We start from the raw sequence: 115,343 nt of genomic DNA on the forward strand, positions 1-115,343 counted from the left end.
AATGGAAGGGTTTGTCCACCTATCGATCATGGACGAGGGGACAGGGATTCCAGAAGAGGTAATAAATAAAGTGGGACAGCCTTTCTTCACCACCAAAGAGCAGGGTACCGGTCTTGGATTGATGGTTTCCATGAAAATCATTGAAAACCATGGTGGGCAATTAACCATTCATAGTCAAGCGAACAAAGGATCTACCGTGGAAATCCTTCTGCCACAATCCAAGTAGCCGAATAATCGTCTATTTTATGAACAATAAGCGCTGCTTCTATACTTTCCTAGCATTTATGGGTATAGTGTAACATGACAGAAGTGTAACGTAATAAAAGCAGAAAAAAGTCAGATGGAAGGGGTCATCATTGTGAATCAATCAAAGTTTAATGATACATTTTTAAGAGCATGTAGAGGGGAGAAAACGGAGCATGTCCCGTTATGGTATATGAGACAAGCCGGCCGTTCACAACCAGAATATAGAAAAATAAAGGAAAAGTATTCTTTATTTGAGATCACGCATCAGCCGGAGCTTTGTGCATATGTGACAAAGTTGCCTGTAGATCAGTACAACGTGGATGCAGCCATTTTATATAAGGACATCATGAGTCCCCTTCCTGCCATTGGTGTGGACGTGGAAATCAAATCAGGAATCGGTCCTGTCATTGACAACCCGATTCGTTCCATGCATGACGTTGAAAAGCTTGGAGAAATCAATCCGGAAGAGGATGTTCCATATGTATTGGATACAATCAAACTATTAACAAAAGAACAGCTTGATGTTCCGTTGATCGGTTTTGCAGGTGCACCGTTTACGCTTGCATCCTACATGATTGAAGGCGGTCCTTCCAAAAACTATAATAAAACGAAAGCATTCATGTATGCAGAACCAAAGGCATGGTTTGCATTGATGGATAAGCTTGCAGATATGACGATTACCTATGTTCGCTCCCAAATCCATGCAGGAGCCAAAGCAATTCAGATCTTTGACAGCTGGGTTGGAGCATTGAATGTAGAAGACTATCGCTATTTCATCAAACCGGTAATGAACCGCATTTTCTCTTCGTTAAAAGAAGAAAATGTGCCATTGATCATGTTTGGCGTTGGAGCAAGCCACTTAGCCAACGAATGGCACGACCTTCCACTGGATGTTGTCGGTCTTGACTGGCGCTTACCGATTGCAGAAGCAAGAGAGCGCGGGATCACGAAATCGGTTCAAGGTAACCTGGACCCTGCTATTCTTTTAGCACCATGGGAAGTAATCGAAGCGAAAGCAAAAGCAATCTTAGACCAAGGAATGCAACAGCCAGGCTATATCTTCAACCTGGGCCACGGTGTATTCCCACAAGTCAACCCAGACACACTAAAACGTTTAGCAACATTCGTACATGACTATTCTTCTAATAAATAAATAATATGTAAGTTTATCTGATTCCCCTGTAGATTGTAGTGCAGGGTGGTCAACTCCTTCGAGAGGTAGCGGTAGTCTTGAGACCCCTGAAGCGTTGCGAGGAGGCTCAAGACCCGCCCCGCGGACGACCATCCGGAACAGAAATCTACAGGTGTTCACGAGACATTCTCCAATAATACAGATAAGAAAAGAGGTAAACTTTATGTCTAAAAAAACAATGGGACTTTTGGTAATGGCATACGGTACACCATATAAAGAAGAAGACCTGGAGCGCTACTACACACACATCCGACACGGCAGAAAGCCATCAGATGAAATGTTGCAAGACTTGCGTGACCGTTATAACGCGATCGGTGGAATCTCCCCACTTGCACGCATCACGGAAGAACAGGCAAACGCACTTGGTGCACACTTAAACAACATTCAAGATGATATCGAATTCAAAGTCTATCTTGGATTAAAGCATATCGAACCATTTGTTGAAGATGCTGTCCAACAGATGAAAGACGACGGGATAGAAGAGGCAGTAAGCATCGTACTTGCACCTCACTTCTCAACATTCAGTGTGAAGTCCTATAATGGCCGTGCGCAGGAAGAGGCCGAAAAAATCGGAGGACCTTCCATTGTGTCTGTTGAAAGCTGGTATGACGAGCCGAAGTTCATACAGTATTGGGTGGACCGTGTGAAGGCCACATTCGCTTCCATGAATGAAGAAGAACGTGCAAAGGCAGTACTGATCGTATCAGCGCACAGCCTACCGGAAAAAATAACTCAAATGGGTGATCCATATCCGGACCAACTACAAGAAACCGCAGACCTGATTGCTAAGGGTGCCGGAGTGAAAAATTATGAAATCGCATGGCAAAGTGAAGGGAATACACCAGATCCTTGGTTGGGACCGGATGTACAGGACATCACCCGTGATCTTCATAAGGACAAAGGATACACATCCTTCGTATACACTCCAGTAGGGTTCGTTTCGGACCATTTAGAAGTTTTATATGATAATGATTATGAGTGTAAGATAGTAACGGACGAGATCGGTGCCAAGTACTACCGTCCAGAAATGCCAAATACTCAACCTGAATTTATCGATGCAATGGCTACCGTTGTATTGGAAGAATTAAAAAAAGTATCTCAGTAAATCTAGAAAAGAAGGCGATGAAACCATGAATGAGGAGAAAAGAAGGGTTGTCATCATCGGTGGAGGCATTACTGGTCTTTCTGCCGCCTATTATCTTCAAAAGGAAATGAAAGAGAAAAACCTTGATATAGAGATTACCCTGATTGAGGCAAGCAACCGGCTTGGAGGAAAGATCCAAACCGTACGACGAGAGGGCTTTACCATCGAACGCGGCCCTGATAGCTTCCTTGCACGTAAGCTAAGTGCCGGTAAACTGATAAAAGAAGTGGGACTGGAAGATCAGCTTGTGCACAATTCAACAGGCCAGGCATACATCCTTCTTAAAGGGCAGCTTCACCCGATGCCAGAGGGGGCTGTGATGGGGATTCCGACGAAACTGTCCCCATTCGTGACAACAGGTCTATTTTCTCCGATGGGAAAAATGCGTGCAGCAGCTGACCTGATTCTTCCTGCTTCCAACAATGGAGGAGAAGACCAATCACTTGGTTCCTTTTTCAGAAGAAGGCTTGGGGATGAAGTGGTGGAAAATCTGATTGAGCCATTGTTATCCGGGATCTATGCTGGTGACATTGATAAGCTAAGCTTACAGGCCACCTTCCCACAATTTCAGCAGGTGGAAGAGAAATACCGTAGCATAATTTTGGGGATGAAACAGACAACCCCAAAACAAAAGCCTGCACCTGCTCAAAAGAAAAAGGGAATGTTCCAGACGCTTCGAGGCGGTCTTCAAACGCTTGTGGATGCTTTGGAGGAGAAGTTGGACCAAGTGAACATTTTGAAAGCAGTAAAAGTAGATAGCTTGGAGAAAAATGGCGATGGATACCGACTTTCCTTAAGCAATGGCACTACCCTTGATTGTGAAAATGTCATTGTTTCAACTCCTCATCATGCTACTGCAAACATGATTCATGGTGCAGGCTACCTGGCTCCCCTTCAGCAGATGTCATCCACTTCTGTTGCTACCATTGCTATGGCGTTTGACGAATCAGCACTCAAACAGGACATTGATGGAACAGGTTTCGTTGTATCAAGAAACAACGATTATACAATCACAGCGTGTACCTGGACCCATAAGAAATGGCCGCATACAACACCAAAAGGAAAAGTGATCCTTCGTTGTTATGTTGGTAGAGTGGGAGAAGAAGCAATTGTCGATCAGAGTGACGAGGAAATACAGAAAGTGGTACTCGATGATCTCAACAAAATCATGGAGGTCGGTGCAGATCCGGAATTCACGATTGTTACTCGATGGAGAGAAGCAATGCCGCAATATGCTGTTGGTCATAAAAAGATGCTTCATGAGATGAACGAACGACTGGCACAAGACATGCCTGGGGTTTACCTGGCAGGAAGTTCTTTTGAAGGCGTAGGGTTGCCTGACTGCATCGATTCCGGTGAAGCTGCTGTTAAAGCTGTAATAGATAGTTTCCATAAAAAACCTTCCCTTCAGGTTTAATAAAAAGGTTCAGTCGCTACCAACATGTGACTGAACCTTTTTTTTCTTGCATTCTGAAAGGATAGGAATTATAATGAAAACCAGATGACCGAATCTATCATTTGGTCAGCCTGGAGGAAGGAGAAATCAAATGGATCGTAAACAGAGCATCCTGGATGCGGCGTTAAAATCGTTCTCCATGTTTGGATATAAAGCTACAACTATGGATCAGGTCGCAAGGATTGCCAATGTTGGCAAAGGAACCATCTATACCTTTTATTCGAATAAAGAAGAACTATTCAGTGAGATTGTAGCAGGTATATTAAAAGAGATGCAGGAAGTGGCAGACCGTTCTATCAACCCTGAACAATCCTTTTTTGAAAATGCTCACAGGGCCCTTATCAGCTTGCTTGATTTCCGTAATGAACATCAATTAACCGTCAAATTAATTCAGGAAAAAAAAGAGCTCGGAACCCGTGTAGTCAATCAGGAACTTAACAAGCTGGAGCAAATGATCATTACCTTTATCAAAGAAAGAATCGAGAAGGCCATTGACAAAGGGGAAATAAGAGAATGTGACCCGGAAGTAACAGCCTTTTTGATGCTAAAGCTTTATGTAGCACTGGTGGTGGACTGGGAAGAACATCATACTCCTTTATCAAAAGAGGAAATAGCGAATCTTTTTGAATTATATTTTATTAAAGGATTGTCAACGTGATGATCCTTACAATTTTATCAAAAAATGACCAAGTGACAAAAATAGTCATAAAGTAATATGGAGGCAATAATCAATGAAAAGTGTAATGTATGAGTGGAAGCAACTGCTCACAAATAAAAAGATATTGATTCCGGTGATAGCCGTACTTTTGATTCCACTGCTATATAGTGGAATGTTTCTATGGGCTTTCTGGGATCCATACGAGAAGCTAGATGAACTTCCGGTAGCGGTGGTCAATATGGATGAAGGCGCCAATTATGAAGGAGAACCATTGACGATAGGGAAAGACCTTCTGGATAATTTGAAAAAAAATGATGGCTTTAAATGGGAGTTTGTGTCAAAGGAGCAAGCTTATCAAGGATTGGACAAACAACATTATTATATGGTGATTGAAATTCCACAGGATTTTTCAAACCGGGCGACAACTTTATTAGATGAGAACCCATCTGCTTTGGAAATGAAATTCGTCCCAAATGAGAGCTACAATTTCCTATCAGCCCAAATTGGATCAACAGCAGTAGAGAAAATAAAGGAAGAAGTAGCTAAAGAGCTCACAAGTACTTATGCAGAAGCCATGTTTGATAACTTGGAAAAGATGGCAGATGGTTATAAACAGGCAGCAGAGGGTACAAGCGAACTAAACAATGGCGTCCATGAATTACAAGATGGTTCTGTTGCTTTGAAAAAAGGATTGGAACAAGCGGCAGAAAAATCGATTGTCTTCCAAAATGGAGTTGGGAAGGTTTATGGTGGGGTAAAAGATGTCCATAGAGGAAATCAGGAGCTTTCAAAAGGTTTGGGTCAATTGCTTGAAGGTCAAAACAAATTATCCTCAGCATCTGAGCAACTCCAAGCAGGAGCAGGAAGCCTTAACGATGGTTTAGCAAAAAGCAATGATGGTATGGCGCAGTTGCAACAAGCTCAACAAGAACTCACCAATGGAGCGGGAAGCTTGGCAGATGGTGCTGCAAAATTAAACGCGGGGACCTCAAAACTTGAAGAGGGGGCTTCAATAGCGCATGAAAAGGCAGAGCAATTGAATCAAGGAATGATTCAATTGAAAAAATCACTTGAACCAATGATAGAGCAGGCAAGCGAAGAACAGAAAGCACAAATAAATGCTTCTTTTGAGCAGTTGATTAATGGCAGTGATGAATTCTCGAAAGGCTTGATGGCTCTTGAACAAGGTGCTTTAGAATTAAATGCTGGCACCTCCTCTTTAGAGCAAAATGGCAGAAAACTTGCAGAAGGCAATAAAAACTTTCAGTCAGGTATGGCAGAATTGGCAAATGGAACGAAACAACTTTCAGAAGGCTCTTCAGAATTACTTAAGGGTCAAATGGAATTCAACCAAGGACTAACACAGTTTGGTGAAAAATTAGGAGACGCAAATGAGGGCAGCAAAAAGCTAGCAGAAGGGTCCGGTCAGCTCTTAGCTGGTATGGAACAGTTAGACGGGGGATCCAAACAATTTCAACAAGGTACAAAAGAGCTTGCAGAAGGTTCAAATAAAATCTCCTCCGGACTGTCTGAAGTCGGTAAAGGAACAGAAGAACTAGAGGGTAAATTAAAAGATGCATCGGAAAAAACTGGTTCCATAAAAGGGACAGACAAAACCTACAACATGATTTCTGAGCCAGTAAAGGTTAAGTCAGAAGTGGAAAATGGAGTTCCTAATTATGGAACCGGGTTTGCACCTTACTTTTTATCATTAGGCTTGTTTGTTGGAGCATTATTACTATCCATCGTGTATCCGATGCGCGATCCAGCTGGTGCTCCTCGCTCAGGGACTGCTTGGTTCGCAGGTAAAGTGGCAGTTCTCGCAGCCGTAGGGATATTGCAAGCCTTACTAGCTGATGCCGTGTTGATTTATGGATTAGGAGTAGAAGTGAAAAGTTTACCTTTATTTCTCTTATTTAGCATTGTCACTTCCTTCACCTTTATTGCACTGGTTCAATTTCTTGTAACAACACTTGGAGATCCAGGACGCTTTGTCGCCATCCTTATTTTAATACTCCAGTTGACAACAAGTGCGGGAACTTTCCCGTTAGAACTTATTCCAGATGCATTACAGCCGTTCAACCTGCTTTTACCGATGACGTATTCGGTGTCTGGTTTTAAAGCGGTCATATCAAGCGGTGATATAGGGTTCATGTGGGAAAACGTCTGGATACTAAGCGGATTTATGATGGTGATGCTTGCCGGAACTTGGGCATATTTTGTGTACAAGTTTAAAAAATATTACAATAGTACGAGCCCGATAGAACAATCACCTTCACAAGGTTAGATGTAACGGAGGGAGTCCACCATATTGCTGGTGGGCTCTTTTTTTCGTAGGAAACGGCCAATTTAGATGCTAATGTAAAATTTTTATTGAAAACACTTACATTTCCTTTTATACTAGTAGTTATGAAAACGATTTCAATCATTCTACTAACCTAACAATTTCAGCTAAGGTGGCGAGACTCGTGGCAACAATAGAAGATGTAGCAAAACTGGCAGGGTTATCGAGGACCACTGTTTCCCGTGTCATAAATAACCACCCGTATGTGTCGGAAAAGAAACGTGTACTTGTATCAAATGCAATGAGTGAACTAGGATATGTTCCAAATTCTTCAGCAAGAAGTCTAAGAAGTCAGAAAACCTCTATGATTGCTTTACTGATTCCACGTGTCATGAACCCGTTTTTCAGTGAACTGATTGAACGGATGGAAATGGCGGCAGCTGAAAATGGATACCAACTGATCATCTGTCAGACGAAGTATTCCAAGAAAAAGGAACTGGACTATTTGAACTTGTTGAAAACCAGACAGGTAGACGGAATTATCCTTTCTTCCATACAGAATGACTGGAATGTAATAGAACCGTTTTTAGAATATGGCCCAATCGTTTTGTGCAATGAGTTTGAAGAAGAAGCAGAAGTACCATCTGTCAGGCTTGATCAGACGTATGGCGGATACATATCCACCAAGCATTTACTGGAGCTTGGCCATCGTAGAATTGCTTATTGTACTGGTGGCTACAAAAGTAATGTAGCCAAATGTAGAGAGGCAGGCTTTAAAAAAGCGCTGGCAGAATTCAAGGTGGAATACCAAGAGGAGTTTTCCTTTCGAGATGCTTTTACCATTGATGATGGAAGAAGGGTTTTTCAAGAAATTTTGGAGCTGGGGGAGAAACCTAGTGCCATTTTCACCGGTGGCGATGAAGTAGCGGCCGGCATCATTTCAGAGGCTAAACGCTCTGGCTGGAAGATTCCAGAAGATCTTGCGGTGGTAGGATTTGATAATCAAGCGATTACGGAACTAGTCGAACCGACCATCACTACGGTTTATCAACCGATTGATGAGATGGCGCGCAAAGCATTCCAGATCATGATGGAAAAGGTCCGCTCCAAACGTTATCGCCACAAGGAAATCTATGAATATGATCTCGAGCTCATTGTTCGGGAATCAACGGTCAAACAAGGGGTTTACGTATAGAATAAGAAGAAGGGCACTTATGGGGATGAGTGCTCTTTTTGTTAAGCTCTTTTCTCAAGATTGTTGATGCTCACTAGTAAAAAGTCGGCAATTGGACTTTTTACAGCATAGAAACTTTAAAAAGGCATGAAAGTCTTTTTGTATAGTCAGGAAAAGTGCACGACAGCAAGGAATATACCGGTTTGTTTATAAATGCGAAAAAGCAACAAAGTATGCGAAAACAGCATTCTGTTATTCGCGATAAAGTTTGACGTTCCATTTCGCTGCAGGCACTCGCTTTCCGCGGGGCGGTGCTTGAGCCTCCTCACAACGCTTCAGGGGTCTCAAGTCTACCGCTACCTCCCGCCGGAGTCGAGTGCCTTCCGCTCCAATCCACTCTCCATTTCCAAACAAAAAACCAGGGAACCCGCTATGAATCTAGCAAACTCCCTGGCTTTAATATACCATTTATTTTAATTGACTGGACATACACTCATCACAATGGTTGCCGTAACACTCGTGTTGCTCATCCATTGTTTTTTTGCATTCTACGCATTTTTTAGGTGGTAAGGTTTTGAAAAATTCTGTACTTTTAATCAACATGTTATCACCCTCCGTTTTCTTATTTGTTGCTATTGTATTATAACAGAATTTGTCTTGTCAACATCTGTTTTAAAACAACTAATCGAAATAGGAAAATGGGCAGGGATATGGTAGACTTGATTTTGGAAACTAAAAGAAGGGTGATGTAGTGCCATGAAGCTCACTGTGGTAGGGTTTTGGGGAGGATATCCAGCTGTTAATAGTGCGACATCTGGGTATTTGGTCGAGCATGAAGGTTTTAAATTATTGATTGATTGTGGAAGTGGTGTATTAGCACAGCTTCAGAATTACATAGAGGTAACAGAGCTTGATGCCGTTATTTTATCACATTACCATCATGATCATGTTGCGGACATTGGGCCATTGCAATTTGCTAGGCTGATTTCGTTTTATATGGGTAAATCAGTGACGCAGCTTCCTATCTACGGACATCAGGAGGACATGCAAGGGTTTTCTACACTTGATCATAAAGAATATACAAAAGGAATGGCATATGATCCCTCTAAACAGTTAGAGGTTGGGCCATTCAAAATAGAATTCCTGAAAACAACACATCCTGTACCGTGTTATGCCATGAAGGTATCCACAGATGAAGGTTCGTTTGTGTACACGGCAGATACAAGCTATCAGGAATCATTCATCCCTTTTACCAAAGGGACAGACTTATTAATTTGTGAGTGTAACCTGTACGCGCACCAAGATGGCAAGGCTGCAGGCCATATGAACAGCCATGATGCGGCAAAGGTTGCTCAAGGTGCAGATGTTCCTCAACTATTGCTCACACATCTACCGCATTTTGGAGAGGTGGAGCAGTTGGTCGAAGAGGCAGCAAGCATTTATAAAGGAAAAATCGGTTTGGCACATAAAGGATTTAGTTGGGAGAGTAGGAAGAAATGATGCTTTTTATAGATAATAACGGAATTACGGATCCAAGAATCAACTTGGCGATAGAAGAATATGCCCTTAAAAATCTTGATATTGAAGATACTTATTTGCTTTTTTACATCAATGAGCCTTCCATCATCATTGGGAAGAACCAGAACAGTGTAGAAGAAATCAACACAAAGTATGTCGAGGACAATGGCATACATGTGGTACGCAGATTATCTGGTGGTGGAGCGGTCTATCATGATCATGGAAATCTGAATTTCAGTTTCATCACAAAAGATGACGGAGAGAGCTTCCATAACTTCAAAAAGTTCACTGCCCCTGTAGTAGAAGCGTTAAAAAGTCTTGGAGTTGAAGCTGAAATGAGCGGGCGTAATGATATCCTTGCCGAAGGTCGCAAGATTTCCGGAAACGCTCAATTTTCTACAAGGGGCCGCATGTTCAGTCACGGTACTTTGTTGTTTGATTCTGAGATTGAACATGTCGTTTCCGCGTTGAATGTGAAGAAGGATAAAATAGAGTCCAAAGGGATTAAATCAATTCGCAGCCGTGTGGCAAATATAAAAGAATTCCTAAACGAAGACATTTCCATTGAACAGTTCCGTCAGCTTTTATTGGAGGCAATCTTTAAGTCTAAAGATATCCCTAAGTACGAACTAACAGAAGAGGATTGGAAGAACATTCACGAGCTCTCCATGGAACGTTACCAAAACTGGGATTGGAATTACGGAAAGTCACCGAAGTTCAACCTTCAGCATTCTCATCGCTTTCCAGTGGGTCAGATTGATGTGCGCCTGGACGTAACAAAAGGAAAAATAGAAAACTGCAAGATTTATGGAGATTTCTTTGGTGTTGGAGATGTGTCAGAAGTGGAAAACCTTTTATCAGGTGTGAAGTATGAGAAAGCAGGAATTTCACAGGCTCTAGAGGGAATAGATGTAAAACATTATTTTGGAAATATTACCAGAGATGAATTAATTGATTTGATATATTAATTTAGTGTGAAAAGAGTAGGGGTTTCCCTCTCTTTTTTTATATTGAAATATTTTATCTGAAAATTTTAATTTTATCGACATAATTTAATGACAGATATCTAGCAATCTACTATAATGGATAATGGGAGATTTATGAATGGTCATTCATTCAATTTAAGCGAAGGGGAGATGAACACTTGAATATTTCATCGCAATTGGCATTAACCGCAAAAACAAATCTAACGAAAGAAGCGTATATTTTTGAAGGGGAATCAAAGACATATGCAGAGTTAAACGCAGCCATCAATGCTTTTGCAACAGGGCTTGAGGGTATGGGCATTAAACAAGGAGATCATATTGGACTGGTTGTCGGAAACTCGCCATATTTTGTTATTGGTCTTTACGGTGCAGCTCGTCTTGGTGCTACTGTTATTCCAATCAATCCAATTTACACCCCAGATGAACTGTCTTACATCCTTAGAGATGGAGATGTGAAAGCCATCATCACCTTAGATCTTCTTGTACCACTTTTTGAAAGGCTTCATTGTCACCTGCCTTTGACCGAGCATTACATCATTTGCGAGACACCTGATGGAAAAGAAAAAACGAAAGACTTTCCACTTGAACAGCTATCGGTTTATACTAAAATGAAATCGTTTACATCCATAATGGCTTCTGGAAGCTTTACATATGAAGGTCCGGAACTGAAAGATGAAGATGTGGCCGTTATTCTTTATACTTCTGGGACTACAGGTAAGCCAAAAGGGGCAATGCTGACGCATAAGAACTTGTATCGCAATGCCAAGGATTCCGCAGACTTTTTGAAAATGAACGAAACGGACAAGATTGTTGCAACTCTGCCAATGTTCCATGTATTCTGCTTGACAGTCGCATTGAATGCACCATTGATGAATGGCGCGACGGTCATCATTGTTCCAAGATTCAGCCCACAGGTTATTTTTGATGTGGTAAAAGAATATGAGGCAACTGTTTTTGCTGGAGTTCCGACCATGTACAATTTCCTATTGCAATCACCAGGGGATGTGGACGATTTAAAATCGTTAAGACTTTGCATTTCTGGTGGGGCTTCGATGCCTGTTGCTTTGTTGAAAAATTTCGAAAAGAAATACAATGTTATTATCTCAGAAGGGTACGGTTTGTCCGAGGCATCTCCTGTAACATGTTTTAACCCGTTAGATAAGCCTCGAAAAGCTGGATCGATTGGGACGACCATTGTAAATGTTGAAAATAAAGTCGTGAATGAACTTGGGGAAGAAGTGGCACCAGGAGAAGTTGGGGAACTTGTTGTCCGAGGACCGAATGTCATGTCCGGTTATTATAAAATGCCAGAAGAAACCTCTGCTGCAATCAGAGACGGTTGGCTGTATACGGGAGATCTAGCCAAGATGGACGAAGAAGGCTACTTCTACATCGTGGATCGGAAAAAAGATATGATTATCGTAGGTGGCTACAATGTTTATCCGCGCGAAGTGGAAGAGGTATTGTATAGTCATGAAAATGTGGTGGAAGTGGCAGTTGTCGGGGTGCCTGACCCTCAGTTCGGTGAAGCGATAAAGTGTTTTGTCGTAACAAATGCTCAAGTTTCTGAATCAGATTTACTTGGCTATTGTGCAGAACGTTTAGCAAAATATAAGGTACCATCTTCCATTGAGTTTTTAGAAGAGCTTCCAAAGAACACAACTGGGAAGATTCTAAGAAGAGCATTAAAAGAAAAGCTAGGTGTATAAAGGATTTTTGCTCTCTGTAGAGAATGTATAAAATAGCGAAATTTGTAACCGCTAACAATCTTGGAGGGAGAAGGACAGATTTGAGTTATATTGTAGTAGAGGTAAAAGACCATGTAGCAACCGTAACGCTCAATCGCCCTGATGCGATGAACGCGTTTAATTATGATATGTTAGTAGAATTGGGATATGTAACAGAGGAACTCCGCACAAATGCGGACGTGCGTGTCGTAGTGATAACGGCAGCAGGGGAAAAGGCATTCAGTGTTGGAGCGGACCTCAAGGAAAGAAGGGGTCTTACTGAGCAGCAAGTAAGGCGTAATGTCTACAAAATTGGAGATGTGTTCAACCGCATTGCCGACTTGCCGCAGCCGACAATCGCAGCCATTAATGGATATGCATTTGGTGGCGGGATGGAGCTCCTTCTTGCTTGTGATTTCCGTGTGACGGGCAAGGATGTCAAGATGGGACTGACAGAAACAAGCTTGGCTATTATTCCAGGTGCTGGTGGCACCCAGCGTCTGCCACGCATTATAGGAGAAGCGAAGGCGATGGAGCTTATCTTGACTGCTCGCCGTTTTTCTGGGGAAGAGGCTTATAGTTTTGGCTTGATTACAAGATTAGTGGATGAAGCCTCAAATGCGCTTGATGGAGCTATGGAGCTTGCACAGGAAATGTTGAAGAATGGACCGGTTGCTGTGCAGCAGGCAAAGTTTGCTATTCGCCAGGGAATGGGAGTGGATATGCAGACAGGCTTGCAAATGGAGCGAAAAGCATATGAAGTGATCATCCCGACGGAAGATCGCGTAGAGGCACTTGTTGCGTTTGGTGAAAAGCGGGCTCCTGAGTTTAAGGGGAAATAATTTTTTTGTGTGACTCTCTCTTCTTTAGGAAGGGGGAGTTTTTTTGTAGAACGCGAAAAGTGAAAAGGGGGAGAAATCTGCGATTCATAGCAAGGCTACGACCATGTAAATGATCCAAGTAGTACATTTTCCAGACCCATTTCACACTCGTAGAACATAAAGTATCTCGAATTTCGAATTACCCTTTACATATCGAGTAAACTACTAGTATATTTATAAATAATTCAATTTACTAGTATAGGAGAAATGCACAGTGGCAACAACCATCGCAGCTAGAAAAACCTCTTCTTTTCGAAACGGGTTGCAAGCTGGAGTCAGCATCGCAATCGGCTACATACCAATCGCCATTACGTTCGGACTTTTGGCAAAATCTGCGGGCTTAACGCTCTCTGAGACTGTGCTGATGAGCTTGCTCGTATTTGCCGGAGCTGCACAATATATGTCTCTTAATATGATTGTGCTTGGATCGGGAGTATTTGAAATCGTCATGACCACTTTTATTCTGAACATCCGTCACTTCTTGATGAGCGCTTCCTTGAATGAGAAGGTGGAAGAAAAGAGCCTTTGGAAAAAATCACTATTCTCTTTTGGGATAACAGATGAAACGTTTTCCGTCGCCGCAACCAAAGAGGGATCCATCCAAACAGGATATATGTTCGGGGTCATCCTGATCGCCTATTCTAGTTGGGTGGTCAGCTCCGGAATAGGTCATGTAATTGGAAGCAGTCTGCCTGCATCCCTTCAGGAAAGTATGGCTGTTGCACTTTATGCCATGTTTGTTGGTTTATTGATGCCTTCTTTGAAAAAGCACCGGAAAGTGGTTGTTCTCGCTGGGAGTGCAGCTATCCTAAATTCGGTATTTTCCCTTGTAGTGGGTATTGCAGCAGGATGGTCTATCGTACTTGCAACCATCACAAGTGCTGTTGGGATTGAGGTTTTATTTAACAAATGGTCGAAGGAGGAGAATAGAAATGAATAGCACCATTCTCATCATGATTGTCGGTATGGCTGTTGTTACCTATGTTCCAAGGCTCATTCCTTTTGTCATGTTCCAAGGCAAGGAACTGCCGCCCTTCGTACAGGCCGTATTAAAAAACGTACCTTATGCAACACTGGGGGCACTTATTGTACCAGGGATTTTCCTTATCAATGAAGATATCATGTTTGGAGTTATCGGCGCAGTCGTGGCATTTATTGTCGCTTATCTAGGGGCAAACGTTATTCTGGTTGTCATTAGTTCTATAGCCGCCCTTAGTGTATATTCCTGGCTGGTTGGCTAGAATTAAAGTGAGTAGGCTTTTATTTCCAAGGCCTGCTTATTTTTTTTAACTGTTGCATAGAATATAACAAGGTTACTTAGGACGAGGAGGTGCGAAAAAGTGAAGAAAATAGTGCCTATTATGTTGTTAGGTTATTTTCTCTATGCTTTAGCGGTGACGTTTTACATATGGGTGGGTGCAGATACTTCGCTTCCGGCTGAACTAGTCGGAACAAAAGCGGATCCCAATACTTTTCTCAGTGACAAGGAGTTGATATTGGCTGATGAGTATTCCAAGATACGCAATACCATCTACTTCCTGACGCTTCCTGTGGAATGGATTTTCTATTTCCTTCTCCTTGTTTTAGGTGGGGCAAGGACCATTCAAACATGGGCAGAGAGAATAACTAGCTATAAAACGCTGCAGACAGGTATTTATCTTTTTTGGCTGACCCTATTTAGCACGGTCATTCACTTTCCATTAAGCTACCTTCGTTATTCTCTATCTAGAGATTATGGTATCACTGTTCAATCCTATTCAGGATGGATGCGTGACCAGGTTGTCGGTTTCTGGGAAGGCCTCTTCATCATGTGGATAGTGGTCCTGGTCCTTTATATACTCATCCGTAAATTCCAGAAGTGGTGGTGGGCGATTGCCTGGGGTTGTTTTATTCCGTTCGTATTTTTCATGATGTATATCCAACCGGTTGTCATTGACCCACTTTATAATGATTTCACCGAACTGCAAGATAAGGTGTTAGAAGAAAAAATCTTGGACCTGGCGGCTGTTTCGGATATTCCGGCAGACCGGGTGTATGAAGTGAATATGGCCCAGAAAACAAACAGCATCAATGCCTACGTTACCGGGATTGGAGGAAACTCCCGTATCGTACTGTGGGATACGCTCCTTACTCGTCTTCAGGATGAGGAGATTCTGTTCATCATGGCACATGAAATGGGACACTATGTGATGAATCATATTGTAATCGGAATTAGTGGGTACATCGTATTTTCATTCTTCGCTTTTTATCTGATTCATTGGTTGGCAAATAAGGTTATAGACAGATATGGGCGGAGGTTGAAGGTCTACAGCTTAAGCCAACTTGCTTCGCTTCCGTTATTATTATTGCTGGTGTCACTGCTTCTTTTTCTAGCAAGCCCAATAACGAATGCAGTATCGCGCCATCAGGAACACAAAGCAGACGTCTATGCCATAGAGCTGACTGGGGAACCAGAGCCGGCCATTGTAGCTTTCCAGGAAATCACGAGATCAAGTTTAAGTGAAGTTAACCCTCCAGCTTTAGTGAAATTTTTTCGATATACACATCCACCAATGGTTGATAGGATCGCCTATTTGGAACGGTATGTTAATGAGGAGTGAGCAGCGTGAAAGAGTGCGTTGCTTGCTTTTTTTATGGTGCATTTTCCAATGTCGAAAAATATTTCCAAACAAATTTTAAAAAAAGGGTTTTTATCCTGAACACTCTGTTATATAATACAATACAAATATACTAACTGTTTCATAACAAGAAAGGAGCAAGTATATCGTGAATACTGGTACAACAGGCATTAACGTAACAGGTGAAACTAAAAGTGGCTATGAAACTGTACTAACACAGGGGGCCCTATCCTTCCTTGAGAAGCTGCACCACTCATTCAATGGTCGCCGAAAAGAATTACTAGCAGCGAGGAAAGAAAGGCAATTAAGAATCGACCAGGGAGAAAGGTTAAACTTTCTGGAGAGCACGAAAGCTGTTCGTACAGGTGACTGGCAAGTAAATGAAATCCCAGCAGACCTTCAAGACAGAAGAGTGGAAATAACGGGACCGGTTGACCGCAAGATGATCATTCATGCACTCAACTCCGGAGCAAAGGTGTTTATGGCAGATTTTGAGGATGCCTCTTCCCCAACTTGGAACAACATGATAGAAGGGCAAATTAACCTACGGGATGCCAACCAACGGAAAATAGACTTCACGGCTCCAAATGGAAAGGAATATAAACTGAACAATGAAATCGCAACACTCCTTGTAAGACCAAGAGGATGGCATCTGGACGAAAAGCATATTGAAATAAACAATCAGCCAGTTTCAGGAAGCCTTTTTGATTTTGGACTATATTTTTTCCATAATGCCAAAGTGCTCCTTGAAAATGGAAGCGCTCCATATTTCTACCTTCCGAAGCTTGAAAGTCATCAAGAGGCAAGACTGTGGAATGATGTGTTTGTTTTCGCACAAAAGGAGCTGGGAATCGAACGAGGGACGATTAAAGCGACCGTTTTAATTGAAACAATTACGGCAGCATTTGAAATGGAAGAAATATTGTATGAGCTGAAGGAGCATGCAGCAGGGCTCAATTGTGGAAGATGGGATTATATTTTCAGCTTTATCAAGAAGTTCAGAAACGATCCATCCTTCCTTTTACCGGATAGAAGTCAAGTCACGATGGCAGTACCATTCATGAGAGCCTACACACAATTGGTGATACAGACTTGCCATAAGCGTGGCGCCTTTGCAATCGGCGGCATGGCTGCACAAATACCTGTAAAAAATGACGAAGAAGCTAACAAGCAAGCATTTGCGAAAGTTAGGGAAGATAAGCTTCGGGAAGTGAAAGATGGACATGATGGAACGTGGGTGGCCCATCCGGCATTGGTTCCCGTAGCACTTGAAGTATTCAATGAGCATATGGATGGGCAGAATCAGGTTCATCGAAAAAGGGAGGATGTCATTGCTGACCCACTAGTACTTGTGCAAATTCCAGAAGGCACGATAACGGAAGAGGGTTTGCGCAAAAACATTCATGTCGGGGTGGAGTATATTGCCGCATGGTTGAATGGAAATGGTGCTGTACCAATCTTTCACCTAATGGAGGACGCGGCAACAGCGGAAATATCACGATCCCAAGTATGGCAATGGATAAGACATCCTCAAGCAGCACTAGAAGACGGGACACAAATCACCTTAGAGTTGATCAAACAATTGGTTCAGGAAGAAAAGAGGGCCATTCTTGATAAAGTTGGCCCAACACGCTACTCACAGGGTAAATTAGATCAGGCTGCAACACTATTCGAAAACCTGATCAAAGATGATGAATTTGCCGAATTTTTGACACTTGCGGCTTACAATTTATTGGAAGATTAATAGATACCTAAACAAAGGGAGGATTTAGTAATGAAAAGAGAAGAAAGAATTGCACAGTTAGAAGAAAGCTGGGAATTAGATCAACGCTGGAATGGGATTGAAAGACCCTATTCAGCAGATGAGGTGCTCCGTCTACGAGGTTCCATTGATATTGAACACACATTGGCGAAAAGAGGGGCACAGAAACTTTGGGATCTCCTTCATACACAAGACTATGTGCATGCGCTTGGAGCTCTAACAGGAAATCAGGCCATCCAGCAGGTAAAAGCGGGACTGAAAGCCATCTATTTGAGCGGTTGGCAAGTAGCTGCAGATGCCAATCTTTCCGGCCATATGTATCCGGACCAAAGTCTTTATCCTGCAAACAGTGTGCCTCATGTGGTTAAACGTATCAATCAAGCCTTGCAGCGTGCAGATCAAATCCAATACTTAGAAGGTAGTGAAGAAGTGGATTATTTTGCACCAATCGTTGCGGACGCAGAAGCAGGATTCGGTGGTCAGTTGAATGTGTTCGAATTGATGAAGGGGATGATCGAGTCCGGTGCTTCCGGAGTTCACTTTGAGGATCAATTATCTTCCGAGAAAAAGTGCGGCCACCTTGGAGGGAAAGTATTATTGCCTACACAAACTGCAGTGAAAAATCTGATCTCAGCACGTTTGGCAGCAGACGTAATGGGTGTGCCGACTATCCTCATTGCCAGAACGGATGCGGATGCAGCGGATCTTATCACAAGTGATATAGATGAGAACGATCATGCTTTCTTGACTGGTGAGAGAACTGCAGAAGGATTTTATCGCACAAAAGCGGGCATTGATCAGGCAATAGCACGTGGTCTTGCTTATGCTCCATATGCCGATCTAATCTGGTGTGAAACATCCGAACCGAACCTTGAGCAGGCAAGAGCCTTTGCTGAAGCCATACATGAAAAGTTCCCAGGTAAACTGTTGGCATATAACTGTTCACCGTCCTTTAACTGGAAAGCGAAATTGGATGATGCCACTATTGAAACGTTCCAGCAGCAGATTGCCGAGTTCGGATATAAATTCCAGTTTGTTACGTTAGCAGGATTCCATGCATTGAATCACGGCATGTTTGAACTGGCAAGAGGATACCGTGACCGTGGCATGGGAGCATATTCAGAGCTTCAACAGGCAGAGTTTGATAGTGAGCAGTATGGCTATACAGCAACCCGTCATCAGCGTGAAGTGGGTACAGGATATTTTGATGAAGTGGCAAAGCTTGTTTCCGGTGGTACATCCTCCACAACTGCATTAAGTGGTTCAACAGAAGAAGCCCAGTTTTATCAAGGGAAAAAATAAAGTCAATATTCAAAAAGAAAAAGAGAAGAGCCAACTGTGCTCTTCTCTTTATTTTGGCGTTTTAACTCTCTAAGCGGGAACGCCCCAATCATTCAGGAATTTTTTATATCTGGCGGAAAGTAAGTGGAACAGGGAAGGGTCATTGGCATCAAGGGCACAGTCAATTTTCTCTTGCAGAAGGTTTTTGTGGTAGTGGAACAAAGACTCATCAATAATCATCTGAACATAAACATTCATCATATAGGCTTCAACGGACACTTTCTTGTTCATCTTCTTCGATTTCATCAATTCCGTATAAGACTTCTCATTCTTCATGAGTTCCTCACCTCGAGCCTTTTTAATAGTATATTGAGGAACGTCATAAAAATCAACAAGTTTTTAAAATATTTAAAATATTTTAAAAACCTTTACATAACATGTGTTTTCTGGGAAAATATACATAAATAGACAAAATAATAAGTCTTTTGTCATGTTCTGACAAGGGGTTTGGATGGAAAGGGTGAATATGATGAAGAATAACGTCGATATATCGGTGGATTACGAAATTAATGGATTTACAATGGCAATCATTCCTGTTGAAATGGAGGGGAACCTGTATTCAAAGGTACTTGAAGAGGATGCGGAGATCTATGTAGCATTGCCCCCAATAAAAATTATGGAAGACAGCTGCAACTTCTACGGATCTAGCTTTGAAGGAAGAAAACAAGGCACTAAGGGCATCTCCGGCTATACACACAAACCCCCAATCGTCGTTGATCCGATGAATGACATTTTCTTTTTCCCCACTGCATCACCTACAAACGAAAACTGCATCTGGATTTCACTACACTACGCTTATGAATATAAAAAAACTCCTGTAGCGACCACTAAAGTCACGTTTCCGAATAATACCATAGTGGAATTTCCCATTTCCAAAACCTCTTATGAGGCCCAAGTTCATCGTACTTCCCTTTTTCGGGCAAAGCTCCAACAAAGAGTTAACAGAAAACGGAATAATGTAAACCGCAGCCTTGTCGCGACACCCGGTATGATGTATCGATTGAGAGGTAATAAAGATCTGCAATGCTGAAACATTTCCAACCTTTTTAAAGTGTGTCCGTGTGTAGACAAAGCAAAATTCATAGCAGCTTTCAAGTTGATTGTAGTGGAAGGCGCGTAGTCTCCCGCGGTAGGAAGGGGAAGGGAAGACCCCGCAGGGCCGTAGCCCGAGGAGGCTTCCGGACCGCCCTGTGGATAAGCGAAGCGCCTGAAACGAAGATCAATAAGTAAATGCAAATCTAAAGGGTTTGCAACAGTCTGTTACGCCTTTTTAAAAGAAAGGCGTATTTTTCTTGAAGAATTATGCATATCCTCCCCTTTTTGAATAACGCTAAGGAAAAAGGATAGAGGAGCAATGCATTTTATGGAACTTTTCATGGACTTAGTTAAGGTGCTTTTTCGTATCGTTACCATTCTGCCATTAATGCTGATCGTAACCCTATTCATGGGGAAACGTTCTATTGGTGAACTTCCTGTCTTTGATTTTCTTGTCATTTTGACACTCGGGTCGGTAGTCGGAGCCGACATCGCTGATCCTAACGTCCATCACCTGCCTACTGTGGGTGCCATTATTGCGATTGCCCTTTTACAAAAGTTGATTGCATGGTGGAAAATAAAGAACCATAAAGTGGGGCGGCTACTTTCCTTTGAACCGACCCTTGTCATCTATGAAGGGCAATTCCATATCAAGAATATGCGCAAGATCAGTTACTCTATTGATAATATCCTCCAGATGTTAAGGGAAAAGGATGTTTTTCGAGTGGCTGATGTTCATTTCGCATTGATTGAAGCGAACGGGGAACTATCTGTGAAATTAAAACCGGAAAAAGAACTAGTGAATAGGGAAGATCTACAATCGGCTCAGCTGAAATCCTCGATTGAATATACCGTCATCATGGATGGGAGAATACAGGAACAAGCATTGGAGCATTTAGGTTTGGATGAAACCTGGTTGAGGGAGGAGCTACTAAAAGGAGACATAGTAAATATTCAAGATGTCTTCTATGCGGCAATCAATGAAGAGAACAGATTGAATATTACCATGAGAACCCCAGGCTATACAAAAAATATACCGATTTTTCACTAAAGCAAATAGAAAGGGAGACAAAAGTGGAACTATTAATGGATTTTATAAAGGTACTGGGTAGAATCATTACTATCCTACCGCTCATGTTGATAATTACTTTATATATGGGAAAGCGATCGATTGGAGAACTTCCCGTTTTTGATTTTATTGTCATTATTACGCTTGGAGCTGTGGTAGGGGCTGATATTGCAGACCCCAGCATCCATCATCTCCCTACTGCAGGTGCCGTTATCACTATAGCTCTACTACAGAAGTTAATAGCGTGGGCAAAGATAAAAAACCATCGGGTAGGCAGACTGTTAACCTTTGAGCCAACACTGGTCATTTATGAAGGGCAGTTTCATGTAAAGAACTTGCAACAGATTAGCTATTCGATAGACAATATTCTTCAAATGCTAAGAGAAAAAGATGTGTTTAAGGTGGAGGATGTCTATTTTGCCCTAATCGAGGCGAACGGAAATCTCTCTGTTAAGTTGAAGCCTGAAAAAGAGGCAGCAAAGGTGGAAGATGTTCGCCCTGCAAGATACGTAAACTCAATAGAATTCCCTGTCATAATGGACGGACGTATCTATAAGGAAACTTTAGCATACAAAGGATTAGATGAATCATGGCTTCGTGAGGAACTGCTAAAACAGCATATAGCTACTGTGGAGAATGTTTTTTACGCGTCAATAAACGAAAATAATCATTTGCATGTGTCTTTGCGCACTCCTGCATCAAACCCGACGATCCCTATTTTTCATTAGTGGAGTTATCTTCTGCTTTCAAAATATATTGCATTAAAAGCTCATTTACTCTATTCCTGATTCGAGGGTTGAAGTAGTTGTGATGTTCTTCATAACCATTGAATAGAAAAGCATACATAGTAAACGATTCATCCTGCTTCAATTTGTGGAGCTTCATCTGCTGTTTTTTCATGTCCATTTTTATTTGTTTAAGTTGAAGCTGGATTTTTCGCATGACATGGTCTATCAGCGTCAGGTAGGGTTCTTTTAATTTGATGCTGCTATCTTTGATAATCGCTGTATCCCTTTCCAGAACAATAAGTAGCAAAGGAAGATAAATAGCCTGTTCAAACAGGTTTATTTGTTCTTTTGATAATCTGGTCATCTAATCTTCCTCCTAAACACTAAGAACGTTTGTTCGTATTTATTTTATACCAAGAATCTAAAATTATGCAAGCTACTTTTTAAACTCGTAAAAAAAAACGGGTTTTTTATCTTTTTTAAAGGGGAATTATTTCATTTGTCGAAATAAGTAGAATGGAGAATTTTACATAAGGGAGAGATTAGAATGGCAAAAAGAAAAATAGAGTCAACCGATCTGTTTCGTTTAACATCTTTAACCGATCCACAGTGGGATAAACATTCCCGTAAGTATGCATTTGTTCAAACAACGATACATGAAGAAGATAATGAATATCGCTCCACCATTTACGTAGGCGATTTGGAGGGAAATGCAGTACCTTTTACAGCTGGTAAGGGACGAGCGACTAGTCCGAGATGGTCTCCTGATGGCAGCAAGCTCGCTTTTGTTTCCAACCGGAACGAGAAAAGCCAGATTTATGTGATGCCCGTGAACGGCGGGGAAGCAGAGCAGGTTACCTTCTGTAAGAATGGTGCAAGAGGGCCGGTCTGGTCACCATGCGGAACAAAAATTCTATTCAGTACTTCTGTGGAAGGTACGGAAGATCTGCATGCAACAAGCGATAAAAAAGAGGAAAAGAAAAAACCGGAACCGCTTGTAGTGGAAAAAATGCGCTATAAATCGGATGCAAAAGGGTTTCTCGATAAGAAAAACGACCACCTTGCTTTATTGGATCTGAAAACAAAAGAAGTAAGCCTTCTTACGGAAGGAGATAGGGATTACGGCAGTCCTGCCTGGTCACCGGATGGAACAAAAATTACTTTTGTGGCAAATCTTGAAGAGAATCCGGATGTTTCCTTGGTCTCTGATGTTTATGTGATGGATCTTGAAACAAAACAGAAAAAAAAGATTACCCATAGCAACGGTTTCTTTTCCACTATCTCTTTCTCCCCAGATGGACAGTATCTTGGTTTCCTGGGACATGAAAAAGAATTCCAAAGTGCCACGTTGACACGTGTATGGGTAACACAACTTGCAACAGGTGAAACGCACTGTCTAACAGAGAACCTCGATGTGGAGGTCGGGGACGTGGCGATTGGCGATTTCCATTCGGGAAATGTGAATCCTGGTCTTATGTGGGCGGAGGATAGTGAAGGTTTTTATTTTCTGATGAGTGACCAGGGGGGAACAGGTATCTACTTCGGTTCCTTGGATGGATCGATGTATCCAATCCACCTTCCTGATGAGCATGTATATGCGGTGAGTATGCTGACTGACACGCATGAGGCGATTGTAGGTGTAAGTAACTCAACTGACCCAGGGGAACTTTACCATCTTGATTTCAGATCACAATCAAGGAAGCAGCTGACAAATGTCAATGAAGCTTGGAAAGATGAAGTTGAGTTAAGTGTGGCAGAACCTATCCGCTACAAAGCACCTGATGGTTGGGATCTGCATGGGTGGATCATGAAACCTGCAGGATTTGAAGCGGGCAAAAAATACCCAACGATTCTTGAAGTGCATGGCGGTCCTCATGCCATGTATGCCAATACGTATTTCCATGAGTTCCAAACCTTGACGGCACAAGGGTTTGTCGTGTTATTCACTAACCCGCGTGGAAGTCATGGCTATGGCCAGGAGTTTGTTGACGCCGTGCGCGGTGATTACGGAGGGAAAGATTATCTTGATGTGATGGCTGCGATGGATTATGCGCTTGACACATTCGATTTCATCGATAAAAACAATCTGGGAATAACAGGTGGCAGCTATGGCGGATTTATGACGAACTGGGCGGTAAGTCATACGGACCGGTTCAAAGCAGCCGTAACTCAACGATCTATCTCTAACTGGCTTAGCTTCTATGGTGTCAGTGACATCGGCTATTATTTCTCTGAGTGGGAAGTGAAAGGCGATATGGGAGACAATGTGGAGAAGCTTTGGGAGCATTCCCCAATCAAATATGTGGCAGATGTGAATACGCCATTGCTAATCCTCCATGGGGAAAAAGATTATCGTTGTCCGGTCGAACAAGCGGAGCAGCTTTTCATCGCCCTGAAGAAACAAGGCAAAACGACAAAGCTAGTACGTTTCCCAGGTGCTAATCATGAACTATCAAGAAGTGGTGACCCCGCATTACGCATTCACCGTTTAGAGCATATCAAGAACTGGTTTGTAGAGTATTTGGATGGCGTAAAGTAATAGGTGGCAGACGGGGCTCTTCCTTTTGGGAGAGCTTCGTTTTCTGAATAAGTTTTAATATAGTTCATTTAACATCCATTAATTTTGATATGAACAAGGAGGGAACAACCGATATGATTAAAGGACTCGACCATATCGTATTATTTTGTAAAGACACGGAAAGCTCCAAGGAATGGTACAAAAGCGCAGGGTTCCAGTACTCACACGGATATGAAGGGATGCACTGGTTTCACATTGGTAGTGGACTGGTAATGCTTCATCCAGCCGATGTAACGAATCCAGGCATCACAGAAGTCCATGCAGCCGTCCAAGATGTGAAGGAATTATTTGGCTATGTTCAAGAAAATGGACTCACTCCAATAGATCATCAAAATGGCAATGAGGTTCTTACTGAGCCTGTAACCCGTCCGTGGGGAGACATCCAATTTGAACTTGAGGATCTTGATGGCCACCGCTGGGCGTTTACAGGGCGTGGAGAATAGGACAATGATGAGTTTACCGCCTGATTATGTTCAAACAATAAAAAACATACATAAAGAGAAAGGGGAGGCCTGGCTCAAAAAATTTGACGCATTGATTGACTATTGCGAGAGTAAATGGAAATTCAAGGTTCTCCAACCTTTTGAACTCTCCTATAACTTTGTCGCTCCTGCCAAAAAGGAGGATGGTGGACAGGTCGTCTTGAAGCTCTCTGTCCCCAATAAGGAGTTCCATTCTGAAGTAGAAGCCTTAAGATATTTTGCTGGGGACGGAATGGTCCGAATCAACGACACTGAGGTTGAAAAAGGGATATTGATCTTAGAACGACTGACTCCAGGAGATACGCTTGCCACTCTCGAAGATGACATAGAAGCAACGGAAATCGCTGCTGCTATCATGGGGTCATTATGGATACGGGAAACACCAGGTTCGGATCTGCCTGAAATAGAAGAAAGAGAGCGTAGCCTGTTGAACTTCCACAGGAAACACCCGACAGGAAAAGATCCCATTACACAAGAACTCCTTCAGAAAGCGATACAAACCTTCCATGGTCTGTTGGAGGAGAAAAAGCAGCGATATATCTTACATGGTGACCTACACCACTACAATATACTAAAGTCGGGATCATCATGGCTAGCCATCGATCCTAAAGGATTAGTAGGGGAACGGGAATACGATACGATTCAATTTCTTTTAAATAAACTCCCTGAGGAAAACATAGAACCGATTCTCTCGAGGAGAATCGATATTTTAGTCGAAAAACTGCAACTTGATGAAAAAAGAATCCTGGCCTGGGGATTTGCGCATGGTGTACTTTCCACTTGCTGGTCGCTTGAGGATGGAGAAGAATACAATATCCCATTTTATAAGAGCATCTTTATATTTGAGAAATTGCATAAGGAAAGGTATGGATCGTTTTAAGAAAGGCTCTTTTCTTAAGGCTCTTTTCTCAAAGATTGTTGCTATTCACTAGTAAAAAGTCGGCAATTGGACTTTTTACAGCTTGGATACTCTCGATATGCATGAAATATAAATAGTGTTCCAGCGAAAAGAGCACGACAGTAAGTAATATTACGGATGGTTTAAAAATACGTAATATCCCCAAAGTTTACGAAAACAGCCTTTCTTAAAGATTATTGCTACTCACTACTAAAAAGTGGCCAATCGTACAGTGAAAAATAGATTCTTTTAAATTTGAAGTTATTTATTGGGTGATTAAAGGAATAACTAGTACAATAGAGAGAGAATGATTTGCACAGAAGTGGAGATAGCATAATGGAATTTATCGAATATATAAAGGATTTACTGACAATGGAGAATCTACTTGGGCTTTTGGAGGAATATCAATCATTTGGTATGCTTCCTGGCTTTTTGTTGGTGGTACTGGAAGCATTTCTGCCCTTTTTACCACTGATTGTTATCGTCATGGCTAATGCTGCTGCTTTTGGACTCTGGATGGGTTTTTTGATTTCATGGGCGGGTTCCGTGGTGGGAGCGGTGATTGTTTACTATTTTGTACATAAGCTAAAGAGAAGCCGCCGGATACAGGCCTTGCTCAGAAAAGAAAAAATCAGGAAAACGATGTCCTGGATAGAACGCCATGGATTCGGTCCTATTTTCTTTTTGCTATGTTTCCCTTTTACACCATCGTTTTTGATCAACGTGGTCGCAGGACTTTCCAAGATAAAATTCTATCAATTTTTCCTTGCACTGGTAGCTGGGAAAATGGTCATGATTTTCACCATCAGCTATATTGGTTATGACCTTTTATCCTTCATAAGGGCCCCTATCAAGACGGCAATTGCCATTACCATCATGCTTGTGTTGTGGTTCATTGGGAAAAAAGTAGAGCTTCGTCTACAGCTGTCAGGGGATAAATAAAGATTTATTTGTAAGAATTCAGTATATTGTGATAATATTAAAGTACTAAAGTCCTATTAGATAGAAATTCGGGGGTTATGACTTGGAAGAAAAGATCACAAAACGTAAATCGGCAATGAAGTGGTTGATTGTCTCATTCCTTTTGGTCCTTATGGTTCGTGCACTTTTCTTTTCTAATTATATTGTGGAAGGTCATTCCATGAACCCAACCTTGGAACAGGGAAATTTCCTTATGGTCAATAAAATGGTCTACTCCTTTACCAAGCCGGAACGTTTTGATGTAGTAGTATTTCAACAGGAAAATGCCGAGTACAATTATGTGAAAAGAGTGATTGGTCTTCCGGGAGACCAGATAGAATATAAGCAGGATATGCTATATGTAAATGGTAATCTTGTGATGGAGCCGTTTATCCGCTCCGATCATTTAAAGGTATTCGGCGGGAATTTCACCGGAGACTTTTCTCTTGAAGAGATCACGGGGCAAAATGAGGTACCAAAAGGGCATGTTTTCGTAATAGGTGACAACAGGCTCAATAGCTTGGATAGCAGGCACTTCGGTTTTGTGAAAATAGAGAACATTGTTGGAAAGGTCCATGTCCGTTATTGGCCGTTTGATGAATTTAATACAACTTTCAAGTAAAGAACAGCTTTTGTGTAGAAAGCTGTTCTTTTTAGTGATATTGGAAGTGTAAATTATTATAATTGAATTAAGAAGATTCTGAAAAAAGGAGGCGGGTTAATGAATTCACAAGATACTATTTTGCAAACCAAAATTACGGCACCAACTGTCAAGGAGTATGTCCTTAGGAGAGCTAAGATTGCAAGAAAACTGAAAGCGGTTACTAATTTCGGTGTCACAATGGTCCACTCTGGGCCTGGGTATGGAAAAAGTACCATTGTAGCTTCATTTGTACCTGCGTTTGATGCTGTTACGTGTTGGTATACCGCAACAGAACTTGATGATGAGTTAATTCCCTTTCTTAGATATGTTATCCACTCCATTAGAAACGCAAAGGGTGAGTTTGGCGAAAATCTATTACATTTCCTTGATAGAATGGACAGGTATATCCGAGAGGAAGAAGTTCAAGACTTTTGTTCCTTATTTATTAATGAAATAGCCAAGAGCCAAAATCCTCTCATTCTAATAATTGATGACTTTCATTTTGTCCAGAACAATACAGAAATTATTATATGGTTCCATTGGTTATTGCATCATATCCCAAACAATCTCCATTTACTATTAATAACCAGGCAAAGGCCTGATTGGGAAATGGTTACAGCGATGAAAGTGAAAAATGAGCTTATGGAAATAACGGAGGACGATCTTAAATTCTCCAAAGACGAAGTGGAGGTTCTCCTACAAGATGTTTACATGCTGGATGTAAGCACAGAGGATATAGAACTGATTTATTCTTTGTCAGAGGGGTGGGTCATGGCATTAGGCTTATTGAGTCAGCGCCTTGTAGAGCAAACATCAACAGATGTACTGTTCATGACTCAAGGAACATTGGAAGATTTGTTCAAATATTTGGCTACAGAGGTGTTCATGAAACAGACACCTATGGTACAGCAATTTCTAGAACAGACATCCATATTGGATGTGCTTAGCGGGGAGATATGTGATGAAGTTCTTGGGATCAATGGTTCCAATTACATGCTGCAATCCTTGACAGAACGTCACCTGTTCATCACCGTCAATGGAAGGGATCGTTATCGCTATCATGCCCTGTTCAAAGAGTTCCTGGAAAGAAGACTTAAAGTACAAGAGCAACAATACATGCAATTGCATAAGCGATGTGCAAGATGGTATATGAAGCAAAGGGATGTTCTCCCTGCCATTGCGCACTTTGAAAAAATAAATGATTATTCAGCTATCGGAGCGCTGATTCATGAACACGGGGTACAACTTCTGGAACAGGGGCAGCTTTCCTATGTATTGGAAAAACTGCTCAAAGTAAATGTTCATACTAAAGATAGATATTATATGCTGTGGTATATTCAAGGCGAGATCCTGCGCTATCGCTGTCAATATGAAGAGTCAGAAGCAGCGTATAAAAAAGGTCTGGAAGCTGACAGGATATCTGGTGATTCACTTGTGATCATAAGGTCCCTAAAAGGAATTGCTAAAATTTATTTGGATACTATCCAACCAATTAAGGCCGAGAGAGTACTATCAGAGGCGATTAAAATGCTGGAAACCTGTCCTATTGAAAAAACTGAAGAAAATCAACTTTATGCGATTATGGCAGAAAACCTTTTAAATGCCGGACATGCAGGGAAAGCACTGGAATGGTTTGAAAAGCTGGATACAGTTTATAAACAGGAGAAGGCAGGGAACTTGGAAGCCAGGATCTTGTTGCGTTCTGGAAACTTACAGATGGCGAAGAAACTTTTACTGAACAAGAAAAAAGGAGAGACTGATGGGGCGCTGCCGCAATCACACCGAGAGACAGATCTTCTATTATCGCTTGTGGAAGCATTTATCGGCAATGGAGATCATGCAAAGGTACTGGCTGATGCAGGGATTAAACAAGGAATTAAACTTCAAGCACCCTTTGTGGAAGCGTGTGGCTGGATACGTCTTGGACATGCCGTACAGTTGATGGAGATATACGATAGTGTTCTTGCAAAGGACTGTTATCAGACTGCACTGGAGATAATGGAAGAGTTGAATGTTTCTAGAGGGAAGGCAGAAGCAAACATGGGGCTGTGTATTTTATATACATACCAGGGAGCCTATGAGAAAGCCATTCTATGCGGGGAAGAGGCGTTGAAAGAAACCGAAGAGGTAAATGACAATTGGCTATCAGGCCTCATCTATCTCGCAATGAAAATTGCTTCCATTCAAACTAGTAAGTGGGAAAGAGTAGAATTTTATGGCCTTCGTGCAAGTAAACTTTTGCGTAAGTGTGGAGACAAGTATGCAGAAATGCTGCTGAATTTATGGGAATCCATTTATCATTATGAACGCCAAGAGTGGAATGGTTTCACCAATTCCATCAATTCATTTTTGAATTCCTTACAAACAGGAAACTATGAATTTATCCTATTTAATCGAACCACTTTTGGGCCAAGTGACCTTCAACGGTTTACTCCACTTCTTATGGAAGCGCAAAATAGGGGGATCCAGCGGGAATATGTCACATCCTTGTTAAATGAGCTAGGCTTCTCAAATGTTCAGAACCATCCTGGTTACACCTTGAAAATCCAAGCGTTGGGTAGTTTCAGGGTCTGGTTGGGTCAAAAGGAAGTGGATGCGAAAGACTGGCAGCGTGTAAAGGCAAAAGAACTGCTGGAGTTTTTCGTTACAAAAAGAAACAAGCATGTAGTACGGGATGAAATTTTTTCGGCATTGTGGCCAAATGTACCGGAAAAATCCATGATAAGGGATTTTAAGGTGGCCTTGAATGCCTTGAACAATGCTTTAGAACCTGAAAGGAAGGCAAGAACAGAGCCTTTCTTTATTCAAAGAGAAGGAAATTCCTACGGTTTAAGCTCTAATAGTGGGTATATAGTAGATGCTATTGAATTTGAATCATTTGCATCTGCAGGGCTGGAAGAACAGGATCCAGCTAAGGCACAATCATTTTTGGAAAAAGCGTTGGCTTTATATAAAGGAGACTTTCTTCCTGACCAAAAGTATGCGGATTGGTGTCTGAATGAGAGGGAACGTCTTTTAGTCTACTATTTGCGATGCAGTGAAAAGCTTGCTCAGCTCTTAGTAGCACGAAAAGAATATGACACCGCCATACAGTGGTGCGAGAGGGTAATTGAAAAGGATCCCACTTGGGAAGAGGCCTATCGCCTGCTGATGTTTTGTTATTATCAAAAGAACAATCGGTCACAAGCAATGAAATGGTTTGCTAAGTGCAAGCAGTATTTAGAAAGTGAGCTCGGTGTAGAGCCGATGTTTTCTACGAAGCAGATGTACGATATGGTATTAGGAAAAGCAAATTAAACTCCGCCAGGATGGTGGGGTTTATTTTTTTCTTACTTGTAACCCGTTTGTAACCGCTACCATATAAGCTGAAGCTACAACTTTATAAATCAATGGGTTGAGGGGGAAGGTAGATGAAAAAGTGGAAGTCAGGATTTTTGCTTTTATGCATGGTAATGCTCGTTTTGGCCGGATGCAGTGACAGTAATGCTGGGACAGACCCAGACTCAAGCGGAGATGCTGATAAAAAGGTGATCAAGGTTGGTGTGCTCGCTTCCCTGACTGGAGCGCTTGAAACGTATGGTAAGCAGACGGTGCAAGGATTTGAACTTGGTTTAGAGTATGCGACGGAAGGAACCATGGAAGTGAACGGCCACAAAATTGAGTTTGTGGTGGAAGATACGGAAACTAAACCGGAAGTAGCCATTCAAAAAGCTACAAAGTTATTGGAAGATGACAAAGTGGATTTCTTGGTGGGATCTTCTAGTTCTGGAGATACTTTAGCAGTGCTTCCGCTTGCGGAGGAATATGAGAAAGTGATGCTGGTCGAGCCAGCGGTAGCAGATAGTATTACTGGAGCGGATTGGAACAAGTATATTTTCCGCACAGCACGAAACTCTTCCCAAGATGCTGTGGCCGGTGCGGCTGCAATTGCTGGTGAAGGGGTGAAAATAGCAACATTGGCACCAGACTATTCATTTGGGCACGATGGAGTTGCCGCCTTTAAAGAAGCTGCATTAGACTTGGGGGCAGAAATTGTTTTGGAAGAATACGCAGATCCGGCAGCAACCGATTTCACCTCTAACATTCAGAAAATCCTGGATGCTAAGCCTGATTATCTGTTTGTAGTATGGGCAGGTGCAAACTCACCATGGAACCAGATTTCTGATATGAAAGTTCAAGAAAGAGGAATAAAAATTTCTACGGGAGCTCCAGATATTGCAGCACTATACACGATGGAGCAGTTGATTGGAATGGAAGGATTCTCGGTTTACTATCACACACTACCAGACAATCCGGTCAATGATTGGCTGGTGGAAAAGCATAAGGAGAAATTTAATGGAGAAGTCCCGGACTTATTTACTCCTGGCGGAATGAGTGCTGCCATAGCAATTGTGGAGGCGCTGAAGAAAACAGAAGGTGATACGGATACGGACCTAATCATTGAGACTATGGAAGGGATGAGCTTTGATACTCCGAAGGGTCAAATGACGTTCCGTGCTGAAGATCATCAGGCGCTCCAAACTTTATATGCTGTGCGTCTGGAGAAAGTGGATGGTTTTGATTATCCGGTTCCTGTGTTGATGAGGGAACTGACTCCTGAGGAAACAGCGCCACCAGTTCGAAATAATCAGTAAGAAGTGGAAGGAACTTTGGGGCGCTGCTCTGAGGTTCCTTTGTAGTATGAGAAACCCTTGAAAAAAAGGAGGCAGTAACTTTGATTCCAATTTTAGAAACAAAGGATTTAACGATAAATTTTGGTGGGCATGTGGCAGTGGACCACGTGAATTTTTCGGTCGAACCTTATCATTTTAAGTCCATTATCGGCCCAAATGGAGCTGGAAAAACAACCTTTTTTAATTTGTTGAGTGGGCAGTTAAAGCCGACAAAGGGGCAAGTGTTCTGGAAAGGGGAGGACATTACAAAGCTCCCTCCGATGAAAAGGACAAGAAAAGGAATTGGCCGCTCCTTTCAAATAACAAATGTGTTTCCCAATCTGACCGTGTTGGAAAATGTTCGCCTGGCTGTTCAATCACAAAGAGGCGTCCGGTATAACATGTTCTCTCACTTCCTTCACTTTAAGGAATTCGAAAAGCGGGCAATGGAACTATTGATGACGGTGCTATTGGAGAACAAAGCCCATTCTATCGCAAAGAATCTTGCCCATGGGGAAAAGAGAAAGCTTGAGATTGCGATGCTCCTGGCGCTGGAAACGGAAATCCTTCTCTTGGATGAGCCGACTGCAGGTATGTCAATAGAAGAGGTTCCTGCAATCTTGGAAGTTATCAAACTGATAAAAGCAAAGGGGGACCGGACCATCGTCCTGATTGAACACAAAATGGATATGATTTTGGATTTATCTGATTCTGTAACGGTGTTGTTCAACGGTAGACTGTTGGCAGACGGTACTCCTCAAGAGATTATGAATAATGAAATGGTACAGTCTGCGTATTTGGGAGGATTATATGATGACGACGCTTCTTAAAGTGGAGAGGATCCAGACATATATCGAACAGTTTCATATATTGCAAGGTGTTGACTTTGAAGTAAAACAAGGAGAGGTCACCGTTCTTTTAGGTAGGAACGGGGCGGGTAAGACAACAACTCTCAGAAGTGTCATGGGATTGAACCCTCCTCAAAAAGGTTCGGTTATTTTTAATGGAGAGGATATTACCGGACTGGCAACCTATGAAATTGCCAATAAAGGAATAGGTTATGTTCCTGAAGATCAAGGTGTATTCGGGGAACTGACAGTGGAAGAAAATATGAAGGTCGCCATGAGAAAGAATGATGACGCAACACGGGCAAAATTGGATTGGATTCTCGATCTATTCCCTGATCTTAAGACATATTGGAAAAAACGAGGCGGAAATTTAAGTGGAGGACAAAAGCAGATGCTGGCAATCTCCCGGGCCTATATAAATAATAGCGAGCTGTTATTAATTGATGAACCAAGTAAGGGGCTTGCTCCAATCATGGTGGAAAAAGTGATGAACTCCATCCAGGAGATGAAAAAAGAAACGACCATCATCTTGGTGGAGCAAAATTTTTACATGGCTAGTACAATTGGGGATTCCTTTTATATATTGGATGACGGTAGAACTGTACATCATGGTCTCATGCATGAACTGAAGGAGGATGAGGAACTAAAGAGAAACTATCTTGGAATTGCATAATAGGAGGGGCGATACGTGGAGATATTTGTGAATCTTACAGTAAATGGATTGGCAACTGGAATGCTGATATTCTTGCTTGCTGCTGGTCTTACATTGATATTTGGTCTTATGGATGTTCTGAACTTTGCCCATGGAGGGCTATTTGCCTGGGGGGCCTTCTCCGGAATATGGGTGTACACGGCAACAGGAAGTTTTATGATTGGAATAATAGCAGCAATAGGTACTGGACTTATATTAGGGTTGGCGTTAGAGCGTTTTATCATTCAACCTGTCTATGGAAATCACGTACAGCAAATCCTGATCACGTTAGGGGTCATGCTTGTTTTAAGTGAGATGATTAAAGTGGTATTCGGCCCTAATCAGCTCAGTGCGAGAACCCCATCTTATTTGAGCGGGAGCTGGGAATTTGGAGATATCATCATCATAAAATACCGTGTGTTCATCATTGTAATAGGGGCGCTTGTTTTTGGAGTCATCTTCTATATTTTAAGAAACACAAAAATAGGTCTTATCGTTCGTGCGGGTGTCATTAATAAGGAGATGGTGCAGGCTCTGGGCATTAATATAAAAAGGGTGTTCATGCTTGTGTTCATGGCGGGAGCGGCAATGGCCGCGCTCGGGGGGATGCTGCTCGGACCATATTCTGGAGTCATCTACGCGGAGATGGGACTTGAGTTTGGGATATTGGCATTTATCGTGGTGGTAATCGGTGGGATGGGAAGTATAACAGGTTCGGTCCTTGCAGCCATCCTGGTAGGAATAAGCGGATCATTTATGGCTTACTACGTACCGGACTTAGCGCTGGCAGTCAACATGCTGCTGATGACCATTGTCTTGATCTTCCGTCCTCAAGGTCTATTTGGAGTAAAGGGGTGAGCGCATGAACAGATATATGACAAAATCCAATACTGTGTATTTCATTATTTTCCTGATGCTTCTTGCCCTCCCTTTTGTCACAGACTCGCGAACTCTCTTAATTATGTTCACCCAGATCTTCCTTTTTGCCATTTTTGCAATGAGCTATGATATCCTGCTTGGTTATACAGGGATCGTTTCTTTTGGGCATGCAATGTTTTTTGGCATCGGTGCCTATTCAACAGGGATCATGCTGAAGCAATATGATAGTACTATTCCCATGCTTCTGCTGGCAGTACTGGTAGGTGCCATCATTGCAGGCATTGTGAGTTATATCGTTGGCATGCTTTCCCTCCGATTGAAAAGTCATTTTTATGCGATGTTAACACTAGCTTTCTCAGGGCTTTTCTTGGTGTTGGCGGAAAAATGGAGAACGCTCACCTTTGGCAACGATGGATTTACTTTTAGTATACCGGACCCTTTAAGAGACAGATTGAATTTATATTTAATTGCTTTAATTCTTATGGTGATGATCTTTCTTTTATTAAGAAGATTTACACATTCCCCAGTAGGGAAGGTCCTCCAAGCAATAAGGGAAAATGAGGACCGGACAGAATCGCTCGGATATCATGTATTGCATTATAAAGTTATAGCTAGTGTAGTGGCAGGGGTCCTTGCAAGCTTTGCCGGCAGTCTTTATGTTTTGACTCTAAGATTTGTCAATACCTCCGTCTTTGCAGTGGATGTCACACTTGATGCCTTGTTGATGACCATCATTGGAGGTGTAGGCACATTGGTTGGTGCCATTATTGGCGCAGGATTGATAGAGTTTGCACACCACTGGTTGACAGACCTTGCGAAGGTGCATTGGATATTTGAACGCTGGATCATTTTCTTTGGAATCCTCTATATTGTGGTGGTGATGTTTTTCCCGCAAGGTATTGTAGGTACCGTAAAAATGTGGTGGGTAAGAAAAAAAGGAGCGCAGATTACTGGGCAAAACGAAAAGGATATTTCGGGGTGAGAGGAGGAGAAGGAATGTTCAGTCAGCCTCAAGTAGCATCCTTTATTGTACGTTGCACAAGCTTATTGGATGCAGGACAACCGACACCGGTATGGAGAATAACGGTTAGCCATGTGCAAGGGGAAGAGGAAATAACCGTAACTTCCTTTGAAAAAGTAAGTGAATTTATGAAAGAAAAACTAAGTGGGTGAGGTCATGACAAACATTGGAATTGTCAGTGTCGGCACATTTATTCCAGAAAATTTCATGACCAGCAAGGAAATTGCCGAAAAATCTGGAATACCTATAGAGGTGGTGGAAGGAAAACTTGGCATAAAATCCAAGCCTGTCGCCTCTTCTGGGGATCATACTTGTGAAATGGGTATAAAAGCTGCACTAATAGCCTTGGAAAAGGGGGATGTTGCTCCGGAAGAAATAGACCTGATCATCTATATCGGAGAAGAGCATAAGGAATATCCTTTATGGACGGCAGCCCTTTATATGCAAAAACAGCTTGGGGCGGTAAATGCAGTTGGATTTGATATGGCGTTGCGTTGTGGAACCACGATAATGGGGATGAAGCTGGCAAAGGACATGATGGTAGCGGATGAATCCCTTAGGACCGTCTTGCTTGCAGGTGGTTATCGCAATGAAGATTTTATTGATTATACAAACCCTCGCACCCGTTTCATGTATAACCTTGGATCAGGAGGGGGTGCCATCCTGTTAAAAAAGAACTATGGGAAAAATGCGGTATTGTCATCCCATCTTATTACGGACGGTTCCTTTTCAGAAGACGTTGTCGTAGTTGCCGGTGGAACGAAATACCCCATTTCAGCAGAAGCTTTGGAATTAAAGAAAAATACGCTGGATGTACTGGACCCGGAAGGGATGAAATCAAGACTAGAAGAAAAATCAATGAATAATTTCCTGAAAGTGATAAGAGAGTCATTATCAAAAAGCGGCTTTACCCAAGAGAATGTAGATTATCTCGGAATTCTTCATATGAAAAAATCTGCCCATGATTATGTCCTTCAGGAACTTGGCTTGACGGAACATCAATCTATCTATCTAGAAAACTATGGCCACATCGGGCAAATTGATCAGATTCTTTCCTTAGAGCTTGCTTTGCAGCAGGACAGAATTAAAGATGGTGACATCATTGTACTTGTGAGTGCAGGTATAGGCTATGCGTGGGGAGCAACCACTATTCAATGGGGGAAACCTTAAAGGAGGTTTAAATAATGATCGTACAAAAGAAAGTGAAACTGCCGAATGGGGAGACGTACGGCTATAGGGAACGGGAAGGTGCCGGGGAAACCATAGTCCTCATCCATGGGAATATGACTTCTTCCAAGCATTGGGACCTCCTGATGGAAAACATAGATTCTTCTTTTCACCTTGTCGCAGTGGACATGAGGGGGTTCGGTGAATCCACTTATAACGAGAAAATATATTCCATCAAGGACTTGGCAACTGACATTAAACTGTTCGTGAACGAGTTGGCGCTTTCTGGCTTTACGATTGCAGGTTGGTCGACTGGTGGGGCTGTGGCTATGCAGTTCATTTCCGATCATCCAGGATATGCGGAAAAGCTTATTTTGCTTGCTTCCGCATCCACAAGAGGATATCCGATGTTCGAGACCGGTGAAAGCGGACAACCGGATTTTGATAAAAGATTATCAAGCTATGACCAGGTATTGGAAGACAAGACAAGGACCATCACCATTTCCAAGGCTTATGAATCACGGAATAAGGATGTACTTAGAATGATTTGGGACTATGCCATTTACCATGATAATAAACCGGAAGCTGCCCGTTATGAGGCATATCTGGAGGATATGTTGACACAACGTAACTATCCAGAAATATTGCATGCACTTAATACATTCAATATCAGTACCCAGCATAACGGCTTGAAAGAAGGTACTGGTGAAGCGAAAAATATCAATATCCCTGTACTCGTTTTGGCAGGAGAAAAAGACCTTGTCATTTCAGAACAGATGGCAAACGAAATAGTGGAGGATCTTGGTGAAGTGGCGAAGCTTGTTACATTGAAAGGGTGCGGACACTCTGCACAAGTAGACGATCTGCCACAACTATTGCAAGCGATTACATCATTCGTATCGAAACAGGAGGAACAGTACAAATGAGATTAGAAGGGAAAATTGCTATCATTACCGGTGCGGCTAATGGACTTGGTTTTGAAGCTGCACGACTATTTCTAAAAGAGGGGGCAAAGGTGGCCCTTGTGGATTATGACGCAACCACAGGGGAACAAAGGGCGGCGGAACTTCAAACGGAAGGGGAGACGGCATTCTATCAAGTGGATGTAGCCAATCAGGAAAAGGTTGTGGAGATGGTCTCCATGGTAAAAGAAAGATTTGGCAAGATTGATATATTAATTAACAATGCAGGCATTACAAAAGATAATATGCTTTTGAAAATGAGCGGAGAAGACTTCCAAAAGGTAATGGATGTCAATGTCAACGGCGTCTTTAATTGTACACAGGCAGTGGTCCCACATATGTTGGAAAATGGAAAAGGGAAAATTATCAACACTTCTTCTGTGAGCGGTGTTTATGGTAATGTCGGTCAGACGAATTACGCGGCATCCAAAGCAGCAGTGGTGGGAATGACAAAGTCGTGGGCAAAGGAATTTGGCAGGAAAAATATTAATGTCAATGCCGTAGCCCCGGGCTTTGTGGATACAAATATGGTAGCCACTGTACCGGAGAAGGTGATACAAGGGTTGCTGCAGGTCATACCCCTGCAGAGGCTTGGTACGCCGGGTGATATTGCGAATGCGTATCTGTATCTTGCATCAGATGAGTCGGATTATGTGAATGGAACGGTGTTGCATGTGGATGGCGGCATCATGATGTAAAACCTTAAAACCCTCTACAGACTAGGTACTGATATGGTAACTAGTCAGCTTGTAGATAAAGTTAATTAATTTTCAAAGATGTACAAATAACCATGTTGATCGTAGTGAAAGGCCCGCAGAAAGCGAAGCGCCTGTAACGGAGATTAACCGCCATATGCAATTCTAAATATATCTAGGGAACAGTTGAGACTAGGTACCGAAATGGTACCTAGTCTTTTAGTATATACTTTTAAAAGTTTTGACGAAAAAAGTAACGAACCACTTCAAAGCATATTCATTCTTGCCAAGACTCACACCCACGCCGTATGATGAACTCAGGATAAATAGTCAAATTTGAATAATTGAGTATAGGAGGACATCCAGGTGTTTAATGCACTCATTAAAAAGCCAAAGGTTACATTAATTTTTCTATTATTATTGGTGGTCATCGGTTCCTTGACCTATTTTCAAATACCAAAACGGGAGATCCCAGAAATCTCACTGAATGTCGGGACGATCACAACCGTCTATCCTGGAGCTGCACCGAACGTGGTTGAACGGGACATCACCACTCCGCTTGAAAAGGAATTATTGGATATGGATGGAATAGACACCGTTACTTCCGTTTCAGGATTAGGGATTTCCAATATCGTAATGGAACTCACAGATGATGCCGACAGGGATAAAGTCTTCTCCCTAGTACAGCAAAAAGTATCCGATGTGAGCCGCGAATTCCCGGAAGACGCATTCGAGCCAACAGTAAATTCGGATATTCAAATGGGAGCCATTGCCTCCTATCATGTGCTTCACGAAAATCGTGAGTTTCTATTAGAACAAAAAGATGTAATTGATAATTGGATACCTCAATTAGAAAAGATTAATGGAGTTCGTAAAGTCACTGTCAAGGGGCTGGAAGAGTCCAGCTACACACTTAATCTTGATTCAGAAAGCATGCGAGAGGAAAGAGTACTGCTTCCGGATGTCATAACAGCCATCCAGAACGAACTCGAAATCACTCCACTTGGCAGTCAGCAAGAAGGAAATCGAATTAACCAACTCGCTTTTGGACATATTGAAAATATCGAAGACGTGGAAAACGTCTTTCTGAAAAAGGATGAAGAAGGAAACTCTCTTTATGTAGGGGATATCGCAAATTTGATGCAAATCCCTACAGAACAGGAAGATTTCATTTTGTATAATGGAACTTCTGCCATTTCTTTGACGATCATGCAGGAAAAAGGAGTGGACATCCCAACACTTCATTCCAAAGTGGATGCTGAGATGGAGCGGTTGTCCAAAGACCTGCCAGAAGAAGTGGAGATGGATCTCTACTATACTCAAAACGATATTGTGTCCAAGATTTTCAAGGACTTGGGAATTTCATTCTTGATCTCTATTTTAGCCGTGGTATTGATTACGTTCTTTGGACTAAATGCCGTTTCTGCGATCCTCGTGGCAATCTCCATTCCAATCTCGATTGCGCTTGGATTGATTCCGCTACCGTATGTGAATGTGGATTTAAACCAGATCTCCATCATTGGAATCATCATAGCGCTAGGGATTCTGGTGGATGATGCCATTGTTGTAAATGATAATATCCAAAGACATTATCAGCTTGGCGATGGTCCGCTTGAAGGTGCCATGACCGGAACGAAAGAAGTTAGAGTATCGATCATTACCTCCACCTTGGCCATTGTCTTTACCTTCTTGCCATTGACATTCCTTGGTGGTCCAAACGGTGCTTTTATTTCCGCACTCCCTACGGTATTGATTGCGACGATCATCGGCTCCACCATTGTCGCTTTGACCATTGTGCCGATTTTCATGGCATGGCGTCAAAAGAAAAAGAAACGCAAAAAAACAAAAGACGGCCTGCTTTGGTCACAATTTGATAAAGTAAGTAACTGGTATAGTTCGAAAGTTTTAACAAAAGTTGTGAAAAAGCCTTTGCTCACAGGGCTTGCTGTTCTTACATTCTGTACTGCGAGTTACGCTCTGGTTCCATTCATTCCGGTCGTATTCTTCCCGAGTGCAGATCGAGAAGAGGTAACCGTGTCCGTCACCTACCCTGCAGGGACACCACTAGAGGAAACAGAATCAAGGCTTCAAGAGATGGAAGAGAGCATTACAACAGATGAAGCAGTATACGAAACCACGATCTTTGCAGGAAGCGGGGAACCTGGGATATTCGGTAGCACATTATCCAATTCAGGTGAAAACACGGGACAGATTGTCATAAGGGTCGACCGTGAACAGCAGTCTGCTGCAGATACGATTGCCGAATGGCAGCCAAAGCTACGTGACGAAAATCCAGATGCAGTGGTGATGCTTTCCACTATTGAAGCCGGACCTCCTGTTGGAGCTCCTATCGCACTGACGGTAGTTGGGGAAGATATAGAAGAACTGATGGACTCCGTCAATGGAATGAAACAAGAGATCGAAAGCTTGGAAGGAAGCGGCGCAGTCATTGATGATGTAGGTTCGCCGCAGCCTACCATCAACTATGTTCCGAATAGGGATGCTATGGAGGAGCATGGCATCACCTCCCAGGAAATAAGCAATCAAATAAGGCTTGTTACAGAAGGAATCCCAGTCGGTTCATATGAAGCAGGGCTGGAGAGAGAAACACTGACCATCGTCCAAGACCTTGTAGAGGATGGAGAAACAATAGACCTTGAAGCATTGGAGCTTCCAAGTAAAACAGAAACGACCGAATTTGGAGCACCGGTTCTCATCTCACTATCAGAGCTGGTTTCTCTTGAAGAAACAGAAGTGTTGCCATTGATTCCTCATAAGGATGGGGACAGAACCATAACGGTTCGTGTGTATCCTGGGGAAGATGACAAACAGAAATTAGAAGCAGAGGTGAAAGAGATAGCAGCATCCTATGAAACAGATAATATTTCGGTTTCGGTGGGAGGAGAATCTTCTGCAAGAAGTGACTTCTTTATTGAAGTAGGAAAACTGTTCTTGATCGTTATTTTCCTGATTTATATCTTAATGGTTGTTCAGTTCAATTCATTAAGACTGCCATTGTTAATCATGAGTTCCGTGTACTTGGCCATTTCAGGGGCGATGATAGGCTTGTTCATCACACAAACCGGTCTCGGATTCATGGCGATGATGGGGATCGTATCACTTGCGGGAATAGTGGTAAGGAATGCTACGGTTTTCATTGAATTCATGGAATCCCGCCTGCAAGAGGGTGCAACTCTTAGCGAAGCGGTCATTGATTCAGGTAAAGCCAGGTTGCGACCGGTCGTACTGACGGCGTTTACATCTATTGCCGCTTTACTTCCGATAGCGTTCAGCGGGGATGTCTTATTTACCCCACTTGCGATTTCAATTATTTCAGGGATTTTCTTCTCGACATTCTTTACGTTGTTGTTTGTACCAGCGTTTTATATTGTGATTAAGAGGAAAAAAGTGAAAGAAGTCTAAGCCTTGTGAACGGGCACCATCAAGTTGATGGTGCCCGTTTCTTTTGATGGTATCCAACTACCGAGATATACATCCTCCTCTGTAACCCTTCTGTAACTCCGATCTCCTATAGTATTAATATCATGTAAGGTGTAGGGGAGAGATGGAAGTGGAAATGAATGGTTCTTGGTTACAGAAGCGTTCACAACATTCTCCACATAAGATCGCGGTTATAGACGGCGAAACGGGAGAAAGATGGAATTATAAGCAATTATATGACCGATCAAGAGTCATGGCAGGAAGACTTCTTTCTGCCGGTATTGGAATAGGAGATCGAGTGGCTTTATTGTCTCCAAACCATATAGTGTACTTTGATATGCTTTTTGCATGTAGTGAAATTGGAGCAATCTTTGTTCCGCTCAACTGGAGAATGGCGGAAAAGGAATGGAACTATATAGTAAGAGATTGCAAGGCTAAATGTGTGGTAGTACATGATGAATATTTGGAAGAATCAAAGCAACTGGAATGTCAAGTGTTCTCCCTGGAGGAATTGGCAACGAAAGAAATACAATGGAATAGTCCACCCGCAACACGTTCCAATGACCCAGCAGCCATCATCTATACGGGGGGCACAACAGGACTACCAAAAGGCGTTATCCTTACTTATGAGAACATCACATTCAATGCTATCAATACAATCGTAAGCTGGGGATTGCATGGAGGGGATATCACCCTTACTTGCCTGCCTATGTTTCATACGGGTGGCCTGAATGCCTTGTCTACTCCAATACTCATGGCAGGTGGAACCGTTGTATTGATGAAGAATTTTGACGCGGAAAAAGCCATGAATCTATTGAATTTGTATCGATGTACCATTACGTTAATGGTACCTACGATGTATGGCATGTTGATAGAACATCCTCAGTTTCAAAGCACTGACTTCCCGACAATGAGAACATTCCTTTCAGGAGGGGCACCTTGTCCACTAGAAATATACGAAGCATTCTACAAGAAGGGAAAATTGTTCAAAGAAGGATACGGTTTAACAGAAGCGGGTCCGAACAACTTTTATATTGATCCTAATGAAGCATATGGTAAAAAAGGTTCAGTAGGTAAAGCGATGTTATTCAATGAAGTGAAATTAATGATAAATGATAGTCTGGAAGCCGCTGAAGGGGAGGTTGGGGAAATCTATATTAGAGGCTCCCATGTCTTCTCGGAATATTGGGGAAAAGAAGAGGAAACCAAGAAAGCTAAATGCGAAGAGTGGCTGAGGACAGGTGATTTGGGGCGCAGGGATGAAGACGGTTATTTTTATATAGTAGGCAGGACAAAGGATATGATCATCTCAGGTGGGGAGAATATCTACCCTTTGGAAGTGGAGCAGACTCTCTGTCAGCATGAAGCGGTCAAAGAGGCATGTGTAATAGGTGTACCACATCCTGTGTGGGGAGAAGCGGTCATTGCCATCGTTTCTAACAAGAAGCAGACATCTGAAAAGGAACTTCTGACCTTCTGCAAGAGGAGAATCGGAATTTATAAAATACCTAAGAAAATAATCTTTGTACCGGAATTACCAAAGACGGCAGTAGGAAAATTGGATAAAAAGGAACTACAGGATTCTTTCAGAGGGCTTTTCACCCAGAAGGAAAATAAAGAAGAACATATCAAATAGAGAAATTTACAAAAAGATACACCTAGCATTTTTTGCTGACTAGGTGTATCTTTTTCTTGTGGGGATATACTTTTAATGAAACGTATTTAAATTTGATTCGTACAAGTAATATCTACTATACTCACACAAAAAGGTGAATGCACATTTATGGAATTTTATCTTGATATATTACTCTATGCACCATATGTAACAGCTGCCATTCTTTGTTTGCTGACGTTCTGCTTTTTCGTGGATTCCAAGTATGTGGTCTGCCAACACAATGGCTATACGACCTCTTTGGATCTTGAGACCAACAAACTGCAGTCAGTCATCGGTAAAAGAAAAAGGCTTATAACATTTATTTATAGAAAAAGGCCAACAAAGGAAACAACCTTGGATGAAGAAGATTCCTCCCTCTATATTTCTTACATGAATCGCTAATCTTGTAAAAAGTAGGAGGAATTCACATTGAGAAAGTTTTGGACAGTAAGTTTGGTAATATTATTGGTATCATTTTTAACAGGATGTAACATGAGTGAGCCGATCACGGCTGATAGTTCGGGAGTATGGAATCATTACTTCGTTTATCCCCTATCCCTTGCATTGACGACAGTAGCAGATTGGACAGGCGGGAGTTACGGCATCTCCATCATCCTTGTCACCATCGCAATCCGTTTTCTAATATTGCCATTGGCTTTGAAGCAGCAGAAAAATATGTTGGCAATGCAAAAGCTAAAGCCTGAAATGGAAGCCATACAAAAGAAATATAAAGATAAAAAGAATACGGATGATCAAAAAAAGATGCAAACCGAACTGATGGGGTTGTATCAAACCCACAAAGTGAACCCAGCCGCTGGTTGTTTGCCGATGATGGTTCAAATGCCTGTGATCATGGCTTTCTATTATGCGATTGGGAGAACGACGGAGATTGCTGAGCACTCTTTCTTCTGGGTAAGTCTTGGACAGCCTGATCCCTTGCATATCCTGCCGATAGTGGCAGCCATCACCACATTTATTCAAACAAGAGTCACGCTGACAGATGACATCCAGCCGCAGATGAAAATGGTCATGAACATCATTCCGGTGTTCATCTTGATTGCCGGTTTGACACTTCCTTCCGCACTCGCGCTATATTGGGTAGTCGGGAATATGTTTGGTATCGCGCAAGGTCTATATTTGAAAAAACGAATGAAAACGTTGAAAGAGATGGAACAAACGACAGTAGTTCCAAGCACATAATTGGATGAAACCTCCGACCACCAGCAATGGAAGTTGGAGGTTTTTTAATTCCACCCACGTATAAACTACTAATGAAATGGAGAGGAGAGGGTTCTTCATGGAGTGTATGAGGACCTCTGTGGGGCAGAAAAGGAGAAGGAGTTAAAGCGATGAATACCTTTACAATGGGGAAATCTTCTTAGGAAGAGTGTGGTCTTGTTGCTAATGATGACATTTTTTGGGGTCGTTTCCTCCAGATTGCCTTTATAACCTCGGTCATGACAATCTCAACGGAAAATTTATCTTTAGATTGTCTTTATAGCCCTGATAAAGACAATCTCAACAGAAAATTTACCTCCAGATTGTCTTTATAGCCCTGATAAAGACAATCTCAACGGAAAATTTACCTCCAGATTGTCTTTATAGCCCTGATAAAGACAATCTCAACGGAAAATTTATCTCCAGATTGTTTTTATAGCTCTGATAAAGACAATCTCAACGGAAAATTTACCTCCAGAAGGAGAAGTCTTCATGGAGCGAGTCAGAACCTTAGTGATGAGAGAAAGGAGCGGAAGAGGCTTCAAAAAGGATCAGCCATTACTCTTAAGCAAGCTTCTAGCGTCTTTAGAACATAATGAAAAAGCTTGAACACCCCCATACACATGGAATTTGATTATTTTTATGGAATAGAAAAAAGCTTATTACGCATCTTTCCTAATTCTAATAATCATCCAGCTATTAACTAGGAACCAAGTACCCAAAAAGACTAATGCATATTGAAAACTGAAGGTATGACTTATTAAGGGACTAAGGGCCGTTCCGATCAATAATGTAAAAGAGTAAAGGGAAATCGCGCTTCCCCTGTATTTTTCTCCCAAGATCCCGATATAGATGATCACAGAAGGCAGAAAAAAGGAAATGGCTGCAACATAAATGACGGATAAGGAACCAATCAAGATCAGATTTTCTCGGAAGTACATCATTAAAAAAAATGTAAGCGAAATGGTCAAAGAGCAAAAGAGAATAAGCCGCTTTGCGCCAATATGCTTTAGAAGAATATCTGAAAACAGGCAGGAAACAGTACCTATCAGGCCGATGGAACGGGCCAACAAGTATGACTTGTCAGGAAACTCCTGATATAAGTATTGAAAAAGACTATCATAAAAAGTCACGAAGGAAAGCAATAATGAAAAAACAATCAGATAAAGAAATAGTAAATCACGATCAGCCAATAGGGTGAAAAAATGTCTCCAGGGCTGTTTCCCTATACTCCCTGAAACTTTCGAAGCTCTTAAAATAACAAGGGAAAACAAAAACAATAAGAAATACAAAAGTGCAAAGAATACATAGACTCCGTCCCAATGATAATAATAAGAAACTTTTTCGCTTATCATCGGTCCGAATATGCCAGAAAGTAAAAATCCAGCATTGATGAGGGAAATGGTAAATGTTCGAAGGGTTTGAGTAAAATGATCAAAGCAGTAAGCAAAAGCGACAGGAGCAAAACATCCGAGTGTAAATCCCTGTATGGAGCGAAAGAGATACAAATGAGCAATTTCCGTAGAATAAGAGATAAGAAGCGTGGCGATGGCAGAAAACAGAAATCCAAAGCTAATGATAGGTTTCCTGCCGAACCTGTCGGACATTGGTCCGAATGTAAGTAGCCCAATGGCATAGAAAATGCTAAAGAAGCTGCTTGCCAGTATGACCTTACCAGTTGGTACACGCCATTCCATGCTGATCTGGTCATACAATGGTATTAACGAGTACAGATTACACACCACCAAAAAACCCATGATGATTAATAAAGCTGCTGAAAAATAATGGTTATTTGCTGTTCCCATCCCCATCACCTGCCCATTTCACCTTATGCCGCAAGGGTTTGACCCGTTCCATTCACGAAAGAAACAACCTTCTGAATATGGCCAAGACATTGGCATTAATGCTAGTTTTTCAGTACAATAGAACCAGAAGAAGAACATAAGTACGTATATTAAGTGAGGAAATTATAAAATGGGGGAAATCTTGTGTCTATACGTTTTTTATTAGGAAGAACAGGCAGTGGTAAAACAACATGGTTCAATGAGAAGATCCTACATAAACTGAAGGAAAATCCTCAAGGTCCCCCTGTCCTGTACCTTGTACCAGAGCAGATGACATTTCAATCCGAATACAGAATAGTTCAGTCACCTGATGTGAAGGGAATGATTCGGGCCCAAGTATTCAGTTTTACCCGTCTTGCCTGGAGGATTTTGCAAGAGGTCGGCGGAATCAGCCGTTTTCATATCGATCAGACGGGTATCCATATGATTCTGCGGAAAGTGATTGAAGAACATAAAAGTGATTTTCAGGTGTTCGGCAAATCTGCAGAACAATTTGGTTTCATTGAACAAATGGAAAGCATGATATCGGAATTCAAACGCTATTGCATCACACCAGACCTTTTACAGGACGAAATCGTTCGTATCGGAGAAGATATATCCATTTCGGAGCATGAGAAGATGCTGGCAAAAAAGCTGACAGATATTCTGGTAGTCTATCGTCAACTGGAAAAAAGCTTGGAAGGAAAGTACTTGGATGGCGAGGATTATTTACAGCTGTTAGCGGAAAAATTGCCTCAATCACGATACATTCAAAAAGCGGATATATTCATTGATGGCTTTCATAGTTTCACCCCACAGGAACTTGAAGTTCTGAAGGAATTGATGAAGCATGCAAACTCCGTCACGATAGCCCTGACGGTGGATAAGCCATATGACGAGGAAGCACCATACGATCTTCATCTTTTCCGGGAAACAGGGACAACCTATCAAAAGCTGAAGAAGCTTGCTATGGAAGAAGGGTGTTCCGTGGAAGAACCAATTCTTTTGGAGGGTTCTCCCCGTTTTCATGCCGATTCCCTATCCCATATGGAAAGATATTTTGATATCCGCCCTACCGTAAGCTATCAAGGAAAGACTGAAGTCTCCATTCTGCAAGCGGTCAATCGACGTGCTGAAATTGAAGGGATTGCAAGGGAAATAACTTCTTTAGTGCGAGACCGAAACAACCGTTACAAAGATATTGCCGTCATCGTAAGAAACGCGGAATCCTATATAGATTTGGTTAATACTATTTTCAAAGATTATGATATCCCCTTTTTCGTAGATCAAAAGCGGACAATGCTTCACCATCCATTGGTCGAGTTACTGCGTTCTAGTGTTGAGGTCATTTCAAGAAACTGGCGCTATGAATCGGTTTTCCGGTGTGTGAAAACGGATTTCTTCTACTCGCTAGATCAAGATCTCAATGAGATGCGGGAAAAGACGGACAAGCTGGAGAATTATTGTCTTTCCTACGGAATTCAAGGGCATAGATGGACGTCTAAAGAGCCTTGGAGATATCGCCGCTTTTTCAGTGTGGATACAGAAGGTCCCTATGTACAGACAGATGAAGAGCTTGCCTATGAAGAGGAAATCAATGAATTAAGAGGAATGATTGTAGCACCGCTACACATGCTTGAAAAGCGCTGGAAAAAAGCGAAGACGATGGAAGGTTACTGCAAAGCCCTCTATGAATATATGGAAGAACTTAAAATTCCTCAGAAGCTGGAAACAAGAATGAAGAAAGCGGAAGAGGAAGGAAGCCTAGCTGCTGCAAAAGAAAACGAACAGGTGTGGAAAGCCATCATTCAGATGCTCGATCAGATGGTTGAGTTGATTGGAGACCACCCCATCACATTGAACATGTTTACGAAAATGGTTGAAAGCGGATTGGAAAGTCTTCGCTTCAGCCTTGTTCCTCCAGCAATCGATCAGGTAATTGTCGCGAACTTCGATCTTTCCCGCTTGTCGGAAATTAAATATAGCTTTGTGATCGGTGTGAACGATGGTGTGATTCCTGCCAAAATCAAGGACGAGGGATTCGTATCCGAAGAAGAAAGAGAGCTTTTGGCAAACTACGGAATGGAGCTTGCACCTACGAGTATGGAAAGGCTGCTTGGTGAACACTTCCTTGTTTATTCATCCTTTTTAAGTCCATCTCATCATTTATATATAAGCTATGCACTGGCAGATGAAGAGGGAAAAACCCTTCTGCCATCTTCCTACATTAAGAGGATCAAGGAAATGTTCCCCGAAATGAAGGAAAAGCTCCTGTTTAATGAACCTGCAGAGCTATCTCAAGAGGAGCAACTGATGTTCGTGCATTCACCATCCACCACGCTTTCTAACTTAGCGGTCCAACTACAAGCATGGATGAAAAAATATCCCATGGAACCTATATGGTGGGATGTTTACAATGCACTACTTGATAGTGAGGAATGGCAGGACAAGACAGAGCAGGTATTACGAAGTTTATTTTATAAAAACGAAGCAAAGAAGCTGGAGCGAAAAGTTAGCCGTGAATTATATGGGAACCATATGGAAACAAGTGTCTCCCGAATGGAGAAATTTAGTGCGTGCGCCTTCTCCCATTTTGCTTCACATGGCTTGAAGCTCAAGGACAGAAAAATATATCGTTTGGAAGCTCCTGATATCGGACAGCTTTTCCATGCTGCACTAAAGCATATATCTGATAAGCTGAGACAAAGCGGAAACGATTGGAAGCATTTGAGCAAGCAGGAATGCGAGGTACTGGCAAAAGAAGCGGTTAATCTCCTCGCTCCTAAGTTGCAAGGGGAAATACTACTAAGCTCTAATCGGTTCCACTATATCAAACGGAAGCTAGAAACAATCATTACGAGAGCATCACAAATCCTTAGTGATCATTCTAAGGCGAGCAAGTTCACGCCGGTTGGCCTTGAGTTAGGATTCGGGAAAAAAGAAGAGCTGCCTCCGATTCAGCTCCATCTACCAAATGGCGTTACAATGGAGCTTATCGGACGTATTGACCGTGTGGATAAAGCGGAAGGAAGCAACGGTTTATTACTTCGGATCATAGATTATAAATCAAGTGGCAAAGCACTTGACCTGACAGAAGTCTACTATGGGTTGGCACTGCAGATGCTGACCTACCTGGATATTGTTATTACCCATTCCCAAGGCTGGCTCGGGAGCGAAGCCACTCCTGCAGGTGTCTTGTACTTCCATGTACACAACCCGATGATCAAGACGAATGGAATGGCACCGGAGAATATCATTGAGGAAGAAATCTTCAAGAGTTTCAAGATGAAAGGCCTTTTACTAGGGGAAGAGGAATCCGTAAAGCTGATGGATCAGACATTAGAATCCGGACACTCTAGAATAGTTTCAGCTGCCCTTAAAAAGAATGGTGGTTTCCAGGCAAATTCTTCGGTTGCAAGCGAGGAAGAGTTTACACAATTAAGAACCTATGTCAGAAAGACATTCGAAGAAATCGGCATGAAAATCTCCGAAGGGGAGACAAGCATTGCTCCTTACAAATTAAAAAATCAAACACCGTGTACGTTCTGTTCTTTTAAATCTTTCTGCCAGTTTGATACTTCACTGGATGAGAATGAATATAGAGTGCTATCTAACATACCAAAAAATGAGGTCATTGCCTCGATGAAAAGAAAGTTGGAAGGAGGAGAGGAAGCATGAGCATGGAACTTCTTCCTAAACCGGCAGAGGCCCAGTGGACAGATGATCAATGGAAAGCGATTGTGGCATCGGGGAGGGATATCCTGGTTGCGGCAGCTGCGGGATCCGGTAAAACAGCAGTCCTTGTAGAAAGAATGATTCATAAAATTGTCGAAGAGCATGTGGATGTGGATAGGCTGCTTGTCGTGACGTTCACCAATGCATCAGCTGCAGAGATGCGCCACAGAATAGGGGAAGCATTAGAGAAGCAGCTGGAGAAAAAGCCCGCCTCTCTCCATTTGCGCAGGCAACTGAGTCTGCTGAACCGTGCCTCCATCTCCACCATCCACTCCTTTTGCCTGGATGTTGTAAGGAAGTACTACTACCTAATTGATATTGATCCGAGTTTTCGGATTGCCGATACAACCGAGATTCAATTGATGCAGGAAGAAGTGCTGGAGAACGTGTTTGAAGAGCAGTATGGAAAAGAGGGGAATGATGCATTTTTTGAACTGGTCGATCGTTATACGAATGACCGTTCAGATAGTGCCCTGCAAAACCTGGTACTGGACCTTCATGAATTTTCACGGGCAAATCCCAACCCAGAGACATGGTTGGATGAAATTGTGGCTTTCTATCAATCTACTAGCAATTTATCCATGGACGAACTTCCTTTTATACAAACGCTAAAAAAAGAGATGCACCTGCAATTTCTTGGGGCTGAGAGCCTATTGAACAAGGCGATGGAAATGACCCTTGAGCCTGGGGGACCTGCTCCTAGAGCTGAAAATATTGAACAGGATCTAGCTCAACTTCGCAGACTTCAAACAGCCCTCGATTCATCCTGGGAAGAACTGTATGCAGTCATGCAGGAACTTGATTTTTCAAGGGCAAAAACATGCCGTGGTGATGAATATGATAAAGGACTAATAGAAAGATGGACAAAGGTAAGGAATAATGCCAAGGCGATGATCCAAGGGATAAAAGAAGAACTCTTTTCAAGGCGTCCGGAATCCTTCCTGAAGGATTTGGAGGAACTCACGCCCGTGATGGGAACCCTAGTAAACCTTGTTAAAAAGTATGGCGATGAGTTTAGCTTGTTGAAGCAGGATAAGGGCTTGGTCGATTTTTCCGACCTAGAGCACCTTTGTTTGGCTGTGCTCACACATAGCAAGGATGGGACCCTCGAACGATCAGAGGCGGCACTCCGTTATCAGTCCACGTTCAAGGAAGTGATGGTGGATGAATACCAGGATACGAATATGGTACAGGAGGCCATCTTAAAGTTTGTGACAAAAGAACGGGAAGAAGAAGGAAATATGTTCATGGTAGGGGACGTGAAGCAGTCCATCTATCGATTCCGGCTTGCTGAACCATTTCTTTTCTTGAGTAAATACAAGCGATTTCATTCAACAGGTGAAGACTCTGGACTCCGAATCGATTTGAATAAGAACTTTCGCTCACGACCTGAAGTGCTGGATGCTACCAACTTTATTTTCAAACAGATAATGGGGGAAACCGTCGGAGAGATTGACTATGACGACGATGCGGAACTGAAATTCGGCGCGGCCTACTATCCGGAGGCGACAGACCGGGAAGCGGAGCTGATGGTGATCGACCGCAGTGATTCCGCGGCAGATGGGCCTGATTTTTCCGACGAGATGGAGGATTCCGTTGATTCCACTGGCTTTGATAAAGTAGAATTGGAAACCGCTCAGGTAGAAGCAAAAATGATTGCACAGAAGATTAGGCATCTCGTTCAATCTGGTTATGAGATCTATGACAAGGATAAAAAAGTGATGCGCCCTGTCATGTATCGGGATTGTGTTATCCTAATGCGTTCGATGCCATGGGCACCGCAGTTTATGGAAGAATTCAAACAGGAGGGGTTGCCTTTATATGCAAATTTAAGCACGGGATATTTTGAGGCAACGGAAGTAGCCATTCTCTTATCCTTGTTGAAAATAATTGATAACCCATACCAGGATGTTCCGCTGGCTTCAGTATTGAGATCTCCTATTGTCGGAATGGACTCCAATGACTTGGCAACCATCCGAATCCAGCAAAAAAGAGGATCCTACTATGAAGCCTTAATCGCATTCATGAAAAAAACACCGGATACAATAGAAGAGGGAAATCTCGTAAAAAGAGTGCAGCTATTCTACGAAATGCTTCAGACCTGGAGAACCTCTGCGCGTGAAGGAGCATTGTCGGAATTGATCTGGCAAATCTATCAGGACACCCATTTCTTCGACTTTGTTGGGGGGATGCCGGGTGGAAAGCAGCGTCAGGCTAATTTAAGAGCCCTTTATGACCGTGCAAGACAATATGAATCCACTTCCTTCCGTGGACTTTTCCGCTTTTTGCGTTTTATCGAAAGGATGCAGGACCGCGGAGAGGATTTGGGAGCAGCAAGAGCGCTCGGGGAGCAGGAGGATGTAATCAGGTTGATGACCATCCACTCCAGTAAGGGACTTGAATTTCCAGTCGTATTTGTTGCCGGCTTGTCGAGGCAGTTCAACATGATGGATCTCAATAGTAGTTATTTGCTGGATAAGGAGCTTGGCTTTGGCTCCAAATATGTAAATTCGAAACTGCGAATCACCTATCCTACCATTTTACAGCTAGCGTTGAAAAGAAAAGCCAAAGCTCAGTTGATTGCAGAGGAAATGCGTGTCCTATATGTAGCATTGACAAGGGCAAAAGAGAAGTTGTATCTGGTCGGAACGGTAAAAGACTTCGAGAAATCGCAGGCCCTATGGAATGAACACTGCAGTCATGAAAGCTGGTTGTTGCCGGATTACGCCAGAGCAGGGGCAAAATCCTACATGGATTGGGTTGGTCCTGCGCTTGTACGCCATAGGGATGCAGAAAGCTTGAGGGAAAATGGGTTGTCAGCTTCTGTATCTGACGACATAACCAATCACCCAACCTCCTGGAAGGTGTCCATAACCAAGGTGCACCAGCTTCTAGAAGAGATGGAAGCGGAAAAGGAAGAAGAAAACCTTCTGTTGGATAAGGTGAGGCATGGTGTACCAGTGGAGATAGAAAGTTCTTATAAAATGAGAGTTAAAGAGCAATTGAATTGGTCGTATCCGTATAAAGAGGCAAGTGCCCATCGATCCAAGCAATCGGTATCAGAAATAAAAAGAATGAGAGAACAACAGGATCCATACGCGGATAACGCGCTCGTTAAGACAGAAAGAAGATATTTCCTTGATCGTCCGGCATTTCTACAGAAAAAACAGCTGTCACCATCCGAAATTGGAACAGCGATGCATGCGGTGATGCAAAATGTAGATTTATCGGTGGAAAATATCGATAGAGAGTACATCCAAGCTCAGGTGCTTATGATGGTACAAAAAGAGCTGATAACCCAGGAACAGGCGGAAGTGATAGACTTTGAGGCAATAGCATCCTTCTTTGCAAACCCTGTTGGCAAACGCATGTTGAACGCGGAGCATATCCACAGGGAGGTTCCTTTTAGCTTTGCTCTAAAAGGAGATGTGCTTGGAGAAACGACGGAATTAAAAGAAGAGACCATTTTAGTACAGGGAGTCATTGATTGCCTTGTGGAAGATGAAGATGGACTTGTTTTAATTGATTATAAAACAGACACCATCAACGGCCGTTTCCCAGGAGGATTTGTAGAGGCCGAACCGATCCTAAGAAACCGATACAAGGAACAGGTGTCCTTGTACGGGATGGCTGTCGAGCAGATCTGGAAGAAGGAACTTAGGGCGAAATATTTATATTTCTTTGATGGAAACCATCTAGTGGAGATGGTTGATTAAAAAGAAAAGGGCTCAGGCAAAAGTCAGAAAATAGGATTTGTTGCTTGAGCCTCTTTTATGGAAGGGAAGAGGAAAATGCGAATACTTCACACTGCAGATTGGCACCTCGGTAAGACATTGGAGGGAAGAAGCCGGTTGCCAGAGCAGGCACAATTTTTGGAAGAACTTTTGCAAATAGTAGAGGACGAAAAGGTAGATGTTATTCTGATGGCTGGAGACGTGTATGATACGGTCAATCCACCTGCTCAAGCGGAAGTACTATTCTATGAATCACTTAAACAGCTTTCAAACAATGGGAAAAGGCCGATGGCGGTCATTGCTGGCAACCATGACAATCCAGACCGTCTTTCGGCATCCAGACCTCTTGCAAGCTCACAGAATATATCCTTGCTTGGTTACCCCACCATGGACGTTCAGAAAATCTACATTCCTACTACAGATGAAACCCTCAAGCTTGCTTCTTTGCCCTATCCATCTGAATCGAGATTAAATGAGGTGCTTTCCGAAGAGTTTGATGAAAAGGTCATCCGCAATCAATATGATGAGCGAATACGTCAATTTTTCGGGAAGATGTGTGAAGAGTTCACGGAAAAGACGGTTAATGTTGCAATGAGCCATCTTTTTGTGGCAGGTGGGAATTCCTCCGATTCGGAACGGCCGATCGAGGTAGGCGGGGCATTCACGGTTGCAGCGGAAAGTCTACCGGCACAGGCGCAGTATGTAGCACTTGGCCATCTCCATCGTCCTCAGACTATTAAACGTGCTAAAACGGCTGCAAGGTATTCCGGCTCTCCCCTCGCCTATAGTTTTTCTGAGGCTGGATATACAAAAAGTGTCACCATCATCGATGCAAAGCCTGGTGCAGAGGTGGAAACAAAAGAAATCTATCTATCAAGTGGTAAGCCCCTTGTAAGATGGAAAGCGGCAGAAGGTGTTCAGCAGGTGTTTGGGTGGCTGGAGGAAAAGAAAGACCATCATGCCTGGGTTGACCTTGAAATTCATGTGACGCATGCGTTATCCATGGAAGAGATTCACCGCATCCGCAAACATCACGATGGAATCCTGCATATTCGTCCTATTTTTCCGGAAATGGTGGAGGAACGAAAAGCTGTGAAAATGGATAGTGTTCCAATTGAAGAGCTATTTGTAAAATTCTATGAAAAACAATCAGGTGGAGCACAGCCTGAGGAGGAATTGGTCCGGTTATTCCTCTCCTTATTACAAGATGAATCGGTGAAGGAGGAACAAGCATGAAACCAATTTCATTAGCGGTCACAGGCTTGCACAGTTTTCGTGAGAAACAGGTGATTGACTTTGAATCGCTCTGTGAAGGGGGCGTTTTCGGTATCTTCGGACCTACTGGAAGCGGAAAATCATCCATTTTAGATGGCATGACACTCGCACTGTACGGGAAAGTGGAGCGTGCCTCGAATAATACACAGGGTATCATGAATCATGCCGAGAATCTGTTGGAGGTATCCTTCCTATTTGAATTGGAAAATGCCAATGGGAAGCAACGATTCAAGGTGGAGCGGACTTTTAAGCGTACGGATGATATCCGCGTCAAATCGGGAATATCCCGATTGACGGAAGTTAAGGACGATAAACATATCGTCATCGCTGATAAGGCAAGTGAAGTCAATCATGCCATCCAAGAAATTTTGGGGCTTACAATTGATGACTTTACCCGGGCGGTTGTCCTGCCACAGGGAAAATTCGCGGAGTTTCTATCACTGAAAGGTGCAGACAGAAGACAGATGCTGCAACGCCTATTTCAGCTAGAGAAATATGGAGATCAGCTCTCTCGAAAAATAAAGGAAGAATTGCAGGAGAAAACAAGGCTCCTTGGTGAGATCCATGCCGAGCAGCTGGGTTTGGGCGAGGCAACAGATGAAGCGGTGAAAGAAGCGGAAAAAGCGTTTAAAGAAGTAGGAGCACTCGTCGATGCGGCAGAAGAAGCACTTCAGGAAATGGAAAATGTTTTTGAAAGTAAAAAGAAACAATGGGAATGGCAGACAGAAAGGGAACAAGTGGAACAGAAGCTTCAGACTTTCTTAGTACAGGAAGCTTCCATCAAGGAACTGGAAGTTTCCTATACCTTGGCAGAGCAAGCGGAGAACTTGAAGCCGTTATTGGAAGATTTGAAAGAAGTCGAGAAAGTTATAGCTCAATGGAGGCAAAAGAGCATTCAAGACCAGGCTGCCAATGCATCTGCGAAAGAAACATTGGAAAAATCGGTGAAAAGCTATGAAGCGGCACGGCAAAAGAAAGAAACGGATTTGCCTGTCTTGCTGTCCAAGAAAGAGAAATTGGTGCGTGCCCTGAAGCTTGAAGAAGGCTTATCTGTATATCAGCCAAAGGTAGTGGAGCTACAACATTCTATAGCATCTAAAAAAGAAAAGCTTTCTAGAATAGAAGCACAGGAAGAGAAAGAAAAAGATATATATGTCAAGGCGATTAAAAAGCAAAAAGTATTAAAGGATGAGCTTGCGTCTACTGCTGAGTCACCTGCCCGTCTGCAATTGTTACAGAAGGCATTTGAGGGCAAACAGGAAATTTTGCATATGGAGAAAAAAGTACTGGAAAATGGTGCTGAGGTTCGAAGCCTGCAAAATAAAATCTCGGCATTTCAAGCGGAGAACCAAAAAGCAGAGGCAAACCTGCAAAAGGGAAAAGAAACGTTACTGGAAATCTTTCAACGTACAGAGAAGCATTATGACCAAGCTTCCATAATGGCACAATGGTTAGATTGGTTGGAGCGACAGACCGAACAATTCTTGCAGGCGGAACAAAAGCTTGCAGAAGACGCCAAAATTCATCAGCTAGCCATGGAACTGGCCAGATCGCTTGAAGAAGGCGAAGCGTGTCCCGTTTGTGGATCCACTAATCATCCTGGAGTAGCTTCTCAGGAAGGACATCGAGAGGTAGCCAGCAGTATAGAGGAAAGTGAAATGGGTAAACTTCCATCTGCAATATCTCTGCAAAAGCAGGAGAATCTGAAAATCAAGCTCAGACTAGAGCAATTGGCTTCCGAGCTTCATCGAGATCTTGAAGGGGAAACGGAACTTCCTCGCCCGAAGGAATCCTTCGAAAAAGTGGACAAGTGGAAAAAGGAAATGGACGAGTCGACAGATGCTGCTGGGCTGCTTGCTGAAACATACCGCAGAATTTTAACGGAGCAAAAATCATTGATCCAGGACCTTATCCAACTGCATGAAAAGAAAGAGCAAGCGGACCATTTCCTTAAATCCTGGTCCGGAACATTTCAAGAAACTGCCAAGCTTTCTTCTAGCTATATAGAGCAACGGGAAGAGTGGAAAAAGCGCGAAGAAAGTTCAAGGCAGGAACTTGAAAATAAAAAGAAGCAGTGGCACAAAGCTTTCGAGAAGGAGAGTTTTGAAGAGATTGATGGGAATTATCAGGCTGCACAAGAGACGGAAAAGCGCAGAGTGGAGTTGCAGGAAAGAATCAATAAAAGCGTTGATTTTATCGAAACAAAAGAGAAACAATTAAAAGAAGTGCAAGAAATGAAAATGGAAATGGAAAAATCCATGTATCAAGAAAGTTTAAACCTGGACCAACTAAACTCACGTATAAAGGAAACCCAAGAAGAGGTAAAATCCATTGTGGGGGAAAATAATATTCAAGATGAGCTGAAACGCGTTGAGCTTAAAGTGAACAGTTTAAATGAGAGGGAAAGGGAAGACTACCAAACATGGACTTCCGCACAGCAGCATGCACAAGAAAGGGAGAAAGCTGCTTCGCAAAGTGAACAGATGGTACGTGAGACCAAGTCCCGGCTCGAGAATATCCAAGAAAAATGGAAACTTGATTTAGAAAAATCCATTTTCACCTCTATGGATGCAGTGGAGGAAGCAGTTGCGTATATAGATTATAAGGATCAATGGAAGAAACAAATTGAACAATATTGGGAAGAAAGAAAAGCTGTTGAAAAGGACCTGTCCAGATTGAATGCACTAATAGGGACAGAGAGACTGGAAGAAACACAATGGCAAGAATTGCAGGAGCAGCTGCAGTTTGCACGGAAAAAATTGCGGGAAGAAATAGAAAGAAAAAGTGCGGTTCAACAGAACCTTACTTCCATAAAAGAACGTAATGAACGTTACCGTTCTCTCGAGGAAAAGAAGGCAAAGTTGACAGAAGAGACGCAGGCTTACCAAAAACTCCAAGCTGTCTTTAAAGGGAACAGTTTTGTAGAATATTTGGCTGAAGAACAACTGCTACAAATAAGCAGGGATGCATCGGAAAGATTGGGTCACCTTACACGACAGAGATATGCATTGGAGATGGACTCCCAAGGAGGATTTATTATCCGTGATGATGCTAATGGCGGGGTACGAAGACCGGTTTCTTCTCTATCGGGTGGAGAAACATTCTTGACCTCTTTAGCCCTCGCGTTGTCATTGTCCGCACAAATCCAATTGCGTGGTGAGTATCCTTTACAATTCTTCTTCCTTGATGAAGGCTTTGGCACATTGGACTCCGAATTGTTGGATGCAGTGGTAACCGCACTAGAAAAGCTTCAATCCAACCACCTTGCCGTAGGAGTGATTTCTCATGTCCAAGAGCTAAGAGCACGCCTGCCAAGACGATTGGTGGTTACACCTGCACAGTCTTCTGGCGTAGGTTCTGTGGTAACATTGGAGAACTTATGATGCTTTGTCTGTATCTGAAGGTATAAGAGGGTGAGGCTTATGATTCTGACTGTTGGAGGTGTAGGGTGTAAATGGCAAAAAAGAAAAAGCGGGACATTGGAACCTGTGAGCTTTGTGAAAGGGAAGAAGTGGAAATAACGGTCCATCATCTGATCCCGAAGGAAATGGGGGGAACCTTTCTTCCAACGGCAAATCTTTGTATTCCATGTCATAAGCAGATACATGCTCTTTACACGAATGAAGAACTTGCCACACGTCTGAATACAGTTCTCCTTTTGAAGGATGACCCGAAGATCACTTCCTTCATTAAATGGATCCAAAAACAGCCGTCCACCAAAATACCACTAACTCGCAAATCAAACGAACGAAAGAAAAGACGCTAAATTCAAAAGCCGTGCCACTTGCGTGGGCACGGCTTTTATTTATTCGCCACAATATCCTGGTCATTGATGTCAGGGTCGATAGTGTTGGTGGCGCTGAGACCGTTGTTGGTGATGACGAAGTTTCCGGTGTTAAGTGCACCGGATCCTGCTGAGGTTTTGGAGGCGGATTTGGGAGAAATATAGAAAGAATCCCCGAAGTTGATGACTCCTCCGCCTACGCTGTTGATGGCGACCGGACCTACGATAGCTGGCATGCAGAACATCCTTTTGTTGTCGGCCGTTTCTGTTATCGCAGTTTTGGACCGCGACACAACGAACCGCCTTGTTTTGATACTTACACTATATGAAATCTAGCCTAAAAGGTGAAGGAGATGTTTATTTATTCCCGCTGACGTTCTGATCCGTCAAGTCAGGATCAATCGTATTGGTAGCATTAAGTCCGCTATTTGTATTAATAATATTTCCGGTGTTGGACCCACCGGAACCTTCGCTGGTCTTTCCGGTACCTTTTGGGCTAATATAAAAGGTGTCCCCGAAATTAATGGTACCCCCACCGATACTAGTCACTTTTACAGGGCCAATAATAGAAGGCATCCGCTATTCCTCCTCATCCCTAATTGCACTTTTTATAGGAATACCCATCGCTTGATGCACTTCAGGACCTAAAAGTTGCCTGATATGTTTGATTCTTACTTCTGCACAAATTGTCTGGGAGGATCCGACCTGCAGGACAGAGGAAGAGGATACACCCTTTACTGTGATATGATTGACGCAAATGTTCGGATTTGGATTTGAAACAGACATATTCACGTTCTCCGTTACCCTTGGCAATGGGTATTCCAAGGTGAAAATGGGGAAATCAGAAAAATCACCTTCATTTCCATAAAATTTTGGGAACTCCCGTTTGACCGCAAGTGCTTGAGATTTGGCGTTAATATAACAAGAATCACCAATGTGAAAATAAGAACTGAATGACAAAGAATGCAGATTGATTTCATTTACTCTGGAAATCCTCATGGCCTATTCCGTAGTAAGTGGAACAAAAGGGCCAATGATTAATGATTCCGGAGGAGTATCAAAATAGGAAGATAGGCAGATATTCTGAGTATCTCCAACTAGAAAGATGGAGGAGGAAGAGACCCCTAGAATATTGATATTATCCACTTGCAGATTGTGATTTGTTACTTGAAAATTCATTGATTAACACCACGCATATTTATTTTTGGTGAGGCAGGCTTTGAATAAAGGCTGCAAAGGCTTTATCCATATCGCCTTGTAGTTGTTGGATGGTGATCTCTTTAATTTTTTCATCGTTATAACCTTTTTGAACAGCTTCTGCCGTGATGGTATTCAACTTGTGATTGACACGGGAAGGGAGCTGTTTATTTACATCTTGGATCATAAAATCATAATAATGATCCTCTAAGGTCCTGCCTTGCTGTTTTGCAATGTGTTTGATTTTCGTTTCCCCGTTTTTCTCCAAATACTCCCGTAAATCTGCTTCTATTCCTTTTGCAAGATTTTGGTTTCTTTGTGAAACCGGGACTTCCAGGTTGTTTTGGGTAACGATGAAGTCTTCGATCTCACCCGATGACCCGGGGGTCAGGCCGATATTTAATGTACCCTCGAGTGTTTCCACTTTAAGCTGATCAAATTTATACTCAATTCTTTCTATGTTCATACTTGGTTTTTCTTTTAATTGGATGATCTCCTTTTGCATAAGCTTTACTAGCTCCTCAAGGGTGGAGATCTGCTTGGTCTGGTTTTCAACTACTTGTTGAAGCTGCTGTATCTGTTGTTGTGATTGATAAAAGTACTGATAGTTATTGTACATGCGACCCACCTCTTTCCTTGGTTTGCTAAGGTCTTGAGAATCATCTCTAATACTTTATGCAACTCTCGAAAATGGGTGAATGCCCAGAAGAAAAAATCACTCTGTACCTGTTAAGGGGACAAAAGGTCCTAAAGTGTCTGTGCTTGAGCCAACTTGCTGTCCTTGGGCTATCTCGGCACTACTTACCGGGGCGGGTTCCACAAATCCTCCTGTGTTATAAAGATTAGATAAGGATTTAATGACCCCGGCACTACCTATCTGGAAAACAGAAGAGTTTGTGATTCCACCAATTTTTAAATGGTGGATGACGATGTTTTGGTTGATAAAAAAATTGGATGACATATAGGCCCCTCCTTAATATATATTGTCTAGCTCTAGGAGCCAGCGTCTATCAAACTTCCCTTCCCTCCTTACGATAAGCTCAACATCGAATCGCTTTCGCTCTTTGTGTCCATACGGATCAGTCCAGTTTGTACGCCGCTGAACAGGCACCCTTTGCATTTGATCTACATATTTAACGCCACTGGTTGATCATTGACGTCCTGGTCATACGTATTTGTCTGGCTGTTGGTGTTGCTTACTGAAATATTGTCTCCTGTATTAAAGCTTCCGGCTCCTGCAAATGTTTTAGCTGAACTGACCGGAGACATCTGGAAAACGTCCCCGATATGAAATATCCCGGAGTTACCGATGCTGTTAACACTTACAGCTCCGACGATTGCTGGCATAAACGTTTACTCCTTTTCTGTGCGCTTATTGTTATATCCTATGACATTAGCCCGGTATTGTGAGTGTATAATTGTAATCGGCAATCAAGTGCATTTGATGATAGGAATATTAAGGAAAAAAAGCTATAATGTTCTGTATGAGATTAAAGAGGCAAGAGGGAGGAATCTGGATGCAAGCGGCACCGATACAAGAAAAAGAGAGAATTGTAGCATTGGATATTATTAGGGGGATCGCGATATTAGGTATTTTCCTAGTGAATATGCCTTCGTTCTTTTCACCAATGCTGTATGTGAACATGAAAACATATTGGTCAGAAACCAGGGACATCGTTGTAATGAATGGCGTGGATATTCTTGCTCAGGCAAGCTTTTACACACTATTTTCGTTTTTGTTTGGGTATGGATTTATTATTTTTGTAAAAAGGGTGGCTGAGAAAAATCTATCTGTACCCAAATATTTTTCTAGGAGACTAATCGTATTGCTGGTGATAGGAGTGATCCATGCATTCTTCATATGGCATGGGGATATTCTTATTACATATGCATTATGCGGATTTCTATTATTAGTGATGAGGAATATGTCATCAAAAGCAATGGTGTGGACGGGGCTTTTGCTCATTGTGATACCAACAATCCTGTTATCGTTATTAATGCTTCTTGTGTCCATGACAATGGGGGACGCAGATCTCTATTCCACATTAAAAGGGAATGTTGGACAATCTTTGGAGGTATATGCGAATGGAACGTTTATGGAGATAACCAAACAGCGTATTTCCGATTGGTCCTTTGTTAATATAGCAAACTTCTTTTTTATCGTGCTTTCCGTATTGCCAATGTTTCTTATTGGGGCAGCAGCAGCTAAATCGAACTGGCTAGAAAAAGTGGAAGAGCATCTATCAGGAATGAAAAAGCTGTGGCTATTAACTCTTGTCCTGGCACTGATCTTTAAGCTGCTTCCGTATTATACGCAACAAAACTATGCTACGGAATATTTACAAGATGGCATAGGTGGTCCGGCAAGTGCAGTGTTCTATTTCCTTACGGTTGTATTGGTTACCAGAACGAGCTTAGGGTTAAAGCTGTTATCTCCGTTCCAATATGTAGGGAAAATGAGCTTGACCAATTATTTGTTCCAATCTGTTGTATGTTCCTTGATTTTTTACAGTTATGGATTAGGGTTATATGGTTCATTCACTCCGTTTCAAGGACTCTGGCTTGTACTAGGAATATATGTCTTCCAAATTATTATCAGTAGAATATGGGTGTATAATTTCTATTATGGACCGATGGAATGGCTATGGAGAGTTGGAACTTACGGCAACAGACCAAAATTTAAAAAGATGTGAGCATATGCCTCACATCTTAATCATTGTGCAAAGGAATATTTATTTTGATTTTCCATTAGACGAAGTTGCTGTTGCGATTGTTTATTCAGCAGTACATCTAATTCCTGACTGCATCTGACAGTTTGTGACGCAGTAAATCCGTATTCTTTTGCGCAATGAATCATTTGCTGTCTTTTTAATTCGATTTTTAATGCCAACATTTTCTTCTACTCCATTACGATAAGATTAAGTAACGCAAGCGGTTGTCCCTATTATGGCACGGTCTATCCAAGAAAAAAAGCACTTCGATAAAACAAGTCATAATATAACAAATTACTACATAAATCATGTGTGACGAGAGAGGAGCATCAATGAAAAATGCATTTTGTAACGATGGAAATACAAGGTGAGATAAGAATTGGATTAACTGATGAGGCTCAACATTATGTACTTGATCTACACAAAGCACAGAAAGAATTAGGTAATGGGACAGTATGGCCATCCACCCTATTGGGAGGAATAGAACAGGGAGGGTCCTTTGTCGAAAGTGTTTCCATGTTAAGAGATCGAGTCTTTATGCAAAGGGACTCTGAATCTTATTTTTATCCGATGAAGGAAGTTCATCTTCATGCTCCTATCCCAAAGCCGCTTAAGAACATCTTCTGTGTTGGAAAAAACTATCGTGACCATGTTCTTGAAATGGGAAGTGAAGGGGATATCCCTGAGCATATCATGATTTTCACAAAGGCTCCTACTTCTGTAATAGGCCCAGGTGCTTCCATTGAAAGCCATGAAAATCTTACAGACCAATTGGATTATGAAGGGGAGCTGGCTATTGTCATCGGTAAATCAGGCAAGGGCATTTCTATGGAGAATGCCATGGATCACGTATTCGGTTACACCATCGTCAATGATATTACTGCAAGGGATATGCAGAAAAAGCATAAACAGTTCTTTTTAGGGAAAAGTCTGGATGGATCTTGTCCGATGGGGCCGGCAATTGTCCATAAATCATTTATTGAAAATCCACATAGCTTGATGTTGGAAACGAAAGTGAATGGGGAGGTCCGCCAACGTGAATCTACTGAACTGATGATTTTCTCGATACCTGAAATCATCGCCACCCTTTCAAAGGGGATGACCTTGGAGCCTGGGGATGTCATAGCAACCGGAACCCCTGCTGGAGTTGGAAAAGGCTTTGAACCTCCTCGCTTTTTGAAAAAGGGAGATATGGTAGAGGTAAGTGTGGAAAAAATGGGAACATTGAAGAATGTTGTGGTTTGACTAGCGTCTGAAATGGAATCAACTATTCAGGATGATCATTTTAAATAAAAGCTGTCCAAAGGTCTCTCAAAACCCTTCGGACAGCTTTTGTATTTTAAACAGATAATACTTGCTTCACTTTACCAATTGCCCAATCCAGATCTTTCTTGGAAATCACTAAAGGCGGCGCAAAACGGATTACCGTTTCATGCGTTTCTTTGCACAATAAACCTTCTTCTTTTAACTTTTCACAATAAGGGCGAGCTGCCTCTGTCAGTTCCACACCGATAAAGAGTCCGCGACCGCGCACTTCTTTAATTATAGGATTATTGATGGTACGTAACTCTTCCATCATATAGTTACCAAGTTCAAAGGAACGCTCAACCAACTCTTCTTCTTCAAGAACTTCCAGTGCCGCCATTGAAACAGCACAAGCCAATGGGTTTCCTCCGAAAGTGGAGCCGTGGGAGCCTGGGTTGAAAACACCAAGGATGTCTTTGTTCGCTGCTACGCAGGAGATCGGGAATACCCCTCCGCCAAGCGCTTTTCCTAATATGTACATATCAGGCTCGACATTTTCCCAGTCACAAGCGAAAAGTTTACCTGAACGTCCAAGGCCAGCCTGGATTTCATCGGCCACGTACAATACGTTGTTGGCTTTACAAACTTCATAAGCTTCAGAAAGGAATCCTTCAGCAGGGATATTAATGCCGGCCTCCCCTTGGATTGGTTCAAAAATGAAAGCGGCAGTGTTAGGTGTGATTGCACCTTTAAGCGCTTCGATGCTACCGTAAGGAATAACCTTGATTCCAGGAAGCATAGGACCGAAACCTTGTTGATACTCTTCACTGGAAGACATGGATACAGCGGTCATCGTACGGCCGTGAAAATTGTCTTCACAAACGATGATTTCTGCTTGGTTGACAGGTACATCTTTTACGTCATAAGCCCAGCGACGAACAGCCTTTACTGCTGTTTCCACAGCTTCTGCACCGGTGTTCATAGGTAGTACCATGTTTTTCTTTGTGAGGTTAGCCATCTTTTCATACCAAGGCCCAAGCTGGTCATTATGAAAAGCCCGGGATGTCAGCGTAATTTTATCTGCCTGGTCTTTTAAGGCTTGTATGATTTTCGGGTGACGATGCCCCTGATTAACGGCGGAATAGGCACTTAACATATCCATGTACTTGTTGCCTTCCGGATCTTCCACCCAAACCCCTTCTGCTTTTGAGATGACGATTGGTAGCGGGTGATAGTTATTGGCACCGAATTTTTCTGTGATACTGATGATGTCATGCGTTTTGGTTGTCATATATGGAATACCTCCATCTAATCAATGTAATGGCTTTCAAAGGTATTATATCATTGTTAGTGACTGTTTTCGAAAAAATTGTTGTTTTTACTAAAAATCATACTATCTGTTATACTTCGTACTGACGTGCTCTTTTCCTGTATTTACAGAAGTATAGCATTGGTTCGTTTAGAGTAGATGAACAGTAAAAAGTCCAAGTGCTGACTTTTTATTAAAGTGTAACAACTATTTAGAAAAAAGAGCTTGGTTAACATACAAATTCTTATATTAGGGGAATTTATTTAGTTTTTTTTCGTCTATATGGTATGATACAAGTAGTTTTGAGTTGAAAGAAGGAGGTTAGAAAATATGACACATGCGCATATTTCCACATGGGCAATCGCACTCATTTTGTTTGTTGTTGTGCTTGTACTGACAAAGGTAGGAAAAGAAAAAGGTGCTAAAATCACATCGATGGTATTGAGATTGTTCTACATATTGATTGTTGTAACGGGATTGCAGCTTGGCTGGGGCTGGATTACAAATGGACAATATGTATTGAAAATGGTATTGGGTATCGTGGTAATCGGTTTGATGGAGATGATCTCTGTCCGTACAAGAAAAGGAAAGTCTACTGTTGTAGTATGGATACTATTCGTGTTGGCTTTAGCTTATATCATCCATTTGGGCTTTAGTTTACCGATGTAATATCATTAAGCTCTTTTCTCAAAGATTGTTGCTACCCTGTAGTAAAAAGTCGGCAATTGAACTTCTTACTGCTTACTTACCCTAGAATGTGGATGTAGTACATTGTCTCTGCAGGGAAAAGAGCACGACAATAAGGAATATAACGGTTGGTTTATAAATACGAAAAAGCAACAAGTTTACGAAAATAGCTTATTACTAACACAAAAAACGTGATTCGCAGTTAACCGGATCACGTTTTTCTATGGAGTTATTCCGCTTTTCTGCGTTCCATATTTGTAAACATATACCGTTTCCCTGTCTGGAGAGTGTATTCAAAGCGGTCTGTCATCGATTTACCCCGAGTAAAATGGTGTTGAACGGAGCAAATAAATGTTTCATTATCGTAGACCAAGAAGTTCACTCCCGATGGTTCTTTCACATGGTCCATAAACTGCATTGTATTGTGACAGTAAATACAGTCATAAAGTGAAATGTTGGACTTATTTAATAATGTGGTGAATTTCGTGAAAGCATCCTCTGAAAGTTCCTCTAACAGTTCCATGTAAGGTTGTGGAAGCTTTTTGCGGACTCGAACTGCATCCCCGTTATTCAATTCATATAGATGTTTCGTATGTAAGATTACTTGCCCGGTTTCCAGAAGCACACCAGGTACCCACTCATTGGAAAGAAGGATCTCAATGCCCTCTTCAGAAATCTCCTCTAGCAAAAATGCTTCATCATCCTCTGCCTCAAAAAAAATCCACTGGTCATTTATATTCTCAATTGTCCCACAAGAAAAAGAGCGTTTTTGCTCGTAGATGATGCTTTTTCGTTTTTGAAGATTCACAATCATTTCCTCCAGTAGTTATGAAGTTGGGTTTTCTGCCATTCTTCCCTACTTTGCCTGCCTTTAAACGGAAAGATGAAAGTTCCGAATCGGAATTAAATCTTCTCAACCCACTGGAAGGAAGACTTACATGGAATCGTTACGTAAACTCTTTCTTAAGTTCATGGTATAAGCACTCCCGGCATAGTATAGAACAGCCGTAGTTTGCTTAAAGCAAAGGAGTGGATGGGACAATATGTGTGGTATTACAGGATGGATTGATTTCAAAAAGGATATTAAAGATCAGAAGGATATAGTGGAAAAAATGGCGGAAACATTATCGTTTCGTGGGCCTGATGATACTAATGTCTGGATGGGCCGTCATGTGGCATTTGGACATAAACGACTGGCTGTTGTCGACTTGGAGGGCGGCAAACAGCCGATGACAAGAACGAAAGCAGAAAAGAAGTTTACCATTTGTTACAATGGCGAACTTTATAATACAGAGGACATCAGAAGGGAGCTTCTCAAGAGGGGATACTCTTTCCGTGGTCATTCTGATACAGAGGTGCTGCTGACTGCCTATATGGAATGGAAGGAAGAATGTGTCCACCATTTGAATGGAATTTTTGCGTTTGCGATCTGGGATGAAGAAAAAGAGCAATTGTTCATCGCGAGGGACCGGCTTGGGGTGAAGCCGTTTTTCTACCATGAATCACAGGGGGTATTCATTTTTGGATCGGAATTAAAAGCGCTGCTCGCCCATCCGGATGTATCAAGCAAAGTCGGATATGATGGATTGGCAGAAATCTTTGGTCTTGGTCCATCCCGTTCTCCTGGCCATGGATTATTCCATGATATAAAGGAACTCCGTCCGGCTCACCTTCTTGTATTATCGAGAAGGGGCGGATTAAAGATAAAGCGCTATTGGAATGTGGAAAGCAAGCCACATACGGACACGCTCGACGAAACCGTGGAAAAGGTCCGCTACTTATTTACCGATGCGGTGACAAGGCAATTGGTATCGGATGTACCGGTATGTACGTTCCTTTCGGGGGGACTTGATTCAAGTGCGATAACCGCGATTGCTGCCAATGCTTTCAAGAGGGAAGGAAAGCCGCCATTAAATACGTATTCCATTGATTACGAGGAAAACGATAAATATTTCAAAGCGAATGAGTTCCAGCCAAACTCCGATGAGAAATGGATTAGAAGGATGACAGAAACCTTTGGGACGGTACATCACCGTTCCGTCATATCACAAACAAATCTCGCGGCCTATTTAAAAGAAGCCGTCCTAGTGCGGGACCAACCGGGAATGGCGGACATTGATTCCTCGCTGTTATGGTTCTGCCGGGAAATAAAACAAAACTATGTAGTTAGCCTTTCAGGGGAATGTGCCGATGAGATTTTTGGTGGATATCCGTGGTTTCATAGACCAGAGGACTTGGCTTCTAGTAATTTCCCCTGGATGCGTTCGACACAGGCAAGGATGGAGCTACTCCGACCGGAATGGAGTAGAAAGTTGAAGCTGGATGAATATATTACATCCAAATTTGAAGAAACCGTGAGGGAAACGCCAAGATTAGAAGGGGAAAGCCTATTGGAATCTCGTAGGCGGGAACTTTTCTATTTGAATATGATATGGTTTATGACAACTCTCCTAGATCGGAAGGATAGGATGAGTATGGGAGCAAGCCTTGAGGTCCGAGTCCCATTTGCAGACCATCGTTTAGTAGAATACGTTTGGAATATCCCTTGGGAAATGAAAATGCATGGCAATAGGGAGAAAGGGATATTGCGGAAGGCTTTGGAAGGAATATTGCCAGAGGAAGTTCTCTATCGCAAGAAGAGTCCCTATCCAAAGACCCACCATCCTGTTTATACAAAACTGGTCAGAAATTGGCTGGAGGAGATTCTACAAGATAATACTAGTCCACTTCTTGAATTTTTCGATAAAAAGAAGCTGCAAGACATTGTATCCTCGGAAGGAAAAGCCTTTCAGGTTCCTTGGTTTGGTCAACTGATGACAGGTCCACAGCTTCTGGCTCACCTTGCACAAATTCATGTATGGTTTACTCATTACGGAGTAACAATAAAGGAATAAATTGCCAATAATAATTAAGTATGTTTACAACAATAAGACACTTTATTAATTAGAGCGATGAACACCTCCTAAACTCCTTTTAAAGGAGTTTCAGACTGTTGACAAACTATAAACTAGTTAGGTTATCTGTTGGAAGAGTTGATCTTCGTTGCAAGAGCTTCGCTTTCCGCGGGCAGTCCGGAAGCCTCCTCGGGCTAAGCCGTGGCCACTGAAAAAAGTAATGAACTTTAATAATCTGGTTAACACCGCTGTTGTTTTCCGCAAACGGCTTCGCTTATCCAGAGGGCGACCTTGAGCCTCCTCAGGCTACGCCCTGCGGGGTCTCAAGATTGTCGCTATCCCCCCGCAGGAGTCTTCGCCTATTGCTCCAATCAACAGCTAGAAACCATAAAAAAAGATAAGTCCTGCGGGAGGAAAGGACATGGAAGACCCTGCAGGGCTTAGCCAATTTGTCTACACACTGAAACTCCTTTTAAAGGAGTTTTTGTTTCCACGATTAATGAGACAAGCTGTTTTTCGTTTTAAAACATCTGTTAAAGGTATCTATATTAATAGCAGAGAGTTACCGATTGTAAGATTAAAAGATATTATGTATAATGTTTGTGTAATATTTGTTTAATCAAGGATCGGTGTTTTTGGAATGAGGAGGCGTACTAAAATGAGCAAGAAAATAATCATGGTTGGCGCAGGTCCAGGCGGTTTGGCAGCTGCAATGTTGCTTTCTGCCAATGGGTATCAGGTAACGGTAATGGAAAAGCAACATTATGTCGGTGGGAGAAACTCTGCCATAAAAATCGGTGAGTTTACGTTCGACATGGGCCCAACCTTCCTTAGTATGCCTCAAATCGCTGAAGAGATTTTTAAAGAGTCAAAGAGGAACATGCATGACTACATGGAAATGAAAGAATTGAAGGATATGTATGAACTTGTTTTTCCGGATAAATCATTTATGGTGACTCGTGATCAAGAGAAAATGAAACAGACCATTGAAAAATACTTTCCGGGAGAGGGAGAAGGCTACGAGCGCTTCATGTCCGAAACGGAAAAACGAATGGACGCTTTGACACCCATTCTCCAAGGAAAGATGGACCGTTTCTATCATTATTTCCAATGGAAGGTTATTAAAGCCCTTCCGCAATTAAGCTTAGGAAGCAGCCTATATGACCAACTGAGCAATTATTTTCGGGAAGAGCAGCTGAAACTTGCGTTCACATTCCAATCTAAATATCTTGGAATGTCTCCTTGGGAATGCCCAGGTGCTTTCTCGATCCTTTCTTGGATGGAGCATGCTTATGGAATCTATCATCCTATCGGCGGAGTCAATCAGCTTTCTAAGAGCATGGCTAAGGTTGTGACAGAACATGGTGGGACGATCAGCCTTGGCACAGGGGTGAAAAAGCTGTGGCTGCAAGGGCGTAAAGTAGTTGGTGTCATACTAGAAGATGGCAGTAAAGTCGAGGCGGATGAGGTAGTGGTCAATGGTGACTTTGCCCACGTCATGACAAACTTGGTGGATGATAAAGTACTAAAAAAATATAACAAGAGAAAATTGGAAAAGAAGAAGTTTTCCTGCTCTACATTCATGATATACCTCGGGTTGGATAAGATGTATGACCTACCTCACCACAACATTATTTTTGCAGAGGATTACAAAAGGAATGTGGAAGAAATCACAAAAAGGAAAAAGCTTTCTAGCGACCCTTCCATCTATGTACAGAATGCTTCGGTTACAGATTCTACATTGGCTCCGAAGGGGAAGTCGGCCCTTTATATTCTAGCTCCGGTTCCTAACAATTTCAGTGAAATAGATTGGCAGGAAAATAAAGGGGAATTCAGAAGTCTGGTGTTTGACACACTGGAAAAGAAAAGTGGATTTAAAGATCTTAGAAACCATATTGAAGTGGAGAAGATCCTTACTCCAGAAGATTGGGAGAAAGAAGTGTTTGTATATAAAGGAGCCACTTTTAACCTTGGACATCAGCTCAGTCAAATGATGGTGCTTCGTCCACATAACAAATTTGAAGAATTGGATAACTGCTGGCTTGTCGGTGGTGGGACCCACCCTGGAAGCGGATTGCCCACTATATTAGAATCAGCACGAATCACTACCGGACTATTACGTAAAAAATATGAAACATAACTTCAACAAAGCTTCCAAGCGAAAAGATTGGAGAAAGCTCAATGAGTAGACATATAGCCGTAGCAGGAGCAGGGATAGGTGGGATGATCACAGCGCTTCTTTTAAAGAAACAGGGATTTACCGTGAGCATCTATGAAAAAGAAAACAAAGCAGGAGGTCGCCTTTCTTTTGTCGATAGAGAAGGTTACCGAATCGACAAGGGCCCAACCATCGTCCTTCTCCCGGAGATGTTAAAGAGCATTTTGAAAGAAGCAGGGGTTCCTGATGATGCTTGGGAGCTCATGGGGCTTGATACCCTTTACTCCATAAACTTCAAAGATGGTAAAAAATACAGGAAATTTAAAGACAGGGAAATACAGTTAATGGAGTTGTCTCAAGAATTTCCTGGTGAAGAAGAGGGCTTTAAACAGTACATGGAAGCAATGAAAGCAAACTTTGAAATAGGGCAGACCTCCTTCCTCGAGAAATCTTTTACAAGAAAACGAGATTTCTGGACTGGAAAGAACCTCGCATCTTTAGTCAGATTAAAAGCTTATCAATCCACCAAAAAATTCTCCGGGTCCTTTTTCAAGGATGAACGACTTCGGGAAGCTTACTCTTTACAAACGTTATATATCGGTGGTCATCCCAAGACATCACCTGCTATGTACAGTCTGATACCTTACAGTGAGCATGAACATGGTATCCATTACATGAAAGGTGGATATGCCTCCCTGGTGAAAGTATTGACAGACACTATAGAGAAAATGGGGATCCCGCTTTATGTGGAAAGCAAGGTAGAAGATATCAAGAAGGTAAACGGCCGCGTGGAGTCAATCCGGGTTAACGGTCGTGCCATTGAGGTAGACGCTCTTGTGTGGAACGGTGACTTTCCTACTGCTGCACATATTCTCCATGACAAGAGAAAGTATGAACCTTCATCTGGATGTCTACTTTTCTATTTCGGATTGGACGGAGTGTATGATGAGTCAGATGTTCACCAATTTTTTATGAGTGGAGATTTTGATCAGCATATGAGGGAAGTGTTTGAGGAGAAGAAAGTACCAACAGATCCATCCTTTTATACTTTTAATCCTTCATTGATAGATTCTTCATTGGCCCCAGACGGAAAAAGTACGCTATATGTATTAGTTCCGGTTCCTTCTGGCAGTCATATAGATTGGAACCAAGAAACAGGGTTTATGGCTAAGATATTAAAGAATATTGAAGAAAGGGCCTTCCCTGGATTAAGCGAGAAGATGGAATGGATGGAAGTAAGGACACCGAATGACGCCGAACAGGATGGTTTATTTCAGGGAGGAAGTTTCGGCATTGCGCCAAGTTTATTCCAGTCCGGTGTATTTAGGCCACAAGCGAAACCGACCAACCTTGAAAATTTGTATGCAACAGGTGCTTCCGTTCACCCAGGGGGTGGCATCCCCATTGTCATGCAAAGTGCAAAACTTGCTGCAAATCAGATAATCCAAGATTTTGCCCATCATTCATCTACAAAGGATGTGAAACTCAATGACCGACTTAACGAAAGCATATCTTCATTGTGAATCCATAATCAAAGAACATTCGAATACCTTTTACAAGGCATTCATGTTTTTGCCTAAAGAAAAGAAACAGGCAGTCTGGGCTGTGTATGCTTTTTGTCGCCATGTGGATGATATTGTGGATGAGGGAAGGGACCCCAAGGAGGAACTTTTTGGATTCAAACAATCTTTTGCCGTTTTTTTGAAAGGTCATTTACCTTCACAAGATCCGATGTGGCTTGCCCTTCAGGATGTATTCCGAAAATATGAGATGGATGTGCAAGCCTTTCACGATATGTTCACAGGGCAGGAAATGGATTTATATAAAAAGATATATTATACAGAAGAAGAGGTGCTTCATTATTCCTACCATGTAGCAAGCACGGTTGGTTTGATGTTACTTCCCATCCTTGCGCCAAAAAATAAGGATGCATTGCGACAAGATGCCATTGCGCTTGGCCAAGCGATGCAAATTACCAACATCCTCCGGGATATCGGTGAAGACCTGGAGCGGGATAGAATATATATTCCCGTTGAAAAGCTTGAGCAGGAAGGCTACTCAGTTGAAGACTTAAAAATGCACACCGTGAACAATAAGTTCATCTCTGTATGGGAAGATATGGCCAATAAGGCGGAAAAGCTTTATGAACAGGCGATGAGCTCCATTGATCTCTATCCGTTCCATTCCAGGACACCGGTAAAGGGAGCGGCGTTTTTGTACCGTGCCATTCTCGGTTCTATCCGTAAAAAAGGTTATTCTGTTTTTAAAATGAAGCACTATGTTAGTAAGGAAGAGAAGCGGGAAATCATTTCGCAAATTTAAAAAATCACCACGGTGGCTGGACACTGTGGTGATTTTTTGTTAAACGCGGTTGATTTCCGTTCCAGGCGCTTTGCTTTCCTGCGGGCGGTCCGTGAGCCTCCGGCGGGGTCTCACCTGTCCCTTCCTCCCACGAGAGCTGCGCGCCTTCCACTCCAAGCAAAAAGGAGTTTTAACCTCGTTCTGAAATGGCTTTTCCTACATTCAAGCCTGATATGGTGACCATGGGGGAGCCTCCGCCGGGGTGAGTGGAGCCGCCTACAAAATAGAGGTTTCCGATATCGGCAGATTTGTTTCGTGGTCGGAAGAAGGCATCCATTTTTCGGTTGGAAGCTATTCCGTACAAAGCGCCTTTAAAGGCACCGAACATCGATTGAATCTCGCCGGGTGAGATAACCTTATCTGTCAAGACATGTTCCTTCAGAGAGAGGCCGTTATCTGCCAAAGAATCGTAAATCAGTTCTTTGTATGTTTCGGGGGCCTTGGAAGATTCCCCTATGGTTGCTGGCGCGTTTGCTAAAATAAATAAATTATCTCCATTAGGACTTTTTTCTTTTTCAGTAAAAGAAGAATTGCTGAGATAGATGGTAGGTTCTTTTGCATATTGCTTTTCATCAAACAAACTCTTAAATTCCTGTTGATAGTCTTTTGAAAAATAAACAGTATGATGTAGCAATTCGGGATGACGCTTGTTCATTTCCGCAAGAATTACATATGCAGAGATTGATGGTTCATAACCAGCGGCTTTTTTATCGGTAAAGTGAGGCCTGTCCACTTCCTTAACAAGCTCAGGGTAAGCAACCAACAAGTCTGCATTCATGACAATAGTATCTGTCATATATCGATCGCCGTCTTCGGTTGAGACGGACACAGCTTTCTTGTTTTTTACTTCTATACTTGTAACCTTACAGTTTGTTTTTATGGATACCCCAATCTTTTTGGCAACCTCTTCAAAGCCTGTAGCGATTTTTGTATTCCCGCCTTTTGTGTAGTAAACGCCCTCCACAAGTTCCAAAAAAGCGATTAAGCCAAAAGTCGCCGGGGAGACGTAGGGGGATGATCCAATATAGGTTGCATAGCGGTCCAATGCCTGAATAACGAAGGGGTTGGTGAAATATTTACGGTGTAAGCCATGTAATGATTGCATAGGACGTACTTTGCTGAAGGAAAAGCCTAACGTTGGTGATAGATAATCAGCGGTGGACGTGAAGGTTCGGCGGAAAAATTGGGCCTCTCCCAGCATGTATAATCTAGTAACCTCTTTTAAAAAAGCGTCGTAATTCTTTGCACCGGCTGGGTCCAAAACTGCAAGTTGTTCCTTCATCTTTTCTCTAACGGAACTAAAGTCCAGAAATGTCCCATCAGGAAAATAATTTCTTGTGTGGCTATGAAGTTTCACGAAACTAAAATAGTCATCTGGATTTTCCCCTGTTTGTGAAATGACCTCCTTAAAAACTTCGGGCATGGTGATGGTATTTGGTCCAAAATCGAAAGATGCCTGTCCTAACTGAACAGGCATCAGTTTCCCGCCTATATGATTATTTTTTTCAAGTAAGGTTACGTCAAAACCGTTAGAAGCAAGCGTAATGGCAGCTGAAAGACCACCAAGGCCACCTCCGATGACAATCACTCTTTTCATTTATAGAAACGCCCCTTCCAGATATAATGTTGATTCTTTAAAGACTTCCACATGGAAGCGTGCATGATGACAAGGAAAGCAAGAGCGCTTAGGGGCATAAACAAAAATAGATAAGAAACTTGACCCGTTTGCAAGTCAATATAAAGCTTGTGCGCCCAAACGAGTAAAAGGGGCACGATAAACCATATCCCGTAGAACGGCGTCATGAAGGCCAAAAAGAGAGGCGAAACATACAACAAACTGTAATAGATGGTTAAAAATGCTACCATGATAGGGGATTTTCCTATTCCGATGTAAATGTTTTTCAAGAAGCCATTCCAAACCTCAGAATTGGTTACGTACATGTGACAGGTAACATAGGGGGTCGCGTTAATCAATTTCACTTTAAAACCGTGCTCCTTCATGACTCTTGCCAAATGAACATCCTCCACGATACTGGATTTTACGGAAAAGTGTCCCTCTACAAAATCATAGGCGCTCCGTTCAAAAAACATGAACGCTCCATGGGCGGCACTTGCGGGCTTGAAGGAACTGTAATTAGCCAAGGCTAATGGAAGGTGAAGCCAGATGACAAAATGCTGCATCGGGACTAACAGTCTGCTTAACCACGTTGTTACCGGAAATCGGGGAAACCCAGTAACAAGACCCACCTTTTCATCTTTAAAAAAAGGTAGCATACTTTCAATGGTGTTCTGCTTTAAACGTGCATCCGCATCAAGGAAAAGTAAGTAGTCTCCGTTTGCAGCATGGGATAGTTGATAGCATGCGTGTACTTTTCCCGCCCACCCTTTTTTCAGAGGGGCACCCTGAATAAGGGAGAAACGGCTATCCTTTTTTGTTAATGCCAGCGCCTTGGAGTAAGTTTCGTCAGAGGAATGGTCATCCAGCAAAACGATCTCTAGATTAGGAAATGTAAGCTGTATTAGATTTTCAATTAGAGGCTGGACGTTGCGCTCTTCGTCACGCATGGGAATGAGAATGGAAACAAGGGGAGGGGGCGAAAGTCTTGATGGCTTTTGGTAGTTTGGGTAGAATAGGCCGTTAATGACAATCCAAAGGAAGGAAATGGATAGGGCAGCAGAAAGCAGATAGATAAATGTTTCCATAACGGTTTCCTCCTTTTTAGATGATTATAAGAAAGTTCTGTAACTAGTGGTATTCTGGTCTATTACGTCCTGCTTTACCCTATCAAGAAGACTGGTGTAATGGTCTTCTAGATAAAAATTCTTCTCTTTGGTTGAAGACCCTTCAAGCTGTGAATAAAAAATAGGATCATCAAGCTTAATAAAAACTTCAGGTTTTCTCTCCCCTGTGAACGTATAATACAGGCAAACGGGAACAATCGGAATATCGGTGTTCTTCACGATGTGTACAGCGCCAGGCAGGAATGCAAGCGGGCGGATTTCAAGGTGGCGTTCATCGCCCTGAGGAAATAGCCATAAAGTGTTTCCGTCTTTCAATCTATCCTTTGCATAGTTCATGGAGCGGACAATATCCTTAGGATTATCCCTATTCACCGAGAATCCCCCTATTTTACGGAAAAAAGGGAATTTCTTGATGCCTCTCTCATGCATCATGACATAGCTTTCTTGTTTGATCACAAGTTGGTTCAAATGAAAAACGACCAACGCATCCCACCATGTACTATGGTTTACTATGTACAGGGCCGGGGAGGGTGGAATGGAAACGCTTGGTTCCGCTGCAATCTTTATCCCCCTGAAATGAAATCGGAGGAAGTGCTTGTTGAATTGATGAAAAAAGAAGTCAAACCGTTTGCTTTTTTTTGCTGGAATCATGCGTGAGCTCCTTTGGATTGAGAGTAGCCCCGTATAATAAAAGGGTAGGGATAATCGTCACGACCAAAGCCAAATAAAGCTTGGCTGTTACAGCTATCATACAAAACATCACAATCATCAGGCCGTATAATAGAAACATATTCTTTTCCCAATAGACATTTTCCTTTGAAGTAACTTCTTTTGAAAAATATAATATGAACAGGTGAAATATTAACGACAATCCAAACCAACTGTAGAAGTTGAACAAGGGAATATCATAGTAGATGCTGGAACCTTCCCATATCCAATACTCTTTTGCAAGAAAAGCTACGGGATCGATAATTAAGTCCAACACAACTGTCGCAAACGCTGCAAGTATTGCTTTAGCAAGAAGGGGAGCATGAGGAATGGCTCTTAGCGCCATCACATGAGACGTCGAAATGACCAATACCCAGGCAAAACCAATCGTGATGGGTACACCAAAAAGCTTTGGTCCAAAATAGGAATTATAGTAATATTCACCAAAAAGGAACCCATACTTCACTCCGAAATGTTCCGCAGCCATGGAAACGGTGAATACAGTCAGTGTAAAAACTGCACCGATGCTACGATAGTTCTTTATAAAATAGATCGCCCCAAGTGTTCCTGCAGTAACAAGGAATACGACATTTGCCCATTCCAGCCATGGGGGTAGAAGGTCAAAGGTTAGCAGGACGACACCGCATATGTACCAAATGATGAAAAATTTAAAAAATGTTTTTTCCCATGTGCTAGTAGTCAAGTTAATCACCTCTAGGAGGAATTATACCATTATAGTTAAATGATTGTATAGGTTTTGTATATGTGAAAAAGCGATCCGATGGGCTCTGCCATGGATCGCTTTTACTAGTTGTTTGTTCAACTCCTTTAGATTTACGTTCCAGGTGTTCGCTTTCCGTGGGGCGGTGTTGGAGCCTCCTCACAACGCTCGGGGGTTTCGATCTACCGCTACCTCCCGCAGGAGTCTCTCACCTTGCACTCCAATCTAAAGGGAAACCATCAATCCAATTTCTACTTATAACTATGATGGTCGAGGGTTGACATTCTTAAACTTAATTGGTTTTGACTTTTTTTGCTGGGGTTCCTAGGTTGTTGAGTCGGTGTACTAGTCCTGTACCGAATTCAGGTGCTGAGCTGTTATCAGAGAATACGGACTCTCTTAATTCATAAGCTGCAGAACCATGCTCTGCGAAATCGAGACCTGAAATTTCTTCTTCCTTTGTTACACGGATGGTGGTGAATCTTGTAACAATATAAAGGAAGAGGCTAACAGATCCAACCGTCCAGGCAGTAACTGCAAGCACGCCGATTGCCTGCACGCCTAATTGAGTGACTCCGCCCCCGTAAAACAATCCAGTGGAGGTGGAAAATAGACCGACAGCAAGTGTTCCCCAAATCCCGCAAACTCCGTGCACAGCTATTGCGCCGACAGGGTCGTCAAGCTTCACTTTTCGATCAATGAATGTAACGGCCTCTACTAGTAGAACCCCTGCAACCAGACCGATAATAATCGCGCCGATCGGAGATACATCACCAGTGCCAGCAGTGATTCCCACCAACCCTGCCAAAGCACCATTAAGCGTTAGTGATGCATCAATTCGTTTGTAACGTAGATTTGTGTAAAAAGCGGATGCCAACACTCCTGCGGAAGCAGATAACAAAGTAGTGGTGATGACATGTGGAATAAGGGATGGATCTGCCGCCAATGTGCTACCACCGTTAAATCCGAACCAACCGAACCATAAAATGAATACCCCTAGGGCGCCAAGTGGAATGTTATGCCCAGAAATAACGTTTACTTTTCCGTTCGTGTATTTTCCGAGACGGGCACCAAGGAATTTGACGGCAACAATGGCGCCGAGTGCTCCAGTAAGGTGGACGACGGTAGATCCTGCGAAATCAGTGAATCCAAGTTCTGCTAACCAGCCGCCTCCCCAGATCCAATGACCAACAATTGGATAGATGACAGCGGTCATGGCAACTGTCAATAAGATATAGCTAGAGAGCTTCATGCGTTCAGCAACTGCGCCGGATATAATAGTGGCACAAGTTGCTGCAAACATTGCCTGGAATACGAAGAAACCAATTTGATCTTCGTGACCTCTTAAGAAAAATCCGTCCAATCCGGTAAAACCTGCAATGGAGCTACCGAACATGAGCGCGTAGCCTAAGGCCAAGTATAGAATGGCCGCAATGGAAATCGTCAAGAAATTTTTCATTAAGATATTCAGAGCGTTTTTAGATCTTGTGAATCCTGATTCCACCATGGCGAAGCCTGCATGCATGAAAAATACTAATAGTGCAGCAACCATAATCCAAACCATATCAAGGGAAACGCTTAAACCTTCGACTGTTGGTGCTTGGGCATGTGCGGTGGAACTTACTAGTAATCCGCCAGTAACAAGTAATCCGATTTTTTTCTTCAATTTTATTCATCCTTCCGTTTTTAATTGGTTAAACAATAGCGAGCTTTCCGTTTTCTCCAGTTCGAATCCTGATGGCATCTTCGATTGGATAGATGAAAATCTTTCCGTCGCCAACTGTGTTGCTTGAACATGTTTCTTGAATGATTTGTACAATCTCATCCACAAACTCAGCTTCCACTACCATTTCCACCTTTACTTTCGGAAGCAATTTAATTTCAAAGGTGTTACCTCTGAAAAGTCCTTGTTGTCCTTTTTGTTGTCCACATCCAGCAACTTCAGATACCGTCAATCCATTGATTCCGACTTCCTCTAGCTTTTCACGAAGAGCACGGAAAGTTTCCGGTCTGATGATGGCTTCCACTTTTTTCATCGATATCTCCCCTTTAATTTGGTGTTATATTTCCTAACATCAATAGTTATGTTTTATATCATATTCTATAAATATGTAGCATGCAATAGGAATTATCAAAAAATTCAGTCGAAAGCGCTTACTAGTTTGTAAGGAAATCTCACATTGTTGTAAAATCTAAATGTAAAACGAAAAAAGAACCCTCCAATTGGAGAGTTCTAAGTTCATTAGGATGCTTCTTGTTTTTGTATAAATGATTTGCTGACCCAAGTACGGGATCTCCAGCGGTAAAGCATGATGATTCCGCGCAACCATTCATCCATTATCATGGCAATCCATACGCCGACTAGCCCGAATCCGAAATGGATGCCAAGAATATAGGAGACAGTCACACTCACACCCCACATCGAGCATATGCCGATGTAAACGGGAAATTTAACATCTCCTGCAGCACGCAAGGCATTGATAACTACCAGGTTGAATGAGCGCCCTGGTTCCAGTATGACTGTAAACAAAATCAAGGTGCCACCAAGTGCGATAATGTCAGGGTTCGTAGTGAAGAATCCCAATAATGTATCAGAGAAAATCGCGATAGGTATTGCAGTGGCGATAGAGATCAATATCGCAAGTCGCAGACTTTTAAGGCAACGTTTATAAGCATCCTCTACTTGGCGGGCTCCAATTTGATGACCAATCATTATCTGTGTCCCTTGACTGATGGCAAGGCTGAAAAGGAAAATGAACATCATCAGACTTTGCGTGTACACTTTCGTAGTGAGGGCTTCTGTACCCATCATAACGATGAAGTAAGTAATGACAATCTGGGAGGTGTTATAGGATAAATGTTCACCAGCAGATGGAATGCCAATTTTCAATAGATTTTTCAGATGTTCAATTGGTAGTTTAAACATTCTCCTGAAAGGAAGTGGCTCTTCTATTCTTTTGAATAGAAGGATTGTAATGACGATCAATCCTAATGTACGGCTTACGACCGTGGAAATGGCCACGCCGTCCACACCAAGAACCGGAATGCCGAAGGGACCGAAAATGAACAAATAGTTGCCGATTACATTGATGATATTCATTCCAATCGTGACGTACATGGCATCCCTGGTGAATCCGTAACTTCTGATTGTAGCGCCTATGGTAATGACCAGCGCCTGGATGAATGAGAATACTCCCACCAGTTTCAAATAGGAATCTGCCTCAGACAGGAGCTCAGGAGGAAGGTCCATCATTAATAGAAGTTTGGAGCTGAACAGAAATACGATGATACTTATGGCGAGACTAAATAGAAGGTTGGCTCCAATGGAGACGACGGTCACTTCTGCAGCAAGCCCCCGATTTTTAGCTCCAAGGTATTGAGCCACAAGAATGGTGGTGCCCGTTGCGATGAAGCCGAACATAACAATCAGCATGAATAGAATTTGATTTGCGACACCAACTGCTGCCACCGAGTCATCTGAGTACTGACTCAGCATCAGAATATCTGCATTCCCCATCAGCATGTGCAAGAGTACTTCTATAAAAATTGGCCAAGTTAAGGCGAAAAGTGTCAATTTTTTGGTATTTGTTTCTTTCATTTTTGCTACTCCTTTTGATGATTCCGACATAAAACCATTTCCCAGTTTAAACGCATTTTATTATAATGGAAAGAGAGGATTTCGATACTTATTGGATTATTCCGACTTGAGGTGTAAAGAATGTCAATGATAGCTATGTCCATACCGCCATTTCCAACCTTCATCAGGGGAGGGGAATATACTTTTTATAAAGGAGAACGTCATTTTTCCAGGGTGTTTACCGTTTTTGATTTGCTTTATGTGAAAAAAGGAACTTTATTCATGCAAGAGGGCAAGAAAAGATTTGAAGTTACCGAAGGCCAATATATTATTTTGGTACCGGGAGAAAGGCATGAGGGATATGCGGATTGTGTGGAACAAACGGATTACTTCTGGCTTCACTTTGTCATTCCGGGTAATGAGTATCAAATGGTGGAAGATAAGGAACTTGATTGGTCTTTTGTTTACATAAAGGAGCCGACGTTTACAGAGGTTGGGCACTATCAGTTTCACTTGCCGCAGTTTGGGGAAGTGAACCGCAGGGAGATTGTGGAGCAACAGTTAGAAACACTGTTAAATATACGTGATGGGGATGCCCATGTCCCTGATGACTATTTACGGCAGCAAATACAGTTTTCTGAGTTCGTCGTTCAGTTGCAAAAAGAAGCCTTTTCCATTCCGAGCGCAACGGAGAAGGTGTGTGAAAGTGCAATGAAATACATACAAGAGAATTATAAAAGGCCGGTTAATATGAGTATATTAAAAGAGGAGCTGAACTATCATCCGGATTATCTGACCCGCTGCATGCAAAAGACAATAGGAATCAGCCCCATTCAATATTTGACCCACTACCGACTGAACCACGCGAAACGCTTGCTGGCAGAAACGGAATATAAGGTCTCCGCCATTTCACGTGAGGTGGGTATTGAAGATGTTACCTACTTTTCAAAGCTGTTTAAAAAGGTGGAGGGGACGACGCCCATGGAATATAGAAGATTGGTGCATAGGAAGTGACTTTTTGAGCTGGCGCCTAAACAAAGAAATGCCCGCTAATTTACTTAGCGGGCATTCTTCTTAATTCAAAGGACTAAAGGTATTCCGGTAGATCAGTAAGTCAAAATTTGAAACCCATAAGCCGGAAGCTTTGCTTGTAAAGTTTCAGCTTCTGCAGCAAACTCTTCTCCGCTCCACAAATCGCGCAATACCTTGCCTTTCACACCATCCGGTAGCGTTACAACCAAGTCCTTGTCGCTATTATTGATTACAAAAATGATTCTTTCCCCAATGGTACCGGAAACCTTTTCATACACCACATGGTTTGTTTCATCACTTGCTTCGATGAAACGAATATCCCCATGATTACCAAAGGCAGGAATCTTTTTCCGGAGATCGATCAATTTCTTCACAAATTCAAACATGTCACGATCCTGCTTGTCTTCCTCCCAAATCATGCACTTACGGCAACCAGGATCCTGATCACCAGTCATGCTAAATTCATCTCCGTAATAGATGCACGGAGCTCCGATGAAGGAAAGTTGGAATAGAAACAACAATTTCAATTTGTTTTTGTCTTCTTCACAAATAGTTAGAATACGTGGAGTATCATGGCTACCTAATAAATTGAAGGCAACTTCATTCACATTTACAGGGTAGGAGTGCATTACTTTTGAAATCGAATTAGCAAACTCTGAAGCCTTTGTTTTATTCTTAGCCAAATAGTCAAGTGTTGCAGTTGTAAATGGATAGTTCATCACTGCATCGAATTGATCTCCTTGAAGCCATGGCATGGAGTCGTGCCATATTTCACCCAGGATGTAAACATCTTCTTTTTCTTTTTTCACAGCCTGACGGAAATCTCTCCAGAACTGATGGTCGACTTCATTGGCAACATCCAATCTCCAGCCATCGATGTCAAACTCACGTACCCAATAGCGGCCAACTTCTAGTAAATAATCCTTGACCTCGGGATTCTCCGTATTGAGTTTAGGCATATCGGAAACAAAAGCGAATGCATCATAATTCGGTTTTGGCTTTGTCACCACAGGGAAATCCCAGATATGGAACCAATCTTTATATTTTGATTTCTCCCCATTTTTCAAAACATCTTGGAATGGAGCCCAGAAATAGCCGCTATGATTGAAAACAGCATCTAGCATGACTTTGATACCGTGATCATGACATACTTCCACAAGCTTTTTGAATGTTTCTTTTGTGCCGAATTGAGGGTCGATCTCCATATAGTCAATCGTATCGTATTTATGGTTGGAGTGAGCCTTGAATATCGGTGTGAAATAAATACCGGTGATGCCAAGGTCAACTAAATGATCGATATGCTCTATGACGCCTTCAAAGTCACCACCAAAAAAATTAGTGGTAGAAGGTTCCGTGCTTCCCCAAGGAAGTGCGCCTTCCGGATCGTTTTCTTTATTGCCGTTTCCGAAGCGTTCAGGGAAAATTTGATACCAGATTGTATCCTTTGCCCAAGCAGGTGCTTGGAACACATCCGCTTTATTTAGAAAGGGAAAGCAAAAGTAGAGACCGCAATCTTTAGGTTCATCTTCATAAAATCCTTTTTCATTATAAATCAATTCTTCTTCGCCTGATGTTAAGGCAAACCCATAACGTAGTCGTCTGAATTCAGGTGAAACTTCTGCAATCCAGTAATCATAGAATTCATCCGATCCGGATTTATCCATGACTTTCCTTTCTGAAACCCATTCGCCTTTCTCCCAAACATATGGATCGCCGTGTATCAATTCTACAGCTTCCACATCATTTTTCTTTGTTTGCAAACGGATATGTAGAGTCGTTTCATTATACGCGTACGCAAAGTTATTCTTGGGACGATGGAATATTGCTTCCTTAAGCATATAGTATTCAACCTCTCCTTCATGCAATCGATTGCATTTTTTATGAGAAAAAAATGGTTGAAAAGGTTTCATTGCCATTTTATTCAACATAAGGGTATGCCAAAACGAAAGCGTTGTCAATGAAAACAGACCCAGTCCAAGCAATCGAGTTAGGGCGGAAAAATATTCTGAATCAATAGTCCTGTATCTAGTTTGACAAACTCATATATAGCAAGGCTTTTAGCGAAGTTTGTTAATAGACTGTCCATAATATCTATCACTATATTAAATTTTTTGAAAAAAACAGGTTGTCAATTGGGCGAATACATGTATAATAAAAAGTGAAAGTTGTGCAATCGTTTTCACGAAAAATGTAAGCGTTATATGGTTTCGCTTACATTTTATGCAATCGTTTGTGCATCTTAGTAGAAAGATTATTCAAATGACGGAGGGGTCAAAATGAAAAAATTCCTAGCAATGTTAATGGTTGCCGTTTTAACTTTAGGCGTCCTGGCTGCATGTGGTCCACAACGTGAGACAGGCAATGAAGGTGGCAACACTGGTGCTGAAGGCGAAGGTACTACAACTGAGGGTGTAGATAAGCCAGAAAGCCTTACAGTATGGGTAAATGATGATGAGAAACAAAGAGCGGCACTAGATGAAATCTTTGCAGCTTATACAGAAGAAACTGGTATTGAAGTTAAAGCGACTGGTATCTCCATGTTGGATCAAGTAGAAGCTCTTGCTCTTGATGGCCCTGCTGGAAAAGGTCCAGATGTATTCTTCGGTCCACATGACCGACTTGGTGATATCGTACTTCGTGGTCTTGCAGATCCAATCGACTTAGGGGAAGATGCTTCTCTTTACAGCGAAACAGCAATCAATGCAGTAACAATTGATGGTGAAGCATATGGAGTACCACAAGTTATCGAAACTTACGGTATGTTCTACAATAAAGATCTTGTATCTGCTGAAGAAATTGCAACTATGGAAGGTCTTATGACAGTTGCTGAAGAGCAAACAGATGCTAGTCAAGATAAATATGGATTCTTGATGGAAGCTACTAACTTCTATTTCATCTATCCTTTCTTTGCTGGTAATGGCGGATATGTTTTCAATAACGATGGTTCTGGTTTTGATGCTTCTGACATCGGTCTTGCTAACGAAGGCGCTGTTGAAGGTGGAGAACTTGTACAATCTTGGTTCGACAATGGATACATCCCTAAAGAAATCAATGGCGATATCATGAGTGGATTATTCACTGATGGCAAAGTTGCAACTGTTCTTACAGGTCCTTGGAACATCGCTACTTACAGAGATGCTTTGGGTGACAAATTGGGTACAGCTACACTTCCGAAACTGGATAATGGAGACGTTCCTAAGTCTTTCGTTGGGGTAAAAGCTTGGATGTTAAGCTCATACTCTGAGAATCAGGAGTGGGCAATCGACTTAATGAAATTCATTACAAACTATGACAATGCTATGAAATACTATCAAGCTGCTGGTGAAATGCCTGCACTTCAAGAAGCATTAGATAGCGAAGAAATTGCTAACGATGAAATCATCGGTGCATTCGCTGAGCAAACTCAATATGGTGAGCCAATGCCAAACATTCCACAAATGCAACAAGTTTGGGATCCTATGGGTAGCGCTCTTCAATTCATCGCTAACGGAGACGATGTTGGTGAAGTATTAGAAGAAGCGGTTCAAACAATCGAAGATAATATTGCAGCAAGTGGAGCTCAATAATTACTAACGATTAAACCTGGTGGATAGACTAAGCTGAGACGCTAGTCTATCCACCATATTTCTTTAAAAGGAGGATCTGCTATGTCCGGCACAGCAACTGAAAAAATGCGCTCACATAATCCAACCTTAGCAATGGTCCTTTCCATTATTTTTGCAGGGTTAGGTCAACTCTATAACCGCAGATATGCGAAAGGGATATCATTCATCATCATTGAAGCCGCATTTTTGATTACTTTTTTCGAGTTTCTTAACATTGGTTATTGGGGACTATTCACACTTGGAGAAATTCCTCGAGTAGACCACTCCATCTTTTTATTAATACAAGGATTGATTTCTGTTATTATCACTGTATTTGCAGTGGCCTTATACTATCTGAACGTAGTGGATGCAAGAAACAATGCAATCGACTTGAAGTTGGGAAAAGAAAAGCCAACTGTAAAAGAAGCATTCAAGAACTTTTATGACACTGGCTTCCCTTACTTAATGGTAATCCCAGGATTGATTTTACTATTATTCGTAGTAGTTCTACCACTAATGTTTATGGTTTCCTTGGCTTTTACAGATTACAACCTATATAACACGCCTCCAAGAGCGTTATTAAATTGGGTTGGCTTTGAGAACTTTACCAGTCTGGTATCGATTCCACTTTGGAAAACGACATTCATAAGTGTTTTTGCTTGGACGATTGTTTGGACCGTCTGCGCAACTACAGGACAAATTGCGCTAGGATTATTCCTGGCATTGCTAGTAAATGACCCCCGTATAAAATATAAACGCTTTATTCGTACGATTTTAATTTTACCTTGGGCAGTACCAGCGTTCGTCACAATCTTGATCTTTGCTGCGATGTTCAATGACCGATTCGGTGCGATCAACCGTGACATCTTAAGTACCATTGGTGTAGCACTACCATGGTTGACTGATCCGTTTTATACAAAGATAGCAATAATCATGATTCAAACTTGGCTCGGCTTCCCGTTCGTTTTCGCACTATTTACAGGGGTACTTCAGAGTATCTCCAAGGATTGGTATGAAGCAGCGGATGTGGATGGCGGAACTCGTTTCCAAAAATTCCGTTTCATTACGATGCCACATCTTTTATATGCAACAGCTCCACTATTGATCATGCAGTATGCAGGAAACTTTAATAACTTTAACATCATCTATCTGTTCAACCAAGGTGGTCCTGCAGTTCGTGGACAGAACGCAGGTGGTTCGGACATTCTGATTTCATGGGTTTATAAATTGACGTTCGATACGAGTAACTACAACATGGCAGCAGCAATATCCATCATACTCGGACTTATTGTAGCAGGATTTGCCTTCTTCCAATTCCGTCGTACTCGTTCGTTTAAAGAGGAGGGTAATATATAATGAACCTTAAAACAAAATCTAAGATCGAAGTATCATTGATCTATTTATTCCTAGGCTTCATGTTCATCATTATTGCCTACCCGCTTTTATGGACTATCGGCTTATCCCTTAACCCGGGAACAAGTCTTTACTCTGCATCGATGATTCCTGAAAACTGGTCGCTTGTACATTATAAATGGCTATTTACAGATCCACAGAGTGATTACTTGACATGGTATAAAAACAGTATCATGGTCGCGGTTGCGAATTCATTCTTTTCAGTATTGATCACCGCGTTTGTAGCATATGCGTTCTCTCGCTACCGTTTTGTAGGAAGAACGTATGGATTATATGCATTCCTTCTATTACAAATGTTCCCTGCTTTGATGGCGATGGTTGCAATCTACATCATGCTGAACATGGTCGGTTTATTGGATTCACTTGTAGGATTGACATTGGTTTACATCGGTGGACAAATACCATTTAATGCATGGCTTGTAAAAGGGTATTTCGATACCATCCCTAAAGAGTTGGATGAAGCGGCACGCATGGACGGAGCTGGACACTTTGGCGTATTCTTCAAAATCATGCTCCCTCTTGCCAAACCTATTCTTGCAGTGGTAGCACTATTTAACTTCATGGCACCATTTACAGACTTTATCCTGCCTCGGATTGTGTTGAGGAACCCGGAGAATTTCACGTTAGCCTTGGGATTATTCAACTTTATCAATGATCAGTTCGCTAACAACTTCACTCGTTTTGCGGCAGGTTCCATCCTGATTGCCATTCCGATTGCGTTGATGTTCTTGTTCTTGCAACGATATTTGATTGCCGGACTAACTGCAGGTGGAACAAAAGGATAAGAATAGTATATAATCGTTTATGGAAAGTAAGGGTCTTTGACCGAATACTATAATACTAAAACGATTTTAAGGGAGGGAAGCGGAATTGATGAAAAGAGTGATGGGGCTCATTCTCGTTCCGTTTCTTCTTTTTTCTGCATGGTTTGTTCCACCCGTTCAACCTGTAAACGCCGAAAAAGAAGAACACGCATGGCAAGATGAGATTATTTATTTTATTATGATTGACCGCTTTAACAATGGGGACACATCCAATGACTTTGACGTGGACCGGGACGACCCGAAGGCCTACCACGGTGGGGATTTTCGTGGGATCACAGAAAAACTGGATTACTTAAAGGATATGGGATTCACCGCACTATGGCTGACCCCTATTGTTCAAAATGAGGAAAAAGGGTACCATGGCTACTGGACAGAAGACTTCTATAAAACAGAAGAGCACTTTGGTACACTAGAGGAATTCAAGGAATTAGTTCAAGAAGCACACAAAAGAGATATTAAAATTATCGTTGATTTGGTAGTCAACCATACGGGTTACCAGCATGCTTGGCTGAATGAAGAGGACAAACAAGATTGGTTCCACCCAAATGAACCTATTCGAAATTGGGATGACCAAGAGCAAGTAGAAAATGGCTGGATCTATGGATTGCCGGATTTAAATCAGGATAACCCTGAGGTCAGGGAATATCTTTTGGATATGGCCAAATGGTGGATTGAAGAAACGGATATTGATGGATATAGACTTGATACTGTGAAGCATGTCCCAAAGGATTTTTGGAAAGAGTTTGCCAATGAGGTTAAATCGGTAAAGGAAGACTTTTTCTTAATCGGAGAGGTTTGGCATGATGATCCTAATTATGTGGCAGGATACCAAGAAACGGGCATTGACTCCTTTGTAGATTTTCCGACATACAACGAACTGACACGTGTATTTTCACAAGCGGACGAATCTTTAAGCCGATTGGACACACTTTTTTACCACAATCAAAACCTTTATGATAATCCTTATATATTGGGGACTTTTCTAGATAATCATGATGTGGAGCGTTTCACAAGAGCCGCCATCAAAAAGAAGCACCATCCTCCGACACGATTGAAACTTGCTCTCGCTTACATGTATACAGCACCTGGAATTCCAATTGTGTATTACGGAACAGAGATAGCTTTAGATGGTGGGGAAGATCCTGACAACCGCAGAGATATGAACTTCAGAGCAGACAAAGAGATAATAGATTATATCACTAAATTAGCTGAATTGCGCAAACAGATGCCAAGTCTGACACACGGCACCTATGAGATGGTTTATGATAATGGCGCAATGGCTGTCATCAAACGTGAATATGAAGGGGAAGTCAGTTTTGTTGCTATCAACAACTCCAGTGAAACACAGGCAGCACCTATTGATGCAGAGCTTGTAGGAGAAAGTATGGAACTGCGTGGTACCCTAGGGGACGAACTAGTACGTAATTCCAACGGTACTTATACCATCGGACTAGACCGTGAAACAGCTGAGGTCTATACAGTAAAAGAAGACTCCGGCATCAATGTAGGCTTCGTCGGTGCCATGGCATTAATCTATGGAGGGTTTGTGGCATTTATCGTTGCTGCTGTCATTAGAAGAAAGAAAAAGAATAAAGAATAAAGAACAAGTGCCTACGTCCTTCCCAAGTGGAGGATAGGCTCCGTTATATTTGAATGCGTTTCCAATTTAAAGATACGAATAAGCAACAACGTTTTCGAAAACAGCCATTAAAAAGGGGAGGGGATAGGTGCATGGCAGTAACAATTAAAGATGTAGCGAAAATGGCCAATGTTGCACCTTCCACAGTTTCTCGCGTCATCGCGAACAACCCGCGCATAAGTGAAAAGACAAAAAAACGCGTGAGAGAAGCAATGGAAGAGCTTGGATATCATCCAAACTTTATCGCACGAAGCCTGGCAAACCAATCTACACAAGTAATAGGACTTGTCATGCCGGCATCTGCAGATAAAACATTTCAAAACCCATTTTTCCCGGAAGTATTAAGGGGAATAAGCACGGCCGCCCATGAAAAACAATATGCACTCCATATGTCCACAGGGGTAACAGGCAATGAAATATTGGAAGGGGTCATGCAAATGGTCCAGGGCCGTCGGGTAGACGGTATCATCCTTTTGTATTCAGCAGTGGAGGACAAAATCATCAAATACCTTCAAAAAGAGTGCTTCCCATTTGTCGTCATAGGAAAGCCATTTGAGCAGGTGGAAGAAATCACTCATGTCGACAATGATAACTACAGGGCTGCAAAAGAAGCTACCCAGCATCTGATTACACTTGGGCATGAAAGAGTGGCATTTGTAGGAGGAAGCATCCAATTGGTGGTGACCATCGATCGGTTGCTTGGTTACGAGAAAGCGATCCGAGATGCAGGAATTCAATACAGGGATGAATACATCATTCATGAAGAGTTCCTGAAAGAGGGTGGCCAAGAGGCGATTTCCGAATTACTCTCTTTAGAAGAGCCGCCAACGGCGCTTGTCGTTTCCGATGACCTGATGTCGCTTGGAATCCTTAATACATTGCATGACATGGGAATCTCCGTTCCGGATCAAATGTCCATTGTGAGCTTTAATAATGTGTTGCTTGCAGAAGTGGCTCGTCCGCCATTGACATCGGTGGACATCAACATCTTCCAACTGGGCTTTCAGGCTGCGAAGACTTTGATCCAAAAGGTGAAGGATCCGTCTGAACCGACCAAACGGATTATCATCCCACACACGATGGTAAAGCGTCATACTTGTAAGGAAATGATGAAACAAAAATGAGATTGAAACATTGATTGAGAGATTGAAGCCGGCCTCAGATGATGGGGTTGGTTTTTTTATAATTTGGTGTTTTTCTTCAAATTTTAAAGGGGATTAAAGTAGGTTCGGACATATTACTTTTGAAAATCTTCGGACAGAAATCTAAAAACTTCGGACATTTCACCGCAATCACATCCCGAGTGTAATAAAAACAGACTAAAAAAGCGCCCCTTTAAATTCAAAGAGCGCTAAGTAACAATCATCCCAATACAACTACCTACCCATTCACAATCTTCCCGCCATTCACATGCAACATCTGGCCGCTCATGTAAGAAGCATCTTCACTTGCCAAAAAAACATAGCTCGGTGCTACCTCCTCGGGCTGACCGGGACGTTTCATTGGCGTATTCGCTCCGAAACTTGCCACCTTTTGACTAGAAAAAGTCGAAGGAATCAAAGGTGTCCAAATCGGTCCAGGAGCGACTCCATTTACACGTATCCCTTTTCCAACCAGTTGCAGGGCCAGGGATCGAGTAAATGCGACAATGGCCCCTTTGGTTGCCGAGTAATCCACAAGCAGCTCATTCCCCGCATAAGCTGTCACGGAAGCAGTATTAATAATGCTGCTCCCATTTCCCAGAAATGGAAGAGCCGCCTTTGTTAAATAAAAAAAAGAAAAAATATTCGTCCTGAAAGTCTTCTCAAGTTGTTCTGCTGTTATATCCTCAATGCTCTCTTGTGGATGCTGCTCTGCCGCATTGTTGACAAGGATGTCTATTTTGTTAAAGTTGGCCATGGTTTCATCCACAATTTGCTTGCAAAATGCCTCCTCGCCAATATCCCCGGAAAGCAGGTGACACTTCCGCCCTTCTTGCTCCACCTGCTTTTGTGTCTCCTTTGCATCCTCATGTTCATTTAAATAGACAACAACAACGTCTGCCCCTTCTTTTGCGTAATAAATGGCAACGGCTCTCCCGATGCCACTATCACCGCCAGTGATGATCGCGACCTTATCTTTTAATTTTTCATTTCCCATATAGGTCGGGTCCTCTGACTTCGGCTTTGGTGTCATCTCGGACTCTAATCCCGGTTGCTGATTTTGATGCTGTGGTGGGAGTGTCTGTTTCTGCTGATCTGTCATAATAAGCACCTCCAATAATCTTTTCTATTATTTGAAAAACACCTATAATTTATCCAATGGGAGAAAAAAGGGGAGAGTAAATATGAAGATTAGAGAAGCAAGAATAGAAGATGCAGAAGCACTCCTGACACATGCTAGAAAAGTATATGGAGAAGGGCGCAATCTATTAACGGCACCAGAAGAATTCAATGTCACCATCGAGCAGGAAGTACAGTGGTTACAAGAAAGTATGGATAAAGGACATTTGACCCTTATAGCAGAAGAAGGATCAAAAATAGTGGGAATGCTAAACGCCACAAAGGGATCCAGAAAAAGAGTTAGGCATATCTGCATGTTTGGTATCAGCATTCAAGAAGAATATTGTAACAATGGATTAGGAAGCAAAATGATTTTTCAACTGCTTGACTGGGCAAAAAGAGATTCCCATATTGAAAAGGTCTGCCTAGAAGTATTTGCCCATAACGAACGAGCGATACACGTTTACGAAAAGTTGGGATTTAGTATAGAAGGTAGAAAAGAACGTCATGTAAAGTTTGAGGATGGGACTTATTCTGATGAATTGCTTATGGGGCAGTTTGTAAAATAAGAGGCTATTAGCGTAAACTTTGTTGCTTATGAGCATTCTTACACTTACCGTTACACTTCTTACTGTCGTGCTCTTTTCCCTGCAATACTAAATATGCTACATGCAAATCTTAAGTAAGTACGAATTAAAAAGTCCAATTGCCGACTTTTTACTAGTGAATAGCAATAATCTTTGAGAAAAGAGCCAAATAAAATGTGCCCACGTCACTATAGAACGGGGCACCGCTGTTACATTACCTTATCGGTAGTTCACAAACTGCAGGTCGATATCCAAGTCAGCCTCACGAAGGGCAGCAATCACCTGTTGAAGATCATCACGATTCTTCCCTGTTACGCGTACCTGATCGTCCTGAATTTGTGTTTTCACTTTTAAACCGGAGTTTTTGATGATGGTGTTTATTTTCTTCGTATTGTCCTTATCGATACCTTGAACAAGCTTTCCGCGTTGACGAACTGCGCCCTTGGAAGCATCTTCAATTTTACCGTATTGAATGTTTTTGGTTGGAACATTACGTTTGATCATTTTACTGACCATTACATCTTTCAGTTGATCCAGTTTGAACTCGCTATCAGAAAGAAGTACGATTTCTTCTTTTTCAAGTTTGATGTCACTGACAGATCCTTTGAAGTCAAATCGATTTTGAATTTCTTTTAACGCAATATTGATGGCGTTCGTCACTTCAGACAGATCGACTTTAGAGACGATATCGAAAGAACTCTCTTTTGCCATGGAAATCCCTCCAGCATAGGTTAAAATTTTACCAAATGGTAATGGTAAGAAAAACATCGCTTTCTGTTCTTAATTATAGTAGAATAAAGCGGTTTGGACAACTTAATCAAAGTCAGGTACAATTTATATAATACGTATTAATAAACAACGCTATTGATTTCCGCACTAGGCTTCGCTTTCGCCTATTGCTCCAATCAACAGCTAGGTTGCTGCAATAATCAACAGTATTCTTTAACTGAACCATATAATCATGCGTAAAAAGGAAGGTACATAATAATGATGGAAACAGGTACGGTATTGGAATTGACGGTCGATCGCGAGACACCGCTTGGATATATGTTAACTGATGGGGAAGAGACCATTCTTCTTCACAAAAATGAAGCGACACGGGAATTAGGGGAAGATGAAACGGTAGAGGTATTCTTATATGCGGACCAAAAAAGCCGCATCACTGCAACGATGACTATTCCAAAGGGGCTTAATGGCCCTGAGTGGATGGAAGTGGTGGAAGTGTTGCCAGGGCTTGGTGCATTCATCAATATTGGCATCGCAAAGGATGCCCTCATTCCCGCAGATGATCTCCCAGTATTTGAGAAAATATGGCCCCAAGTTGGCGACCACCTCCTTTGCCGTGTGAAAACGGATCGCCGTGGCAAGCTGATAGGAAAGCTTGCTACACAGGATGTAATGCTCGACCGATCTATCAAAGCACCATCCAATATCCTGAACCAAAACATTCAAGGGACCATCTACCGTCTTTTAAAGGTCGGTAGCTACATGATTTCGAATGAGGGTTATGTAGGCTTCATCCATAACTCCGAACGTAAGGAAGAGCCTAGATTGGGTCAGGTGGTAGAAGGAAGAGTCATTGATTTGAAGGACGACGGGACGATCAATGTATCATTGTTGCCACGCAAACAGGAAGCCATGGGTGATGATGCACAAGTGATCATGGATTACTTGGAGCTTAGAGGCGGAGCGATGCCCTACAGCGATAAAAGTACACCTGAAGATATCAAGGACCAATTCAATATTAGCAAAGCGGCATTTAAACGTGCGATAGGTAAGCTGTTGAAACAGGGCTTGATTAGGCAGTCAGAGGGCTGGACATATAAGAAGGAAGAAGAGAATTAAATTTGTTGACATGAGAGCAGTTCACTTAGTGGGCTGCTTTCTTGATACAAAAAAAGCCGCTCCCTAAAAGAAGCGACTCCCAAACCTATGTCCCTACAAATGATCCGTCTTCTTAGAATACTGGCGTTCACCCTTTTGCTCATTCTTCTCACGTTGCATGTTTTTTTCATGTCGTTTAGCATTGTTGTCTTTTGCTTTTTTGTCGTTATCGCTTGTGTGTGGCATAGAAAAACCTACCCCTTTCTTAGATGGATAGGAATAGGTTGTCCTTTCAATATGATGTTATGAGTTACGCTTTTTTCCCGTTTAGGAAGAATAAGGCGATGGTTCCTGGGCCAGCATGTGCACCAACTGCAGAACCGATAGAGGTGATGGTGAAGTCTTTACAATCACAAGCCTCAACAATCATTTCCTTCAATGCCTGCGCGGTTGCCAGGTCGTCTCCATGGCTTATTCCAATCCGTTGCCCTGCACTATTAAAACCGTTACGGTCCCGCATGACTTCTACCATCCTGCGCAAGACTTTCTTTCGGCCCCGGATTTTCTCCAAAGGAATTAATTTTCCATCTTCCATATGCAGTAAAGGTTTGATATTCAATAATCCCCCTACAAATGCAGAGGCTTTGCTTACCCGGCCGCCGCGGGCCAAGTAATCCAGGTTGTCCACAGTGAACACATGCTCCATATGGGTGATGTCGTATTCAATGGAAGCCAATAGATCTTCCTTTGAGCTCCCGCCATTAGCCAGCTCAGCAGCTTTTTTGACGACAAGACCATACCCAAGCGATGCACACTTGGAATCGATGATAGTCAAGTCAAGTTCCGGGTACTCCTCCATAACTTCCTTTTGCATGAGAACCGCTGTTTGATATGTACCTGATAATTCGGAAGAAAAAGCTACGTAAACGGCGGTTTCCTGTTTCACTGCCACTTCAGTGAAAAGCTCTTTCATAAACACTGGCGAGGCTTGAGATGTCTTGACCACTTGTCCCTCGCGCATGGCATTATACACTTTGGATGAATCAATGGTGACCATATCCTCATATTCGGTCTCACCGAACAGGACTTTCAGAGGGATAAGGTCCACCTTTTCGTTAGTGAAAAACTCTTTCGGTAAGTCGCTGGCACTATCTGCAAAAATTCTTATTGTCATAAGGTCACCTTCTTTATTATACTAACAAGCATGGGTTAAGCTGTACGTGAAAAACTGACGATCCTTCCATTAGAGGAATAATGCTCCTTTTTTCAAGTTTACCTATTAATGAACCACTCTTCAAGAAAAGAAAACAAGTTTATCGTTTCAGAAGGGTAAAAAGAGGAAAAATACATAAAATAAGGCAATAGGCTGTTAGGAGGTTTTGGCCAAATGGATGTACTACAACATATAAAAAAGGTGCTTATTGTATTAGTGGGAGCATTTTTAAATGCGATTGCAATGAATTTCTTTTTGATTCCGGCGGATGTTTACGCTAGCGGGTTCACTGGTGTTTCCCAGCTGATTTTCCGTATTTCTGAGGATTTTCTGCCTTTTACGATATCCACGGGTATTACATTATTGCTTTTGAATATTCCCGTTACGATTTTAGCATGGAAGAAGGTAGGGCGGTCTTTTACCATTTATAGTTTCTTAAGTGTATTCCTTATGTCGTTCTTCTTGGAAGTTGTACCGATTTATTCATTCAATAATGATATTTTGCTTAACGCCGTATTCGGTGGTGTCATTGCAGCTGTTGGTGTCGGACTGACGCTTAAGTGGGGGGCATCCACAGGTGGATTGGATATCATCGCCATGATTTTATCAAGAATGAAGGACAAGCCTGTAGGAACATACTTCTTTGCCTTAAATGCAGTGATCATTGTGACAGCAGGACTTGTATTTGGTTGGGAAAAAGCGTTGTATACCCTTGTGACCCTTTACGCATCCACTCGTGTCATTGACGCGATCCATACTCGTCATGAAAAGCTGACTGCGATGATTGTGACGAAAGAGGGGCAAGCGGTGAAGGAAGCCATTCATGCGAAAATGGTACGTGGTATTACATCAGTTCCGGCACGGGGGGCATTTACTGGGGAAGATAAGGAGATGCTGATGATTGTTATCACCCGTTATGAAATGTATGATCTGGAGCGGATTTTAAAGGAAGCGGATCCGAATGCGTTTACTAATATTGTGCAGACGGCCGGTATTTTTGGCTTTTTCCGGAAGGATTAATTTGTTCTCTTTACTCCTGTTCGATTACGTTCCGGTGGTTTGCTTTCCGCGGGGCGGAGCTTGAGCATCCTCACAACGCTTTAGGGGGCTACCTCCCGCCGGAGTCAAACGACCTGCACTACAAGGAACAAGGGATTAACGATGCTAGTAGAACCATCTATATGTACAAAAACAGCGCATAGCCTAATGGCCGTGCGCTGTTTGCGTGTTACTTATCTTGCTGACTGTTGAAAAGTTCTTCCTGCAATTCCCTAAGCTGAACTTTTTCGGCTTCAGTGGAGTTTGCATAAGCGGAGGATAATGCGTTTTTGGCAACACTCATCGAATTCGAATCGACTTCCGATGAATAATCATGTGTGTTGTTATGTTCAGGTGCAGAATCATGCTTGCCCTTTACCGCATTTTTGACGGCTTCACGAGCGGATTGGAATAATTGGTTTCCCATGATTATATCCCTCCAAGAGAATTGAGTTCTGCTTGATGTGCTTTGCGCTCTTCTGCTTGTTCCATCGTCAAGTGATAAGGGATTTGTTGGTCATGAAGCTGTACAGAATTTTTACCCTGCTGAACAAAACGTTTTGATTTGCTGCTTCTACCCATTATGAAAGCCCCCCTTTTCAAATCGGACAATCACTTGCCCACTATGTAGTCTAAGTAAAAAAGGTTCTTTCTATAAGGGCAAATATTGGTCTAAAGGTTCAGCTTTTTCTCTAGGAACACGGCAATTCCATCTTCTTCATTGCTTAGCGTGATTTCATTGGCTTTGCCTTTCAGCCCATCGATGGCATTGCCCATGGCAACACCAGTTCCTGCATACTCAATCATTTCATAATCGTTATCCTCGTCACCAAAAGCGATGATATTTTCCTTTGGAATATTATAATGCGCGGCGACCCTTTTTAATCCAACGGCTTTGTTCATTCCTGTGCGAACAAGCTCAATGACATGCCAAGGTGCAGCCCAACGTCTGTGATCGATCACTTCGGCATGTACGTCAGATAAGTACTTCCTGATTTTTGGCACTTCTTCTTCGCTTGCATGGATAAGGATACATGTTGGATCCCTTTTTAACACTTGTCTAAGATCACCTGTTTCAATCTTTGGGTTGCCAAAGCCGAAGATATCCAATAGCTTTTCATCATGAAAATGAAAATAAACATCATCCATCACTTCGGCCAGGATATTATGTATTTTGTATTTTTCGCTTACTTCGATGATTTCTTTTACTGTATCAATGGAAAGGGGCTCATGATAAACTCCCCAATCATCATTGCCAGGATAATGCACAAATGCACCGTTAAAGTTCACGATGGGAGAAGTAAGGTTCATTTCTTCATAATACATGATGCTCGCACGGTAAGGTCTTCCGGTCGCTATTACTACCTCATGTCCTTGATCCATCGCTTTTTGAATAGCCAATTTGTTGCGTTTGGAGATTCTTTTGTCATCAGTTAGCAAAGTCCCGTCTAAGTCTACGGCAATCAGATGTTTTTCCACCATATCATAACTCCTTTTTTCCTACATAAAAAATATTCCTATTTCAAGTGTAACCTTTTTTAATTTTGCTTGTCTACATGATAAACTAGACAGGACTAGATTGAATAGGAAAAATGAGGTAAAAATAGGTCAGGGGGAAGTACAATGATTAATGTTGTCAAACAGAAAGCGGGAGCGGTTTCTTATCTTCATGTCTGTGATGCACAATCCTTTTCAAAAGCGAAACCTACTGTTATCTTTATACATGGGTTTCAAAGTGTGAAGGAGAATAATCTGCACTATGCCTACCTTTTAGCAGAAAAGGGATTTCGGGTAATCCTTCCAGACTGTATTCATCATGGAGATCGGGACAGCGGGCTGAAGAATCACGAAATGATGCAGGCGTTCTGGGAAATTGTCATCCAAACTGTCCATGAAATAGATATTCTAAAAGGATATCTGGTTGAAGCAGGTTTAACGAAGGAGACGGATATCGGTATTGCAGGTACTTCCATGGGTGGAATTGTGACTTTCGGTGCATTGAAAAGATATCCGTGGATAAAAGCGGCAGTCAGTTTGATGGGATGTCCAAATTATCGTGACTTTGCACGTTATAAAGTTGATAAATTCCTTGAAGCTGGATTTGTGTTACCTTTTGATGAAATGCAGTTAGAATCATACTTTGCAAAACTAGATCCATATGATTTAGCCAACGATCCAGCCACCCTAAATGAAAGACCTTTGTTATGTTGGCACGGAAAACAGGACAAAGAGGTTCCGATTGATCCGCTACTGACGTTTGTAAAAGCGAATAAGGGTTATTATAAAAGTAAACCGAATAATATTAAGGTACTCATAGATGAGCATTCTGATCATAAGGTAAGCAGGGAAGGTGTATTGGCCACCGTGGATTGGTTTGCAGAGTATCTTCTAGAAAGTGAAAAGGAGAGATATCATGCAGGAAGCACTAAAAGATAAAGTGATGGAAATATTAGAGGAAGTGGAGGATCCGGAGCTTGGTGTCGATATAGTAAACCTTGGTCTGGTATATGATGTGGAAATTGATGCATCCAACAATGTGGATATTACCATGACATTGACCTCCATTGGCTGTCCGCTTGCAGGGGAAATTGTCGAGGACGTCAAAAAAAAGCTTGCACCAATGGAAGAAATCAATGATGTGGACGTTAACATCACGTTCAACCCGCCATGGAGCAAAGACCGAATGTCCCGCCTTGCAAAAATTGCATTGAACGTTACAGATTAAAAAATACATAAAAGAGTGAGAGGGGAGAAAGAAGCATGAAAAACAAAGTGATTCTTGTCAGTTCCAATCGGCTAGGTAAAGGGGATGAAGCCTTAGGGGAAAGTGTCCTGGAAACATTTTTCACTATTCTGAAGCAACGTGAAGAAAAGCCAGCTGCAATTTTTCTTATGAATACAGGAGTCTACACATTGACAGAGGATTCACTTGTTTCCGTGCACCTGAAAGAGATTCATGAATCAGGTGTCCATGTCTATGCATGCAAGACATGCGTAGACCACTATGAAGTCGAACAGAGGCTTATTGGCGGCGAAATTAGCGGGATGAAACACTTCATTGATCTTGCAACAAAGCATGAAGTCCTGACAATTGCTTAATAATGGATTCCCCACCGAACCTTAGATACGGTCATGAAAACCCCATATTTGGGAATGATAGTAGTGAGATATAAAGATCTCAATGCACATACTGTCTGCCTAAATGGTATATCATGATCTGTATAGGAGGGAATCGTATGGGCCAGAATCAACAATTCAGACCGGGACAAAAAGCGCCTAATAACGGCATCTATTTGGAAATCGGGGAGACTGGCAGTGGTGTTAAGAATCCTCAGAAGGTCAACCTGAAAGCTGGGGACACATTTCCCGAAACCTCCAATCATAACCGACTTTGGGCAAAGAAACGCCGTCCGTAATTGATAAGGTCATCCTCTTACTGGAGGGTGGCTTTTTTGGATAGACTTGATGGAAACTTTTTTTAGAGTTGATTCGTAAAGAGATATGAAGAAAAAATTAACCAGGAATGTGTATGATCCCCAAGCTCAAGATTTGGGCTAACCAAAGAATCGTTCTAAAATAAACTCACCTACCAAAAGGAGTGATACTAAATGAACATCAACCAAATGACTACCAAGTTACAAGAAGCAATCGTAATGGCAAAGAGTCTTGCGGAAGAAATGAATCATCAGCAAATAGAGCATGAACACCTTCTTCAAGCATTGCTTCAGCAACATGAAGGACTTGCCGAAAGAGTGTTGCAAAAGCTGAAGGTAGATCATCAATCACTTCAAAATGACTTAAAGCATCTACTTAGAGCAAAGCCTGAAGTAAGCGGCGCAACAAGTGATGCATATATAAGCAATCAACTGAACCAAACTTTCAAAAAAGCTGATGAATGGAAAAATGAATGGGAGGATGATTTTCTCTCCGTCGAACATATTCTTCTTGCTCTTTTCCATCAAAACAGCACGAGCCATCAATTAAAAAAGTTAAGTAATACATACAATCTCAATGAAGCATATTTACAGCAAGCCATACAGGAAATAAGGGGGAACCAGAAAGTGACTTCTAAAGAACCGGAATCTACATACGAAGCGTTAAAGAAATATGGAAGGGACTTGATTGAAGAGGTGAAAAGCGGCAAGCTTGATCCGGTTATCGGTAGAGATCAGGAAATCCGCAGGGTAATCAGAATCCTCTCCAGAAAGACAAAGAACAACCCTGTCCTTATCGGTGAACCAGGTGTTGGAAAAACGGCTATAGTGGAAGGATTGGCGCAGCGTATCGTGAGGAAGGATGTTCCAGATGGACTTAAGGACAAAACAATATTCTCCCTTGATCTTAGCTCGCTGGTGGCAGGCGCCAAATACAGGGGGGAGTTTGAAGAAAGATTGAAAGCCGTTCTGCAGGAAATCAAAAAAAGTGAAGGGCAGATCCTGCTTTTCATTGATGAACTTCACACAATTGTGGGTGCCGGTAAGACGGAAGGTTCAATGGATGCAGGGAATATGCTCAAACCGATGCTTGCCCGTGGGGAACTGCACTGCATTGGGGCCACTACCTTAAATGAGCACAGACAATATATCGAAAAAGATCCGGCTTTGGAGCGCCGTTTCCAACAGGTTCTTGTCCAAGAACCGACGGTAGAGGACACCATTTCCATTTTAAGAGGCCTTAAAGACCGCTTTGAGATCCATCATGGTGTGAACATACATGACCGTGCCATCGTATCTGCCGCAGTTTTATCCAACCGGTACATTTCAGAACGTTTTTTACCGGATAAGGCAATTGACCTTGTGGACGAAGCATGTGCCATGATCCGAACGGAAATAGATTCAATGCCATCTGAATTGGATGAAGTGACGAGAAGGGTGATGCAGCTGGAAATTGAAGAAGCTGCCATGAAGAAAGAGAAGGATCAAGCAAGCAAAGAAAGACTCATTCAGCTCCAAAAAGAATTGGCCAATCTCAAAGAACAGGCTGCCGCTATGAAGGCTCAATGGCAGCTGGAGAAAGATGATATTCAATTAGTCAGAGTGAAACGGGAGGAGTTGGAGAAGTCCAAGCGTGATTTGGAAACGGCGGAAAACAATTATGATTTAAACAAAGCCGCAGAACTTAGGCATGGAAAAATACCAAGCCTTGAAAAAGAGCTATCACAATTGGAGGAAAAGGCTAAGCAGAAAAAAGAAACAAACCAGCTCCTACGCGAAGAGGTAACAGAAGAAGAAATTGCTGGCATTGTGGCAAAGTGGACAGGCATACCTGTTACAAAGCTTGTGGAAGGAGAAAGAGAAAAGCTATTGAAGCTGGAGGAAATCCTGCATGAAAGAGTTGTAGGGCAGGAAGAAGCAGTACAGCTTGTTTCCGAGGCGGTCATCCGTGCAAGAGCAGGTATCAAGGATCCAAATCGTCCGATCGGTTCCTTCATCTTTCTTGGACCTACAGGTGTCGGGAAAACAGAGCTTGCCAGAGCGCTTGCTCAATCCCTTTTTGATAGTGAGGAGCAGATTATCCGGATTGACATGTCCGAGTATATGGAGAAACACGCGGTATCAAGGCTGATCGGAGCGCCCCCAGGGTATGTTGGCTACGAAGAAGGGGGGCAGCTTACAGAAGCGGTAAGAAGGAAGCCATATTCCGTCGTCTTGTTGGATGAAGTGGAAAAAGCCCATCCGGAAGTATTTAATATCCTGCTACAAATGTTGGATGATGGCAGAATAACGGACGCACAAGGAAAGACGGTCGATTTTAAAAATACTGTTATCATCATGACCTCCAACATCGGTTCACCCATCTTACTGGAAAATACGGAGGATGTCATTTCGGAGGAAGCTAAAGAAAAAGTGCTTCAACAGTTACGAAATCATTTCAGACCTGAATTATTAAACCGGATTGATGATACTGTTATCTTTTCACCATTATCCAAAAATCAGATCGGTCTTATTGTGGAAAAGTTAATCAAGGATTTACAGAAACGATTAGAAGACAAGCACCTAACATTACATCTTACAGAAGATGCGAAGATCTTTATTGCTGACAATGCCTATGATCCTGTTTATGGAGCCAGACCGTTGAAGAGGTTCATTCAAAAACACATGGAAACCCTTATTGCAAAGGAAATAATAAAAGGTACCATCCAAGATTTTCAAGAAATAATTATCAAGGTGAAAGAAGGAAAACTCGTGATCGGTGACTAATAAATATAAAGACAAAAAAAAGAACTTGTCCCTGGGGAGCAAGTTCTTTTTTCAGATATTAGTGCTTTTCAACGGGTTCGTTTGGTAACGCTTCCCCGATCAGCATGACTAATACAGCAAAAACGACCGCAATGATAGAAGCTAATACGTAGTTATATGTATCACCCTGCATGTTAGCAACAACATAAGCAACCATGTTTATAAGAAGAAGTGACCAGAAAATAGTCCAGAATGCGCGCATTGTGACTCCCCCTCCATTTAATTATTTCGAAACTCATTCAGAGGATATTTTACCACAACTAGCACATATAATAAATGTAAATATGTTTAACTTAGTCGAAAAAGGGGTTGTTAAATGATGAATAGTAATGAAAAGCTTCTTGAACTGAAAATGCTACTTGATCAAGAGGTAAGTAATTTGACGGAACTAGGGCAACGGACTTTGGAGATGTTAAGGGAAGAGCTTCAATACGATGAAGTGGGAAGGGATTAAATTTGCACCTTCCTTTTTCTTATTACATTAAACTTCCCGTAGTCTTCCGTTTCAGGTGTTCTGCTTTCCGCGGGGCGAGTGGTTGAGCCTCCTCACAACGCTTCAGGGGTCTCAACCTACCGCCGGAGTCTCACACCTTGCATTCAGACCACAGGGGGATTGGATCTTCAAATTTCATACTAATTTTTTATTGTCGCATTTGGTAATTTGTCTTTGGCATCACAATGCCTATCTACATAGCATAGAGTATAGAGTTCGTGAATTGGAGGGTATGGTGAATCGGATGAGCATAAATCAACGCTTTTTTCAAATGGGCGGTCAATGGAATGCTGTACATGTACCGGAAAAGCCTAATGGTTTTGGCTGTCTTATCATCGGGGATACTAACCATTTCGTTGATGAACAGAATAGTCTGTGGTTACAGCATATTGGTCGGAACAGAATTGTGGAAGAAATATTGAAATGTGGGTATACACTTTTTTATTCCAATCTTTACGGGGCGCATTGGGGGAGCAGTAAATCGGTACTGCATGCCAAGCAGCTTTATCATATCATGATGAAACAGGAAATATTGAACGATAAAATTCATATTATTGCAGAAGGTATGGGGGCGCTGACAGCACTGCAATTGATGGAGGAACTAGGGGAACAAATTCGTTCGGTCGCCCTCATCAATCCTTGTATGGACTTGAAAGCCCAACTGGCTCAAGAAAAAGATAGGAAATTTTTCTATAAAAAAGTCAGGAATGAGATAGCGAAGGCTTACAATGTACCTATTAATGAATTTGAGGAGTATGAAGGTTTTCCCGAACTCCATCGGTTCCAGCATAATTCGTTGCCGGTGAAAATATGGCAAACCACAACCAATTTCTCCTTTGACCCAAATCTTCATTGCAAAAGGTATGAAGAGCTTCGCCAACAAAATAAATCCCCAATTGCGGTTACCTATCACCTTGTGGAGAAAAGGTATTCATACGGTCCATCTATATGTCAGTTCTTTAAAAAATATGAACAGAAATTATGAAAAGTCCCATTTCATCTCTCATGGAATAGGGACTATTATTATGCTTCCATGCATAAGGATACAATATCAATGATGATGGATGGAGTGGAAAGTGATGAAAAATGCTGTGGTTGTCGGTGCTACAACACAAGTTGGTTTTGCACTTTGTCAAGAGCTCATGAATCATGAAGTGGAAGTAACAGGGTTCGAATGGTCAGAAAAGATGGACGAAAGAGCAGATGAAATGTTGATGGGAATCGGACGAAACGCTTTTTTTCATCTTCAACTGGATCAGCCTTTAGAGAACAATGCCGATATTGCATTTTACTTTATTGATAGAATAGAGCGATTGGACCAGACCAATGAAGAGGCATATTTTTCTATTGCAGAGAAAGCTAAGAAGCTTGTAATTATCTCTTCCTATCATAACTACAGAAAGAACATCGACTTTACGAATAAGTTAAAAAAGAAACAGAAGGATGAAGCTAATTGCTTGTCCATCTATTTACCGATGGTAGTCGGACCGTGGCAAGGAAAAGAGGAAGCGGTCCATAGAAGGCTTCAAGCAGAGATGGATGAAAAAGAACGTCAACCTATAGCCATCCAAGATACGGATGTATTATATGTTGAGGACGTTGTAAAAGCTATTTACGAACTCTCAAATACGGAAGGCCAAGAAAAAGTAGTCCGCTTAAAAAACGAAAATCCAGAAGCGCTTAAGGAATTAATGGATGTACTCCACTTTACTTTACTAGCAGATGCAAATCCTGACGGTGAATGGGATAAGGTGACAGTTTACAAGGTGCGGCAAAGTTTGACGATGAAAGAAAGTCTTCAAGCACAGAGAAAACAAATGAGGCAAAAACTGAGACTGGATTAAAAGACAACAGAGAATCCCTCTCGTGTCCAAATGGTTTTTACAGAATATTAACTTTTCCTTTGTATTCAAAGCATGTACAATATAAGATGTAGGATAGGAAATATGAGGGATTCCTTTGGGGCACTAGGGGGTGGTACATACATGAAAAAAACAATAATGGCAATAATTCTATTAATACTTCTTTTATCTGCATGTGGACAAACTACTCCTGATAGTGGAGATCAAAAGGTCGGATTACTAGTTCCGGATACAGTGAGTGATCAAGTATGGGGAACCAAGGGATATAAGGGCCTTTTGCGCATACAGACCGAATACGACCTTGATGTGTATTACAAAGAAGGAATACATACAGATTCATCTATTAAAAAAGCGGTGGAAGATTTTCATAAGGATGGGGTTACCTTAATTTTTGGACATGGAAGTGAATATGCCCAGACATTCAACTCTATCTCATCAGATTATCCAAATATCCATTTTGTATGTTTCAATTCAGAAGCTCAAGGAGAAAATGTAACAAGCTTAAACTTTGAAGCCAACGCAATGGGGTTCTTTGGGGGAATGGTCGCAGGTCATATGAGTAAAACCAATAACATAGGGATCATTGCAGCCTTTGAATGGCAGCCGGAAGTGGATGGCTTCTTTGAAGGTGTGCTACATGAAAACCCGGATGCGAGGGTGTTGATAGACTACACCCAGGATTGGGATGACCCGGATAAGGCCTTGGCCATACTGGACAATATGATTGAGCAGGAAGTGGATGTTGTATACCCTGCTGGCGACGGCTTTAATGTTCCAATTATTAATAGTTTGAAGGAAAAAGGGCTTTATGCCGTGGGGTTTGTCTCCGATCAGTCCGACCTTGGGGAGAACACAGTTATTACAAGTACGGTCCAACATGTCCCTGCTTTATATGAACTAGTGGCAAGGCGTCATTTTACAGGCGAACTGGATTCAGGAAATTTATATTTTGACTTCAAAGATGATGTGATATCTCTTGGTAAATTCAGTCCATTGGTAAGCAAAGAGTACCAAGAAAACATCCATAACCAAATTGAGGAATACAAAAATTCCGGTTTATTACCGAATGAAAAATAGAAAGTAGGTTATCAAATGGAACAAGATAGAACCATGCAATATATGGCAATAGCTATGAAATACTTACCAGAAGCAAAACAGATGCTTGATGAAACAGGGTTAGAGCTAGAGCCGCAACATATTCAGCCATTGGTCTCTCTATTGACCAAAGTGATGGACGAAGCATACGAACTGGGAAAACAAAATGCATTAGATATAGATTAATGAAAAAAGAGGACTGTTCAGAATGTCAATACCATTCTGGACAGCCTCTTTATTCATCGTAATGATTGCAGTAACTTAGCTGATGATTGGAGCGAAAGGAAAGACTGCAGCGAAAGGTAGCGGCAGGTTGAGACCCCCGAGCGTTGTGAGGAGGCTCAAGCACCGCCCCGCGGAAAGCAAAGTCTGACGAAGAAATCAACAGCGGTGCTACATTAAGTTAAGTTCCTATTTCTTAAAATAATCCAATAGCGGAGAGAATTCCTTTAACATTGGCTTTAATTTATTTACTGAATCCATAATGGAGTCCACCTGTTCCATAAGCGCATAATAGTCCCCTTGGGTTTTTTCGGGGCTGTTCGCTGGATTTTCTTCTATATTTTCTCTTCTAGGCGGACCTCCAAACATCATTCTTGTGAACGGATCCACTTCCCGTTCTTCCTTTATCGCTTCTTGTTGTTCTTCACTCATATAGATATCACCTCTCCAAGTCAACATTTATCCCCTCTTGAGACTATCATATGCTGGCTGTAAAAAATGGGATGGGCTTTGGTCTAAAAGTGGAGCTTCCTTATAAAATAGGCATTTATATATTGTCAAGATGATAAGAATACGTTAAAATTAGTACCAAGTCATAATAATTGATAATAAAATTAGATAAGTGGATTGAAGCGGAAGGCACTCGACTCCGGCGGGAGGTAAGAGGGAATCGGGAGACCCCGCAGGCTTGCCGAGGAGGCTCCCGGCCCTCCCCGAGGAAAGCGAGTGCATGTAGCGGAAAGAAACGGCCAAACTATAAAGCTAAAACCACTTTAGATAATCTTTTAAAAAAGTCCAAAAGAGAGATAGGTGTTATATCTATGAATGCAGGGATTCTAGGAATTGGAAGATATGTACCTGAAAAAGTATTAACCAATGCAGACCTTGAAAAAATGGTCGACACGACAGATGAATGGATAAAAACAAGAACCGGTATAGAAGAAAGAAGAATTGCAACAGATGAAGTGGATACTTCGCATATGGCATTTTTTGCAGCAGAAAAGGCTATGAAGGATGCTGGTATTACGGCAGAAGAACTAGATATGATTATTGTCGCTACAGTAACCCCGGATAACCCCTTTCCTAGTGTTGCCTGCATGATCCAGGAACGCCTTGGGGCTAAAAAGGCATGTGCTTTTGATATGAGCGCTGCCTGCGCTGGGTTCATGTATGGAATTATTACAGCGAAGCAATTTGTGGAAGCTGGGACTTATAAACATGTACTTGTGGTAGGAGTAGAGAAGCTTTCCAAGATTACAGACTGGGAAGATCGCAACACGGCTGTTTTGTTCGGTGACGGAGCTGGCGCAACCATTATCGGTCCGGTATCAGAGGGAAGAGGTATATTATCTTTTGAACTCGGTGCAGACGGAACAGGGGCAAAACATTTATATCAAGATGAAACCATTGTGATGAATGGTCGGGAAGTGTTCAAGTTTGCAGTCCGCCAAATGGGTGAGTCGGCAGTAAATGTACTCGAGAAGGCCGGCCTAACAAAAGAGGATGTGGACTTCCTTATCCCTCATCAAGCTAATATTCGAATCATGGAAGCTGCAAGGGAAAGGCTTGGCCTCCCTCTAGAGAAAATGTCCATGACCGTACAGAAATATGGAAACACATCCGCAGCATCCATACCGATATCCATTGTGGAGGAATTGGAAAATGGAAAAATACATGACGATGATTTAGTAGTTATGGTAGGATTTGGTGGAGGATTAACATGGGGAGCAATTGCCATCAGATGGGGAAGATAATAAATATTAATTCGGATACAACGGTGGAAGGAGCAGGACAATTATGCAAATGCCTAAAAGAAGAGTAGTAGTAACAGGGCTTGGAGCAGTGACTCCAATTGGATTGAATGTAAATGAGGCATGGGAGAACGCCATAAAAGGAGTTTCGGGAGTTGGCCCACTGACAAGGGTTGATATCGAAAAATTCCCTGCGAAAGTAGCTGCCGAAATTACGAACTTCAATGCCGAAGACTTTATGGATAAAAAAGAAGCGAGAAGAATGGATCGCTTTACACAATATGCCATCGCAGCTTCGTTCATGGCTGTAAAAGATGCCAACTTAGAAATTACAGATGAAATCGCCCCTAGAGTGGGAGTTTGGGTAGGTTCTGGGATAGGTGGAATGGAAACCTTTGAACAACAATATAAAACATTTTTAGAAAAAGGTGCACGCCGTGTAAGCCCGTTTTTCGTACCGATGATGATTCCTGATATGGCAACAGGTCAAATCAGTATCGCCTTAGGTGCGAAAGGGGTGAACTCCTGTACTGTTACAGCTTGTGCCACGGGAACGAACTCTATAGGAGATGCTTTCAAAGTTATTCAACGCGGAGATGCCGATGTCATGGTCTCTGGAGGAACGGAAGCCCCACTTACGGAAATGTCTTTTGCGGGATTCAGCTCGGCAAAAGCATTATCTTTAAATCCTGATCCAAAAACAGCAAGCAGACCTTTCGATGCTAACCGTGATGGTTTTGTCATGGGGGAAGGCGCCGGGATTATCGTTTTAGAAGACCTGGAACACGCATTAGCACGTGGTGCTCGCATCTACGCAGAGATCGTCGGATATGGCGCTACAGGGGATGCTCATCATATTACGGCACCTGCTCCAGGTGGAGAAGGCGGAGTGCGTGCGATGAAAATGGCCATTGAAGATGCGGACCTTGAACCAGGCGATATCGATTATATAAATGCACACGGTACAAGCACCGAGTATAACGACAAGTTTGAAACACTTGCAATTAAAGAAGTGCTTGGTTCCCATGCGAATAATGTAGCCATTAGTTCCACAAAATCGATGACAGGACATTTGCTTGGAGCCGCAGGTGGTGTGGAGGCGATCTTTACCATTAAGGCTATTGAGAATGGAATCATTCCTCCAACGATCAATCTGGATACACCAGATCCTGAGTGCGATCTTGATTACGTACCGAACGAAGCCCGCCATAAAGAGGTCAGAGCTGCGATGAGCAACTCACTCGGCTTTGGCGGCCATAATGCAACGATTGTGTTTAAAAAATACGAGTAAGCGTATCAAGCAGTAGGGAATGATTAACATCCCTGCTGCTTTTTGTGTTTTGGAATATGAAAGTGAGTTTTTTAGAGTAAGCAAACCAATTTTGAAGATCTATCGTTTGTATAAAGACAATCTTCGGTGAAAAATCGAAATGAGATTGTCATTATAAGGTGCATAAAGACAATCTTGGGTGAAAAATCGAAATGAGATTGTCATTATAAGGTGCATAAAGACAATCTTGGGTGAAAAATCGGAATGAGATTGTCATTATAAGGTGCATAAAGACAATCTTGGGTGAAAAATCAGAATGAGATTGTCATTATAAGGTGCGTAAAGACAATCTTCGATGAAAAATCGGAATGAGATTGTCATTATAAGGGACATAAAGACAATCTTGGGTGAAAAATCAGAATGAGATCGTCATTATAAGGTGCATAAAGACAATCTTGAGTGAAAAATCGGAATGAGATTGTCATTATAAGGGACATAAAGACAATCTTGGGTGAAAAATCAAATTGAGAATGTAACCATCCATCAATCAAAAATTTAAAGAAAAGGTACTTAGTACTTTATCAACTACCAAGCATAAAATCTTACCGAAATTCTCAACCCCCGTATTCCTCCTCAACCCAATAACCATTTACCCACCTCACCAATCCGCCCTCCTCATCATACAATGACATCAAAAAGCAAAGAAAAGGGCTGTAGAACATGAGTATTATTCATACAGATCGATGGTTGGAGGAGGACTATCATCAGCCATTGAATATTTCAAAGAGATTGCTGAAGTACTTTGAGGACGTCACTGCAGCGGAACTTTATGATTATCTCATCATGCATGGAATGTACCGGCCAGTAAGGGATGGAAAAGGGACAGTGGAAAAGTTAAAAGAGTTGGATTGTTGGAATATTGTTTTGGCAGAATCAAAGCGTTTGAAGAAACTTTGGAATGGACCAGACATCCCAATCTTCATCTTCCCTTCGGATAAATACAACAACCAAATTAAAAGGGACTTTAAAGGAAAAGCGGGAGTGGCTTTCAAAGATAAATTGTTCATGTTCCTCCCAGAAGATATTGATATCAATGAAATGAAAGCATTATTGACTCACGAATATAACCATATATGTGTATTGTCCAAATATAAAAGAAAAGATGACCAATATACGCTCCTTGATTCCGTCATCATAGAGGGGTTAGCGGAGAGTGCCGTAAAAGAACTTCTTGGAGTAGAATATACCTCTACATGGACTTCCTACTATACAGATAAAGAGCTTGAAATCTTTTTTAAAAAATTCATCATACCTAATAAAGATGTGAAGAAAAATGAAAGAGATCACATGAAGCTCCTTTACGGAAAAGGTTTTTATCCCAAGATGCTTGGATATTGTGTAGGTTACTATCTCATTCAAAAAATATTAAAAACGAAAAAAGTAAGTTATGCAGTATTGATGTCAAAAAGTCTGACAGAGATAACAAAACTATTAGCCGAATAATTCTTTGAGGAATAGGAGAAAAATAACAAAAAACAAAAAATCTAGCAAAAAAAGCTAGTTTTTTTGTTTTTTTTTGTATATAATCAGTTTTTGTAGAAGATTGTTGCAAGTTCCAATAAAAAAAATATTTAGTTTATTTTCAAAATAAGCTTGAACTTGTAACGGAATTGTAATAATATACAAGCAGATGATAATTATTTTCCGATAATTTAGTTTTTACAGTAAATTTCGGGTAAATGGACAGAAAATTTCGTAATAATTAGCATGGAAAATCTATAAATGCAAGATTTAAATAGATTAATAGCTAGTAGTTATATAAATTTGTAATATAAAGGTTAAGATTAAGTTAAATTTTCACAATCTTTAAATTACATTTTTAGACATCATACAGACCATGCATCGAAAGAAAAAAGGATGGTGAAGGCTAAATGTCAGCTTTATTGGAAGTGAGAAACCTAAAAACTCACTTTTTTAGAAAAAAGCAAGCTATTCCAGCAGTAGATGGTGTAGATATCTCCATTAAAAAAGGGGAAACTGTAGCACTTGTTGGAGAATCAGGATCTGGTAAATCCATTACTTCCCTATCGATCATGGGGCTTGTACCTAGCCCAGGTGGGAAGATCGTTGATGGGGAAATCCTATTTGACGGTCAGGATCTTGTGAAACTGACAGAAAACCAATTATGTAAAGTTCGTGGAAATGATATATCAATGATCTTCCAAGAGCCGATGACATCATTGAACCCGGTACTGACAATAGGTGAACAGATTACGGAAGTACTGATCCTTCACCAAAAAATGACCAAGACAGCAGCCATAAAAAAAGCAATTGAAATGTTGGAGGTTGTAGGGTTTTCAAGAGCAGCGGAAATCGTAAATGACTACCCGCACCGTCTATCAGGCGGGATGAGACAAAGGGTAATGATTGCGATGGCGATGAGCTGTAATCCGAAGTTATTGATTGCGGATGAGCCGACCACTGCACTGGATGTTACCATCCAAGCGCAAATATTAGATCTGATGAAAGATTTAAGTCATAAATTTGACACTTCCATACTATTAATTACTCATGATTTAGGGGTTGTATCAGAAGTAGCAGATAGAGTAGTAGTTATGTATTGTGGCCAGGTAGTGGAAGAGGCATCGGTAGACGATTTGTTTGAAGAACCGATGCATCCATATACTTTAGGATTGATGGGGTCCATCCCTGACATAGATGGAGATATTGGCCGTCTTCAATCCATTGAAGGAAATGTACCACCACCGACAAACTTGCCTCAGGGCTGCAGATTTGCCCCGCGTTGTCCGAAAGCATTCGACCGTTGCCATAGCGAGATTCCAGAGTTAATCAGCCAAGGTGGAAACCGCTCCGTTCGATGCTTCTTATACGAAGGCGAGGAGGCGAAATAATGACAGCAACTGAGATCAAGACAGAAAAATTAAAAATAGAAACGAATCCAGATAATATCCTCGAGGTACGTGGATTAAAAAAGTATTTCCCTATCAAAGCCGGATTGCTTCAAAGGCATGTAGGTAATGTAAAAGCGGTAGATGACCTGAACTTCTATATAAAAAAAGGGGAAACCCTAGGACTTGTAGGAGAGTCAGGTTGTGGTAAATCGACCACAGGACGTACGATTATCCGATTATATGAGCCAACTGAAGGTAACATCATCTTTAAGGGCAGGGACATTGCCACGATGGGCGAAGGAGAACTTAGAAAGACCGTCCGTAAAGACATACAGATGGTATTCCAAGACCCTTTCGCTACATTGAACCCAAGAAAAACATTAAGGTCCATCCTGAAGGAGCCATATAACACTCATAACATGTTCACCAAAAGAGAACGTGAGGAAAAGGTACAGGAGCTACTAGCAAAAGTTGGATTGGATCCGAGTTTCATTAATCGCTACCCACATGAATTTTCGGGTGGTCAGCGACAGCGTATCGGAATTGCAAGGGCTTTGGCGCTTAATCCTGAAATGATCATTGCCGATGAAGCTGTATCAGCCTTGGACGTTTCGATACAAGCTCAAATTATCAACTTAATGCAAGACCTACAACGTGAAATGGGACTATCTTATATCTTTATTTCACATGATTTAAGCGTTGTACGTCATATTAGTGACAGAGTTGGCGTAATGTATCTTGGACGCATGATGGAGCTGGCTACCAAGCATGACCTATATGACGAGCCACTTCATCCATATACACAGGCATTACTGTCTGCTGTACCATCCACTCGCCGCAAAGGGCAAGTGAAGAGAGAGCGTATCGTTTTGAAAGGTGAATTGCCAAGTCCGGCAAACCCGCCAACAGGATGCGTGTTCCATACTAGATGTCCTGCAGCAATGGATGTCTGTAAGCAGATTGTTCCACAATTCAAAGAGGTTAAACCAGATCATTTTGTTGCTTGTCACCTATATGAATAGGTGGCAAGTACATAAAATATATACCCTTTGAAAGGGGGAGATAATCCAAAAGTCAACTTTCTTTACCTTTCATTTTCAGAACATTAAAAATTTTTTTAGGGGGAGTAAACGTGAAGCAAAAATCATTACTACTTATCGTGCTGACGTTGGTATTGTCTTTGTTCTTAGCTGCTTGTAGCGGATCCAATACAAGTACAACACCAAACAACAGCAACAACGAAACAAACGGAGAAAACACTGGTAACAACGGTGAAGAAACAGACGAAGAAGATGCTACAACTGGTGAGCCAGTTCAAGGTGGAGACCTAGTATTAGGTTCTACTGGTAGCCCAACAATGTTCAACCCGCTTTACTCTGCAGATACTGCAAGTTCTGCAATCGAAGGTTTCATTTTTGACGGATTATTAACAAGCGACACTTCTTTCGAAACACAATTAAACATGGCTGAGAGCTGGGATATCTCTGACGATGACCTAGTTCACACATTGAAAATCAAAGAAGGAATCAAGTTCCACGATGGTGAAACTTTAGATGCTGATGACGTTGTCTTCACACTAAGCATTCCTTTAAGCGATGACTATGATGGTCCTCGTGCTGGTTACTTCGAGAAAATCGAAAAAGTTGAAAAAATCGATGATTTAACTGTACAAGTTACACTTAATGCTGTAGACCCAAAAATCCATATCGCATTAGGTTACCCTATCCTTCCTGAGCACATCTTAGGTGAGGTTGCGATTGCTGACCTTGGTGAGTACACTGAGTTCAACACGAAAAACCCAATTGGAGCTGGTCCTTTCAAGTTTGACAAATGGGAAGATGGTCAATACGTACGCGTAGTTGCAAACGACGACTATTGGGATGGCCGTCCATACTTAGATTCTTTAACTTACCGCATTATTCCTGATGCAGATGCTCTAATGACTGCATTAGCTGCTGGAGATGTACACTACTACACTGTTCCTGCTTCTGATATTGCAACTGCAAAAGAGTGGGAAGCTAATGGTCAATTGAAAATCGAATCTGGTTTAGCATTATCTTACTCTTACCTAGGGTACAACCTACGTAACCCATTATTTGAAGACAAATCAGTACGTCAAGCATTAACTCACGCTCTTGATCGTGAACTTATCGTTGAGTCTGTAATGGATGGAGACGGTGAAGTTGCAGATGTTCCAGAATCTCCACTAAGCTGGGCTTATGACGAAGATGTTCCACGTTTTGAGTACGATGTAGAAAAAGCTAAAGCAATGCTTGAAGAGGCTGGATGGACTCCAGGTGCTGACGGTACGCTTGAAAAAGACGGACAAAAATTCGAATTTACTTTAAAAACGAACCAAGGAAACAAAGTTCGTGAAGATATCGCTGTAGTAGTTCAAGAGCAGTTCGCTGAGCTTGGAATCAAAGTAACTCCAGAAATCATGGAATGGTCCGCATTCTTGGCTGACGTTGATCCTCCAGCATGGAACTTCGACGCTATCATCCTAGGATGGGCATTATCTACAGATCCAGATCCAAGTGGAATCTTCCACACTAAAGAAATCGCAGAAGGTTTGAACTTTGTTGGTTGGTCTAATGCTGAAGCTGATAAGCTAATGGACGAAGCTAACCTGACAATGGATCAAGACGAGCGTGCTGAGAAGATCCAAGCAATCAACAGAATCATTGCTGAAGAGCAACCATATACTTTCTTGTACTATCCAAATGCACACCGTGCAATGCCTACTAACCTAGAAGGCTTTGAGTTCCACGCACGCCAGGAGCACTATAACATCCACAAATGGTGGTTAGACGAG

Annotated in this window: 106 protein-coding genes and 1 pseudogene (2 of these 107 only partly in view); 76 read left to right on the forward strand and 31 right to left on the reverse strand. The window is 42.0% G+C overall.

Annotation, left to right across the window (positions count from 1 at the left end; genetic code table 11):
• The 7 genes from MKY77_RS07085 to MKY77_RS07115 form a co-directional block, all read left to right on the forward strand.
• On the forward strand, positions 1–226 hold the 3' end of the coding sequence (locus MKY77_RS07085; protein ID WP_339149538.1) for an ATP-binding protein. The gene continues 1,418 nt to the left of window position 1, outside the view; the window shows 226 of its 1,644 coding nt (coding positions 1,419–1,644); the start codon falls outside the window, past its left edge; the stop codon is at positions 224–226.
• 114 nt (positions 227–340) lie between these two features.
• Positions 341–1,399: a uroporphyrinogen decarboxylase gene (hemE, locus tag MKY77_RS07090; protein WP_339149539.1), complete on the forward strand. Its 1,059-nt coding sequence runs from the start codon at positions 341–343 to the stop codon at positions 1,397–1,399.
• Positions 1,400–1,601: 202 nt separating this feature from the next.
• The gene (gene hemH / locus MKY77_RS07095) at positions 1,602–2,543 is read left to right on the forward strand and encodes a ferrochelatase (protein ID WP_339149540.1); all 942 of its coding nucleotides are present in this window, start codon (positions 1,602–1,604) and stop codon (positions 2,541–2,543) included.
• 25 nt (positions 2,544–2,568) lie between these two features.
• Positions 2,569–3,999, forward strand: coding sequence for a protoporphyrinogen oxidase (gene hemY / locus MKY77_RS07100; protein ID WP_339149541.1), 1,431 nt, complete (start codon positions 2,569–2,571; stop codon positions 3,997–3,999).
• A gap of 130 nt (positions 4,000–4,129) precedes the next feature.
• Positions 4,130–4,696, forward strand: a complete 567-nt coding sequence (locus MKY77_RS07105; protein ID WP_339149542.1) for a TetR/AcrR family transcriptional regulator — start codon at positions 4,130–4,132, stop codon at positions 4,694–4,696.
• Between the two features lie 73 nt (positions 4,697–4,769).
• Complete coding sequence (locus tag MKY77_RS07110) at positions 4,770–6,983, forward strand: YhgE/Pip domain-containing protein (RefSeq protein WP_339149543.1); 2,214 nt, start codon at positions 4,770–4,772, stop codon at positions 6,981–6,983.
• Positions 6,984–7,164: 181 nt separating this feature from the next.
• Entirely contained in the window at positions 7,165–8,175 is a 1,011-nt protein-coding gene (locus MKY77_RS07115; RefSeq protein WP_339149544.1) for a LacI family DNA-binding transcriptional regulator, read from the forward strand.
• Positions 8,176–8,622: 447 nt separating this feature from the next.
• On the opposite strand, the gene yhfH is transcribed toward MKY77_RS07115, so the two are convergent.
• Positions 8,623–8,757, reverse strand: coding sequence for a protein YhfH (yhfH, locus tag MKY77_RS07120; protein ID WP_082380846.1), 135 nt, complete (start codon positions 8,755–8,757; stop codon positions 8,623–8,625).
• Positions 8,758–8,910: 153 nt separating this feature from the next.
• On the opposite strand from yhfH, the gene MKY77_RS07125 reads away from it, so the two are divergent.
• The 9 genes and pseudogenes from MKY77_RS07125 (at position 8,911) to aceA (ending at position 18,948) form a co-directional block, all read left to right on the forward strand.
• Positions 8,911–9,654, forward strand: coding sequence for an MBL fold metallo-hydrolase (locus tag MKY77_RS07125; RefSeq protein WP_339149545.1), 744 nt, complete (start codon positions 8,911–8,913; stop codon positions 9,652–9,654).
• Positions 9,654–10,640 carry a lipoate--protein ligase gene (locus MKY77_RS07130; RefSeq protein ID WP_339149982.1) on the forward strand — a complete coding sequence of 329 codons (987 nt, stop codon included), beginning with the start codon at positions 9,654–9,656 and terminating at the stop codon, positions 10,638–10,640. The genes MKY77_RS07125 and MKY77_RS07130 overlap by 1 nt, the downstream gene beginning before the upstream one ends.
• A 168-nt stretch (positions 10,641–10,808) precedes the next feature.
• A pseudogene (locus tag MKY77_RS07135) lies at positions 10,809–12,367 on the forward strand (fatty acid--CoA ligase family protein).
• 80 nt (positions 12,368–12,447) lie between these two features.
• Positions 12,448–13,227: an enoyl-CoA hydratase-related protein gene (locus MKY77_RS07140; protein WP_339149546.1), complete on the forward strand. Its 780-nt coding sequence runs from the start codon at positions 12,448–12,450 to the stop codon at positions 13,225–13,227.
• Between the two features lie 253 nt (positions 13,228–13,480).
• Complete coding sequence (locus tag MKY77_RS07145; protein ID WP_339149547.1) at positions 13,481–14,206, forward strand: AzlC family ABC transporter permease; 726 nt, start codon at positions 13,481–13,483, stop codon at positions 14,204–14,206.
• Positions 14,199–14,507: an AzlD domain-containing protein gene (locus MKY77_RS07150; RefSeq protein WP_339149548.1), complete on the forward strand. Its 309-nt coding sequence runs from the start codon at positions 14,199–14,201 to the stop codon at positions 14,505–14,507. Before MKY77_RS07145 ends, MKY77_RS07150 begins: the two co-directional genes overlap by 8 nt.
• A 99-nt stretch (positions 14,508–14,606) precedes the next feature.
• Positions 14,607–15,866 carry a M48 family metallopeptidase gene (locus MKY77_RS07155; RefSeq protein ID WP_339149549.1) on the forward strand — a complete coding sequence of 420 codons (1,260 nt, stop codon included), beginning with the start codon at positions 14,607–14,609 and terminating at the stop codon, positions 15,864–15,866.
• Positions 15,867–16,032: 166 nt separating this feature from the next.
• Positions 16,033–17,628, forward strand: a complete 1,596-nt coding sequence (gene aceB / locus MKY77_RS07160) for a malate synthase A (protein ID WP_339149550.1) — start codon at positions 16,033–16,035, stop codon at positions 17,626–17,628.
• Positions 17,629–17,658: 30 nt separating this feature from the next.
• Complete coding sequence (gene aceA / locus MKY77_RS07165; protein WP_339149551.1) at positions 17,659–18,948, forward strand: isocitrate lyase; 1,290 nt, start codon at positions 17,659–17,661, stop codon at positions 18,946–18,948.
• 69 nt (positions 18,949–19,017) lie between these two features.
• Here the strand turns inward: aceA and MKY77_RS07170 are convergent, their stop codons facing one another.
• Entirely contained in the window at positions 19,018–19,263 is a 246-nt protein-coding gene (locus MKY77_RS07170) for an IDEAL domain-containing protein (RefSeq protein WP_339149552.1), read from the reverse strand.
• Positions 19,264–19,453: 190 nt separating this feature from the next.
• On the opposite strand from MKY77_RS07170, the gene MKY77_RS07175 reads away from it, so the two are divergent.
• The 3 genes from MKY77_RS07175 to MKY77_RS07185 all read left to right on the forward strand — a co-directional run bounded on the left by MKY77_RS07175 (position 19,454) and on the right by MKY77_RS07185 (position 21,819).
• Complete coding sequence (locus MKY77_RS07175; RefSeq protein WP_342515681.1) at positions 19,454–20,017, forward strand: competence protein ComK; 564 nt, start codon at positions 19,454–19,456, stop codon at positions 20,015–20,017.
• A 333-nt stretch (positions 20,018–20,350) separates the two neighbouring features.
• On the forward strand, positions 20,351–21,073 hold the full coding sequence (locus MKY77_RS07180; protein WP_339149554.1) for a DUF421 domain-containing protein: 723 nt from the start codon (positions 20,351–20,353) through the stop codon (positions 21,071–21,073).
• A 35-nt stretch (positions 21,074–21,108) separates the two neighbouring features.
• Positions 21,109–21,819: a DUF421 domain-containing protein gene (locus MKY77_RS07185; protein ID WP_339149555.1), complete on the forward strand. Its 711-nt coding sequence runs from the start codon at positions 21,109–21,111 to the stop codon at positions 21,817–21,819.
• Here MKY77_RS07185 and MKY77_RS07190 read toward each other — a convergent pair.
• The gene (locus tag MKY77_RS07190; RefSeq protein WP_339149556.1) at positions 21,806–22,183 is read right to left on the reverse strand and encodes a hypothetical protein; all 378 of its coding nucleotides are present in this window, start codon (positions 22,181–22,183) and stop codon (positions 21,806–21,808) included. The genes MKY77_RS07185 and MKY77_RS07190 overlap by 14 nt on opposite strands.
• 183 nt (positions 22,184–22,366) lie before the next feature.
• Here MKY77_RS07190 and MKY77_RS07195 point away from each other — a divergent pair, with 183 nt between their 5' ends.
• From MKY77_RS07195 to yidC, 19 genes are all read left to right on the forward strand, one after another.
• Positions 22,367–24,358 (forward strand): S9 family peptidase, encoded by a 1,992-nt coding sequence (locus MKY77_RS07195; protein ID WP_339149557.1) that lies wholly within the window; start codon positions 22,367–22,369, stop codon positions 24,356–24,358.
• A gap of 113 nt (positions 24,359–24,471) precedes the next feature.
• Complete coding sequence (locus MKY77_RS07200) at positions 24,472–24,840, forward strand: VOC family protein (protein ID WP_339149558.1); 369 nt, start codon at positions 24,472–24,474, stop codon at positions 24,838–24,840.
• Positions 24,841–24,844: 4 nt separating this feature from the next.
• Positions 24,845–25,759 carry an aminoglycoside phosphotransferase family protein gene (locus MKY77_RS07205; RefSeq protein WP_339149559.1) on the forward strand — a complete coding sequence of 305 codons (915 nt, stop codon included), beginning with the start codon at positions 24,845–24,847 and terminating at the stop codon, positions 25,757–25,759.
• A 354-nt stretch (positions 25,760–26,113) separates the two neighbouring features.
• Complete coding sequence (locus MKY77_RS07210) at positions 26,114–26,719, forward strand: TVP38/TMEM64 family protein (RefSeq protein WP_339149560.1); 606 nt, start codon at positions 26,114–26,116, stop codon at positions 26,717–26,719.
• A 115-nt stretch (positions 26,720–26,834) separates the two neighbouring features.
• Positions 26,835–27,359, forward strand: a complete 525-nt coding sequence (gene lepB, locus MKY77_RS07215) for a signal peptidase I (RefSeq protein ID WP_339149983.1) — start codon at positions 26,835–26,837, stop codon at positions 27,357–27,359.
• A 99-nt stretch (positions 27,360–27,458) separates the two neighbouring features.
• Positions 27,459–30,677: a BTAD domain-containing putative transcriptional regulator gene (locus MKY77_RS07220; RefSeq protein ID WP_339149561.1), complete on the forward strand. Its 3,219-nt coding sequence runs from the start codon at positions 27,459–27,461 to the stop codon at positions 30,675–30,677.
• 113 nt (positions 30,678–30,790) lie between these two features.
• Positions 30,791–32,014: a substrate-binding domain-containing protein gene (locus tag MKY77_RS07225; RefSeq protein ID WP_339149562.1), complete on the forward strand. Its 1,224-nt coding sequence runs from the start codon at positions 30,791–30,793 to the stop codon at positions 32,012–32,014.
• A gap of 80 nt (positions 32,015–32,094) precedes the next feature.
• Positions 32,095–32,862: an ABC transporter ATP-binding protein gene (locus MKY77_RS07230; RefSeq protein ID WP_339149563.1), complete on the forward strand. Its 768-nt coding sequence runs from the start codon at positions 32,095–32,097 to the stop codon at positions 32,860–32,862.
• The gene (locus MKY77_RS07235) at positions 32,846–33,553 is read left to right on the forward strand and encodes an ABC transporter ATP-binding protein (protein WP_339149984.1); all 708 of its coding nucleotides are present in this window, start codon (positions 32,846–32,848) and stop codon (positions 33,551–33,553) included. The genes MKY77_RS07230 and MKY77_RS07235 overlap by 17 nt, the downstream gene beginning before the upstream one ends.
• Positions 33,554–33,568: 15 nt before the next feature.
• A complete protein-coding gene (locus MKY77_RS07240; RefSeq protein WP_339149564.1) occupies positions 33,569–34,429 on the forward strand; it encodes a branched-chain amino acid ABC transporter permease in 861 nt (286 codons plus the stop codon).
• Positions 34,430–34,433: 4 nt separating this feature from the next.
• Entirely contained in the window at positions 34,434–35,432 is a 999-nt protein-coding gene (locus MKY77_RS07245; protein ID WP_339149565.1) for a branched-chain amino acid ABC transporter permease, read from the forward strand.
• A gap of 14 nt (positions 35,433–35,446) precedes the next feature.
• Positions 35,447–35,623 (forward strand): hypothetical protein, encoded by a 177-nt coding sequence (locus tag MKY77_RS07250; RefSeq protein WP_339149566.1) that lies wholly within the window; start codon positions 35,447–35,449, stop codon positions 35,621–35,623.
• Positions 35,624–35,627: 4 nt separating this feature from the next.
• Positions 35,628–36,641, forward strand: a complete 1,014-nt coding sequence (locus MKY77_RS07255) for a 3-oxoacyl-ACP synthase (RefSeq protein ID WP_339149567.1) — start codon at positions 35,628–35,630, stop codon at positions 36,639–36,641.
• A 14-nt stretch (positions 36,642–36,655) separates the two neighbouring features.
• A complete protein-coding gene (locus MKY77_RS07260) occupies positions 36,656–37,564 on the forward strand; it encodes an alpha/beta hydrolase (RefSeq protein ID WP_339149568.1) in 909 nt (302 codons plus the stop codon).
• Entirely contained in the window at positions 37,561–38,298 is a 738-nt protein-coding gene (gene fabG / locus MKY77_RS07265; protein ID WP_339149569.1) for a 3-oxoacyl-ACP reductase FabG, read from the forward strand. The genes MKY77_RS07260 and fabG overlap by 4 nt, the downstream gene beginning before the upstream one ends.
• 363 nt (positions 38,299–38,661) lie before the next feature.
• Positions 38,662–41,718 carry an efflux RND transporter permease subunit gene (locus MKY77_RS07270; protein WP_339149570.1) on the forward strand — a complete coding sequence of 1,019 codons (3,057 nt, stop codon included), beginning with the start codon at positions 38,662–38,664 and terminating at the stop codon, positions 41,716–41,718.
• A 142-nt stretch (positions 41,719–41,860) separates the two neighbouring features.
• On the forward strand, positions 41,861–43,372 hold the full coding sequence (locus tag MKY77_RS07275; protein ID WP_339149571.1) for a long-chain fatty acid--CoA ligase: 1,512 nt from the start codon (positions 41,861–41,863) through the stop codon (positions 43,370–43,372).
• Between the two features lie 147 nt (positions 43,373–43,519).
• The gene (locus tag MKY77_RS07280; protein ID WP_339149572.1) at positions 43,520–43,792 is read left to right on the forward strand and encodes a hypothetical protein; all 273 of its coding nucleotides are present in this window, start codon (positions 43,520–43,522) and stop codon (positions 43,790–43,792) included.
• 27 nt (positions 43,793–43,819) lie between these two features.
• Positions 43,820–44,590 carry a membrane protein insertase YidC gene (gene yidC, locus MKY77_RS07285; protein ID WP_339149573.1) on the forward strand — a complete coding sequence of 257 codons (771 nt, stop codon included), beginning with the start codon at positions 43,820–43,822 and terminating at the stop codon, positions 44,588–44,590.
• A gap of 680 nt (positions 44,591–45,270) precedes the next feature.
• On the opposite strand, the gene MKY77_RS07290 is transcribed toward yidC, so the two are convergent.
• A complete protein-coding gene (locus MKY77_RS07290; protein WP_339149574.1) occupies positions 45,271–46,413 on the reverse strand; it encodes an MFS transporter in 1,143 nt (380 codons plus the stop codon).
• A 183-nt stretch (positions 46,414–46,596) separates the two neighbouring features.
• Between MKY77_RS07290 and addB the strand changes: the two genes are divergently transcribed.
• The 5 genes from addB (at position 46,597) to MKY77_RS07315 (ending at position 58,941) form a co-directional block, all read left to right on the forward strand.
• On the forward strand, positions 46,597–50,109 hold the full coding sequence (gene addB, locus MKY77_RS07295) for a helicase-exonuclease AddAB subunit AddB (RefSeq protein WP_339149575.1): 3,513 nt from the start codon (positions 46,597–46,599) through the stop codon (positions 50,107–50,109).
• Positions 50,106–53,882: a helicase-exonuclease AddAB subunit AddA gene (gene addA / locus MKY77_RS07300; protein WP_339149576.1), complete on the forward strand. Its 3,777-nt coding sequence runs from the start codon at positions 50,106–50,108 to the stop codon at positions 53,880–53,882. The genes addB and addA overlap by 4 nt, the downstream gene beginning before the upstream one ends.
• Before the next feature lie 75 nt (positions 53,883–53,957).
• Positions 53,958–55,136: an exonuclease subunit SbcD gene (gene sbcD / locus MKY77_RS07305; RefSeq protein ID WP_339149577.1), complete on the forward strand. Its 1,179-nt coding sequence runs from the start codon at positions 53,958–53,960 to the stop codon at positions 55,134–55,136.
• On the forward strand, positions 55,133–58,558 hold the full coding sequence (locus tag MKY77_RS07310; RefSeq protein WP_339149578.1) for an SbcC/MukB-like Walker B domain-containing protein: 3,426 nt from the start codon (positions 55,133–55,135) through the stop codon (positions 58,556–58,558). The genes sbcD and MKY77_RS07310 overlap by 4 nt, the downstream gene beginning before the upstream one ends.
• A 71-nt stretch (positions 58,559–58,629) precedes the next feature.
• Entirely contained in the window at positions 58,630–58,941 is a 312-nt protein-coding gene (locus tag MKY77_RS07315) for an HNH endonuclease signature motif containing protein (RefSeq protein ID WP_339149579.1), read from the forward strand.
• Positions 58,942–58,976: 35 nt separating this feature from the next.
• Here the strand turns inward: MKY77_RS07315 and MKY77_RS07320 are convergent, their stop codons facing one another.
• From MKY77_RS07320 to MKY77_RS07350, 7 genes are all read right to left on the reverse strand, one after another.
• Complete coding sequence (locus tag MKY77_RS07320; protein WP_237661491.1) at positions 58,977–59,195, reverse strand: spore germination protein; 219 nt, start codon at positions 59,193–59,195, stop codon at positions 58,977–58,979.
• Between the two features lie 121 nt (positions 59,196–59,316).
• Positions 59,317–59,535: a spore germination protein gene (locus MKY77_RS07325; RefSeq protein WP_339149580.1), complete on the reverse strand. Its 219-nt coding sequence runs from the start codon at positions 59,533–59,535 to the stop codon at positions 59,317–59,319.
• A gap of 3 nt (positions 59,536–59,538) precedes the next feature.
• Positions 59,539–59,958, reverse strand: coding sequence for a spore germination protein GerPE (locus MKY77_RS07330; RefSeq protein ID WP_339149581.1), 420 nt, complete (start codon positions 59,956–59,958; stop codon positions 59,539–59,541).
• A 3-nt stretch (positions 59,959–59,961) separates the two neighbouring features.
• Positions 59,962–60,138: a spore gernimation protein GerPD gene (locus tag MKY77_RS07335; RefSeq protein WP_339149582.1), complete on the reverse strand. Its 177-nt coding sequence runs from the start codon at positions 60,136–60,138 to the stop codon at positions 59,962–59,964.
• A 19-nt stretch (positions 60,139–60,157) separates the two neighbouring features.
• Entirely contained in the window at positions 60,158–60,775 is a 618-nt protein-coding gene (gene gerPC, locus MKY77_RS07340; RefSeq protein WP_339149583.1) for a spore germination protein GerPC, read from the reverse strand.
• Between the two features lie 96 nt (positions 60,776–60,871).
• Positions 60,872–61,117 (reverse strand): spore germination protein GerPB, encoded by a 246-nt coding sequence (locus MKY77_RS07345; RefSeq protein ID WP_339149584.1) that lies wholly within the window; start codon positions 61,115–61,117, stop codon positions 60,872–60,874.
• Between the two features lie 164 nt (positions 61,118–61,281).
• Positions 61,282–61,503: a spore germination protein gene (locus MKY77_RS07350; protein ID WP_339149585.1), complete on the reverse strand. Its 222-nt coding sequence runs from the start codon at positions 61,501–61,503 to the stop codon at positions 61,282–61,284.
• Between the two features lie 170 nt (positions 61,504–61,673).
• Here MKY77_RS07350 and MKY77_RS07355 point away from each other — a divergent pair, with 170 nt between their 5' ends.
• Complete coding sequence (locus tag MKY77_RS07355) at positions 61,674–62,849, forward strand: DUF418 domain-containing protein (RefSeq protein WP_339149586.1); 1,176 nt, start codon at positions 61,674–61,676, stop codon at positions 62,847–62,849.
• Positions 62,850–62,869: 20 nt separating this feature from the next.
• Here the strand turns inward: MKY77_RS07355 and MKY77_RS07360 are convergent, their stop codons facing one another.
• Positions 62,870–63,049, reverse strand: a complete 180-nt coding sequence (locus tag MKY77_RS07360; protein ID WP_339149587.1) for an aspartyl-phosphate phosphatase Spo0E family protein — start codon at positions 63,047–63,049, stop codon at positions 62,870–62,872.
• Positions 63,050–63,206: 157 nt separating this feature from the next.
• Between MKY77_RS07360 and MKY77_RS07365 the strand changes: the two genes are divergently transcribed.
• Positions 63,207–64,112, forward strand: coding sequence for a fumarylacetoacetate hydrolase family protein (locus MKY77_RS07365; RefSeq protein ID WP_339149588.1), 906 nt, complete (start codon positions 63,207–63,209; stop codon positions 64,110–64,112).
• A gap of 94 nt (positions 64,113–64,206) precedes the next feature.
• Here MKY77_RS07365 and MKY77_RS07370 read toward each other — a convergent pair whose 3' ends face one another.
• Positions 64,207–65,403, reverse strand: coding sequence for an ornithine--oxo-acid transaminase (locus tag MKY77_RS07370; protein WP_339149589.1), 1,197 nt, complete (start codon positions 65,401–65,403; stop codon positions 64,207–64,209).
• A 348-nt stretch (positions 65,404–65,751) separates the two neighbouring features.
• On the opposite strand from MKY77_RS07370, the gene MKY77_RS07375 reads away from it, so the two are divergent.
• Positions 65,752–66,090 carry a DUF1516 family protein gene (locus MKY77_RS07375; protein ID WP_339149590.1) on the forward strand — a complete coding sequence of 113 codons (339 nt, stop codon included), beginning with the start codon at positions 65,752–65,754 and terminating at the stop codon, positions 66,088–66,090.
• Between the two features lie 247 nt (positions 66,091–66,337).
• Here the strand turns inward: MKY77_RS07375 and MKY77_RS07380 are convergent, their stop codons facing one another.
• On the reverse strand, positions 66,338–66,916 hold the full coding sequence (locus MKY77_RS07380) for a DUF2777 family protein (protein WP_339149591.1): 579 nt from the start codon (positions 66,914–66,916) through the stop codon (positions 66,338–66,340).
• A 235-nt stretch (positions 66,917–67,151) separates the two neighbouring features.
• On the opposite strand from MKY77_RS07380, the gene asnB reads away from it, so the two are divergent.
• The 5 genes from asnB to MKY77_RS07405 all read left to right on the forward strand — a co-directional run bounded on the left by asnB (position 67,152) and on the right by MKY77_RS07405 (position 73,482).
• Positions 67,152–69,002: an asparagine synthase (glutamine-hydrolyzing) gene (gene asnB, locus MKY77_RS07385; RefSeq protein ID WP_339149592.1), complete on the forward strand. Its 1,851-nt coding sequence runs from the start codon at positions 67,152–67,154 to the stop codon at positions 69,000–69,002.
• 421 nt (positions 69,003–69,423) lie between these two features.
• Positions 69,424–69,621 (forward strand): hypothetical protein, encoded by a 198-nt coding sequence (locus MKY77_RS07390; RefSeq protein ID WP_339149593.1) that lies wholly within the window; start codon positions 69,424–69,426, stop codon positions 69,619–69,621.
• 39 nt (positions 69,622–69,660) lie between these two features.
• The gene (gene crtI, locus MKY77_RS07395) at positions 69,661–71,142 is read left to right on the forward strand and encodes a phytoene desaturase family protein (protein ID WP_339149594.1); all 1,482 of its coding nucleotides are present in this window, start codon (positions 69,661–69,663) and stop codon (positions 71,140–71,142) included.
• 41 nt (positions 71,143–71,183) lie between these two features.
• Positions 71,184–72,683 (forward strand): phytoene desaturase family protein, encoded by a 1,500-nt coding sequence (gene crtI, locus MKY77_RS07400; protein WP_339149595.1) that lies wholly within the window; start codon positions 71,184–71,186, stop codon positions 72,681–72,683.
• Complete coding sequence (locus MKY77_RS07405; protein WP_339149596.1) at positions 72,649–73,482, forward strand: phytoene/squalene synthase family protein; 834 nt, start codon at positions 72,649–72,651, stop codon at positions 73,480–73,482. Before crtI (MKY77_RS07400) ends, MKY77_RS07405 begins: the two co-directional genes overlap by 35 nt.
• Positions 73,483–73,651: 169 nt before the next feature.
• Here MKY77_RS07405 and crtI (MKY77_RS07410) read toward each other — a convergent pair whose 3' ends face one another.
• The 7 genes from crtI (MKY77_RS07410) to MKY77_RS07440 all read right to left on the reverse strand — a co-directional run bounded on the left by crtI (MKY77_RS07410) (position 73,652) and on the right by MKY77_RS07440 (position 81,290).
• A complete protein-coding gene (gene crtI, locus MKY77_RS07410; protein ID WP_339149597.1) occupies positions 73,652–75,118 on the reverse strand; it encodes a phytoene desaturase family protein in 1,467 nt (488 codons plus the stop codon).
• The gene (locus MKY77_RS07415) at positions 75,115–76,224 is read right to left on the reverse strand and encodes a glycosyltransferase family 2 protein (protein WP_339149598.1); all 1,110 of its coding nucleotides are present in this window, start codon (positions 76,222–76,224) and stop codon (positions 75,115–75,117) included. The genes crtI (MKY77_RS07410) and MKY77_RS07415 overlap by 4 nt, the downstream gene beginning before the upstream one ends.
• Before the next feature lie 24 nt (positions 76,225–76,248).
• A complete protein-coding gene (locus MKY77_RS07420; RefSeq protein ID WP_339149599.1) occupies positions 76,249–76,914 on the reverse strand; it encodes a lysophospholipid acyltransferase family protein in 666 nt (221 codons plus the stop codon).
• On the reverse strand, positions 76,883–77,674 hold the full coding sequence (locus tag MKY77_RS07425; protein WP_339149600.1) for a carotenoid biosynthesis protein: 792 nt from the start codon (positions 77,672–77,674) through the stop codon (positions 76,883–76,885). Before MKY77_RS07425 ends, MKY77_RS07420 begins: the two co-directional genes overlap by 32 nt.
• A gap of 310 nt (positions 77,675–77,984) precedes the next feature.
• Positions 77,985–79,358: an ammonium transporter gene (locus tag MKY77_RS07430; RefSeq protein ID WP_339149601.1), complete on the reverse strand. Its 1,374-nt coding sequence runs from the start codon at positions 79,356–79,358 to the stop codon at positions 77,985–77,987.
• Between the two features lie 28 nt (positions 79,359–79,386).
• On the reverse strand, positions 79,387–79,728 hold the full coding sequence (locus MKY77_RS07435; protein WP_339149602.1) for a P-II family nitrogen regulator: 342 nt from the start codon (positions 79,726–79,728) through the stop codon (positions 79,387–79,389).
• A 206-nt stretch (positions 79,729–79,934) separates the two neighbouring features.
• Positions 79,935–81,290 (reverse strand): MATE family efflux transporter, encoded by a 1,356-nt coding sequence (locus MKY77_RS07440; RefSeq protein WP_339149603.1) that lies wholly within the window; start codon positions 81,288–81,290, stop codon positions 79,935–79,937.
• Positions 81,291–81,410: 120 nt separating this feature from the next.
• On the opposite strand from MKY77_RS07440, the gene MKY77_RS07445 reads away from it, so the two are divergent.
• Complete coding sequence (locus MKY77_RS07445) at positions 81,411–82,283, forward strand: helix-turn-helix domain-containing protein (protein WP_339149604.1); 873 nt, start codon at positions 81,411–81,413, stop codon at positions 82,281–82,283.
• Between the two features lie 92 nt (positions 82,284–82,375).
• On the opposite strand, the gene MKY77_RS07450 is transcribed toward MKY77_RS07445, so the two are convergent.
• Positions 82,376–84,139: an alpha-glycosidase gene (locus MKY77_RS07450; RefSeq protein ID WP_339149605.1), complete on the reverse strand. Its 1,764-nt coding sequence runs from the start codon at positions 84,137–84,139 to the stop codon at positions 82,376–82,378.
• A 438-nt stretch (positions 84,140–84,577) separates the two neighbouring features.
• On the opposite strand from MKY77_RS07450, the gene MKY77_RS07455 reads away from it, so the two are divergent.
• The 5 genes from MKY77_RS07455 (at position 84,578) to MKY77_RS07475 (ending at position 90,885) form a co-directional block, all read left to right on the forward strand.
• Complete coding sequence (locus tag MKY77_RS07455; protein WP_339149606.1) at positions 84,578–85,867, forward strand: extracellular solute-binding protein; 1,290 nt, start codon at positions 84,578–84,580, stop codon at positions 85,865–85,867.
• Between the two features lie 81 nt (positions 85,868–85,948).
• On the forward strand, positions 85,949–87,241 hold the full coding sequence (locus tag MKY77_RS07460) for an ABC transporter permease subunit (protein WP_339149607.1): 1,293 nt from the start codon (positions 85,949–85,951) through the stop codon (positions 87,239–87,241).
• The gene (locus MKY77_RS07465) at positions 87,241–88,083 is read left to right on the forward strand and encodes a sugar ABC transporter permease (protein ID WP_237661518.1); all 843 of its coding nucleotides are present in this window, start codon (positions 87,241–87,243) and stop codon (positions 88,081–88,083) included. The genes MKY77_RS07460 and MKY77_RS07465 overlap by 1 nt, the downstream gene beginning before the upstream one ends.
• 88 nt (positions 88,084–88,171) lie before the next feature.
• Positions 88,172–89,722 carry an alpha-amylase family glycosyl hydrolase gene (locus tag MKY77_RS07470; RefSeq protein ID WP_339149985.1) on the forward strand — a complete coding sequence of 517 codons (1,551 nt, stop codon included), beginning with the start codon at positions 88,172–88,174 and terminating at the stop codon, positions 89,720–89,722.
• Positions 89,723–89,853: 131 nt separating this feature from the next.
• The gene (locus MKY77_RS07475; RefSeq protein WP_339149608.1) at positions 89,854–90,885 is read left to right on the forward strand and encodes a LacI family DNA-binding transcriptional regulator; all 1,032 of its coding nucleotides are present in this window, start codon (positions 89,854–89,856) and stop codon (positions 90,883–90,885) included.
• A 256-nt stretch (positions 90,886–91,141) separates the two neighbouring features.
• Here MKY77_RS07475 and MKY77_RS07480 read toward each other — a convergent pair whose 3' ends face one another.
• The gene (locus MKY77_RS07480; RefSeq protein ID WP_339149609.1) at positions 91,142–92,005 is read right to left on the reverse strand and encodes an SDR family oxidoreductase; all 864 of its coding nucleotides are present in this window, start codon (positions 92,003–92,005) and stop codon (positions 91,142–91,144) included.
• Between the two features lie 82 nt (positions 92,006–92,087).
• Between MKY77_RS07480 and MKY77_RS07485 the strand changes: the two genes are divergently transcribed.
• Positions 92,088–92,591, forward strand: a complete 504-nt coding sequence (locus tag MKY77_RS07485; RefSeq protein WP_339149610.1) for a GNAT family protein — start codon at positions 92,088–92,090, stop codon at positions 92,589–92,591.
• A 237-nt stretch (positions 92,592–92,828) separates the two neighbouring features.
• On the opposite strand, the gene MKY77_RS07490 is transcribed toward MKY77_RS07485, so the two are convergent.
• Complete coding sequence (locus tag MKY77_RS07490) at positions 92,829–93,320, reverse strand: YajQ family cyclic di-GMP-binding protein (protein ID WP_010192059.1); 492 nt, start codon at positions 93,318–93,320, stop codon at positions 92,829–92,831.
• Between the two features lie 279 nt (positions 93,321–93,599).
• Here MKY77_RS07490 and MKY77_RS07495 point away from each other — a divergent pair, with 279 nt between their 5' ends.
• A complete protein-coding gene (locus MKY77_RS07495; protein ID WP_339149986.1) occupies positions 93,600–94,454 on the forward strand; it encodes a S1-like domain-containing RNA-binding protein in 855 nt (284 codons plus the stop codon).
• Positions 94,455–94,547: 93 nt separating this feature from the next.
• Here MKY77_RS07495 and MKY77_RS07500 read toward each other — a convergent pair whose 3' ends face one another.
• On the reverse strand, positions 94,548–94,679 hold the full coding sequence (locus tag MKY77_RS07500) for a DUF3941 domain-containing protein (RefSeq protein WP_082852400.1): 132 nt from the start codon (positions 94,677–94,679) through the stop codon (positions 94,548–94,550).
• 64 nt (positions 94,680–94,743) lie between these two features.
• Positions 94,744–95,607, reverse strand: coding sequence for a DegV family protein (locus MKY77_RS07505; protein WP_339149611.1), 864 nt, complete (start codon positions 95,605–95,607; stop codon positions 94,744–94,746).
• A 213-nt stretch (positions 95,608–95,820) separates the two neighbouring features.
• On the opposite strand from MKY77_RS07505, the gene MKY77_RS07510 reads away from it, so the two are divergent.
• Positions 95,821–96,666, forward strand: coding sequence for a YitT family protein (locus MKY77_RS07510; RefSeq protein WP_339149612.1), 846 nt, complete (start codon positions 95,821–95,823; stop codon positions 96,664–96,666).
• A 208-nt stretch (positions 96,667–96,874) separates the two neighbouring features.
• Here the strand turns inward: MKY77_RS07510 and MKY77_RS07515 are convergent, their stop codons facing one another.
• The 3 genes from MKY77_RS07515 to MKY77_RS07525 form a co-directional block, all read right to left on the reverse strand.
• Positions 96,875–97,111 carry a DUF3813 domain-containing protein gene (locus tag MKY77_RS07515; RefSeq protein ID WP_339149613.1) on the reverse strand — a complete coding sequence of 79 codons (237 nt, stop codon included), beginning with the start codon at positions 97,109–97,111 and terminating at the stop codon, positions 96,875–96,877.
• Between the two features lie 2 nt (positions 97,112–97,113).
• Positions 97,114–97,266 (reverse strand): hypothetical protein, encoded by a 153-nt coding sequence (locus tag MKY77_RS07520; protein WP_339149614.1) that lies wholly within the window; start codon positions 97,264–97,266, stop codon positions 97,114–97,116.
• A gap of 90 nt (positions 97,267–97,356) precedes the next feature.
• On the reverse strand, positions 97,357–98,163 hold the full coding sequence (locus MKY77_RS07525) for a Cof-type HAD-IIB family hydrolase (RefSeq protein ID WP_339149987.1): 807 nt from the start codon (positions 98,161–98,163) through the stop codon (positions 97,357–97,359).
• A 144-nt stretch (positions 98,164–98,307) separates the two neighbouring features.
• Between MKY77_RS07525 and MKY77_RS07530 the strand changes: the two genes are divergently transcribed.
• From MKY77_RS07530 to clpB, 5 genes are all read left to right on the forward strand, one after another.
• Positions 98,308–99,120: an alpha/beta fold hydrolase gene (locus MKY77_RS07530; protein ID WP_339149615.1), complete on the forward strand. Its 813-nt coding sequence runs from the start codon at positions 98,308–98,310 to the stop codon at positions 99,118–99,120.
• Positions 99,095–99,409: a metal-sulfur cluster assembly factor gene (locus MKY77_RS07535; RefSeq protein WP_339149988.1), complete on the forward strand. Its 315-nt coding sequence runs from the start codon at positions 99,095–99,097 to the stop codon at positions 99,407–99,409. Before MKY77_RS07530 ends, MKY77_RS07535 begins: the two co-directional genes overlap by 26 nt.
• A gap of 35 nt (positions 99,410–99,444) precedes the next feature.
• Positions 99,445–99,783 carry a DsrE family protein gene (locus MKY77_RS07540; protein WP_339149616.1) on the forward strand — a complete coding sequence of 113 codons (339 nt, stop codon included), beginning with the start codon at positions 99,445–99,447 and terminating at the stop codon, positions 99,781–99,783.
• Positions 99,784–99,920: 137 nt separating this feature from the next.
• A complete protein-coding gene (locus tag MKY77_RS07545) occupies positions 99,921–100,100 on the forward strand; it encodes a YjzC family protein (protein WP_010192036.1) in 180 nt (59 codons plus the stop codon).
• Between the two features lie 192 nt (positions 100,101–100,292).
• A complete protein-coding gene (gene clpB, locus MKY77_RS07550; RefSeq protein ID WP_339149617.1) occupies positions 100,293–102,884 on the forward strand; it encodes an ATP-dependent chaperone ClpB in 2,592 nt (863 codons plus the stop codon).
• Positions 102,885–102,942: 58 nt separating this feature from the next.
• Here clpB and MKY77_RS07555 read toward each other — a convergent pair whose 3' ends face one another.
• Positions 102,943–103,125, reverse strand: coding sequence for a YjzD family protein (locus tag MKY77_RS07555; protein ID WP_047971102.1), 183 nt, complete (start codon positions 103,123–103,125; stop codon positions 102,943–102,945).
• Positions 103,126–103,239: 114 nt separating this feature from the next.
• Between MKY77_RS07555 and MKY77_RS07560 the strand changes: the two genes are divergently transcribed.
• The 5 genes from MKY77_RS07560 to MKY77_RS07580 all read left to right on the forward strand — a co-directional run bounded on the left by MKY77_RS07560 (position 103,240) and on the right by MKY77_RS07580 (position 106,559).
• Complete coding sequence (locus MKY77_RS07560; protein WP_339149618.1) at positions 103,240–103,377, forward strand: hypothetical protein; 138 nt, start codon at positions 103,240–103,242, stop codon at positions 103,375–103,377.
• A gap of 283 nt (positions 103,378–103,660) precedes the next feature.
• Positions 103,661–104,401, forward strand: coding sequence for a hypothetical protein (locus tag MKY77_RS07565; protein WP_339149619.1), 741 nt, complete (start codon positions 103,661–103,663; stop codon positions 104,399–104,401).
• A gap of 94 nt (positions 104,402–104,495) precedes the next feature.
• Positions 104,496–105,260: a hypothetical protein gene (locus MKY77_RS07570; RefSeq protein WP_339149620.1), complete on the forward strand. Its 765-nt coding sequence runs from the start codon at positions 104,496–104,498 to the stop codon at positions 105,258–105,260.
• 141 nt (positions 105,261–105,401) lie between these two features.
• Complete coding sequence (locus MKY77_RS07575) at positions 105,402–106,355, forward strand: BMP family ABC transporter substrate-binding protein (RefSeq protein ID WP_339149621.1); 954 nt, start codon at positions 105,402–105,404, stop codon at positions 106,353–106,355.
• Between the two features lie 15 nt (positions 106,356–106,370).
• The gene (locus tag MKY77_RS07580) at positions 106,371–106,559 is read left to right on the forward strand and encodes a ComZ family protein (RefSeq protein WP_339149622.1); all 189 of its coding nucleotides are present in this window, start codon (positions 106,371–106,373) and stop codon (positions 106,557–106,559) included.
• A 225-nt stretch (positions 106,560–106,784) separates the two neighbouring features.
• Here MKY77_RS07580 and MKY77_RS07585 read toward each other — a convergent pair whose 3' ends face one another.
• Entirely contained in the window at positions 106,785–107,054 is a 270-nt protein-coding gene (locus tag MKY77_RS07585) for a hypothetical protein (protein WP_339149623.1), read from the reverse strand.
• Between the two features lie 362 nt (positions 107,055–107,416).
• Between MKY77_RS07585 and MKY77_RS07590 the strand changes: the two genes are divergently transcribed.
• The 6 genes from MKY77_RS07590 to MKY77_RS07615 form a co-directional block, all read left to right on the forward strand.
• A complete protein-coding gene (locus MKY77_RS07590) occupies positions 107,417–108,349 on the forward strand; it encodes a beta-ketoacyl-ACP synthase III (RefSeq protein WP_339149624.1) in 933 nt (310 codons plus the stop codon).
• A gap of 49 nt (positions 108,350–108,398) precedes the next feature.
• Positions 108,399–109,637 carry a beta-ketoacyl-ACP synthase II gene (gene fabF / locus MKY77_RS07595; protein ID WP_339149989.1) on the forward strand — a complete coding sequence of 413 codons (1,239 nt, stop codon included), beginning with the start codon at positions 108,399–108,401 and terminating at the stop codon, positions 109,635–109,637.
• Positions 109,638–110,336: 699 nt separating this feature from the next.
• Positions 110,337–111,119, forward strand: a complete 783-nt coding sequence (locus MKY77_RS07600; RefSeq protein ID WP_339149625.1) for a DUF2268 domain-containing protein — start codon at positions 110,337–110,339, stop codon at positions 111,117–111,119.
• Positions 111,120–111,547: 428 nt separating this feature from the next.
• Positions 111,548–112,528 carry an ABC transporter ATP-binding protein gene (locus MKY77_RS07605; protein ID WP_339149626.1) on the forward strand — a complete coding sequence of 327 codons (981 nt, stop codon included), beginning with the start codon at positions 111,548–111,550 and terminating at the stop codon, positions 112,526–112,528.
• Positions 112,528–113,550 (forward strand): dipeptide ABC transporter ATP-binding protein, encoded by a 1,023-nt coding sequence (locus MKY77_RS07610; protein ID WP_339149627.1) that lies wholly within the window; start codon positions 112,528–112,530, stop codon positions 113,548–113,550. Before MKY77_RS07605 ends, MKY77_RS07610 begins: the two co-directional genes overlap by 1 nt.
• A 110-nt stretch (positions 113,551–113,660) precedes the next feature.
• Positions 113,661–115,343, forward strand: the 5' portion of a protein-coding gene (locus MKY77_RS07615; protein WP_339149628.1) for a peptide-binding protein. It continues 9 nt past the right edge of the window; only the first 1,683 of its 1,692 coding nucleotides appear in the window; its start codon is at positions 113,661–113,663; its stop codon lies beyond the right edge, outside the window.

This window comes from Sutcliffiella sp. FSL R7-0096 (assembly GCF_038595065.1).
Taxonomy (GTDB): Bacteria; Bacillota; Bacilli; order Bacillales; family Bacillaceae_I; genus Sutcliffiella_A.

Bases quoted from the DNA above. Each gene is read 5' to 3' on its own strand.
- hemE (WP_339149539.1), top strand. From the start codon at position 341: ATGGAAGGGGTCATCATTGTGAATCAATCAAAGTTTAATGATACATTT.
- hemH (WP_339149540.1), top strand. From the start codon at position 1,602: ATGTCTAAAAAAACAATGGGACTTTTGGTAATGGCATACGGTACACCA.
- hemY (WP_339149541.1), top strand. From the start codon at position 2,569: ATGAATGAGGAGAAAAGAAGGGTTGTCATCATCGGTGGAGGCATTACT.
- MKY77_RS07105 (WP_339149542.1), top strand. From the start codon at position 4,130: ATGGATCGTAAACAGAGCATCCTGGATGCGGCGTTAAAATCGTTCTCC.
- MKY77_RS07110 (WP_339149543.1), top strand. From the start codon at position 4,770: ATGAAAAGTGTAATGTATGAGTGGAAGCAACTGCTCACAAATAAAAAG.
- yhfH (WP_082380846.1), bottom strand. From the start codon at position 8,757: ATGTTGATTAAAAGTACAGAATTTTTCAAAACCTTACCACCTAAAAAA.
- MKY77_RS07125 (WP_339149545.1), top strand. From the start codon at position 8,911: ATGAAGCTCACTGTGGTAGGGTTTTGGGGAGGATATCCAGCTGTTAAT.
- MKY77_RS07130 (WP_339149982.1), top strand. From the start codon at position 9,654: ATGCTTTTTATAGATAATAACGGAATTACGGATCCAAGAATCAACTTG.
- MKY77_RS07150 (WP_339149548.1), top strand. From the start codon at position 14,199: ATGAATAGCACCATTCTCATCATGATTGTCGGTATGGCTGTTGTTACC.
- aceA (WP_339149551.1), top strand. From the start codon at position 17,659: ATGAAAAGAGAAGAAAGAATTGCACAGTTAGAAGAAAGCTGGGAATTA.
- MKY77_RS07170 (WP_339149552.1), bottom strand. From the start codon at position 19,263: ATGAAGAATGAGAAGTCTTATACGGAATTGATGAAATCGAAGAAGATG.
- MKY77_RS07175 (WP_342515681.1), top strand. From the start codon at position 19,454: ATGATGAAGAATAACGTCGATATATCGGTGGATTACGAAATTAATGGA.
- MKY77_RS07180 (WP_339149554.1), top strand. From the start codon at position 20,351: ATGGAACTTTTCATGGACTTAGTTAAGGTGCTTTTTCGTATCGTTACC.
- MKY77_RS07185 (WP_339149555.1), top strand. From the start codon at position 21,109: ATGGATTTTATAAAGGTACTGGGTAGAATCATTACTATCCTACCGCTC.
- MKY77_RS07190 (WP_339149556.1), bottom strand. From the start codon at position 22,183: ATGACCAGATTATCAAAAGAACAAATAAACCTGTTTGAACAGGCTATT.
- MKY77_RS07195 (WP_339149557.1), top strand. From the start codon at position 22,367: ATGGCAAAAAGAAAAATAGAGTCAACCGATCTGTTTCGTTTAACATCT.
- MKY77_RS07200 (WP_339149558.1), top strand. From the start codon at position 24,472: ATGATTAAAGGACTCGACCATATCGTATTATTTTGTAAAGACACGGAA.
- MKY77_RS07205 (WP_339149559.1), top strand. From the start codon at position 24,845: ATGATGAGTTTACCGCCTGATTATGTTCAAACAATAAAAAACATACAT.
- MKY77_RS07210 (WP_339149560.1), top strand. From the start codon at position 26,114: ATGGAATTTATCGAATATATAAAGGATTTACTGACAATGGAGAATCTA.
- lepB (WP_339149983.1), top strand. From the start codon at position 26,835: ATGAAGTGGTTGATTGTCTCATTCCTTTTGGTCCTTATGGTTCGTGCA.
- MKY77_RS07220 (WP_339149561.1), top strand. From the start codon at position 27,459: ATGAATTCACAAGATACTATTTTGCAAACCAAAATTACGGCACCAACT.
- MKY77_RS07225 (WP_339149562.1), top strand. From the start codon at position 30,791: ATGAAAAAGTGGAAGTCAGGATTTTTGCTTTTATGCATGGTAATGCTC.
- MKY77_RS07235 (WP_339149984.1), top strand. From the start codon at position 32,846: ATGACGACGCTTCTTAAAGTGGAGAGGATCCAGACATATATCGAACAG.
- MKY77_RS07245 (WP_339149565.1), top strand. From the start codon at position 34,434: ATGAACAGATATATGACAAAATCCAATACTGTGTATTTCATTATTTTC.
- MKY77_RS07250 (WP_339149566.1), top strand. From the start codon at position 35,447: ATGTTCAGTCAGCCTCAAGTAGCATCCTTTATTGTACGTTGCACAAGC.
- MKY77_RS07255 (WP_339149567.1), top strand. From the start codon at position 35,628: ATGACAAACATTGGAATTGTCAGTGTCGGCACATTTATTCCAGAAAAT.
- MKY77_RS07260 (WP_339149568.1), top strand. From the start codon at position 36,656: ATGATCGTACAAAAGAAAGTGAAACTGCCGAATGGGGAGACGTACGGC.
- fabG (WP_339149569.1), top strand. From the start codon at position 37,561: ATGAGATTAGAAGGGAAAATTGCTATCATTACCGGTGCGGCTAATGGA.
- MKY77_RS07275 (WP_339149571.1), top strand. From the start codon at position 41,861: ATGGAAGTGGAAATGAATGGTTCTTGGTTACAGAAGCGTTCACAACAT.
- MKY77_RS07280 (WP_339149572.1), top strand. From the start codon at position 43,520: ATGGAATTTTATCTTGATATATTACTCTATGCACCATATGTAACAGCT.
- MKY77_RS07290 (WP_339149574.1), bottom strand. From the start codon at position 46,413: ATGGGAACAGCAAATAACCATTATTTTTCAGCAGCTTTATTAATCATC.
- addA (WP_339149576.1), top strand. From the start codon at position 50,106: ATGAGCATGGAACTTCTTCCTAAACCGGCAGAGGCCCAGTGGACAGAT.
- sbcD (WP_339149577.1), top strand. From the start codon at position 53,958: ATGCGAATACTTCACACTGCAGATTGGCACCTCGGTAAGACATTGGAG.
- MKY77_RS07310 (WP_339149578.1), top strand. From the start codon at position 55,133: ATGAAACCAATTTCATTAGCGGTCACAGGCTTGCACAGTTTTCGTGAG.
- MKY77_RS07315 (WP_339149579.1), top strand. From the start codon at position 58,630: ATGGCAAAAAAGAAAAAGCGGGACATTGGAACCTGTGAGCTTTGTGAA.
- MKY77_RS07320 (WP_237661491.1), bottom strand. From the start codon at position 59,195: ATGCCAGCTATCGTAGGTCCGGTCGCCATCAACAGCGTAGGCGGAGGA.
- MKY77_RS07325 (WP_339149580.1), bottom strand. From the start codon at position 59,535: ATGCCTTCTATTATTGGCCCTGTAAAAGTGACTAGTATCGGTGGGGGT.
- MKY77_RS07330 (WP_339149581.1), bottom strand. From the start codon at position 59,958: ATGAGGATTTCCAGAGTAAATGAAATCAATCTGCATTCTTTGTCATTC.
- MKY77_RS07335 (WP_339149582.1), bottom strand. From the start codon at position 60,138: ATGAATTTTCAAGTAACAAATCACAATCTGCAAGTGGATAATATCAAT.
- gerPC (WP_339149583.1), bottom strand. From the start codon at position 60,775: ATGTACAATAACTATCAGTACTTTTATCAATCACAACAACAGATACAG.
- MKY77_RS07345 (WP_339149584.1), bottom strand. From the start codon at position 61,117: ATGTCATCCAATTTTTTTATCAACCAAAACATCGTCATCCACCATTTA.
- MKY77_RS07350 (WP_339149585.1), bottom strand. From the start codon at position 61,503: ATGCCAGCAATCGTCGGAGCTGTAAGTGTTAACAGCATCGGTAACTCC.
- MKY77_RS07355 (WP_339149586.1), top strand. From the start codon at position 61,674: ATGCAAGCGGCACCGATACAAGAAAAAGAGAGAATTGTAGCATTGGAT.
- MKY77_RS07360 (WP_339149587.1), bottom strand. From the start codon at position 63,049: ATGTTGGCATTAAAAATCGAATTAAAAAGACAGCAAATGATTCATTGC.
- MKY77_RS07365 (WP_339149588.1), top strand. From the start codon at position 63,207: ATGCATTTTGTAACGATGGAAATACAAGGTGAGATAAGAATTGGATTA.
- MKY77_RS07370 (WP_339149589.1), bottom strand. From the start codon at position 65,403: ATGACAACCAAAACGCATGACATCATCAGTATCACAGAAAAATTCGGT.
- MKY77_RS07375 (WP_339149590.1), top strand. From the start codon at position 65,752: ATGACACATGCGCATATTTCCACATGGGCAATCGCACTCATTTTGTTT.
- asnB (WP_339149592.1), top strand. From the start codon at position 67,152: ATGTGTGGTATTACAGGATGGATTGATTTCAAAAAGGATATTAAAGAT.
- MKY77_RS07390 (WP_339149593.1), top strand. From the start codon at position 69,424: ATGGAAGACCCTGCAGGGCTTAGCCAATTTGTCTACACACTGAAACTC.
- crtI (WP_339149594.1), top strand. From the start codon at position 69,661: ATGAGCAAGAAAATAATCATGGTTGGCGCAGGTCCAGGCGGTTTGGCA.
- crtI (WP_339149595.1), top strand. From the start codon at position 71,184: ATGAGTAGACATATAGCCGTAGCAGGAGCAGGGATAGGTGGGATGATC.
- MKY77_RS07405 (WP_339149596.1), top strand. From the start codon at position 72,649: ATGACCGACTTAACGAAAGCATATCTTCATTGTGAATCCATAATCAAA.
- crtI (WP_339149597.1), bottom strand. From the start codon at position 75,118: ATGAAAAGAGTGATTGTCATCGGAGGTGGCCTTGGTGGTCTTTCAGCT.
- MKY77_RS07415 (WP_339149598.1), bottom strand. From the start codon at position 76,224: ATGGAAACATTTATCTATCTGCTTTCTGCTGCCCTATCCATTTCCTTC.
- MKY77_RS07420 (WP_339149599.1), bottom strand. From the start codon at position 76,914: ATGATTCCAGCAAAAAAAAGCAAACGGTTTGACTTCTTTTTTCATCAA.
- MKY77_RS07435 (WP_339149602.1), bottom strand. From the start codon at position 79,728: ATGAAAAAAGTGGAAGCCATCATCAGACCGGAAACTTTCCGTGCTCTT.
- MKY77_RS07440 (WP_339149603.1), bottom strand. From the start codon at position 81,290: ATGAAAGAAACAAATACCAAAAAATTGACACTTTTCGCCTTAACTTGG.
- MKY77_RS07445 (WP_339149604.1), top strand. From the start codon at position 81,411: ATGTCAATGATAGCTATGTCCATACCGCCATTTCCAACCTTCATCAGG.
- MKY77_RS07450 (WP_339149605.1), bottom strand. From the start codon at position 84,139: ATGCTTAAGGAAGCAATATTCCATCGTCCCAAGAATAACTTTGCGTAC.
- MKY77_RS07455 (WP_339149606.1), top strand. From the start codon at position 84,578: ATGAAAAAATTCCTAGCAATGTTAATGGTTGCCGTTTTAACTTTAGGC.
- MKY77_RS07460 (WP_339149607.1), top strand. From the start codon at position 85,949: ATGTCCGGCACAGCAACTGAAAAAATGCGCTCACATAATCCAACCTTA.
- MKY77_RS07465 (WP_237661518.1), top strand. From the start codon at position 87,241: ATGAACCTTAAAACAAAATCTAAGATCGAAGTATCATTGATCTATTTA.
- MKY77_RS07470 (WP_339149985.1), top strand. From the start codon at position 88,172: ATGAAAAGAGTGATGGGGCTCATTCTCGTTCCGTTTCTTCTTTTTTCT.
- MKY77_RS07475 (WP_339149608.1), top strand. From the start codon at position 89,854: ATGGCAGTAACAATTAAAGATGTAGCGAAAATGGCCAATGTTGCACCT.
- MKY77_RS07480 (WP_339149609.1), bottom strand. From the start codon at position 92,005: ATGACAGATCAGCAGAAACAGACACTCCCACCACAGCATCAAAATCAG.
- MKY77_RS07485 (WP_339149610.1), top strand. From the start codon at position 92,088: ATGAAGATTAGAGAAGCAAGAATAGAAGATGCAGAAGCACTCCTGACA.
- MKY77_RS07490 (WP_010192059.1), bottom strand. From the start codon at position 93,320: ATGGCAAAAGAGAGTTCTTTCGATATCGTCTCTAAAGTCGATCTGTCT.
- MKY77_RS07495 (WP_339149986.1), top strand. From the start codon at position 93,600: ATGGAAACAGGTACGGTATTGGAATTGACGGTCGATCGCGAGACACCG.
- MKY77_RS07500 (WP_082852400.1), bottom strand. From the start codon at position 94,679: ATGCCACACACAAGCGATAACGACAAAAAAGCAAAAGACAACAATGCT.
- MKY77_RS07505 (WP_339149611.1), bottom strand. From the start codon at position 95,607: ATGACAATAAGAATTTTTGCAGATAGTGCCAGCGACTTACCGAAAGAG.
- MKY77_RS07510 (WP_339149612.1), top strand. From the start codon at position 95,821: ATGGATGTACTACAACATATAAAAAAGGTGCTTATTGTATTAGTGGGA.
- MKY77_RS07515 (WP_339149613.1), bottom strand. From the start codon at position 97,111: ATGGGAAACCAATTATTCCAATCCGCTCGTGAAGCCGTCAAAAATGCG.
- MKY77_RS07520 (WP_339149614.1), bottom strand. From the start codon at position 97,266: ATGGGTAGAAGCAGCAAATCAAAACGTTTTGTTCAGCAGGGTAAAAAT.
- MKY77_RS07530 (WP_339149615.1), top strand. From the start codon at position 98,308: ATGATTAATGTTGTCAAACAGAAAGCGGGAGCGGTTTCTTATCTTCAT.
- MKY77_RS07540 (WP_339149616.1), top strand. From the start codon at position 99,445: ATGAAAAACAAAGTGATTCTTGTCAGTTCCAATCGGCTAGGTAAAGGG.
- MKY77_RS07545 (WP_010192036.1), top strand. From the start codon at position 99,921: ATGGGCCAGAATCAACAATTCAGACCGGGACAAAAAGCGCCTAATAAC.
- clpB (WP_339149617.1), top strand. From the start codon at position 100,293: ATGAACATCAACCAAATGACTACCAAGTTACAAGAAGCAATCGTAATG.
- MKY77_RS07555 (WP_047971102.1), bottom strand. From the start codon at position 103,125: ATGCGCGCATTCTGGACTATTTTCTGGTCACTTCTTCTTATAAACATG.
- MKY77_RS07560 (WP_339149618.1), top strand. From the start codon at position 103,240: ATGATGAATAGTAATGAAAAGCTTCTTGAACTGAAAATGCTACTTGAT.
- MKY77_RS07565 (WP_339149619.1), top strand. From the start codon at position 103,661: ATGAGCATAAATCAACGCTTTTTTCAAATGGGCGGTCAATGGAATGCT.
- MKY77_RS07570 (WP_339149620.1), top strand. From the start codon at position 104,496: ATGAAAAATGCTGTGGTTGTCGGTGCTACAACACAAGTTGGTTTTGCA.
- MKY77_RS07575 (WP_339149621.1), top strand. From the start codon at position 105,402: ATGAAAAAAACAATAATGGCAATAATTCTATTAATACTTCTTTTATCT.
- MKY77_RS07580 (WP_339149622.1), top strand. From the start codon at position 106,371: ATGGAACAAGATAGAACCATGCAATATATGGCAATAGCTATGAAATAC.
- MKY77_RS07585 (WP_339149623.1), bottom strand. From the start codon at position 107,054: ATGTTGACTTGGAGAGGTGATATCTATATGAGTGAAGAACAACAAGAA.
- MKY77_RS07590 (WP_339149624.1), top strand. From the start codon at position 107,417: ATGAATGCAGGGATTCTAGGAATTGGAAGATATGTACCTGAAAAAGTA.
- fabF (WP_339149989.1), top strand. From the start codon at position 108,399: ATGCCTAAAAGAAGAGTAGTAGTAACAGGGCTTGGAGCAGTGACTCCA.
- MKY77_RS07600 (WP_339149625.1), top strand. From the start codon at position 110,337: ATGAGTATTATTCATACAGATCGATGGTTGGAGGAGGACTATCATCAG.
- MKY77_RS07605 (WP_339149626.1), top strand. From the start codon at position 111,548: ATGTCAGCTTTATTGGAAGTGAGAAACCTAAAAACTCACTTTTTTAGA.
- MKY77_RS07610 (WP_339149627.1), top strand. From the start codon at position 112,528: ATGACAGCAACTGAGATCAAGACAGAAAAATTAAAAATAGAAACGAAT.